Annotated in this window: 81 protein-coding genes, 1 tRNA gene and 2 pseudogenes; 52 read left to right on the plus strand and 32 right to left on the minus strand. The window is 71.3% G+C overall.

All coding sequences use genetic code 11. From position 1 onward, the window contains the following. The 3 genes from ACFHPP_RS21860 to ACFHPP_RS21870 form a co-directional block, all read right to left on the minus strand. Positions 1-1,354, minus strand: a 1,354-nt coding sequence (locus ACFHPP_RS21860; RefSeq protein ID WP_437165358.1) for a transglycosylase domain-containing protein, incomplete at its 3' end; no start/stop codon positions are given. Between the two features lie 36 nt (positions 1,355-1,390). Next, the gene (locus tag ACFHPP_RS21865) at positions 1,391-2,977 is read right to left on the minus strand and encodes a GMC family oxidoreductase (RefSeq protein WP_437165359.1); all 1,587 of its coding nucleotides are present in this window, start codon (positions 2,975-2,977) and stop codon (positions 1,391-1,393) included. Then, positions 2,974-3,906: a LysR family transcriptional regulator gene (locus ACFHPP_RS21870; RefSeq protein WP_437165360.1), complete on the minus strand. Its 933-nt coding sequence runs from the start codon at positions 3,904-3,906 to the stop codon at positions 2,974-2,976. The genes ACFHPP_RS21865 and ACFHPP_RS21870 overlap by 4 nt, the downstream gene beginning before the upstream one ends. Before the next feature lie 132 nt (positions 3,907-4,038). Here ACFHPP_RS21870 and ACFHPP_RS21875 point away from each other — a divergent pair, with 132 nt between their 5' ends. After that, entirely contained in the window at positions 4,039-4,476 is a 438-nt protein-coding gene (locus ACFHPP_RS21875; protein ID WP_437165361.1) for a DoxX family protein, read from the plus strand. 10 nt (positions 4,477-4,486) lie between these two features. On the opposite strand, the gene dut is transcribed toward ACFHPP_RS21875, so the two are convergent. The 3 genes from dut to ACFHPP_RS21890 form a co-directional block, all read right to left on the minus strand. After that, positions 4,487-4,951 carry a dUTP diphosphatase gene (dut, locus tag ACFHPP_RS21880; RefSeq protein WP_437165362.1) on the minus strand — a complete coding sequence of 155 codons (465 nt, stop codon included), beginning with the start codon at positions 4,949-4,951 and terminating at the stop codon, positions 4,487-4,489. Positions 4,952-5,015: 64 nt separating this feature from the next. Next, positions 5,016-6,098, minus strand: coding sequence for an NAD-dependent epimerase/dehydratase family protein (locus ACFHPP_RS21885; RefSeq protein ID WP_437165363.1), 1,083 nt, complete (start codon positions 6,096-6,098; stop codon positions 5,016-5,018). Continuing rightward, positions 6,095-6,781, minus strand: coding sequence for a class I SAM-dependent methyltransferase (locus ACFHPP_RS21890; protein WP_437165364.1), 687 nt, complete (start codon positions 6,779-6,781; stop codon positions 6,095-6,097). Before ACFHPP_RS21890 ends, ACFHPP_RS21885 begins: the two co-directional genes overlap by 4 nt. A 40-nt stretch (positions 6,782-6,821) precedes the next feature. Here ACFHPP_RS21890 and ACFHPP_RS21895 point away from each other — a divergent pair, with 40 nt between their 5' ends. Together ACFHPP_RS21895 and ACFHPP_RS21900 are read left to right on the plus strand one after the other, a co-directional pair. Beyond that, positions 6,822-7,118, plus strand: a complete 297-nt coding sequence (locus ACFHPP_RS21895; RefSeq protein ID WP_437165365.1) for a hypothetical protein — start codon at positions 6,822-6,824, stop codon at positions 7,116-7,118. After that, a complete protein-coding gene (locus ACFHPP_RS21900) occupies positions 7,115-7,354 on the plus strand; it encodes a hypothetical protein (protein WP_437165366.1) in 240 nt (79 codons plus the stop codon). The genes ACFHPP_RS21895 and ACFHPP_RS21900 overlap by 4 nt, the downstream gene beginning before the upstream one ends. Before the next feature lie 8 nt (positions 7,355-7,362). Here ACFHPP_RS21900 and ACFHPP_RS21905 read toward each other — a convergent pair whose 3' ends face one another. Further along, positions 7,363-8,949 (minus strand): ABC transporter substrate-binding protein, encoded by a 1,587-nt coding sequence (locus ACFHPP_RS21905; RefSeq protein WP_437165367.1) that lies wholly within the window; start codon positions 8,947-8,949, stop codon positions 7,363-7,365. 134 nt (positions 8,950-9,083) lie between these two features. On the opposite strand from ACFHPP_RS21905, the gene ACFHPP_RS21910 reads away from it, so the two are divergent. Beyond that, positions 9,084-10,307, plus strand: a complete 1,224-nt coding sequence (locus ACFHPP_RS21910) for a serine hydrolase domain-containing protein (protein WP_437165368.1) — start codon at positions 9,084-9,086, stop codon at positions 10,305-10,307. Positions 10,308-10,318: 11 nt separating this feature from the next. On the opposite strand, the gene ACFHPP_RS21915 is transcribed toward ACFHPP_RS21910, so the two are convergent. From ACFHPP_RS21915 to ACFHPP_RS21925, 3 genes are all read right to left on the minus strand, one after another. Further along, positions 10,319-10,684, minus strand: coding sequence for a hypothetical protein (locus ACFHPP_RS21915; protein WP_437165369.1), 366 nt, complete (start codon positions 10,682-10,684; stop codon positions 10,319-10,321). 19 nt (positions 10,685-10,703) lie between these two features. Then, positions 10,704-10,874 carry a hypothetical protein gene (locus tag ACFHPP_RS21920; protein WP_437165370.1) on the minus strand — a complete coding sequence of 57 codons (171 nt, stop codon included), beginning with the start codon at positions 10,872-10,874 and terminating at the stop codon, positions 10,704-10,706. A gap of 110 nt (positions 10,875-10,984) precedes the next feature. After that, positions 10,985-11,061: transfer RNA gene (locus ACFHPP_RS21925), tRNA-Arg, on the minus strand. 120 nt (positions 11,062-11,181) lie between these two features. Here ACFHPP_RS21925 and ACFHPP_RS21930 point away from each other — a divergent pair. The 3 genes from ACFHPP_RS21930 (at position 11,182) to ACFHPP_RS21940 (ending at position 15,950) form a co-directional block, all read left to right on the plus strand. Further along, positions 11,182-13,863, plus strand: a complete 2,682-nt coding sequence (locus tag ACFHPP_RS21930; protein WP_437165371.1) for a type II toxin-antitoxin system ParD family antitoxin — start codon at positions 11,182-11,184, stop codon at positions 13,861-13,863. Positions 13,864-13,948: 85 nt separating this feature from the next. Then, positions 13,949-14,587, plus strand: a complete 639-nt coding sequence (locus ACFHPP_RS21935) for a hypothetical protein (protein WP_437165372.1) — start codon at positions 13,949-13,951, stop codon at positions 14,585-14,587. Between the two features lie 52 nt (positions 14,588-14,639). Further along, positions 14,640-15,950: a cation:proton antiporter gene (locus ACFHPP_RS21940; RefSeq protein ID WP_437165373.1), complete on the plus strand. Its 1,311-nt coding sequence runs from the start codon at positions 14,640-14,642 to the stop codon at positions 15,948-15,950. Position 15,951: 1 nt separating this feature from the next. On the opposite strand, the gene ACFHPP_RS21945 is transcribed toward ACFHPP_RS21940, so the two are convergent. Beyond that, positions 15,952-17,700, minus strand: a complete 1,749-nt coding sequence (locus ACFHPP_RS21945; RefSeq protein WP_437165434.1) for a PHA/PHB synthase family protein — start codon at positions 17,698-17,700, stop codon at positions 15,952-15,954. A 451-nt stretch (positions 17,701-18,151) separates the two neighbouring features. On the opposite strand from ACFHPP_RS21945, the gene ACFHPP_RS21950 reads away from it, so the two are divergent. From ACFHPP_RS21950 to ACFHPP_RS21985, 8 genes are all read left to right on the plus strand, one after another. After that, complete coding sequence (locus ACFHPP_RS21950) at positions 18,152-18,667, plus strand: hypothetical protein (protein ID WP_437165374.1); 516 nt, start codon at positions 18,152-18,154, stop codon at positions 18,665-18,667. Between the two features lie 50 nt (positions 18,668-18,717). After that, complete coding sequence (locus tag ACFHPP_RS21955) at positions 18,718-19,941, plus strand: LL-diaminopimelate aminotransferase (RefSeq protein ID WP_437165375.1); 1,224 nt, start codon at positions 18,718-18,720, stop codon at positions 19,939-19,941. Positions 19,942-20,044: 103 nt separating this feature from the next. Then, positions 20,045-21,337 (plus strand): homoserine dehydrogenase, encoded by a 1,293-nt coding sequence (locus ACFHPP_RS21960; RefSeq protein ID WP_437165376.1) that lies wholly within the window; start codon positions 20,045-20,047, stop codon positions 21,335-21,337. Between the two features lie 36 nt (positions 21,338-21,373). After that, positions 21,374-21,946, plus strand: a complete 573-nt coding sequence (locus ACFHPP_RS21965; protein ID WP_437165377.1) for a histidine phosphatase family protein — start codon at positions 21,374-21,376, stop codon at positions 21,944-21,946. Between the two features lie 106 nt (positions 21,947-22,052). Further along, positions 22,053-23,075, plus strand: coding sequence for a class II fructose-bisphosphatase (glpX, locus tag ACFHPP_RS21970; protein WP_437165378.1), 1,023 nt, complete (start codon positions 22,053-22,055; stop codon positions 23,073-23,075). After that, entirely contained in the window at positions 23,072-24,871 is a 1,800-nt protein-coding gene (gene recJ, locus ACFHPP_RS21975) for a single-stranded-DNA-specific exonuclease RecJ (RefSeq protein ID WP_437165379.1), read from the plus strand. Before glpX ends, recJ begins: the two co-directional genes overlap by 4 nt. A 73-nt stretch (positions 24,872-24,944) precedes the next feature. Then, the gene (locus ACFHPP_RS21980; protein WP_437165380.1) at positions 24,945-25,244 is read left to right on the plus strand and encodes a hypothetical protein; all 300 of its coding nucleotides are present in this window, start codon (positions 24,945-24,947) and stop codon (positions 25,242-25,244) included. After that, complete coding sequence (locus tag ACFHPP_RS21985; RefSeq protein ID WP_437165381.1) at positions 25,184-25,573, plus strand: hypothetical protein; 390 nt, start codon at positions 25,184-25,186, stop codon at positions 25,571-25,573. Before ACFHPP_RS21980 ends, ACFHPP_RS21985 begins: the two co-directional genes overlap by 61 nt. A 7-nt stretch (positions 25,574-25,580) precedes the next feature. On the opposite strand, the gene ACFHPP_RS21990 is transcribed toward ACFHPP_RS21985, so the two are convergent. Beyond that, entirely contained in the window at positions 25,581-26,618 is a 1,038-nt protein-coding gene (locus ACFHPP_RS21990; protein WP_437165382.1) for an LLM class flavin-dependent oxidoreductase, read from the minus strand. A 70-nt stretch (positions 26,619-26,688) separates the two neighbouring features. Between ACFHPP_RS21990 and ACFHPP_RS21995 the strand changes: the two genes are divergently transcribed. Beyond that, positions 26,689-27,159 carry a nucleoside deaminase gene (locus ACFHPP_RS21995; RefSeq protein WP_437165383.1) on the plus strand — a complete coding sequence of 157 codons (471 nt, stop codon included), beginning with the start codon at positions 26,689-26,691 and terminating at the stop codon, positions 27,157-27,159. Between the two features lie 12 nt (positions 27,160-27,171). On the opposite strand, the gene ACFHPP_RS22000 is transcribed toward ACFHPP_RS21995, so the two are convergent. Beyond that, positions 27,172-28,464, minus strand: a complete 1,293-nt coding sequence (locus ACFHPP_RS22000) for a DUF445 domain-containing protein (protein WP_437165384.1) — start codon at positions 28,462-28,464, stop codon at positions 27,172-27,174. Between the two features lie 214 nt (positions 28,465-28,678). Between ACFHPP_RS22000 and ACFHPP_RS22005 the strand changes: the two genes are divergently transcribed. Continuing rightward, positions 28,679-29,428 carry a metal ABC transporter ATP-binding protein gene (locus ACFHPP_RS22005; RefSeq protein ID WP_437165385.1) on the plus strand — a complete coding sequence of 250 codons (750 nt, stop codon included), beginning with the start codon at positions 28,679-28,681 and terminating at the stop codon, positions 29,426-29,428. A 2-nt stretch (positions 29,429-29,430) separates the two neighbouring features. Further along, a complete protein-coding gene (locus ACFHPP_RS22010) occupies positions 29,431-30,294 on the plus strand; it encodes a metal ABC transporter permease (RefSeq protein WP_437165386.1) in 864 nt (287 codons plus the stop codon). Positions 30,295-30,299: 5 nt separating this feature from the next. On the opposite strand, the gene ACFHPP_RS22015 is transcribed toward ACFHPP_RS22010, so the two are convergent. Both ACFHPP_RS22015 and ACFHPP_RS22020 read right to left on the minus strand, forming a co-directional pair. Beyond that, a complete protein-coding gene (locus ACFHPP_RS22015; protein WP_437165387.1) occupies positions 30,300-30,713 on the minus strand; it encodes a nuclear transport factor 2 family protein in 414 nt (137 codons plus the stop codon). A gap of 90 nt (positions 30,714-30,803) precedes the next feature. Next, a complete protein-coding gene (locus ACFHPP_RS22020; RefSeq protein WP_430672029.1) occupies positions 30,804-31,292 on the minus strand; it encodes a YqhA family protein in 489 nt (162 codons plus the stop codon). A gap of 64 nt (positions 31,293-31,356) precedes the next feature. Between ACFHPP_RS22020 and ACFHPP_RS22025 the strand changes: the two genes are divergently transcribed. From ACFHPP_RS22025 to ACFHPP_RS22040, 4 genes are all read left to right on the plus strand, one after another. Then, the gene (locus ACFHPP_RS22025; RefSeq protein WP_437165388.1) at positions 31,357-31,710 is read left to right on the plus strand and encodes a RidA family protein; all 354 of its coding nucleotides are present in this window, start codon (positions 31,357-31,359) and stop codon (positions 31,708-31,710) included. 174 nt (positions 31,711-31,884) lie between these two features. After that, a complete protein-coding gene (gene rfbB / locus ACFHPP_RS22030; protein ID WP_437165389.1) occupies positions 31,885-32,946 on the plus strand; it encodes a dTDP-glucose 4,6-dehydratase in 1,062 nt (353 codons plus the stop codon). Between the two features lie 69 nt (positions 32,947-33,015). Continuing rightward, on the plus strand, positions 33,016-34,002 hold the full coding sequence (locus tag ACFHPP_RS22035; protein WP_437165390.1) for an NAD-dependent epimerase/dehydratase family protein: 987 nt from the start codon (positions 33,016-33,018) through the stop codon (positions 34,000-34,002). A 14-nt stretch (positions 34,003-34,016) separates the two neighbouring features. Beyond that, the gene (locus ACFHPP_RS22040; RefSeq protein WP_437165391.1) at positions 34,017-35,147 is read left to right on the plus strand and encodes a DegT/DnrJ/EryC1/StrS family aminotransferase; all 1,131 of its coding nucleotides are present in this window, start codon (positions 34,017-34,019) and stop codon (positions 35,145-35,147) included. A gap of 6 nt (positions 35,148-35,153) precedes the next feature. On the opposite strand, the gene ACFHPP_RS22045 is transcribed toward ACFHPP_RS22040, so the two are convergent. After that, on the minus strand, positions 35,154-36,716 hold the full coding sequence (locus tag ACFHPP_RS22045) for a M81 family metallopeptidase (RefSeq protein ID WP_437165392.1): 1,563 nt from the start codon (positions 36,714-36,716) through the stop codon (positions 35,154-35,156). Between the two features lie 100 nt (positions 36,717-36,816). Here ACFHPP_RS22045 and ACFHPP_RS22050 point away from each other — a divergent pair, with 100 nt between their 5' ends. Further along, positions 36,817-39,618, plus strand: coding sequence for a phosphoenolpyruvate carboxylase (locus ACFHPP_RS22050; RefSeq protein WP_437165393.1), 2,802 nt, complete (start codon positions 36,817-36,819; stop codon positions 39,616-39,618). Between the two features lie 49 nt (positions 39,619-39,667). Continuing rightward, entirely contained in the window at positions 39,668-40,117 is a 450-nt protein-coding gene (locus ACFHPP_RS22055) for a DUF305 domain-containing protein (protein ID WP_437165394.1), read from the plus strand. Between the two features lie 2 nt (positions 40,118-40,119). On the opposite strand, the gene ACFHPP_RS22060 is transcribed toward ACFHPP_RS22055, so the two are convergent. The 6 genes from ACFHPP_RS22060 to ACFHPP_RS22085 are packed head-to-tail and all read right to left on the minus strand — an operon-like array spanning position 40,120 to position 44,177. Continuing rightward, positions 40,120-40,500 carry a rhodanese-like domain-containing protein gene (locus tag ACFHPP_RS22060; protein ID WP_437165395.1) on the minus strand — a complete coding sequence of 127 codons (381 nt, stop codon included), beginning with the start codon at positions 40,498-40,500 and terminating at the stop codon, positions 40,120-40,122. 54 nt (positions 40,501-40,554) lie between these two features. After that, complete coding sequence (locus tag ACFHPP_RS22065) at positions 40,555-40,959, minus strand: DUF3574 domain-containing protein (RefSeq protein ID WP_437165396.1); 405 nt, start codon at positions 40,957-40,959, stop codon at positions 40,555-40,557. Between the two features lie 9 nt (positions 40,960-40,968). Continuing rightward, positions 40,969-42,108, minus strand: coding sequence for an MFS transporter (locus tag ACFHPP_RS22070; RefSeq protein ID WP_437165397.1), 1,140 nt, complete (start codon positions 42,106-42,108; stop codon positions 40,969-40,971). Further along, entirely contained in the window at positions 42,105-42,455 is a 351-nt protein-coding gene (locus ACFHPP_RS22075) for a DMT family transporter (RefSeq protein ID WP_437165398.1), read from the minus strand. The genes ACFHPP_RS22070 and ACFHPP_RS22075 overlap by 4 nt, the downstream gene beginning before the upstream one ends. Then, on the minus strand, positions 42,452-43,453 hold the full coding sequence (locus ACFHPP_RS22080) for a glycosyltransferase family 2 protein (RefSeq protein WP_437165399.1): 1,002 nt from the start codon (positions 43,451-43,453) through the stop codon (positions 42,452-42,454). The genes ACFHPP_RS22075 and ACFHPP_RS22080 overlap by 4 nt, the downstream gene beginning before the upstream one ends. Before the next feature lie 13 nt (positions 43,454-43,466). Further along, a complete protein-coding gene (locus ACFHPP_RS22085; RefSeq protein ID WP_437165400.1) occupies positions 43,467-44,177 on the minus strand; it encodes a class I SAM-dependent methyltransferase in 711 nt (236 codons plus the stop codon). Positions 44,178-44,380: 203 nt separating this feature from the next. Between ACFHPP_RS22085 and ACFHPP_RS22090 the strand changes: the two genes are divergently transcribed. The 5 genes from ACFHPP_RS22090 to ACFHPP_RS22110 are packed head-to-tail and all read left to right on the plus strand — an operon-like array spanning position 44,381 to position 49,532. Next, positions 44,381-45,982: a hypothetical protein gene (locus ACFHPP_RS22090; RefSeq protein ID WP_437165401.1), complete on the plus strand. Its 1,602-nt coding sequence runs from the start codon at positions 44,381-44,383 to the stop codon at positions 45,980-45,982. After that, positions 45,982-46,815, plus strand: coding sequence for an FAS1-like dehydratase domain-containing protein (locus ACFHPP_RS22095; protein WP_437165402.1), 834 nt, complete (start codon positions 45,982-45,984; stop codon positions 46,813-46,815). Before ACFHPP_RS22090 ends, ACFHPP_RS22095 begins: the two co-directional genes overlap by 1 nt. Positions 46,816-46,831: 16 nt before the next feature. Next, positions 46,832-47,758, plus strand: a complete 927-nt coding sequence (locus ACFHPP_RS22100) for a DMT family transporter (protein ID WP_437165403.1) — start codon at positions 46,832-46,834, stop codon at positions 47,756-47,758. Continuing rightward, positions 47,758-48,669 (plus strand): DMT family transporter, encoded by a 912-nt coding sequence (locus ACFHPP_RS22105; RefSeq protein ID WP_437165404.1) that lies wholly within the window; start codon positions 47,758-47,760, stop codon positions 48,667-48,669. Before ACFHPP_RS22100 ends, ACFHPP_RS22105 begins: the two co-directional genes overlap by 1 nt. Continuing rightward, positions 48,666-49,532 (plus strand): MBL fold metallo-hydrolase, encoded by an 867-nt coding sequence (locus ACFHPP_RS22110; protein WP_437165405.1) that lies wholly within the window; start codon positions 48,666-48,668, stop codon positions 49,530-49,532. Before ACFHPP_RS22105 ends, ACFHPP_RS22110 begins: the two co-directional genes overlap by 4 nt. Before the next feature lies 1 nt (position 49,533). On the opposite strand, the gene ACFHPP_RS22115 is transcribed toward ACFHPP_RS22110, so the two are convergent. From ACFHPP_RS22115 to ACFHPP_RS22135, 5 genes are read right to left on the minus strand one after another with little or no spacing between them, the layout of a single operon-like run. Then, complete coding sequence (locus ACFHPP_RS22115) at positions 49,534-50,211, minus strand: NUDIX hydrolase (protein WP_437165406.1); 678 nt, start codon at positions 50,209-50,211, stop codon at positions 49,534-49,536. Next, positions 50,204-51,013, minus strand: coding sequence for a nitroreductase family protein (locus ACFHPP_RS22120; RefSeq protein ID WP_437165407.1), 810 nt, complete (start codon positions 51,011-51,013; stop codon positions 50,204-50,206). The genes ACFHPP_RS22115 and ACFHPP_RS22120 overlap by 8 nt, the downstream gene beginning before the upstream one ends. Positions 51,014-51,036: 23 nt before the next feature. After that, a complete protein-coding gene (locus ACFHPP_RS22125) occupies positions 51,037-53,085 on the minus strand; it encodes an acetate--CoA ligase family protein (RefSeq protein WP_437165408.1) in 2,049 nt (682 codons plus the stop codon). Beyond that, positions 53,082-54,233, minus strand: coding sequence for an acyl-CoA dehydrogenase family protein (locus ACFHPP_RS22130; protein ID WP_437165409.1), 1,152 nt, complete (start codon positions 54,231-54,233; stop codon positions 53,082-53,084). Before ACFHPP_RS22130 ends, ACFHPP_RS22125 begins: the two co-directional genes overlap by 4 nt. Further along, positions 54,233-55,144, minus strand: coding sequence for an SDR family oxidoreductase (locus ACFHPP_RS22135; protein WP_437165410.1), 912 nt, complete (start codon positions 55,142-55,144; stop codon positions 54,233-54,235). Before ACFHPP_RS22135 ends, ACFHPP_RS22130 begins: the two co-directional genes overlap by 1 nt. Positions 55,145-55,272: 128 nt before the next feature. Between ACFHPP_RS22135 and ACFHPP_RS22140 the strand changes: the two genes are divergently transcribed. From ACFHPP_RS22140 to ACFHPP_RS22150, 3 genes are read left to right on the plus strand one after another with little or no spacing between them, the layout of a single operon-like run. Further along, complete coding sequence (locus ACFHPP_RS22140) at positions 55,273-56,031, plus strand: ABC transporter ATP-binding protein (RefSeq protein ID WP_437165435.1); 759 nt, start codon at positions 55,273-55,275, stop codon at positions 56,029-56,031. Continuing rightward, on the plus strand, positions 56,024-56,785 hold the full coding sequence (locus ACFHPP_RS22145; protein ID WP_437165411.1) for an ABC transporter permease: 762 nt from the start codon (positions 56,024-56,026) through the stop codon (positions 56,783-56,785). Before ACFHPP_RS22140 ends, ACFHPP_RS22145 begins: the two co-directional genes overlap by 8 nt. A gap of 18 nt (positions 56,786-56,803) precedes the next feature. Continuing rightward, complete coding sequence (locus ACFHPP_RS22150; RefSeq protein ID WP_437165412.1) at positions 56,804-57,757, plus strand: ABC transporter substrate-binding protein; 954 nt, start codon at positions 56,804-56,806, stop codon at positions 57,755-57,757. A gap of 31 nt (positions 57,758-57,788) precedes the next feature. On the opposite strand, the gene ACFHPP_RS22155 is transcribed toward ACFHPP_RS22150, so the two are convergent. Further along, positions 57,789-58,676, minus strand: coding sequence for an alpha/beta fold hydrolase (locus ACFHPP_RS22155; protein ID WP_437165413.1), 888 nt, complete (start codon positions 58,674-58,676; stop codon positions 57,789-57,791). A gap of 147 nt (positions 58,677-58,823) precedes the next feature. On the opposite strand from ACFHPP_RS22155, the gene ACFHPP_RS22160 reads away from it, so the two are divergent. The 10 genes and pseudogenes from ACFHPP_RS22160 to ACFHPP_RS22205 form a co-directional block, all read left to right on the plus strand. Continuing rightward, positions 58,824-59,264, plus strand: a complete 441-nt coding sequence (locus ACFHPP_RS22160; protein WP_430672003.1) for an SUF system Fe-S cluster assembly regulator — start codon at positions 58,824-58,826, stop codon at positions 59,262-59,264. A gap of 11 nt (positions 59,265-59,275) precedes the next feature. Beyond that, positions 59,276-60,766 (plus strand): Fe-S cluster assembly protein SufB, encoded by a 1,491-nt coding sequence (sufB, locus tag ACFHPP_RS22165; protein WP_437165414.1) that lies wholly within the window; start codon positions 59,276-59,278, stop codon positions 60,764-60,766. A gap of 2 nt (positions 60,767-60,768) precedes the next feature. Next, on the plus strand, positions 60,769-61,518 hold the full coding sequence (gene sufC / locus ACFHPP_RS22170) for a Fe-S cluster assembly ATPase SufC (protein WP_437165415.1): 750 nt from the start codon (positions 60,769-60,771) through the stop codon (positions 61,516-61,518). Further along, the gene (gene sufD, locus ACFHPP_RS22175) at positions 61,515-62,825 is read left to right on the plus strand and encodes a Fe-S cluster assembly protein SufD (RefSeq protein WP_437165416.1); all 1,311 of its coding nucleotides are present in this window, start codon (positions 61,515-61,517) and stop codon (positions 62,823-62,825) included. Before sufC ends, sufD begins: the two co-directional genes overlap by 4 nt. After that, entirely contained in the window at positions 62,825-64,066 is a 1,242-nt protein-coding gene (locus ACFHPP_RS22180; protein WP_437165436.1) for an aminotransferase class V-fold PLP-dependent enzyme, read from the plus strand. Before sufD ends, ACFHPP_RS22180 begins: the two co-directional genes overlap by 1 nt. Beyond that, entirely contained in the window at positions 64,063-64,542 is a 480-nt protein-coding gene (gene sufU / locus ACFHPP_RS22185) for a Fe-S cluster assembly sulfur transfer protein SufU (protein ID WP_437165417.1), read from the plus strand. Before ACFHPP_RS22180 ends, sufU begins: the two co-directional genes overlap by 4 nt. Continuing rightward, on the plus strand, positions 64,511-64,903 hold the full coding sequence (locus ACFHPP_RS22190) for an SUF system Fe-S cluster assembly protein (RefSeq protein WP_437165418.1): 393 nt from the start codon (positions 64,511-64,513) through the stop codon (positions 64,901-64,903). Before sufU ends, ACFHPP_RS22190 begins: the two co-directional genes overlap by 32 nt. Before the next feature lie 14 nt (positions 64,904-64,917). Continuing rightward, the gene (locus ACFHPP_RS22195) at positions 64,918-65,295 is read left to right on the plus strand and encodes a HesB/IscA family protein (RefSeq protein WP_437165419.1); all 378 of its coding nucleotides are present in this window, start codon (positions 64,918-64,920) and stop codon (positions 65,293-65,295) included. A 504-nt stretch (positions 65,296-65,799) separates the two neighbouring features. Continuing rightward, positions 65,800-66,450 (plus strand): PepSY-associated TM helix domain-containing protein, encoded by a 651-nt coding sequence (locus tag ACFHPP_RS22200; protein WP_437165420.1) that lies wholly within the window; start codon positions 65,800-65,802, stop codon positions 66,448-66,450. Positions 66,451-66,482: 32 nt separating this feature from the next. Beyond that, positions 66,483-66,626: pseudogene (locus ACFHPP_RS22205) on the plus strand (DUF2271 domain-containing protein); the annotation flags it as partial. 357 nt (positions 66,627-66,983) lie between these two features. Here the strand turns inward: ACFHPP_RS22205 and ACFHPP_RS22210 are convergent. Next, positions 66,984-67,346, minus strand: a pseudogene (locus tag ACFHPP_RS22210) (GNAT family N-acetyltransferase); the annotation flags it as partial. A 409-nt stretch (positions 67,347-67,755) separates the two neighbouring features. On the opposite strand from ACFHPP_RS22210, the gene ACFHPP_RS22215 reads away from it, so the two are divergent. The 4 genes from ACFHPP_RS22215 (at position 67,756) to ACFHPP_RS22230 (ending at position 72,199) form a co-directional block, all read left to right on the plus strand. Further along, a complete protein-coding gene (locus ACFHPP_RS22215; RefSeq protein WP_437165421.1) occupies positions 67,756-68,733 on the plus strand; it encodes a Bug family tripartite tricarboxylate transporter substrate binding protein in 978 nt (325 codons plus the stop codon). 81 nt (positions 68,734-68,814) lie between these two features. Continuing rightward, on the plus strand, positions 68,815-70,467 hold the full coding sequence (locus ACFHPP_RS22220; RefSeq protein WP_437165422.1) for an FAD-dependent oxidoreductase: 1,653 nt from the start codon (positions 68,815-68,817) through the stop codon (positions 70,465-70,467). Between the two features lie 198 nt (positions 70,468-70,665). Continuing rightward, positions 70,666-71,526 carry a transglycosylase SLT domain-containing protein gene (locus ACFHPP_RS22225; protein WP_437165423.1) on the plus strand — a complete coding sequence of 287 codons (861 nt, stop codon included), beginning with the start codon at positions 70,666-70,668 and terminating at the stop codon, positions 71,524-71,526. Between the two features lie 61 nt (positions 71,527-71,587). Then, the gene (locus ACFHPP_RS22230) at positions 71,588-72,199 is read left to right on the plus strand and encodes a hypothetical protein (RefSeq protein ID WP_437165424.1); all 612 of its coding nucleotides are present in this window, start codon (positions 71,588-71,590) and stop codon (positions 72,197-72,199) included. A 152-nt stretch (positions 72,200-72,351) separates the two neighbouring features. Here ACFHPP_RS22230 and ACFHPP_RS22235 read toward each other — a convergent pair whose 3' ends face one another. After that, complete coding sequence (locus ACFHPP_RS22235; RefSeq protein WP_437165425.1) at positions 72,352-74,655, minus strand: penicillin acylase family protein; 2,304 nt, start codon at positions 74,653-74,655, stop codon at positions 72,352-72,354. Between the two features lie 54 nt (positions 74,656-74,709). Here ACFHPP_RS22235 and ACFHPP_RS22240 point away from each other — a divergent pair, with 54 nt between their 5' ends. Beyond that, positions 74,710-75,429 (plus strand): GntR family transcriptional regulator, encoded by a 720-nt coding sequence (locus ACFHPP_RS22240; RefSeq protein ID WP_437165426.1) that lies wholly within the window; start codon positions 74,710-74,712, stop codon positions 75,427-75,429. Further along, entirely contained in the window at positions 75,426-77,591 is a 2,166-nt protein-coding gene (locus ACFHPP_RS22245; RefSeq protein ID WP_437165427.1) for an alpha-ketoacid dehydrogenase subunit alpha/beta, read from the plus strand. The genes ACFHPP_RS22240 and ACFHPP_RS22245 overlap by 4 nt, the downstream gene beginning before the upstream one ends. Here the strand turns inward: ACFHPP_RS22245 and ACFHPP_RS22250 are convergent. After that, the gene (locus ACFHPP_RS22250) at positions 77,588-79,087 is read right to left on the minus strand and encodes an ABC transporter substrate-binding protein (RefSeq protein ID WP_437165428.1); all 1,500 of its coding nucleotides are present in this window, start codon (positions 79,085-79,087) and stop codon (positions 77,588-77,590) included. The genes ACFHPP_RS22245 and ACFHPP_RS22250 overlap by 4 nt on opposite strands. A gap of 90 nt (positions 79,088-79,177) precedes the next feature. Here ACFHPP_RS22250 and ACFHPP_RS22255 point away from each other — a divergent pair, with 90 nt between their 5' ends. After that, positions 79,178-80,422 carry an aminotransferase class III-fold pyridoxal phosphate-dependent enzyme gene (locus tag ACFHPP_RS22255; protein WP_437165429.1) on the plus strand — a complete coding sequence of 415 codons (1,245 nt, stop codon included), beginning with the start codon at positions 79,178-79,180 and terminating at the stop codon, positions 80,420-80,422. On the opposite strand, the gene ACFHPP_RS22260 is transcribed toward ACFHPP_RS22255, so the two are convergent. Continuing rightward, positions 80,419-81,852, minus strand: coding sequence for an amidase (locus tag ACFHPP_RS22260; protein WP_437165430.1), 1,434 nt, complete (start codon positions 81,850-81,852; stop codon positions 80,419-80,421). The genes ACFHPP_RS22255 and ACFHPP_RS22260 overlap by 4 nt on opposite strands. 82 nt (positions 81,853-81,934) lie before the next feature. Between ACFHPP_RS22260 and ACFHPP_RS22265 the strand changes: the two genes are divergently transcribed. From ACFHPP_RS22265 to ACFHPP_RS22275, 3 genes are all read left to right on the plus strand, one after another. Continuing rightward, positions 81,935-83,509 carry an ABC transporter substrate-binding protein gene (locus ACFHPP_RS22265; RefSeq protein ID WP_437165431.1) on the plus strand — a complete coding sequence of 525 codons (1,575 nt, stop codon included), beginning with the start codon at positions 81,935-81,937 and terminating at the stop codon, positions 83,507-83,509. Between the two features lie 68 nt (positions 83,510-83,577). After that, entirely contained in the window at positions 83,578-84,318 is a 741-nt protein-coding gene (locus ACFHPP_RS22270; protein ID WP_437165432.1) for an SDR family NAD(P)-dependent oxidoreductase, read from the plus strand. Beyond that, positions 84,315-85,487 (plus strand): acyl-CoA dehydrogenase family protein (locus tag ACFHPP_RS22275; protein WP_437165433.1); only part of this gene is annotated, 1,173 nt, incomplete at its 3' end. The genes ACFHPP_RS22270 and ACFHPP_RS22275, both read left to right, overlap by 4 nt.

Genomic DNA, 85,487 nt, shown 5'->3' on the forward strand with positions numbered 1-85,487 from the left:
GGACGGGGTGCGGGGTTTTGTGTTTCCCCCCCCCCCCGCCGCCGCGCGCCAGCACGCGCACGGCGGCGGTGTTGACGGAATGGGCGAGCGCCTCCTCCAGCGTCACCTCGCCCTGGCTGCGCCAGGTGCCGTTGCCGGGGCGCCAGCCGCCGAGGTTGGTGGGCCCGTCCGCCACCATGTCCTGCGGGCTGGCGCCGGCTTCCAGCGCGGTCAGGAAGACGAAGGGCTTGAAGGCGGAGCCGGGCTGGCGGCGGGCCTGGGTCGCGCGGTTGAACTGGCTGGTGCGGTAGTTGCGGCCGCCGGCCATGGCGCGGATGTTGCCGGTCGCGGCCTCCATCACCACCACGGCGCCCTGGCCGGCGCCGGCCCGGGTGCCGGGGCCGGCGAGCAAGGCCTCCAGCCGCGCCTCCACCACCGCCTGGATGCGCAGGTCGAGCGAGGTGCGCAGCACCAAATCGGCATTGCCGGGGAAGCGGGTGCCGAGGTCGTCCATCGCCCAGTCGGCGAACCAGCCGGCATCGCCGGAGGGGCGCGGCGCGATACGGATCGATTCGGCCGCCAGCGTCGCCTGCTGCCGGGTGAGTGCGCCGGTCTCGGCCATCGCCTCCAGCACCTCCGCCGCCCGCGCCGCCGCGGCGTCCGGCGCCGTGCGGGGGTTGAGGCGGGAGGGGGCCTTGGGCAGGCCGGCCAGCATCGCCGCCTGCCACAAATTCACCCGCGTCGCCGGCACGCCGAAATAGACCCGCGCGGCGGCATCCACCCCGAAGGCGCCGGCGCCGAGATAGACGCGGTTGAGGTAGATCTCGAGCAACTCGTCCTTGCTGAAGTGCCATTCCAGCCACAAGGCCATCACCACTTCCTGCGCCTTCCGCCACAGGCTGCGCTCCGGCGTCAGGAACAGGTTCTTCGCGAGCTGCTGGGTCAGGGTGGACCCACCCTGGGCGACGCGGCCGGTGGACCAGTTCACCCAGGCGGCGCGGGCGATGCCGATGGGGTCGAGCCCCCAATGGCTGCGGAAGCGCCGGTCCTCGATCGCCAGCAGGGCGGCGGGCAGATGCGCGGGCAATTGCCGCAGGCGCACGATCTCGCCGTGGACGTCGCCGGAGGTGGCGATGATGGTGCCGTTGGACGCCTCCAGCGTCACGCCGGCGCGGCGCGTCTGGCTGAGGGCGATATCGGTGCGCGGCAGGTCCCAGGTCAGCACCAGCACCGCCGCGCCGAGGGCCAGGGCGCCCCAGACGGAGACCAGCACCGTCCAGCGCAGCCAGCGCCAGCGGTTGCGGCGGGGCGGCGCGGGGGCGGGTGGTGGTCTGGGCGTGGGCCTGGTCGGGCCTTTTCGAGGCGGGCGGGACATCCGGCTGCAGCCTAGCACAGACGGTGGCCGCGGCCTTCAGTCGGCCAGGATCATTCCGGCCGCCTTGTCCGCCACCGCCAGCACCGTGGCGTTGATGTTGCAGACCGGGATGTCCGGGAACACCGAGGCATCCACCACCCGCAGCCGCTCCACCCCGCGCAGCCGCAGCCGCGGGTCGAGTGGCGCGCCGGACCCTTCCCCGCCCATCCGCACCGTGCAGCTCGGGTGGTAGACCGTGCCGCCGGTCTCGGCGGCGAAGCGCACCAACTCGGCCTCGGTCTCGACGGCGGCGCCGGGGCGCACCTCGGACAGGACGATGCCGCGCAACGGCTCCGCCGCCATCCATCGGCGCGCCAGGCGGATGCCACGGGCGATGGCGGCGCGGTCGGCCTCCGCCGTCAGGAAGCGCGGCGCGATGACGGGCGCCATCGCCGGGTCCGGGCCGGCGAGGCCGACGCTGCCGCGCGACTGCGGCCGGCATTGCCAGACGCCGAGGGTCAGGCCGGGCAGGTCCTCCGGCACGCCGATGCGGCCATCGGCCCAGGACAGCGGGCCGCCATTGAGCTGGATGTCCGGCGCCTCCAGCCCCGGTTCCGTCTTCGCGAAGACGCCGAACATGCCGGGCGACCAGGTCAGCACGCCATCGCCGCGCGCCAGCCAGCGCGCCACCTCGATCGCCAGGCGCGGCCAGGTGATGCGGCGGTTGGCGGACCAGCGGTGGTCCGACAGCCGCCAGGTCAGCCGCGCGATGTAGTGGTCCTGCAGGTTCTGGCCGATGCCCGGGATGTCCCGCCGCACCGCGACGCCGTGGTCCTGCAGGTGCTGCGCCGGGCCCAGGCCGGACCGCATCAGCAGATGCGGGCTGCCGATGGCGCCGGCGGCCAGGATCACCTCCCGCCGCGCCGAGACCACCTGTTCCACGCCACCGCGACGGATGCGCACGCCGGTGGCGCGGCCCTCCTCCAGCACGATGTGCAGCGCCAGGGCGTGGTCGAGCAGCGCCACGCCGCGGGCCAGCGCCGGCTTCAGGAAGGCGGTGGCCGCGGAATGCCGGCGGCGGCCGTTGCGGGTCTGCTGGAAGGTGGAGAAGCCTTCGCGGACCGGCCCGTTCATGTCGCGCGGCGTCGGCAGGCCGATGGCGGCGGCGGCATCGCGCATCCGCGCCACCAGCGGCGGCAGTTCGGCCAGGTGCTGCACATGCAGCGCCCCGGTCCGGCCACGATGCGCGCCATCCTCCTCCGCCCGCTCATAGGCGGCGAAGTGCGGCGCGAGGTCGGCCCAGGACCAGCCGGCGCACCCTTTCTGCGCCCAGAGGTCGTAGTCGGACGGATCGCCCCAGACATGCCCGAGGCCGTTGATCGAGGACGAACCGCCCAGCACCCGGCCGCGCGGGTAATCCAGGGCGCGACCGCCGGTCGCCGCATCGGGCGCGGTGGCGAAGCCCCAGGTCAGCGTCCTGTGGGTCAGGATGCGGGCATAGCCGGCCGGGATGTGCAGGTAGGGATGCCGGTCGCGCCCGCCGGCCTCGATCACCGCCACGCTGGCGCCGCCGGCCGAAAGCCGGTCCGCCAGCAGGCAGCCGGCGCTGCCGGCCCCGACGATGACGTAGTCGAAGACGCTCACGCACCCACTCCGGGCACCGGCCCGACCTCCCGCGCCACCGCCAGCATGGATCGGCGCAGCCAGGCATGGCCCGGGTCGGCCTCGAAGCGGCGGTGGAAGACCAGGCTGAGGCGGGTGTGGCGGAACTCGACCGGGCAGGGGCGCAGCGCCAGGCCGTAGGTTTCCGCCATGCGCTGCGCCAGGCGGGCGGACAGCGTCATCACCATGTCGGTGCGCGCCAGGATTTCCGGCACCGCGCCAAGATGCGCGACCACGGCGCCGAGCCGCCGGGGGAACCCCGCCTCCTGCAACGGCCCGTCGAGTGCGCCGTCGCGCGATCCGTTGGGCGAATGCAGCAGATGCGGGAAGGCGGTGAAGCGTTCCAGCGTCAGCGGGCCCTCCGCCAGCGGATGCCCGCGCCGCACCAGCGTGAGGAAATTCTCCGGCAGCAGCCGCACGCGGGTATACAGCGCCGGCGGGTCCGGCAGCACGGCGACGGCCAGCTCCGCCTCGCCCTTGGCCAGCAGGTCCAGCGCGTTGGTGCGGTCGGCGTGGCGTACCGCCAGCAGGGCGCGGGGGGCTTCCTGGTGCATCAGCTCCAGCAGCGGCGGGGCCAGCACGCTCTCGGCATATTCGGACAGCGCCACGGTGAAGACGCGGTCCGTGGTGGCGGGCTCGAAGGGGGCGTGGTCGGCGAGCGTGGTGCGCAGCCGGTCCAGCACCTCCGCCACCGGGCCGGCGAGCGAAAGCGCGAGGGCAGTGGGCTCGACGCCGCCGGGCCGGCGCAGGAACAGCTCGTCGTTCAGCGCCGCGCGCAGCCGCGCCAGGGCGTTGGAGACGGCGGGCTGCGACAGGTTCAGCTTCTCCGCCGCATGCGTCACGTGGCGCTCGCGGGCCACGGCGTCGAAGACGCGCAGCAGGTTCAGGTCGAGGGTCTGGAGATCGGCCAAGTCACGGGCATCCGGTCATTCGTCACGGTGATGATGGGTGTTCCGTCCGGCCGTTGGAAGGACCGCCCGTTCCGGCGCCATAAGGGCGCCACACCGGGTGCCCGATGCGCGCCCCCCAACGGAGCTACGGACATGAACCTCGACCCCCGCACCACCACCCCCTACGCGGCCCTGCTGCTGCGCGTCACCATGGGCGTCATGCTGCTTGCGCACGGCCTGCTGCTGAAGATCATGACCTTCGGCCTGGCGGGCACGATGGGCTTCTTCGGCTCCCTCGGCTACCCGCCGGTGCTCGGCGCCGTCATCGCCATTGCCGAGACGCTGGCCGGCATCGCGCTGATCCTCGGCATCTGGGTCCGCCCGGTGAGCCTGCTGCTGCTGCCGATCATGATCGGCGCCACGATCCAGCACGCCGGCGCCGGCTGGCTGTTCAGCGCGCCGGGCGGCGGCTGGGAATTCCCCGCCTTCTGGACCATCGCGCTGCTGGTGCAGGCCGGCCTCGGCGCCGGGGCCCATGCGGTGCGGCTTGGCCGGCCGGCCGGCCAGGGCAACGCCGCCGCCCGCGCCTGAGGCGCGCCGTTCAGCCCTTCGGTCCCGTGGAGCCGAAGCCGCCGGCGCCACGGGCGGAGTCCTGGGAGAACGACTCCACCACCGCGAAGTCCGGGCGCAGCACCGGCACGAAGATCATCTGGGCGAAGCGGTCGCCCGGTGACAGCAGGATGGGTGCCGTGCCCGGCGCGTTGCGGTTCCAGGCGCTGACCATGATCGGGCCGGTGTAGTCCGGGTCGATCAGCCCGACGAGGTTGCCCAGCACGAGCCCCTTGTGCCCCAGGCCGGACCGCGGCAGCACCAGCGCCGCCATGCCGGCATCGCCCATGTGCAGCGCGAAGCCGGCCGAAACCAGGACGGGCGGCGCGCCCGGAAGAAGCTCCAGCGGCGCCTCCAGGCAGGCATGCAGGTCCACCGCCGCGGCCATCGCGCTCTGGTGGCGCGGCAGGCCCCATTCGTGCAGCCGCGCATCCAGTACCTTCATCTCCACCCGCATCGCCCATCCCCGCCTTGTCGCGGCGCTCAATGCCTGCGCCGGGCGCGCGGGGCCAGGGGCGGCGTCAGCCGGATGTCGCGGGGCGGTACTGCGCGGGGGCGGTCGCGGCCGCCACCAGGCCCTGCTCCCGGTAGGCCGCGATGGTGTCGCGCACCCCCTCCGCATGCGGCCAGCGGGACCGGTAGCCGAGCAGGCTGCGCGCCTTGGACAGGTCGAAGGCGCGGTTGTGGGTGAAGAAGCCGACCCGGCGGCGGGACAGGGGCGGCCGCCAGCCGAAGGGCCGGCACAGCAATTCCACCGCGAGGCCGGCGGTCCAGACCGGCGCCACCGGCACCCGCAGCCGCGGCGGCTTCACCCCGCCCTCGCGCGCGATGAGTTCGACCAGCGGGGCCAGTTGCATCGGCTCGTCGGAGGCGATGTTGAACGCCTCGCCATGCACCGCCCCGGCCGGGGCCACGGCGGCCAGCAGCATGGCGTCCACATTGTCCTCGACATGGCCGAGATGGGTCCAGACCCGGCCGGAGCCGATCATCACGAAGCGCCCGGCCAGGATGGTGCGGAACAACTTCAGCATTCGCATGTCGCCGGGGCCATAGACCATGGCGGGGCGGATGGCGGTGATCGCCATGCGGGTCGGGTCCGTGCGCCGCGCCAGCTCCATCAGGGCCAGTTCGCCGGCCAGCTTGGTGCGGTGGTACAGGTCCATCGGGTTGAACGGCGTCGTCTCCCGCGCCGGGATCTCCCGCACATGGCCGTGCACGCCCACCGTGCTGCACTGGATGAAGCGGTGGGTGCCGAGCCGCAGGGCCGTCTCCGCCAGGCGCAACGCGCCCCGGTGGTTGACCCGGTCGTACATCGCCTCCGGCTGGTCGGTTTCCTGGAACATGGCGGCGACGTTGAACACCACGCCGATGCCTCGCAGCATCGCGTCCCAATCCGCATCGCCCGCCAGGTCCAGCACCTGGGCCTGGAAGCCCTGGTGCCGCAGCGCCTCGGCCTCCGCCGGGTGCAGCACCGTGCCGGTGACATCCAGGCCGTAGCCTGCCAGCCTTCGCAGCAGCGCGCCGCCGATGAACCCGGCCGCCCCCGTCACCAGGCATCGCTGGCCGGCCAGGGTCCGGACTTCGAAGGGGAGGGCTGCCGTCATGAATGATCCTCGCGCAATGTTTTCGGGCTGGCCTGAGCCTGGATAACAGCCAGGCTGGTGACGAGTTTTCCTTTCCAGGCCCAGCGATGGACCCGCGCCGCGATCCGCACCTCGGCAAAGCCGGCCACCCCTACCATGCGCGACAGGTCGGATGCGGCATGGAATCGAACGCGGTCGCGCAGCAGGTGGCGGTGCAGCAGGCCGAGCAGCGCGGTGGCGGGCGCGCCGTCCCGGGCCCGGTCCAGCAGCAGCAGCCGGCCGCCGGGTTTCAGGGCGTGCCGCATCCGCCGGAAGGCGGCGACCGGGTCGGCGAAGTAGTGCGCGCAGTTCAGGCAGGTGACGAGGTCGAAGCCGGTTCCCTCAACGCCCGCCGGCGCGCCGGGCGCTTCCCAATCCATCCGCTCGAAGCGCAGGCCGGGGTAGGCGGCGCCGGCGGCACGCGCCAAGGCGACCATGCGCGCCGAAAGGTCCACCCCGAGGGCCTCGATCGCTGGCTGGTCCGTCGCCATCCGGCGCAGCAGATGGCCGGTGCCGCAGCCGATGTCGAGCACCCGGGCGCCGGCCGGCAGCTTCCCGGCCAGGCCCAGCACCAGCTCGCCATGGGCCTGGTACCAGCCGGCCCGCTTGTGGCTGTCGTAGCCGTCCGCGACGGAGTCGAAATACGCCTCGACCGATCCGGCCATCCATCCTGCCTCTGCCTTGTCACAACAACGGTTCGGCGCCTTGGCAGTTGCATCCGGCGCCGGCTGCTGGTCCAGTCACGCTGCATGGCACCGGGCGCCGCGCCGGACGTTCAAGTCTTTCCAGGCCAGGGAGGCGGCGGCGACACGGCAGGAGGCGGAGGCGCTGGTGGCGCGGGAGCGGCCGGGCTGGCAGGTGGTGGAGGTGGTCGAGGTGAACGACGAAAGCGGGCCGTCGAGCGAGATCACCATCCGCAGGGGAGACCGGACTCTGAAGGAAGACCGGCACCTGACCCTGCTGGTGGCCGAGGATGGCCGCGTCGCGGGTGAGCGCGGTTGAGCACCAGGCCGCCACTGGCGGGGCTGGTCCTGATGCTGCTGGCCGGCGCCCTGCTGGCCGGCTGCGGCACGCCGCTGCGCAGCGCCGCGGGTGGCGAGGCCGAATACCTGCCGGAGGACCTGCCGCGCCCCCGCGCGCGCCGACCCTCCTCCGAACGCCCACCCTGGCTGCCGGTGCTGCCGCCCAACATCCCCCGCATCCGCATGGATGAGGGGTTGCGCGCCAACCTCGGCTGAGTCGGGGATCACCCGATGGCCTGCGGCAGGAAGGCGCCGTTGTAGTAGGGGGTGACGCGCAGCGGCTTGCGCGCGGCATAGACGTAGGCCGGGTGGTAGATCATGTGGATGATCGCTTCCTCCCCGATCGCGATCTCCGCCGCCTCCGCGAACAGCGCGTTGCGCGCCGTCTCGTCCATCGTGGTCAGCGCGCGCGCCACCAGCGCATCGGCGCGCGGGCTGGAATGGCGGGTTCGGTTGGCGGTGCCGAGCCCGGCCTCCCGGTTCCAGGTGTGCACCAGGGCACGGTAGGCGTAGCTGACATTGTCGGCGCCGTACTGCGCCGCCATCAGGCTGAAGGCCTGGCGCGCCGCCTGCGGGAAGTAGCTGGCATTGGGCAGGGTCGAGACCTCCGTCCGGATGCCGATGCGCGACCAGAACTGCGCGATGGCCTGCGCCACCTTCTCGTCGTTGGGGTAGCGGTCGTTGGTGGCGTGCAGGGTCGCCTGGAAGCCCTCCGGGTAGCCGGCCTCCGCCAGCAGCCGCTTCGCAAGCTCCGGATCGTAGGGGGTGACGCCGAGCCTGGCGGAGGTGCCGGGCGTGCCTTCGGGCAGCAGGTTGGAGGCGACCGTCGCCGCGCCCTCCATCACCCGGTCGACGATGGCGGCGCGGTTGATGGCGTGCGACATGGCGCGCCGCACGCGGGCATCCTTCAGCGGGTTGCGCGTCATCGGCTGGCCGTTGTTGTCGCGGATGAACGGCGTCACGTCGCGGTCCATGTCCATCGCCACGTACATCACCCGCATGCCGGCAGTCTGCGAGACCTCCAGCGCCGCATCCCGGCGCAGGCGCGGGATGTCCTGCACCGTCACCTCGTCGATCGCCTGCACGTCGGCGGACAGCAGGGCGGCGACGCGGCTCGCGTCGGTGGACATCACCCGGTACTGCGCCTGCGCGATCGCCGGCGTGGCGCCGGACCAGTGCGGGTTGCGGCGCATGGCGACGAATTCGCCGAAGCGGTAATCCTCCAGCGCGTAGGGGCCGGAGAAGACCTTCACCTCGCGGGCGTTGAAATCGGCGGTGCGCAGTCCTTCGCCGAGCGATTTCGAGATGACGGCAATTTCCGTCATGTCCTCGACCATGAAGGGGTAGGGCTGCGCGGTGTGCAGGTGCAGCGTGCGCGCATCCTTCACCTCGACCTTGGTGATGGCGCGGACGAAGATGTGATAGGCGCCGGGCGAGCCCTCGATGCGCGGCACGCGCCACAGGCTGAAGGCGACATCCTCGGCGGTGAGGGGGCTGCCGTCGCTGAACTTCAGGCCGGCGCGCAGGGTGAACTCCCAGATCCGGCCATCGCCGATCGTGCGCCAGGATTCCGCGATGCCGGGCTCCGGCTTGCCGGCCGGCGTCATGCCGACGAAGCGCGCATGCAGGGCGCGCAGGATGGCCTGTTCGCCGGACAGGCGGAAATGCGGATCCATGGAGGTCGGGCTGAGCTTGATGCCGGCGCGCAGCCGGGTTTCGGGCGCGGATTGCGCCCGCGCCGGCTTCGCGGACGGTGTCGCGGCGAGCGCCGCGGCGCCGGCCATGGCCTTGAGGAACTCGGCCCTTTTCATGAATGTCTCCCATCGGGTCTTGCTGCCCTGGGGCGACTATCGGACCGCCCCGGCACCGATTGCAAGCATCGCCGGGGTGCGGCGCGCGGCGCGGCGGGCTAGCCTTGGCGCGAAGCCGGGACCGGGAGCGCCGCATGGACAGCCTGATGACCACCACGCCGAAGCAGGTCGGGCTGTGCCCGCAACGCCTGGCCCGCATCGATACCTGGCGGGACCGGCTGGTGGCGGAGGGCAGGCTGGCCGGGGCGACGACACTGGTGTTCCGGCGCGGCCAGGTGGCGCATCTCGGCAGCAGCGGGCTGGCGGACCTCGCGCGCGGCACCCCGATGACGCCGGAGACGATCCACCGCATCTATTCCATGACCAAGCCGCTCACCAGCGTGGCCATCATGATGCTGTACGAGGAAGGCCGCTTCCAGCTCGATGACCCGATCAGCCGATTCATGCCGGGCTTCGCCGGCCAGCGCGTCTGCACCGGCGGCGCGCGCGGCAAGCTGGAGACGCTGCCGGCGATGCGCGACATCACCTTCCGCGACCTGCTGACCCACACCTCCGGCCTGACCTATGGCTTCATGCAGGCGACCGCGGTGGATGCGCTGTACCGGGAGCACGGCATCGATTTCGGCGGTGCCGAGACCAGCCTGGGCGAGGTGGTGGAGGCGCTGGCGGCGCTGCCGCTGATCGCGGAGCCGGGGACGGCCTGGAACTACAGCGTCTCGACGGACGTGCTCGGGCATCTGGTGGCGGTGCTGTCGGGCCAGCCCTTCGACCGCTTCCTGCAGGACCGCCTGATCGGCCCGCTCGGCATGGTCGATACCGGGTTCCAGGTGCCCGACGGGCAGGGCGCGCGTTTCGCGGCGAACTACGCCCTCGGTGCCGACCGGTTCCTGAAGCTGATCGACGACCCCGCCACCAGCCGCTACCTGGCGCCGCGCAAGGTGCATTCCGGCGGCGGCGGGCTGGTCTCCACGGCCGCGGACTACCTGCGGTTCTGCCGGATGCTGCTGAACAAGGGCGAGCTGGACGGCGTGCGCTACCTCGGCCGCAAGACCATCGAGCTGATGATGACGAACCACCTGCGCGGCGACATGGCGGCGATGGGCCAGCCGCGCTGGTCCGAGAGCACGGCGGAGGGCATCGGCTTCGGGCTGGGCTTTTCCGTCACGCTGGACCCGGCGCGGGCGCAGATCCTGGGCACGCCCGGGGAATGCGCCTGGGGCGGCGCCGCCAGCACCGCCTTCTGGGTCGATCCGGCGGAGGAGATGGCGGTGATCCTGCTGACGCAGCTCATGCCCTCCTACACCTGGCCGCTGCGGCGGGAGCTGCGGGTGCTGAGCTACCAGGCGGTGATCGACTGAGCCTGGCGTTCCTACCCTTTCTGGTTGCGGCGCTGCGCCCAGCGCAGCAGCCAGCCGGCGACGCCCTTTGCCTTGGCCACGGAATCGCGCAGCGCGTTCAGCTCCGCCTCGACCCGGCTGCGGGCGAGTGCGGCTTCCACCGCCTGGCCGCGGGCGACCTGGCGGGCTTCCTCCAGCTCCGCCAGGCGGCCGGCCAGGAAGGCATCGGCGCCGCGTTCCTCGACCTCCCGCAGGCGGCGCTGCGCCTCGGCCAGGTCGCGGCGAAGCTGCTCGACCTCCGCCGCTTCGGGCGCGGGACGGCTGGTGGATTTGGCGTGGGCGCGGGGCTTGGCCCTGCCGGGGCCCTTGGGGGGCGCCTTGGGGGGGCGGCGACCCATCCTGTGCCGCCCGAGCCCGCTAATCCGACGCTTTCGCTCCGCCACCGACGGTGCCCTCCGTGCCGGAGGCGGCCGCCGCTTCGGCGTCCTTGAGCTTCTGCTCCTGCTTCTTCTGCGCCTTCTCCTGCGCCTTGGCTTCCTTGGCCATGTTGCGCTGCGCGCGCTCGAAATCGTAGTTCGGTTTACGCATCTTCAGTCTCCCGCGGAGAATTCCGACGTCCCACGGCCATGCCGCCACGGCAAGGCCGGTGCCGGACGCGCGCGACCCTGCCTCAACGCAATGGGCCGCAGCAGCCGTGATGGTGTCCCCGGCGGGATTCGAACCCACGGCCCCCAGATTAGGAATCTGGTGCTCTATCCGGCTGAGCTACGGAGACGCCGCGGGCAGATTACCACAGGCCGCCGCCGCCCGGCGAGGGGGCGCGTGGGAAGGGAAAGCCCGAGCCCGGCAGCGTGGCAAGCCTTGACACAAAACGGGCCCGGCGCGACATGAAAAAATGCGCAAGACACGCAACGTCTCGCTGACGCCCCAGCTCGATGCCTTCATCGATGCCCGCGTCGCCACGGGCCGTTACCGCAGTTCCAGCGAGGTGGTGCGCGCAGCCCTTCGACTTCTGGCCGAAGCCGAGGCGCTTCCCGCCGAGCGCCTGATGCCACCTTCCACCATCGGCGCCTGGGATTCGGAGGAACGCTTCCGACTGGTTGCCGAAAGCACGCCTGCCATGTTGTGGATGGGCGACCGGGACGGGACCTGCATCTACCTCAACCGGGCACTCCGCGAATTCTGGGGCGTCGCGCCGGACGCCACGCCCGGCTTCGCCTGGAACAGCGTTCTGCATCCCGATGATGCGTCCGCGGTGTACGCCGCGGTGCAGGCTGGCATGCAGGACCGCTCGGGTTTCCTGGTGGAGGGCCGCTACCGTCACGCCGACGGCGGCTGGCGCATCCTGCGGACCGAGGCGCGGCCGCGGTACAGCCCGCAGGGCGAGTTCCTGGGCATGGTCGGCGTCAACGCCGACATCACCGAGGCGCGGCAGGCGGAGACGGCGCTGCTGCAGCGCGACGCGCGGCTGCGGGACCTGCTGGCGACGCTCGACCTGGCGGCGATCCTGGTGCGCGACCTGGACGGCACGATCCGCTTCTGGTCCGCCGGCTGCGTGCAGATCTATGGCTGGACGGCGGAGGAGGCGGTGGGGCGCCGGGTGCATGACCTGCTCGGCACCCGGCTCCCCGTGCCGCCGGCGGAGGCGGAGGCAGTGCTCCTGCGCGACGGCCAGTGGCGCGGCGACCTGGAACAGCACCGGCGCGATGGCTCCTCGCTGGTGGTCTCGGCGCAGAAGTCGGTGCGGCGCGATGCCGACGACCAGGTGGTGGCGATCGCCGAGAGCCTGACGGATGTCACCCTGCTGCGCCGCGCCGAGGCCGGGCTGCGCGAAAGCGAGGAACGGCTGCGCCTGGCGCAGGAAGCCGCGGGCTTCGGCATCTTCGACTGGAACATCCAGACCGGGGCCGCCACCTGGTCCCCCGAGATGTACCGGCTGCACGCCATCGACCCGGACCTGCCGCGGGACCGCCTGGTGGAGGCCTGGGTGGAGCGGCTGCACCGGGATGACCGTCCGGCGGCGGAGGCCGCGATGCGGCAGGCCCTGGCCAGCCAGGACCCGCTGCAGATCGAGTTCCGTGTCGTGCTGCCGGACGGCACCATGCGATGGGTGCTGGCCCGGGGCCAGGTGCGGCACGATGCGGAGGGCAGGCCCTCCCGCATGGTCGGGGTCAACATCGATGTCTCCGGATTGCGTCTGGCCGAGGCCAAGGCGCTGGAGAGCGAGGCGCGACAGCGCGCATTGTTCGATGCCGCGCCCTTCGCCGTCATCGTCATCGACCCGGACACCCACGCCATCCTGGACGTGAACCAGCGCGCCTGCGACGACTACGGCTATGCGCGGGCGGATTTCCTGCGCCTGACCATCGCCGATGTCGATGCGATCGGCGATTCGGAGGCGATCCGCGCCCGCGGCCGCGCCCGCGGCGTCGGGCCCAGGGCGCAGGAATTCGAGGCCCGCCATCGCATCGCCAGCGGCGTCGTGCGCGACGTGCTGGTGCGCGTGCAGGGCCTGGAACTGGGCGGCCGCCGGCTGACCTACGGCGCACATATCGACATCACCGACCGCAAGGCCGCCGAGGCGGCGCTGCGCGCCAGCGAGGCGCGGCTGCGCCTGGCGCTGGAGGCGGCGGAGTTCGGCACCTGGGAATACGATGCCCGCCACGACCGCGGCATCCGCAAGGGACTGCTGAGCGACGAGTTCCCGGAACTCTCGACCGCCGGCTTCGACCTGGCCGCCTGGCTCCGCCCGATCCATGTCGAGGACCGCCCGCGCGTGGAGGCCAGCCTGCGCGCGGTGCTGGCGGGCGATGCCCCGCGCTTCGAGGCGGAGTTCCGGCTGGGCCGGACGGAGGGCGGCTGGCGCTGGATCTCCTCGCGCGGCGCGGTGGTCGAGTTCGATCCGGCGACCGGCACGCCGGTGATGGTGGCGGGCGTCGCGCGGGACATCACCGAAAGCCGCCGCGCCGAGGAACGCCAGGCGCTGCTGGCGCGGGAAGTCGACCACCGGGCCAAGAACGCCCTGGCCGTGGTGCAGGCCGCGCTGCGCCTGACCCGCGCGCCGGACCTGCCCAGCTACATCCGCGCGATCGAGGGCCGCGTCGGCGCCCTGGCACGCACGCAGACCCTGCTGGCGGAAAACCGGTGGAACGGCGCCGATCTGCGGGCGCTGCTGCAGGGCGAGATCGCACCCTTCATCGGTGGCCAGCGCGTGCTGCTGGACGGGCCGCTCGTGGCGCTGGCGCCGATGACGGCGCAGGCCCTGGCCATGGCGGTGCACGAACTGGCGACCAATGCCGTGAAGCACGGCGCGCTTTCGGTGGCCACGGGGCGTGTCGCCATCACCTGGTCGCTGCAGGGGGAGGGCGCCCGAAGCCTGCGGCTGCACTGGACCGAAGCCGGCGGCCCGCCGGTGCCCGAACGCCCGCCACGCCGCGGCTTCGGCTCCCGGGTGCTGGACGCGACGCTGCGCGGGCAACTTGGTGGCTGCGTCGAACTCGAATGGCGACGGGACGGCCTTGCGTGCACCGTGGCGGTGCCGCTGGCGCCGCCAGGGGACCCTGGCCTGCCCGGTTGAGGCGCCTGGTGGTGCATCGGCATGGGTGGCGGCGGGCCGGCACTCGTCTAGGATGCAACTTCCGCCACGCCCGGAGATACCCCGCATGCGGCCTGCCCTGATGGCGCTTCTGGTTCTTGCCCTGGGCGCCTGTGCCGAATTGCGCGCCCCGCCGCCCGCCGCCCGCATCCCCGCCGCGCTCGGTGCCGGCGGGGCCGACCCGATGCGGGACGTGGTGACCCAGGCGGCCGCGGCCTTTGCCGATGGCGGCCGATCCCTGGCCGACGATCCCGCCGCCATGGCCCGCGCCGCGGCGCAGGTGGAGTTGATGACGGTCGAGCTGGCGCGCGACCTTCGCTGGGCACCGCTGCCGGCCGGGGTGGGCTTCGAGCTGCGTGGCGCCCGGGTGGAGGTCCGCGCGGCGCTCGGCATCCGCGCCGGCGCCGACCCGGACGAGGTGGTGCGCGCCCTGACCGCGGCGCACCTCGCCCTGGCCCGCCGCGACCGCGCGACGGCGGAAGCCGCGCTCCGACCCGCGCTGTTCGAGCCCGGGGGCGCCCGCACCCTGGCCTACCTCGCCCGCCCCGGCCCGCTGCCGCAGGGCCGCATCGCGACATCCCTGGCGCGGGAGGAGGTGGACCGGCTGGCCACGACCCGCGTCTGGGGTCTCAGCGGCGCGCTGGACCCGCAATCCGGCTGGCTCGACCCGCAGCCGGGACGCGGCATGGGGGCGGGACCCCGCTGAGGGCGAACGCCAGTTGGGATGAACGCCGTACGGTCGGCTGCGTTGCCGATGCATGCCCGAACTGACCGAGCTTTGGCCTGCCCCCTACATCGTCGCCCTGACCGGGCTCGGCTTCCTGATCGCGCTGGTCGCCTGGCTGCCGCTGGCGCTGAAGCGGCTGCCGCTGTCCCTGCCGATCGTCTGCATCGCACTCGGCGCCGGGATCTTCGCGCTGCCGCAGGTCGGGCTGCGGCCGATGCCGATGGACCACCCCGAGATCACCGAGCGCTTCACCGAATTCGTGGTGATCATCGCGCTGATGGGCGCCGGCCTGAAGCTGGACCGCGTGTTCGACTTCCGTCGCTGGGCGGTGACCTGGCGGCTGCTGGCCATCACCATGCCGCTCAGCATCCTGGCGATCACCGGGCTCGGCGCCTGGGCCGGCCTGCCCTGGGTGGCGGCGCTGCTGCTGGGGGCGAGCCTGGCCCCGACCGACCCGGTGCTGGCCGCCGACGTGCAGGTCGGCCCGCCGCTGACAGGGCAGGAGGACGAGGTGCGCTTCGGCCTGACCTCCGAGGCCGGGCTGAATGACGGGCTGGCCTTCCCCTTCGTCAATCTGGCGATCGTGCTGGCGCTGGCCGCCGGCAGCGGCGAGCCCTGGCTGCTGCAGTGGCTCGGCTACAACGTGGTGTGGGAGATCGGCGTCGGCGTGGTCGGCGGCTGGCTGGTCGGGCGCGTCTTCGGCTGGCTGACCTTCCGGATTCCGGCGGAGAGCCAATTGGCGCAGACCGGCGATGGGCTGATCGCCATCGGCGCCACCTTCGTCTCCTACGGCCTGACGGAGATGGTGCACTGCTATGGCTTCCTCGCCGTCTTCATCACCGCGCTGACCCTGCGCCACGCGCACCGCAGGCACGAATTCCACCGCGAGATGCACGACGTGACGGAACAGGTGGAGCGCCTGGCGATGATGGTGCTGCTGCTGCTGTTCGGCGGCGCGCTGGTCTCCGGCCTGCTGGCGCCGTTGCAGTGGGTGGATATCGGCGTGGCACTGGCGGTGCTGCTGGTGGTGCGGCCGGTGGCGGGGCTGCTGGGCCTGGCCGGGCTGCGTGCCCCGTGGCACGAGAAGCTGACTCTCGCCTTCTTCGGCATCCGCGGGGTCGGGTCGTTCTACTACCTGGCCTATGGGCTGAACCACGCGGCGTTCGCCGAGGCCGAGCGGCTATGGGCCATCATCGGGCTGATCGTGCTGCTGTCCGTGCTGCTGCACGGTCTGACGGTGACCCCGGTGATGCGCTGGCTGGACCGGGCGCAGGGCCGCGACCCCGACGCGCCGGAGCGGGCGGAAATCCCGCCGCCGGGGCTGACGGGGCCGGCGCGCTGACTCAATCCTTCGCCATCACCTTCACATAGGTGCCCGGCGCATCGCCCAGTCCGGCATCCGCCGGCTGGCGCGCGGCGACCATCGCCTTGTCCTGCGCCAGCACCCAGCGCTGCCAATCCGGCCACCAGGAGCCTGCGAGTTCGGTGGCGCCGGCGAACCATTCATCGGGTTCCGGCGGCAGGCTGGTGTTCACCCAGTGGCTGTACTTGCCCGAATCGGGCGGGTTCACCACGCCGGCGATGTGGCCGGACGCCGCCAGCACGAAGCGGGTCTTGCCACCATAGATCTGCGTGCCGCGATAGGTGGATTTCCACGGCGCGATGTGGTCCTCCCGCGTCGAGATCATGTAGGTCGGCACCTTGATCTTGCGCAGGTCGAGCGGGACGCCGGCGAGCTCGATGCCGCCGGGCTTAACCAGGTCGTTCTGCTGGTACATCCGGCGCAGGTAGAAGCTGTGCATCTTCGCCGGCATGCGGGTGCTGTCGTCGTTCCAGTACAGCAGGTCGAAGGGGAACGGCTCCTGCCCCATTAGGTAGTTGTTCACCACGAAGGACCAGATCAGGTCGTTGGCGCGCAGCATGTTGAAGGTGGTCGCCATCTCCCGGCCCTCGAGGAAGCCCTTCTTCGACATCTTCTCCTCGATGCCGAGCAACTGTTCCTCGTCGATGAAGACGCCGAGTTCGCCGGCCTCCTCGAAATCCGTCATGGTGACGAAGTAGGTCGCGGTCTTGATCCGCGTGTCCTTTTTCGCGGTCATATGGGCCAGGGTGCAGGCCAGCAGCGTGCCGCCGAGGCAGTAGCCGATGGCGTTGACGGATTTCTCCCCCGTGGCGGCCTCGATCGCGTCGAGCGCGGCGTAGGGGCCCTCCTGCATGTAGTCCTCGAAACCCTTGTCCGAGAGCGCCTCGTCGGGATTGACCCAGGACACCACGAAAACCGTGTGCCCCTGTTCCACCGCCCAGCGGATGAAACTGTTCTTGGGGCGGAGGTCGAGGATGTAGAACTTGTTGATCCAGGGCGGCAGGATCAGCAGCGGCCGCTTCAGCACGCGCTCGGTGGTCGGCGTGTACTGGATCAGCTCCATCAGCGCGTTGCGGAACACCACGCGGCCGGGCGTCACCGCGATGTTCTCGCCGACCTTGAACTTGCTGTCGTCGGTCATGCGGATGCGCAGGTTGCCCTTGCCGCGTTCGAGGTCCGCCAGCAGGTTGGACAGGCCCTTCAGCAGGTTCTCGCCGCCGGTCTCCGCGGTGCGGCGCAGGACTTCCGGGTTGGTCATCAGGAAGTTTGAGGGGCTCATCGCGTCGACGAATTGCCGCGTGTAGAAATCCACCTTCTGCGCGGTCTTGTTGTCGAGACCCTCCGCGCCCTGCACCACGTTGGTGAAGTAGCGGGCGGACAGCAGGTAGGACTGGCGGATGAAGTCGAAGACCTCGTTCTCCCGCCAGGCCTCATGCTTGAAGCGCTTGTCGCCCTTGGGCTCGTGGATCACCGGACCAGCCTGGTCGCCGCCCATCATCCGGCGCGCGGTGTTCTGCCACAGCGTCAGGTAGTCCTGCCAGAAACCGATCTGCGCCTGCACCAGGCGCGCCGGGTTCGCCATCAGCCGGGTGGTCATGTCGAGGAAGGCGGAGCCGATCTGCAGCGGGTCCGGCCCGGTGGCGGGCGCGCCCTCCGCCTGGCGCTTCAGGAAGTCGCCGACGATGCGCTGGCCGCGTTCCGCGACGTCCGCCATGGTGCGGGAGACCATTTCGGGATCGGGCAGGCGGAAGGCGGCCTTTTCGGGCTCGGGGCGGGCCTCGGTCGCCGCCTGGGCGGCGTTGATCCGGGCCGAGCGGATCTCCTCGGTTTCGGACGCCTCCGCCCTGGCCTTGTCCCGCTGGTCCGAACCCTGATCCTGCGCCATGCGCTTCCTGCCCCGCCCCATGCTGCCGTTCGTCGCCGGCGCTCGTCACCGGTCCGGGTGATCCTTCCCGCCGTTCCGACCGCCAGGGACGCTTTCGCCGGCGGGTGGTTCGGGGTAACCCCCTTGCGCAGACATTGGCGCGAAGGATTGGGAAGCCATGCACCCGCGCGTCGGACGCCACGGGAATTTCCGCGAAGGTAGGGGCCACCGTCCTGCGGATCAAGCGGCCGGGGCACTGCGGCGCGCCGCGGGCCCTCTGCTGCTGGGCCTCGCGCTGGCCGGGTGCAGCGACGGCGTGCCGAGGGACGCCGACCCGCGCATCTGGTGGCGCAACCTGAGCGGCGGCTACCTGGATGGGCGGGAGCCGCCGCCAGGCCGCGACGCGCCTTATCCGAACCTGGCGACCGTGCCGCCGCGGCCGGTGCCGCCGGATGCGGCGACACGGGCCGCCATCACCGAGGCCCTGGCGGCGGACCGCCAAGGCTCGCGGGATGCGCTGATCGTGGCGCCGGCCGGCCCGCCGCAGGCCGGCACTGGCCTGCCCGGGGGCACCCGGCCGCCGGCGCCGCCGCGCCTGGCCGCGGTGCCGCGGATCAACCTGGACCCGGAGCCGGCACCCGGCCCCCAGGCCGCGCCGCGCGCCGCGCCGGTGGTGGTGGCGCCGGCCGCCGAGGCGCAGGCCCCGCCGCCGCTGTCCGGCCCGCCCGCCGCGCCGGCGCCAAGCCTGCTGGCGCCACCCGCCGCCGCACCGGACCTGTCCGGCCCGCCCCCGGCGCCGGGGGCGGACCTGCTGGCGCCTCGCCGCGACTGAACCCTTGCGCTATCCTCACAGCCCGCACGCAGCCCACGGACCCTGAGACCATGACCGAGGAGTTCCACCGCATCCGGCGCCTGCCGCCCTATGTCTTCGCCGAGGTCAACTCGGCGAAGGCCAAGGCCCGCGCGGCGGCCGAGGACATCGTGGACCTCGGCATGGGCAACCCGGATTGCCCGACGCCGCCGCATATCGTGGCCAAGCTGGTGGAGGCGGTGGCCGACCCGCGCACGCATCGCTACAGCGCCTCCAAGGGCATCCCCGGCCTGCGAAAGGCGCTCGCCGGCTATTACGACCGCCGCTTCAACGTGAAGCTGGACCCCGAGACCGAGGTGGTGGCGACGCTGGGCAGCAAGGAGGGGCTGGCGAACCTGGCCGCGGCCATCACCTCGCCGGGCGATACCATCCTGGTGCCGAACCCGTCCTACCCGATCCACCAGTTCGGCTTCGTGCTCGCCGGCGCCTCCGTCCGATCCGTGCCCTGCACCCCGGATGACGAGATGCTGGCGGCGCTCGACCGCGCGGTGCGGCATTCCGTGCCGAAGCCGACGGCGCTGATCGTGAACTTCCCGTCGAACCCGACGGCGATGCTGGCGGACCTGTATTTCTACCGGAAGATCGTGGAGTTCGCGCGCAGGCACGAGATCTTCATCCTGTCCGACCTTGCGTACGCGGAAATCTACTTCGGCAGCAACGTGCCGCCCTCGATCCTGGAAGTGCCGGGGGCGAAGGACGTGGCGGTGGAATTCACCTCCATGTCGAAGACCTACAACATGCCGGGCTGGCGCATGGGCTTCGCCGCCGGCAATCCGCGGCTGGTCTCGGCGCTGACGCGGGTGAAGTCCTACCTGGACTACGGCGCCTTCGCCCCGATCCAGATCGCCGCCGCCGCCGCGCTGAACGGCCCGCAGGATTGCGTGCAGGAGATGCGCGACCTGTACCGGGAACGCCGCGACGTGATGGTGAAGGGCCTGGCGAGTGCCGGCTGGAAGGTGCCCTCCCCGGAGGGGTCGATGTTCCTCTGGGCGCCGATCCCGGAGCGCTTCGCGCATCTCGGCAGCGTCGATTTCGCCAAGCTGCTGCTGGCCAAGGCGAAGGTCGCCGTGGCGCCCGGCATCGGCTTCGGCGAGCACGGCGACGGCCATGTCCGCATCGCCCTGGTCGAGAACAGCCAGCGCATCCGCCAGGCCATGCGCGGCATCCGCAGCTTCCTGGCCGTCGACAATGCCGGGCCCGTAGACGCCCCGGCCGGTGCCGTGGACGCGGCCTGAACCCTTACGACGCACCTCGACCCGAAAAGCCCTCTCCCCCCTGTCGGGGGGAGAGGATTGGGTGAGGGGGGGCGCACAGCCTACTCATCTGGACGCAACATCAATGACCAAGCCCCTCTCCATCGCCGTCGCCGGCCTCGGCACCGTCGGCGCCGGTGTCCTCGCCCTGTTGCGCGACAACGCCGCCACCATCACGGCCCGTGCCGGCCGCCCGCTGGCCGTCACCGCCGTCTCCGCCCGCGACCGCACGCGCGACCGCGGCATCTCGCTGTCCGGCCTTCGCTGGTACGAGGACCCGGTGGCGCTCGCGCATGACCCGCATGTGGATGTGGTAGTCGAGGCGATCGGCGGCAGCGATGGCCAGGCGGCCGCCCTGGTGCGCGCGGCGCTGGCCGCCGGCAAGCCGGTGGTCACCGCCAACAAGGCGCTGCTGGCGCTGCACGGCGCCGAACTGGCCGCAACCGCCGAGGCGAAGGGCGTGGCGCTGGGCTTCGAGGCGGCGGTGGCCGGCGGCATCCCGGTGATCAAGGCGATCCGCGAGGGTCTCGCCGCCAACGACATCTCCCGCATCACCGGCATCCTGAACGGCACCTGCAACTACATCCTGACCACGATGCGCGAGCGCGGCCGTGAATTCGCCGAGGCGCTGGCCGAGGCGCAGAAACTTGGCTACGCCGAAGCCGACCCGGCCTTCGACATCGACGGCGTCGATGCCGCGCACAAGCTGGCGATCCTGGCGGCGCTGGCCTTCGGCCGGCCGGTGGATTTCGCCGCGGTGCATGTCGAGGGCATCCGGGAAATCTCCGCGCTGGATATCAGGCTGGCGGAGGAACTGGGCTACCGCATCAAGCTGCTCGGCATCGCGCGCCGCACGGATGCCGGGGTCGAGACCCGCGTGCATCCCTGCATGGTGCCGATCGCGCACCCGATCGCCCGTGTCGACGGCGTGTTCAACGCGGTGGTGGCGGAGGGGGATTTCTGCGGCCGCATCGTGCTGGAAGGCCGCGGCGCCGGCGCCGGGCCGACTGCCAGCGCGGTGGTGGCCGACCTGATCGACATCGCCCGCGACCGCCGCACGCCGGTCTGGGGCGTGGCCGGTTCGGCGCTGTCCCAGGTGCCCTCGGTGCCCATGGGCAAGCGCGTCGGGGCCTACTACCTGCGGCTGATGGTGGTGGACCGCCCGGGCGTCATCGCCGACGTCACCGCCGCCCTGCGCGACCACCACATCAGCCTGGAATCCATGCTGCAGCGCGGCCGCGCGCCGGGCGAGGCGGTGCCGGTGGTGGTGACGACGCATGATTGCGAGGAGGCGCAGATGCGCGCTGCCATCGCCCGCATCCAGTCGCTGGAGGCGGTGGTGGAGAAGCCGGCGCTGATCCGGATCGAGGCGCTGTAGCTTTACAGCCGCGCTGGGGCGGCCAGATGCGGGGGCATGATCCTGCGCCGTATCCTGTTCGCCATCCTCCTGCTCGGCTTGGCCGGCCCGTCCCAGGCGGAGCCCGCCTGGGATGCGCTGCGGGAGGGCGGCATCGTGCTGTTCCGGCATGCCCTGGCGCCGGGTGGCGGCGATCCGCCGGGCATGCGGCTCGGGGACTGCGCGACGCAGCGGAACCTGAGTGCCGAGGGGCGTGCCCAGGCCGTGCGGATCGGGCAGGCGTTCCGGGAGCGGGGCATCGCAGTGGGGGCCGTGCTCGCTTCCGGCTGGTGCCGGGCGCGGGAGACGGCGGACCTGGCCTTCCCGGGTCACGCCAGGCGCGAACCTGTCTTCGATTCCTTCTTCGCCGATCGCGCCGCTGGCCCGGCGCAGACCGAGGCGGCCCGGCGTATGCTACTGGGCTGGTCCGGGCCGGGCGCGCTGGTCGTCAGCACCCACCAGGTGAACATCACTGCCCTGACCGGTGCGCTTTCCGCCTCCGGCGTGGGCATCTTCCCGGCCTCCGGCGAGGGCATCGTGCTGGCCCGCCGGGATGGCGCGTTGGCGGTGGTTGGCCGGATCAGGCCCTGAACCGGCCGCCGGTCACCACCCTGGCACCGCCAGGCCCCTTCCCGCCGGGCCTCGTTCCGGGCAACAAGACCCACACGAACACGCCCGCCCGGAAGGAACGCCCGCCATGCCCGAGACCGATGCCCAGATGGACCGCCAGGTGCATGTCGACCGCAACCTGGCGCTGGAACTGGTGCGGGTGACGGAGGCGGCGGGGCTGGCCGCCAGCCGCTGGATGGGCCGCGGCGACAAGAACGCCGCCGACGGCGCGGCGGTGGAGGCCATGCGCCGCGCCTTCGACACCGTCGCCATCTCCGGCACCGTGGTGATCGGCGAGGGCGAGATGGACGAGGCGCCGATGCTCTATATCGGCGAGAAGGTCGGGCTCTATGCCAATGCCCAGGGGCCGAACATCCCCGAGGTGGATATCGCGGTGGACCCGCTGGAGGGCACCACCATCACCGCCAAGGGCGGCCCCAACGCCATGGCCTGCGTCGCGCTGGCGCAGAAGGGCGGCTTCCTGCACGCGCCGGACGTCTACATGGACAAGATCGCGGTCGGCCCCGGCCTGCCGGACGGCGTTGTGCACATCGATGCCTCGGTCGAGGAGAACCTGACCAACCTGGCCAAGGCCAAGGGCCGCCGGGTCAGCGACCTCGTCGTCTGCCTGCTGGACCGCGACCGGCACAAGGAGATCGTGAAGCGCTGCCGCGCCGCCGGTGCCCGCATCATGATGATCCCGGATGGCGATGTCTCCGGCGTGGTGGCGGTGTCCCAGCTCGACACCGGCGTGGATATCTACCTCGGCAGCGGCGGCGCGCCGGAGGGTGTGCTGGCGGCGGCGGCGCTGCGCTGCATCGGCGGCCAGATGCAGGGCCGGCTGATCTTCGAGAGCGAGGACCAGATCCTGCGCGCCAGGGACATGGGCATCACCGATGCCGGCCGGATCTATTCTATGATGGACATGGCGAAGGGCGACGTGATGTTCGCCGCCACCGGCGTCACCACCGGGCCGATGCTGCGCGGCGTGCGCGACTTCGGCAAGGGCGCCATCACCCATTCCATCGTGATGCGCTCGAAGTCCGGCACCGTCCGCTACGTCGAGGGGCACCACAACTTCGCGCTGAAGCCCGCGGCCTTTACGGGGTGAGCGCGGAGCCGCTCATCCTGGGGGCGCCCGGCGCGGAAGTGGCGCTGGGGGTGCAGCGCAGTGCGCTCGGCCGGCGCTGGATCTGGCGGCAGGGCGATGCGCGCACCGGCCTCGGCATCGCGCAGCGGCTGGAACTGCCCGAACTGGTCGGGCGGCTGCTGGCGGCGCGTGGCGTCGGGGTGGATGCGGCGGCGACCTTCCTGGAGCCGACGCTGCGGGCGCTGATGCCCGACCCCAGCACGCTGCGCGACATGGATGCAGCGGCGTCCCGCCTCGCCGATGCGGCGCAGCGTGGCGAACAGGTGGTGGTCTATGGCGACTACGACGTGGACGGGGCGTGTTCCGGCGCGCTGACCGTGCGATTCCTGCGCGAGCTTGGGGCGCAGGTGGTGCACTACGTGCCGGACCGGCTTTCGGAGGGCTACGGTCCCAACGCCGCCGCCATCGCCAGGCTGTGCGAGCGCGGCGCCACGCTGATCGTCACGGTGGATTGCGGCATCGCGGCGGAGGTGGCGCTGGAGGCCGCGGCCGGCCGCGCCGACATCGTCATCCTGGACCACCACAAGGCCGAAGGCCCGGTGCCGCGGGTGCGGGCGGCGGTGAACCCGAACCGGCTGGATTGCAGCAGCGGCCTCGGCCATCTGTGCGCCGCCGGGGTCGCCTTCCTCGCTGCCGTCGCCACGGTGCGGGAGATGCGGCGGCGCGGCGCCTTCGCGACCCGCCCCGAGCCGAAGCTGCTGGAGTTGCTGGACCTGGTGGCGCTGGCGACGGTCTGCGACGTGATGCCGCTGGTCGGGCTGAACCGGGCGCTGGTGGCGCAGGGGCTGAAGGTCATGGCGCGGCGCGGCCGCGCCGGCATCGCCGCGCTGCTGGAAGTGGCGATGGCGAAGGATGCGCCGACGGCGCACACGCTGGGCTTCCTGCTCGGCCCGCGCATCAACGCCTCCGGCCGCATCGATGAGAGCGACCTCGGCCTGCGGCTGCTGCTGGAGGACGACCCGCTGGAGGCGCGCGCCATGGCGGAGCGCCTCGATACCGTGAACAAGCGGCGGCAGGAGGTGGAGGCGGATGTGCTGGCCGCGGCACTCGCCGAATGCGAGCGCCAGGCGCTGCACGGCCACCCGGTGCTGCTGGTGGTCGGCGAGGGCTGGCACCCCGGCGTGGTCGGCATCGTCGCCGGCCGGATGAAGGAAAAGTACAACCGCCCGGCCTGCGTCGCCGGCGCGGCGGCGGGCATCGCCAAGGGCTCCGGGCGCTCCGTCGCCGGGGTGGACCTGGGTGCTGCCATCATCGCGGCACGCCAGGCGGGGCTGCTGGAGACCGGCGGCGGGCACGCCATGGCGGCGGGGTTTTCGTTCAAGGTGGCGCGGGAGGGGGAGTTCCATTCCTTCCTGGACGAGCGCCTGTCGCATGCCGCGGACCTGCCGGGTGCGGCCGACCTGGCGGTGGAGGGGGCGCTGGCGGTGCAGGGGGCGACGGTGGACGTCGCCTCCCAGATCGCGCGGCTGGCACCCTTCGGCGCGGGCAACGAGGAACCTGTGTTCGTTGTCTCCCGCGCCCGGGTGGTGCGGGCCGACCGGGTGGGGAAGGAGGGCGGCACGATTCGCGCCTTCCTGGAAGGCGAGGGTGGCGGCGGGCGGCTGAAGGCGATCTGCTTCCGGGCCAAGGAAGGCCCGCTGGCCGCGGCGCTGCTCGGCGGCGGCTCCCTGCACCTGGCGGGGCATCTGCGGGCGGAAAGCTGGAACGACAGCGTGACCGCGAGCTTCCATGTGGTGGATGCCGCGCCGGTTGTTTGAGACCGGTCGGGTGAATCGCTTGGTAACAATGCCGGGCTTGAATGGCAGCCCCGCGGGGGCAACATCACGCTCGATGGAAACGCACCGAACCCCGCCCGTCCTCGACATGACGCCCGAGGGCGATTTCCGCCAGCCGCCGACCCCGCCGCGTCCCGGCAAGCTGGACCGCTTCCTGGGCCGCGTCGGCGGCGTGGCGATCCTGGTGGCGCTGGTCGCCGGCGGGCTGCTGCTGGCCTCGCTGGCCGTGGTGTTCGTCGGGTTGATCCTGCCGGTGCTGCTGGTGGCCGGGCTGATCGGCGCCGGGTCGCTGTGGTGGCGGATGCGCCGGGCGAAGCAGCAGGGCCGGCCCGTCTTCGTCGTGATGCGCCGCTGACGCGGGCGCCGTTCCGGGTCGAACCGGCCCGGCTCTACCAGGTTTCCGCGCGCGGCACGGCCTGGACCGAGGGTGACCCGGCCGAGGCCGCCGCGCGCCTGCGCCGGATGCGCTGGCTGTTCGGCATCGGCATCGCGGTGAATGCGCTGACCTGGACGGCGGCCGGCGCCGCGCTGGTGCTGGGCGGCCAGGCCTGGGGCGCCGGCTTCGGGCTTCTTGCGGTGCTGACGGCGCCGCTGCTGGCCTTGCCGGCCCTGGCCGAGGCGGCGGCATGGCGCCGCGCGCGGCGCTCGCACCGCCAGCGCCCACCCAACTTCCCGGCGCGGTAGGGCCTCCTCAGGCAGCCGCCGCCATCGGCAGCGCGGCGTGTGCCTCCGCCAGCAGCCGGTACGAGTCCCGGCGCGCCTCCGCATCGTGACAGGGCGTCAGCACCGCGACTTCCTCCACCCCCTGCGCCGCCGCCATCTCCCGCAGCCGCGCCACCACCTGCTCCGGCGCGCCGACCAGGGCGCGGGCGCGCATGCGCTCGATCCGGGCGAGGTCGTCCGGCGTATAGGGGTAGGACTCGGCCTCCTCCAGGCTCGGCAGCGGCGGGTAGATGCCGCGGTCGCGCGACAGGCGCCACAGGGCGCGGGACTGGAACTGGCGGATCGCCTCGGCCTCGGTCGCGGCGGTCAGGGCGAAGACGGCCAGCGCGCCCTTCGGTGTCGCGAGGCGGCCGGGGGTGGCGGGGTGCGGGCGAAACCCTTCGCGGTAGAGCGCCATCGCCTCGGCGCTGCCGCGTCCGTCGGTGATGAAATGGGCGAAGCAGTAGGGCAGGCCGAAATAGGCGGCGAGCTGCGCGCCGAAATCGGAACTGCCGAGGATCCACACCTCCGGCCGCGTCGGGATGTCCGGATTGGCGGTGACCATGCGGAAGGGATGGCTTTCCGGCAGTCCGTCGCCGAGCCAGCCCATCAGGTCCTGCACGAGCTGCGGAAAGCGGTCCGCCGCCTGCGCCGCATCCGGGTTCAGCGCATAGGCGGTGCGGCCATCGGAGCCCGGGGCACGGCCGACGCCGAGGTCGATGCGGCCGGGCGCGATCGCCTCCAGCACCCGGAACTGCTCGGCGATCTTCAGGGCGGAGTAGTGCGGCAGCATGATGCCGGCGGTGCCGATGCGGATGCGCTGCGTGGTGGCGGCGATGGCGGCGACCAGGATCTCGGGCGCGGTGCCGGCGTGGGAGGCGCTGTTGTGGTGCTCGGCCAGCCAATAGCGGCGATAGCCCCACTGGTCGGCCAGCTTCGCCAGCGCCAGCGTCTCCCGGATCGCCTCGTCGGCGCCGCGGCCGGAGGCGATGGTGGATTGGTCGAGAATGGACAGGCTGAGCGGCATGATGGACCCTCCGGACCGCCAAGGTGGGGCCTTCGCCCCGTCGCGTCGAGGCTTTGGGTCGAGGTTGCTGATGACCGAGGAAGACTTCATGCGCCACGCCATCGCGCTGTCCCGCCAGGGGATGGCGGATGGCGCCGGCGGGCCGTTCGGCGCGGTGGTGGTGCTGGACGGGCAGGTGGTGGCGGAGGGGTGGAACCAGGTCACCTCCACGAATGATCCGACCGCCCATGCGGAGGTGGTGGCGATCCGCCGCGCCTGCACCGCGCTGGGCCGCTTCGACCTGCGGGGCGCCACGGTCTACACCAGCTGCGAGCCCTGCCCGATGTGCCTGGCGGCGCTGTACTGGTCGCGCTGCGATGCGGTGGTCTATGCGAATGACCGGCAGCAGGCGGCGGCGATCGGCTTCGACGACGAGTTCCTGTACGCGGAGGTCGCGAAGCCGGTCGCGGCGCGCAGCCTGCCGATGCGGCGGCTGCTGGGGGCGGAGGCGGCGGAGGTGTTTGCCGAGTGGTCGGGGAAGGTGGATCGGGTGCCCTACTGAGGCCAGCCCGTCCTACCCCGCCACCCGCCCGAACACCGCCGTCAGCACCGCATACAGCACCCCGCCCACCAGGAAGCCCACCAGCGTCCCGTTCATGCGGACATACTGCAGGTCCTTGCCGACCCGCAGCTCGATCTTCTCCGTCACCGTCGCGGTATCCCAGTTCCGCACCACCCCCGCGATGAACTCCGAAAGCTGGCTGCGGGCGCGGGGCAGCAGGGCGATCAGGGCGCGTTCGGCGCCGCGGTTCAGGCGCAGCCGGGCGGCCTCGTCGCCCTCCAGCATGGTGCCGATGTTGGCCAGAGCCGATTGCAGCGCCTGCACGGTGCGGCCGTTGGGGTTGGTGGCGTCGGCTTCCAGCGCGGTGCGCAGCCGGCCCCAGATGTCCATCAGCCAGCCGGCCACGGCGGGGTGAGAGACCGCTTCCCGCAATGCGCGGCCGACGGCGGCGGCGCGTTCCGGGTCGGTCTCCAGCCGGTGGATCTCGGCGCGGATCCAGGCCTCGAAGGCGGCCCGCAGGTCGCTGTCGCCGGGCTGCACGCGGTCCAGCTCGGCGTTCAGGGCGGACAGCACGCGGCGCGCGATGCCGGCGCCGGCGAACCAGCCGACCAGGGCGCCGCCCTCCGCCCGCACCCGCGCGGCGATGGCGGCCTGCAACTGGTCCTCCTTCGCCGCCAGCACGGCCTTGAGCTGGCCGACGGCGAGGTCGAACACCTCCTGGTGCCGGCCGCCCTCGATCAGCGCGGTCAGGGCGCGGGCCAGGACGCGGGCGGCGCCGGGGCCGCCGGCGAGGCGCGGCAGCAGGCGGGCGAGCAGGCGCCGCGCGCGGCCATCCTCCAGGCTCGCCAGGATGCGGGGCAGGGAATTGGCGAGCGCGGCGGCGGCCGGCTGCACCGCCTCGGGGTCCGAGAAGAAGTCACCCAGCACGCGCGCCAGGTCCACCTTGGACAGCACCCGGGAAACCTCGGCTTCCGTGAAGACGTGGTTGGCGACGAAGCGGCCGAGCCCGGCGCCCAGCCTTTCCTTCTGCATCGGGATGATGGCGGTGTGCGGGATGGGCAGGCCGAGCGGGTGGCGGAACAGCGCCGTCACCGCGAACCAGTCGGCGATGCCGCCGACCACGCCGGCCTTGGCGGCGGCCTGCAACAGGTCCGTGCCGTAGCCTGGCGGCAGGGCGTAGCTGCCCAGCAGCAGCCCGCCCATGCCGGCCAGCAGGCCGTTGGCGGCGGTGCGGTGGCGGCGCAGGCCGCGGCGCAGGGCGTCGTCGGGGTCGAGGGGCGAGGGGGGAGGGGGGCTGTCCTGCATCAGGCGCGCAGGTAGTCCGCCGGGAGGGCTTTGCCCAGCACCTTCTCGACCGCTATAGGGGTGTGACGTTATAAGGTAACCATGCGCATCTCGATCCCCGATCCCCTCGCCCTGTCCTCCGGTGCCGGCGCCCGGCTGTTGCTGGCGCTCGGCGTGCTGGCGGGGCTGTGGGCGGCCGTCGCCTGGGCGTTGGCACTATGAGGGGACCGGCGGCATGAGGGGGCCGGCGGTCGAACTCGCCGACCTGACGGCGACGCATCAGCGGCATCCGGCGGTGCATCACGTCTCCGCGCGCTTCGCGCCGGGCAGCCTGGCGGCGATCGTCGGGCCGAATGGGGCGGGCAAGACCACGCTGCTGCGCACCATCGCCGGGCTGCACAAGGTGGATGCCGGGCGGGTCGCCATCTCCGGCGTGAAGCCGCGCATCGCCCTGCTGCCGCAGCAATCCGGCATGGACCGGGGCTTTCCGATCCTGTGCCTCGATGTGGTGCTGCAGGGGCTGTGGTCGCGGCTCGGCGCCTTCCGCGGGACTGGCCCGGCGGACCGTGACCGGGCGTTGGCGGCGCTGGAGGCGGTGGGCCTGGGCGGGTTTGCCCGACGCCCCGTCGGTGCGATGTCCGCCGGGCAGTTCCAGCGCCTGCTGTTCGCCCGGCTGCTGGTGCAGGACGCCGACCTCATCCTGCTGGACGAGCCGTTCAACGCCGTCGATGCCCGCACCGCCGCGGACCTGCTGGCCGTGCTGCGGCGCTGGCATGGCGAGGGCCGCACCGTGCTGGCGGTGCTGCACGACCTCGATCTGGTGCAGCGCGAATTCCCGGACTGCCTGCTGCTGGCGCGGGAGGCGATTGCCTGCGGGCCGACCGCGGAGGTGTTGTCCGCCAGCAACCGCCTGCGCGCCCGCATGATGGCCGAGGCCTGGGACGAAGCCGCCCCCGCCTGCGAGTCCACCAGCCGGGCGGCCTGACCTTGGACGCGGTCTTCGGCCCCTTCATCGAGTTCGGCTTCATGCGCCGGGCGCTGGTGGGCTGCCTGGCGCTGGCCGTGGCGGCGCCGCTGCTCGGCGTGTTCCTGATGCTGCGGCGCACCTCCCTGACCGCCGAGGTCCTGGCGCATGGGGTGACGCCCGGTATTGCCGCGGGGTTTCTCATCGCCGGGCTTTCGGTGCCGGCCATGTCGCTCGGCGGGCTGGTCGCCGGGCTGGCGGTGGCGGTCGGCGCCGGGGCGCTGTCGCGGGCGACGGGGGGGCGGGAGGATGCCTCGCTGACGGCGCTGTATCTCATCGCGCTTGCGCTCGGCGTCACGCTGGTGTCGCTGCGGGGCGATACGGCGGACCTCACGCATCTGCTGTTCGGCCAGGTGCTCGGCGTGGATGACCCGGCGCTGCTGCTGATGGCGGGGGTGGCCACGCTGACCCTGCCGCTGCTGGCGCTGGCCTGGCGGCCGCTGGCGCTGGAATGCTTCGACCCGGGCTTCGCGCAGGCGGAAGGCGTGCGCGGCGGGTTGTGGCACGCGCTGTTCCTGGTGCTGGTGGTGCTGAACGTGCTGGCCGCCTTCCAGGCCATGGGCACGCTGATGGCGGTGGGGCTGATGATGCTGCCGGCGGTGGCCTCCCGGCACTGGGCGCGGGAATTGTCCGGGCTCGCCTATGCGGCGGTCGGGCTGGCTGTGCTGTCCGCCCTCTTTGGCCTGCTGGCGAGCTACCACCTGGACCTGCCCTCCGGCCCGGCCATCGTGCTGACCGCGGGGGTGTTGTGGGTGGTGTCCGTGGTCGCGGGGCCGGTCGATGGCCTGCTGGTGCGCTGGCTGGCGCGGCCGCACTTGGCGGGCTGAGGCGTTCAGGCGGGGTGGACCACGTCCCAATGCTCCGCGATTCGACCATCGGCGACCCTGAAAATATCCACGATCGTGCTGCCGCTGGCGTCCGGTGCCGGGGTGACGTGGACGTCCAGCCAGACCAGGTCGCCTTCCGCCGCGCTGCGGACGATCCGGCTGCGCGCCTCTGGCCCGGTCGCCAGGATGCGCGTGAACAGGGTGGCGAATCGGGCGCGGCCATCCTCGGCCAGCAGGCGCCGCACCACGCCGAGGTCACGGCGGATGAAGGCGCCCTCGTAGAATTCCACGACCAGCCGGCGGTTGCGTTCCTCCTGCACCAGGTCGCGGCCGGCTGTGGCAGCCTGGGCGCGGGCGCCGGGGGCGGCGAGCAGGAAGGCCAGGGTGGCGAAGGCGGCGCGGCGGGGCAGGGTCTTCACGGCAGGCTCCGGGCCGAGGGGCCCTGACCAATCGGTAGCATGGTCCGGCCGGCGTGCAGCGCAGCGCCGCGTGACCAATCGTAACGTCGCCTATTTCTTGGTCAGCCGGTCGAGCACGCCGAGCGCCACCGCGCCGGCCAGGAACATGCCGTGGATCGCGAGGCCCCACATCACCGCGCGGTCGTCGTAGTTGCCGATCTCCATGAAGATCTGCAGCAGGTGGATGGAGGAGATGGCGATGAGCGCGGAGGCCAATTTGATCTTGAGGTTGCCGCGGTCGATGTTCGCGACCCAGTTCACCCCCTCCGCATCCTCGTGCCGGCCGAGGCGCGACACCAGGCTGTCGTAGGAGGAGATCATCACGGTGACGACCAGGGAGGCGACCAGCGCCGCGTCCAGCAGGTGCAGCAGCCCCAGCAGTTGCTGGTTGTCCGACCCATCCAGCGCATTGCCGGCATATTTCCACAGCTTGACCACGAAGCCCACGCCATAGATCGCCAGCGCGACCGCCAGGCCCAGGAAGAACAGCACCAGCATGTGGCGGCTGGCGAGGATGGCTTTGTCGATGATGGACTGCATGTCACGCTCCGCGATCGGCACGATTTGCCCCGTCGCGGGGCCAGAGGGAAGCATGGAGGGAAGCATGGCGATTCGTCGTATCGCGGAAGAACAGCGCCTGTCGGGCGCGGTGGTCGGGGGCGGGCTGGTCTGGCTGGCCGGGCAGGTGGCGGATGATCCATCCCTGGATGCGGAGGGCCAGACGGCGGACATCCTGGCGCAGATCGACGCGCTGCTGGCGGAGGCCGGGACCGACAAGCGGGCGCTGCTGAGCGTGACCATCGTGCTGGCGGATATCCGCGACGCGCCGGCGATGAACCGGGCCTGGGATGCCTGGCTGGATGCCGCGGCCAAGCCCGCGCGGATGACGATCGAGGCGGCGCTGGTCGATCCGCGCTGGAAGGTGGAGATCACCGGGGTGGCGCAGGCGGCAAGCTGAAGCATTTTCAAGCCCGGCGTTTACGCCGGGCGACTCGGAAAATGCGCCATGACCACCACCCCCTCGACCGCGGCGGCCGGGGCAGGCATTTAGCGGGCAGCCTTGCCAGTGCCCGAGGGCGGCCGCGTGGCCGCCGCAATCGGGCGCAACAGTTGCGACGAACGAGGAGTGCGCATGAACATCCTGCTGACCGGCGGCCTGGGTTTCATCGGTTCGGCCGTGGTCCGTCGCCTGATCGCCACCACGGATCATGTGGTGGTGAATGTGGACAAGGAGACCTATGCGGCGAGCCACGAGGCGCTGGACGGCGCGCGCGGCCATGCCCGCCATGTCCATGTGAAGGCCGACATCTGCGATGCGGAGGCGATGTCCGCGGTCCTCGCGCAATGGCAGCCGGAGGTGGTGATGCACCTGGCTGCCGAAAGCCATGTGGACCGCAGCATCGATGGCCCGGCCGAGTTCATCCGCACCAACGTGGTCGGCACCCAGGTGCTGCTGGAGGCGGCGCGGGCCTACTGGTCCGGCCTGTCGGAGCCGGCGAAGGCACAGTTCCGGTTCCACCACATCTCGACGGACGAGGTGTTCGGCAGCCTGGAATCCGCCGACGACAAGCCCTTCGACGAGCACACGCCTTATGACCCGCGCAGCCCCTACAGCGCGTCGAAGGCGGCCTCCGACCACCTGGTGCGGGCCTGGCACCACACCTACGGGTTTCCGTCCTTCGTCTCCAACACCACGAACAACTACGGGCCGTGGCAATTTCCGGAGAAGCTGATCCCGCTGGTGTCGCTGAATGCGCTGCACGGTCAGCCGCTGCCGGTGTACGGCGACGGTTCCAACATCCGCGACTGGATCCATGTCGAGGATCATGCGGAGGCGCTGTGCCTCGCCGCGCTGCACGCCGGCAAGCCGGGCGGCACCTACTGCATCGGGCCGCGGCAGGAACGCAGCAACCTCCAGGTGGTGCGGGCCATCTGCGCCGTGTTGGACCGGTTGCGGCCGGACCCGGCCGGGCCGCGGGAGCGGCTGATCACCTATGTGAAGGACCGGCCGGGGCACGATTTCCGCTACGCCATGGACCCTTCCGGCGCCGAAAAGGTCTTGGGCTGGACGGCGAAGTATGATTTCGAGAGCGGTCTGGAACACACGCTGCGCTGGTACCTGGACCATGAGGCCTGGTGGGGCCCGATCCGGGCGGCGCGCTATTCCGGGCAGCGGCTCGGCAAGACGGGTTAGGGTTTATCCCTCTCCCCCATCCTTCATGGGGGAGAGGGCCTTGGATTGATGCTTGAGGAACCTGGACACATGGATGGCTGGCGCGGCAAGCGCGTGTTGGTGACGGGCGGGGCGGGGTTCCTCGGCAGCGGGTTGTGCCATGCCCTGGCCGCCGAGGGGGCCCGTGTCGTGGCGCTGGACGTGATGGAGCCGGAGGGCGGCGCCAGCCCGCTGAACCTGGAAGGCAGCAACGTCATGCTGGTGCGGGGCGACATCCGCGACGCCGAGCTGCACAGCCTGTGCCAGGGCATCGACGTGCTGTTCAACATGGCGGCGCAGACCAGCCACATGGGCGGCCAGCGCGACCCGGTCTCCGACATCGCGATCAACGCCGTGGCGCAGGTGCGCCTCATCGGCGTGATGCGGGAGGCGGCGCCGAAGGCGACCGTGGTGCATGCCTCCACCCGGCAGTTCTACGGCCGGCCGCAATACCTGCCGGTGGACGAGAAGCACACGGTGAACCCGCCGGACGCCAACGGCGTGTCGAAATGGGCCGGCGAACAGTACTGGCTGCTGGAGAACCGGGTGCATGGCCGCCCGGTGGTGTCCCTGCGGCTGACCAATTGCTACGGCCCGCGGCTGCGCATCAAGGATGCCAAGCAAACCTTCCTCGGCATCTGGATCCGCCGGGTGCTGGAAGGCGAGCCCTTCGAGGTGTGGGGCGGCGAGCAGCTGCGCGACCTGACCTACCTGGACGACGTGACGGACGCCTTCCTGCGCGCCGGCCTGCAGGCGAGCCGGCCGGAGGTGAATGGCCGCGTCTTCAACATCGGCGGCCCACCGCCACTTTCCCTGACGGAACTGGCGGAGCGACTGATCGCGGCCAATGGCGGCCAGGGCAGCTACGTGACCAAGACCTTCCCGGCCGACCGGGCGCAGATCGATATCGGCAGCTACGCCGCCGATGACCGTGCCTTCCGCGCCGCCACCGGCTGGTGGCCGCGCATCGAAGTGGATGAGGGGCTGCGCCGGTCGCTGGACTGGTACCGGCCGCGCCTTGCCGAATACGTGGCCTGAGGGAGGGCCGACAGATGAACGCGACCACCATCACCGTGCCGCAGGCCGACCCCGGCGCCGGCTACCGCGCCCACAAGGCGGAGATCGACGCCGCGGCGCTGCGGGCGCTCGGCTCCGGCTGGTATATCCTGGGCCAGGAAGGCGCCGCCTTCGAGAAGGAGTTTGCTGCCTGGCAGGGTGCGGCCCGCGCCGTCGGCTGCGCCAATGGCACGGACGCCTTGATGCTGACCCTGCGCGGCATGGGCATCGGCGCGGGCTGCACCGTGGTCACCGTCTCCCACACCGCGGTCGCCACCGTCGCCGCCATCGAGATGACCGGGGCGACGCCCCTGCTGGTCGATATCGACCCGGACACCATGACCATGGACCCGGACGAACTGGTCGCCGTGCTGAACGATCCGCCGCCGGGGCTGCCGCCGATCCGCGCCATCATCCCGGTGCATCTGTACGGCCAGTCCTGCGACCTCGAACCGATGCTGGCGGCGTGCCGCGAGCATGGCGTGATGGTGATCGAGGACTGCTCCCAGGCGCATGGCGCGACGCTCGGCGGGCGCAAGGTCGGCACGATGGGCGATGCGGCGTGCTTTTCCCTGTACCCGACAAAGAACCTCGGCGCGCTGGGCGATGGCGGCGTGATGTCGACCGATGATGCGGCGCTGGCCGACCGTATCGGCGCGATCCGGCAATATGGCTGGAAGGAGCGCTACATCAGCGACACCATCGGCGTGAACAGCCGGCTGGACGAGGTGCAGGCGGCGATCCTGCGGGTGCGCCTGACCCACCTGGACGCTGCCAATGCGCGGCGCGGGGAGATCGCGGCGCGCTACGACGCGGCGCTGGCCGATTCGTCCTACGCGCCGCCGGTGCGCCGCGCCGGGGCCGGCCACGTCTTCCACCAGTATGTGCTGCGCGTGCCGGATCGCGCCGGGCTGATGGCGCGGCTGCGGGCGGAGGGGGTGGCGACCGCCATCCACTACCCGGCGCCGGTGCATCTGCAACCGGCCTATCGCGGCCGCACGCCGCTCGGCCCGGCCGGCTGCGCCGAGACGGCGCGGGCGGCGGGGGAGGTGATGAGCCTGCCGATGTTCCCCGAACTGACCGAGGCGCAGATCGACCACGTCTGCCGGGTGCTGCGCGCGCTGTAGCGGAGGCTACCCGCCGCGCACGGGCACATCCTCCGGCCGCGGCGGGGTCCATTCCATCTCCGGGTCCAGCGGGTGGATCGGCCGCGGCACCTGCCGCCACGGCACGCGGGCGAGCACCACGGTGGTCAGGCCGCGCACATCGACCTCGATGATGCGGTCGTTCGGAAAGATGTCGTCGAAGCCGGCGCGGAAATGGCCGCGGGACTTCACCACCAGGCTCCGCGCCGCGCGCAGGTCCACGCCGAGCATCTCCAGCATCGCCGGTTCCGCCAGTTGCTTGCGCTGCGTCACCACGGCGACGCGCAGCCAGCCGATGCGGAGCAGGGCCGTGGGGCCGAGCGGGACCTGGCGGCCGGCATAGATGCCACGGCGGCCGATGCAGGCGCCATCGGACAGCGCCTCCACCACCGCCTCGGCCTCCAGCCGGTGCGACAGCGGGTGGGTCTCGTCCCGGTTGAAGCGGGCGGTGAAGCGGGCACCGGCGCCGAGCGCATGGGCCTCCGCCGCCAGGGCCGGGTCGTTGTGGATGCCGAGCACGGCGCCGTGGACGCCGGCCTTCAGGAAGGCGTCGAGGATATCGGTGGTATTGCCGCGGCCGCCGCCGCCGGGATTGTCGGCGACATCGGCGAACAGCAGCGAGGGCCTGGCCGGGTCGCGCCCGGCTGCCAGCGCCATCGCCGTGGCATCCTCCAGGCTGGTCAGGTTGGTGGTCCAGCGATGCCGGCTGTCCCAGATCCAGGCGGCGATCTCCGCCACCACCGCCTGCGCCCGGGCCGCATCGGTGCGGGTGGTGACGATGACCGAAAGCCCGTTCTTCGGCGTGTCGCCGAGCGAGAAGCCGGACAGGATGGAGACGTTCAGCACCTCATGGTCCAGGAAGCGCTGGCCGTGGGCGATGGCGTCGGCATAGGGGCCGGCGGCGGTGTTCTGGCTCGTCGCCGGCGGGATGAAGGGCAGCTTTCCGAACGCCATCCGCGGGCGCATCCCACCCAGCATGGCCCGCATCGCCGCCGCACATTCCGCGCCGCGCTCGGCCATGTCGACATGCGGGTTGGTCAGGAACGAGCAAAGCATGTCGGCGTGCTGGACCATGCGCCAGGAGATGTTGCCGTGCAGGTCGAGCGTTGCCAGCACCGGCACGTCCGGCCCGACGAGGCCGCGCACCAGCTCCAGCACCGTGCCGTCCGGGTCCGGATCCTCCGTCGCCGTGGCGGCGCCGTGGAGGGCGAGGAACACGCCATCCAGCGGCAACGCGGCGCGCAGCAGCGCCTCCAGCCGGGCCAGGTAGTCCTGGAACACGGCCTGGTCGATGGGGCCGGAGGCGCCGGCGCCGGCGGCGATGGTGCAGATGGGCTGCCAGGGGCGGCCGGCATCCATGGCCCGGATGAAGCCGGTCAGGCCGGTCGGGCCGCGCGGGGCGGGAAGGGCGAGGTCCGCGGCGAGCGCCGCGCCTTCCAGCCAGCAGGTCGCCTCGAACTCCGCGCGGCTGGCGACGGGGGCGTGGCCGTTGCTTTCCAGCATGAAGCCGCCGAGCGCGATGCGGGGGCCGTTCGCGGCTGGGGCGGTCATGCACGAATCCCTCGATGGTTCGGCGCCAGCATGGGGCGGCGTGCGCGCATTGCAAAACTCTGCTGGCGCGGGCGCCCTTCGCAGATGCAGCATGGCCGGCATGAACGATGCCTCCCCCGCCGCGCCCGCGGCCGATGCCACTGGCGACACCATCGCCGACCTGCTGCTGCGCCTGCGCGAGGCGCGGGAGGCAGCGGCGACCGATCCGTTCGGCGATCCGGTCCTGCTGATCGCGCTGGCGATCAGCCGGCGGCTGGATGATGGAAGGTTGGATGCGGGGGCGGTGGCGGCGCTGATCGCCCGCATCGCCGATACCGCGGCAGGGGAGCGGGCGCGCAGGCTGGCCGCCTATGTCGGGCTGGACCGCGGCGCCGCGACGCTGGATGCGCTGGCGGCGCGGCTGGTGCGGCCGGACCCGCAGGACAGCCCTGTACCCTTCGCGACCTATCGCCAGGTGGTGGAACGGCCGCGCTTCGCCGCGGTGTTCACCGCGCACCCCACCTTCTCGCTGCCACCGGCCACCGGGGTCGCGGTGGCCGCCGCGGCCTCCGGCGCCGAGTTTCCCGCCGGGCTCTCGCACCGCCCGGCGACGCCGACGCTGACCGAGGAATTCGTCCAGGCGGTCGCCGCCATCCAGCGCGGCCGGGATGCGCTGGACGCGCTGAACGGCGCGCTGCTGCGGGCGGCGCGCGGCGTCTGGGGAGATCGGTGGCAGGCGCTGCTGCCGGCGCCGGTGATCCTCTCCTCCTGGGTCGGCTACGACACGGATGGCCGCACGGATATCGGGTGGTGGGACACGATCGGCCTGCGGCTGACCATGAAGCGGCTGCAGTTGCAGCGCCTGGCCGCGCAGCTTTCCACGATTGGCGACTGCGCCGCGCCGATCGCCGCCCGCGTCGCACAGGCGGAATCGGCCGTGGCGCGGCAGCTGGAGGCGCTGCCGCAGCAGCCGGCGCCGGAGGCGGTGCAGGCCTTCGCCGGCGTGCTGGTGGGCGAGCGCGACGCGGCGCTGACCTCGCCCCGGCCGTTGCTGGATCTGTTCCCGGAGGCGATGGCGCGGGCGCCTGACGAGGCGGCGCGGCTGGCGCTCGCCGTGGCGCGGGCCGGGCTCGCCGCGCATGGGCTGGCGCTGGCGCATACCCACACGCGGCTCAACGCCTCGCAAATCCACAATGCGCTGCGGCAGCGGCTGGGGCTGACGGCATCGCCCGACGACATGGCCAGCCGGCGCGGGCTGCTGGCCGCGATGAACGCGGCGCTGGGCGATGTGGTGACGCAGCCGGTGGATTTCGGCGCGCTGATGGCCGAACAGGCCTCCGCCGTGCGGCTGATGATGACCATGGCGCAGATCACCAAGCATGTGGACGCCAGCCAGCCGGTGCGCTTCCTGATCGCCGAGACCGAAAGCGGCTACACGCTGCTCGGCGCGCTGTGGCTGGCGAAGCGGCTGGGCATCGACCGGCTGATCGAGATCTCGCCGCTGTTCGAGACGGCGGAGGCGCTGGAGCGCGGCGACAAGGTGGTGGAGGAGGCGCTGCGCAGCCCCTTCTTCCGCGACTACCTGCGCGGCCATGGAAGGCTGTGCCTGCAATTCGGCTACTCCGACTCGGGTCGCTATGTCGGCCAGTTGCCCGCCAGCTACCTGGCGGAGCGGCTGAAGCTTCGGCTGGCGGACCAGCTCAAGCGGCACGGCCTGTCCGACATCGAGCTGGTGCTGTTCGACACGCATGGCGAGAGCATCGGCCGCGGCGGGCACCCGGACAGCCTGGCGGACCGGTTGGACTACCTCTCTCCGCCCCAGGCGCGGGCGGCGTTGCAGAAGGCCGGGCTGCGGCTGCGGGAGGAAAGCAGCTTCCAGGGCGGCGACGGCTACCTGCTATTCGGCACGGCCGAACTGGCCGCGGCCACCATCGCGCGCATAGCCGAACACGCCTTCGCTGCGCCATCCGCCGAGCCGGACCCGATCTATGCCGAGAGCGACTACGGCGCCGATTTCTTCGCCACCATCCGGCGGGAGATGCAGGTGCTGGTCGAGGACCCAGGTTACGCCGCGCTGCTCGGCGCCTTCGGGCCGGGGCTGCTGGACCGCACGGGCTCGCGGCCCGCGGCGCGGCAATCGGACATGGGCGGGCCGGCGCGGATCACCCACCCCTCCCAGCTTCGCGCCATCCCGAACAACGCGATCCTGCACCAGATGGGGTGGCTGGCGAACACCCTGCACGGGATGGGCGCGGCCGTCGCGGCCAATCCGGACGCCTTCGCCGATATGCGCGCGCGCAGCCCGCGCTTCGCCCGGGCGGTGGCCATGGCGGCGCGGGCGGCGGCGAGTTCGGATCTCGGCGTGCTGCGGGCGGGGGTGGATACGCTGGACCCCGGCCCCTGGCTCGACCGCGCCGGCGCGACCACGCGGCCGGGGCGGCGGGAGGAGTTGATGGATGTGGCGGCGGCACTGGAGCGGCTGGACCTGTCCTCCGCCGTGCGCCGCATGTTCAGAAGGTTGCAGGCCGATCATCTGGCCCTGCGTTCGGCCTGGCCGGAACTCCCGAAAATGCCGGACCGCCTGGTTCTGCTGCACGCGCTGCGGCTGGCGCTGATCCACCGCATCTGGCTGCTGGCCGTGCAGATCCCGGAATTCAGCCCACGCCACGGCGCGACGCGGGAGGCGCTGGTGCGCGGCATCCTGCAACTGGATGTGGAGCGCGCGCTCGCCCTGCTGGCCGAGGTGTTCCCGGCGCGGCCTGACCCGGCGACGGGGCTCGACTTCCACGAACCGGCCCCGGCCGAGGGTGGCGCTTCCTACGCCGCCGAACATGCGGCGCTGTTCCGGCCGATGGCGGGGTTTTTCCAGCTGGTGCGGGAATGCTCGGCGGCAATCGTGCACGAGGTCGGCGCCTTCGGGTGAACCGACCGCGCCGCGGCCCGTTGAGGCCGCGGCAGGAAAGGCGGCAACGATGAGCTATCTCCGCTTCGGCGCGATGATCTTGACATCGACCGTGGTGATGTTCGGGCTGATGTACCTGAACACCTACGCGATGGACCACGTCACCTTCAGCGAGACGCGGGCCTGGATGGCGCTGGTGATGGGCGGCGCCATGGCCATCATCATGCTGGCCTTCATGTGGGGCATGTACCGCAACCGCGCCGCCATTATCGGCATCCTGGTCGGCGGCGCGCTGGTGTTCGCCGGCGCGCTATGGCTCGTCCGCAGCCAGGCGACGGTGGACGAGGTTGCCTGGCTGCGCGCGATGATCCCGCACCATTCCATCGCCATCCTGACCAGCGAGCGGGCCGGGCTGCGCGACCCGCGGGTGCGCCGCCTGGCCGACACCATCATCGAGACGCAGCGGCGCGAGATCGAGGAGATGCGGGCGCTGATCGCGGAGCTGGAGGCGCCTGGCTGAGGTCAGGCGTTCTCCACCTCGCCGCCGCCCTCGACCCAGTCCTTGAAGCCGCCGAGGTTGCGGACATCGGCATAGCCCATGTCCTTCAGCGTCTTGCCGGCCATGGCCGCCCGGCCGCCGGAGGCGCAGTAGATGATGATGGTCCTGGCGCGGTCGAAGGCGGCCTCGTGCAGCGGCGATTCGGGGTCGGCGCGGAATTCCAGCAGCCCGCGCGAGACGGCCAGCGCGCCCTTGGCCTTGCCGGAGGCCTTCACCTCCGCCGCGTCGCGCACATCGAGCAGCACGGTCTGCGGCTGGGCGGCAAGCGTCTGGGCCTCGGCGGCGGAAATCCGCGGCACGGCGGCGTTGGCGGCGGCGAGCATGTCCTTGACGGTGGTGGGCATGGGCGGGTCCTCCGTTGCTGTGGCGAAGACCGACAGTAGCGCGTCCGGCGTGGGTCAAAAGCCCAGGCAGGCGGGCGCCGTGGTCACCATCACGCTCTCCTGTCCGAATCGGGACCGGTAGGCGGCGACCACCGGGGCGAGGCGGGCGTGGGCCTGGGCGGCGTCCGTGCCGGGGACGGCCACCACCAGCAGCTTGCTGCGCTCCCGCGCCACGGTGCCGGTGCGGCCGCGCCACTGGCCGGCGGCGTCCAGCACGGTCAGGCCATCGGGGAAGGCGGGGGTCACCACCTCGTCCAGGAAGCGGGTCCAGGCCGCGTCCGTCACCACCTCCGCGCCGTTGGCATTGCGGCCGAAACACCCCTCCAGCCTCGTCGCGCTCGCGAGGCCGGGCGGGCAGCCGGGGGGCGTGGCGGCGCAGGCGGCGGCCAGCAGGACCAAGGGCAAGGCAAGGATGCGCATGCGCGCAGGCTACGCCGATCGGGCCGCCATGCGCAGCAGGGCAAAGGCGCCGAGCACGCCCACCGCCGCAATCGAAAGCGCCGCCTCCGCCCCCAGGGTCAGCAGCAGCGGCGCGAAGGCGGCGGGGGCCACGGCCATGGCGGTGGTGACCGGCGCCATGACGCGGCCGGCGACAACGGCGTAGCCATCCGTGCCGTGCAGCTCGATCAGGCAGGCGGGGCGCATCACGCTCATCAGGCCGGAGGCCAGGCCGTAGGCGAGCACGAAAGCGGGCGCCGCACCGGCCACGACCAGCGGCAGCAGCAGTGCCAGCGGCATCAGCAGCAGGGCGGCGGAACAGACCGTCATCGCCCGCAGCTTCGCGCCGCCCAGCACATCCAGCGCCCGCGCCGCCACCTGCGCCGGGCCGACCAGCGCCGCCCACCAGATGGCGCTGGCACGGTCCAGCCCCAGCGACTCCACCAGCAGCACCATGTTGGCCAGGATGGCGCTGCCGATCAGCACCTGGAGCGTGAAGGCGGCGGACAGCCAGCGCAGCCGTGGCGGCAACTTCTGGGAGGGTGGCCGGGCCGGGCGCGGGCCGCGCGGCTGGGCGGGGATGCAGAGCAGGTGCAGCGGCAAGGTCACCAGAAGGTGGATGCCGGCGGAGGCCAGCACCGCGCCGCGCCAGCCATACGCCACCTCCAGCGCCGCCAGCCCCGGCCAGGCGACGGCCGAGGCCATGCCGGAGGCGAGTGCGAGCAACCCGAGGCGTCGCCGCGCGCGGTCCGCGCCCATCGCCGCGAGGGCGGCGTTGGCGGCCTCGGTCAGGGCCAGGGCCCCGGCCACGCCCATGACCAGGCAGGCGACCAGCGCCTGGATCGCGGAGCCCGAGAAGGCCAGCAACGCGAGGCCCGCGGCGAATGCGACGGACCCGGTGGCCATGGCCGGCCGCGCCCCGTGCCGGTCGATGGCACGCCCGACCATGGGCGCCAGCAAGCCCGCCAGGCCGAGCAGGATGGCGATGCCCGCGAAGCTGGTGCCGGGCGCCAGGCCCAGGTCGCGCTCCATCGCCGGGCCGAGCACGCCGGGCAGGAAATAGGCGGTGCCCCAGCCGAGGATCTGCGTCGCGCCCAGCGCGGCGACGACCACCCCGGGCGGCAGGATCACGCCGTGGTGGCCAGCAGCACCACCCCCGCCGAGATCAGGCCGATGGCCATGATCTTCGCGAGACCCAGGCTTTCGCCGAACATGCCCCAGCCGATCAGCGCGATGACGACATAGCTCGCGGCCGTGCAGGGCAGCGCGACCGACATCGGGATCTTCCGCAGCGCGATGATGTACAGCAACGCCGCGCCACCGTAGCAGCCGAGGCCGAGGATGGTCTGCCAGCGGAACAACTGGTCGATGAAGCCGGCCTCCGCCGCGACGGAGCCGGAGGCGCCCGCCTTCAGCAGGATCTGCCCGACCAGGGAGGTGGTGATGGCCGCGGCCAGGGTGACCCAGGCGGCGATCATGACCTTCGGCCTTCCGATGTCACGATATCCCGCACCACGCCCTGCGGCTTGCCGTTGGCCGAGAGGAAGGCGCGGCCGACATATTCGCCGAGCACGCCGAGGATGAGGAACTGCACGCCGGCGACCAGCAGCGTGACCGTCATCATCGAGGCCCAGCCGGAGGGGGTCTCGCCGCTCAGACCCTCGAACATGACGTAGGCGGCGGCGAAGATGCCCATGACACCCATCACCGCGCCGGCCAGGATCGCCAGGCGCAGCGGCAGGACAGAGAAGTTGGTGGCCAGGTTCAGCCACAGCAGCACCAGGCGCTTCAGCGTATAGTTGGACCGGCCCTCGGCGCGCGGCAGGTGCTTCACCTCGATCGAGTCGAGGCGTTGCGTCACCTGCATCAGCAGGCCGTCGACGTAGGGATAGGGGCCGCTGTACTTCGCGACCTCCCGCACCGCCAGCGCGCTCATGCAGCGGAAGGAGGACAGGTACAGGCCCTTCGGCTTGTCCAGCAGCATGTCCGCCACGCCATTGGCGAAGCGGCTGCCGAGGTTGCGCCAGCCCTCGTGTTCCTTCACCGCGTAGCGCGTGTAGACCACGTCCCAGCCGCCGAGGCGGGCGTGGTCGTACAGCCGCAGCACTTCCTCGGGCGGGTTCTGCAGATCGTCGTCCATGGTGATGACGAAGGCGCCGCGGGCCTGGCGCAGGCCGGACATGACCGCGTTATGCTCGCCGAAATTGCGCGCATGCTCGATGTAGGTGAGCGGCACGGTGGCGGTGGCGGCCAGCGCGCGGCACACCTCGGCGGAATTGTCGGGGCTGCCGTCGTTCACCAGGATGATCTCGAGCCCGCCGGCCGGGCGCAGCACGGACAGCGCCTCGACCAGCGCGCCGACGGTGGCGGCGCCGCGATAGACCGGGACGACGATGGACAGGCCCACCGGCGTATCGGCCGGCGTATCGGCCGGCGTCACGGAAAGCCCCTCGGCGGCGGGCAGGGCGTCGGTCACTTCGGGTTCTCCGTCAGGGCCGCGTGGCGATGACGAGGACGGAGCCACCGCCGGGCATGGGGATGCCGGAAGTGCCGATCCGCCGCTCGATCTCCGAGACGGCATGCAGGGTGGTGTCGATCCAGGGCGGGAAGCTGGTCACGTCGCTGGGCGCATCGGGGTTGCGGTGCAGCACCTTGCGTTGCAGCGCCATCAGCGGCAGCAGCAGGCCGTTCCAGTAGTTCGTGGCGACGCCGGTGAAGCCGGCCGCCGCCAGAAGGGCGCGGGCGCCGGCGGCGGTGTAGCGGCGGGCGGTGTGCACGCGCGTGTCGTGCGCGCTGCGCAGCCATTCATAGGCTGGCAGGTTCAGGATCACGGTGCCGCCGGGGCGCAGCACGCGGTGCAGTTCGGCCATGCCGCGGGCCGGGTCGACGCCGGCATGGCAGATGACATCGATGCTGACGGCGGCGCCGAAGCTGGCATCGGCGAAGGGCAGGATGTTGGCGTCGCCCGCGGCGACCGGCCAGCCGGATTTCCGGGCGGCGCGGTCGGCCGCCTCGGCATTGTATTCGAGGCCCATCGCCGGGCGATCGGGCACCTGCTGCGCCAGGCGTTGCAGGAAGCCGCCGGTGCCGCAGCCGGCATCCAGCACCGGGCCGGGGACGCCGGGGCGGGCGCGCAGCGCATCGAGCACCCGGGCATGGGCGGCGCGATACCACCACATGCCGTCCTCGGCGGCGTCCATCAGGGCGTATTCTGCGGGTTCCACGCCGCCCTTGTGACGGGCAAGCGCGGCGGCCGCAAGGCGGCCTCGCGGCGGGCGTGAGGCAGCCGCGCGCGCAGGGCCCGCCGCATCGACGCCGCAATGCGGTTGCACCATCCGCCCCGCGCGCCGAGGATGCCCTAGACCAGGATGCCCGAGACCAGGATGCCGGCGACCAGGCCCCGATGATGACCCCGAACCCCCCGAGCCGTCCGGCTCCCGCCGAGATCCAGGCCGCCCCGCACGCCTTCAGCCCGGCCGAGCCGATGGCGCGGGACCGCCTGCTGCGCGCGCTCGCCGTGCTGCCGGCGCTGGGCTTCCTGCTGATGGTCCTGACGCCGCCGCTGAACCACGACGTCGCCGCCATCCTGAACTTCGCCACGCGCTGGGTGGGCGGGGAGGCGCTGTTCCGCGACCTGATCGACGTCAACCCGCCGCTGATCTTCGTCCTCACCGCGATCCCGGCGCTGATCGACCGCTTCACGCCGCTGGACCCGGTGCAGTCCTGGCTGCTGTGCGTGCTGGCCTGCTGCGCGCTGTCCTGGCGCTTCTGCCTGCGGCTGCGGGAGGGCTGGGACGAGGGGGTGGTGGAACGCGCGGTGCTGGACGCGCTGATCCCGCTGGTCCTCGTCATGGTCGCCTACGATGTCGGCCAGCGCGAGCACCTGATGGGCCTGTTCGCGCTGCCCTACGCGCTGCTGGCCGCGCGGCGGGCGGAGGGGATGGCGACGCCGCGGGGCCTCGCCATTGCCGTGACCGTCGCGGCCGCGCTGGCCTTCGCGCTGAAGCCGCATTTCCTGGCGGTGCCGGCGCTGGTCGAGGCGCTGGTGCTGCTGCGGCGCGGCCCGGCGGCGGCGCTGCGGGACCGGCTGCCCTGGCTGATGGCCGGCATCTGGCTGCTGTACCTGGCCAGCCTGCCGGTGTTCTTCCCGGACTACCTCGGCTTCGTCGTGCCGCTGGTGGTGGATTTCTACCTGTCCAATGGCGGCATCGGCCTGTTCGACGTGCTGCTGACCAACCAGCTCGGCCCGGCGCTGTTCGCGCTGGCGGCGGCGCTGGCGCTGCTGGCCTGGCCGGGGGCGGGGGCCCAGGCGCGGATGCTGGGCTGCGTCGGCGTCGGCAGCTTCCTGTCTGCCTGGGTGCAGCACAAGGGCTGGTCCTACCACGTGGTGCCGATGGCCATGGCGACGGCGCTGATGGCGGGCTGGGTCGCGGCGCGCTGGGTGGATCGCAACCTTCCGGCGGGGCGGGCGCAGGCGGCGGCGCCGGGGCTGGCGCTGGCGGTGGTGGTGGCGCTGTCCGTGGTGCATCTGCGCGGCGAAAGCCCGTGGCGGCAGATCTGGTACGGCGCCCTGGCGGAAGGCCGGCTGACCGCGGCGCTGAAGCGGGAGGTGGCGGGGGAACGCCTGCTGGTGCTCTCGCCGGACATCTATCCGGTCTATCCGGCGCTGAACTACGCCCGCGCCCGGTCCACCCTGCGGACCATGAACCTGTGGGTGCTGATTGGCGCCTACCAGGGTTGCCCGGAGGGCGCGCCGCGCTACCGCGAGCCGTCCGAGATGTCGCGGCCGGAATTCCTGGTATACCGGACGGTGGCGGAGGATTTCGCCCGCGCGCCGCCGGGCGGCGTGCTGGTGGCGAAGAACTCCGGCATCGCGCGCTGCGGCGCGGAGGATTTCGACCCGATCGCCTATTTCTCCCGCCACCCGGCCTTCGCCGAGACCTGGCGGCACTACACGCGGGTGGTGCACATGGACACCTACCGCCTTTACCTGCGCGAGGACTGATGTCGCACGAAGACTATGTCGGCCGTACCGAAACCCGCGAGGACCGCATCGACCCGCGCCTGCTGCGCGGGCTGGCGGCGACCCTGGGCCGGAAGGCGCCCACCGAACTGCCGCCGCTGTGGCACTGGATGCTGTTCCAGGACTGGGTGATGCCGGGGGGCATCGGGCCGGATGGCCACCCGAAGCGGGGCGGCTTCCTGCCGCCGGTGCACGACCTGCCGCGCCGCATGTGGGCCGGCGGGCGGTTGCGCTTCCACCCGGTGGCGCTGCATGCGGATGACGAGGTGACGCGCACCAGCACCATCCTGAAGGTGGAGGAGAAGTCCGGCGGATCGGGCCGCCTGGTCTTCGTCACCGTGGGCCACCTGCTGCACGGCCCGGCCGGGCTGGCGCTGGAGGAGGAGCAGGACATCGTCTATCGCGGGGCGGAGGGCAGCGCGGTGAAGCCGGGTGCCGCGGCGCCGGACTGGCCGGGGGCTGCCACCGCCACGGTGCTGCCGGATGCGGTGATGCTGTTCCGCTATTCGGCGCTGACCGGCAACGGCCACCGCATCCACTACGACCACCCCTATGTCACCGGCGTGGAGGGCTATCCCGGCCTGGTGGTGCACGGCCCTCTGCAGGCGACGCTGATGGCGCAGCACGCGCTGGACCACGCATCCGGAAAGCGCCTGCACCGCTTCGCCTTCCGCGGCCGCCGCCCGGCCTTCGACGGGCGGGCGCTGACGGTGCTCGGCCGGGTGGAGGGCGAGCAGGTGATGCTGGAGACGCGCGACGATACCGGCGCCACCTGCATGCAGGCCGAGGCGGAACTGGCTGACGCCGTTGCCTGACCGAGAACCGCCCGCGGTGACGGGACGCCTCCTGTCGCCGCTGGCCCGGCTTCCCCTGGCACAGGACACGCTGCGCGGTATCGGCATCATCGTCGCGGGCTACACCGTGATTTCGGCCGCGGATGCCGCGGTGAAATGGGCGCTGCCGGAGGTGGGCGTCGCCGTTGCCATGATCTGGCGCGGTGTGTTCGGCATGCTGGCGATCGCGCTGCTGGTCCGCGGGCGTGGGCTGGCCCCGGTGCGCAAGCCGTTGCTGGCGTTGCGGTCCTCCATGCACTGCATCGTCACGGTGGCGTTCTACCTGGCCTGGTTCAATGCGTTTCCGCTCGGGGCTTCCTATGCCGTGAATGCGGCGGCGCCGCTGATCATGACGGTGCTGGCGATTCCCCTGCTCGGCGAGAAGGTGGGCTGGCGGCGCTGGACCAGCACCTGCGTCGGCTTCGCCGGCGTGATGATCATCCTGCAACCCGGCGGCGAGTTGTGGCGGTGGGAGGCGGCGATGCTGCTGGCGGGTGCCGCGACGCTCGGGCTGACGCGGATCTGGACGCGGGTGCTGGCGGCGACCGACACGCCGCAGGCCATCGCGTTCTGGCTGCTGGCGGCGCATGTGCCGGTGGGGCTGCTGCTGCTGCCGGTGTTCCCGCCGCTCGGCCCGCTGGTGCCGCGCTGGGAGGTGTTCGTCTGCCTCGCCTTCCTCGGCATGGCGAATGGCTGCGCGCATCTGCTGTTCTCCCGCGCCTTCGCCATCGCGCCGGTCTCGGCTCTCGCGCCCTATGAATACACCACGCTGCTGTGGGGCGGGGTGCTGGGCTTCCTGATCTGGGCGGAGGTGCCGGCCTGGAACACGGTGGCGGGCGCCGTCGTCGTCATCGCGGCCGGGCTGTACAACCTGCACCGCGAACAGGTGCGGCGGCGCGAGGATCGCGCGGCGGGGCTCCGGTAGTGGCCCTCAGGCACGACCCCAAGCGCGGCATGACCTTCATGCTGCTGGCCTGCGCGCTGTTCGCGGCGATGAGCGTGCTGGTGAAGGAACTCGCCGGGCGCATTCCCTTCACCGAGCAGATGTTCTTCCGCAGCGCCTTCGCCCTGCCGGTGGTGATGATCATCGTCCTGCGCCTGACCGGCCTGCGCGGCGACATCGCGGGCGTGCTGCGGACGAAGCGCTTCCCAGCGCATGTGCTGCGGGCGCTGTCGGGCACGGCGGCGCAGGCCTGTTCCTTCTATGCGCTGACGCTGCTGCCGCTGGCCGAGCACACCGCGCTGACCAACACCACGCCGCTGTTCGTCACGCTGCTGTCGATCCCGCTGCTGGGCGAGAAGGTCGGCATCCATCGGGGTGGCGCGGTGCTGGTGGGCTTCCTCGGCATCCTCGTCATCGCGCTGGGGCAGGGCGCCTTCACCGGGGATTTCGGCGGTGCGGCGCGCTGGGGGATGATCGCGGCGGTGGCGCATGGGATGTTCTCGGCGGGCACCACCATGCTGGTGCGGACGCTGTCGGGCAGCGAATCCTCGGCCACGATCGTGCTGTGGCAATCGCTGCTGATGACCTTCTTCACGCTGTTCGCCATGCCCTTCGCCTGGGTCTGGCCGGGGCCGTCCGACCTGGTGCTGCTGATCCTGATCGGGCTGATCGGCGGCGCCGCGCAGGTGCTGCTGACGGAGGCCTGGGCCAGCGCGCAGGTGTCGTTCCTGGCGCCCTATTCCTATTCGTCGCTGCTGTGGGCGGTGCTGTTCGGCTGGGCCGCCTTCGGCGACGTGCCGGGCGTCTCGACGCTGGCCGGCGCGGCGTTGATCGTGGTGGCGAGCCTGTACATCATGCGGCGCGAAATCCTGCTGGGGCGCAAGAAGCGATGAGCCTTCCTTTCCTGCGCGAGGACGCGCTGCCGGTGGGCGTGGTGCAGCCGGTGGCGCCGGGCGTGCGGCGCATCCTGTGCGGCAATCCGGGGCCCTTCACCTGGCGGGGCACGAACACGTATCTGATCGGGCAGGGCCGCGTGGCGGTGCTGGACCCGGGGCCGGTGGATGCGGCGCATCTGGAGGCCATCCTGCGCGCCACGGAAGGCGAGGCGATCAGCCACATCCTGGTCAGCCATACGCACCGGGATCATTCGCCCGGCGTCGCCGCCTTGCAGGATGCGACCGGTGCGCCGAGCCACGGCTTCGGCCCGCACATGACCCCGCCGGACCAGGGCGGCGAGGGCGGCGACCACGGCTTCACGCCGGATGTGACGCTGGCGGATGGCACGGTGCTGGAGGAATTCGGCCTGCACGCCATCCACACGCCCGGCCACTGCGCAAACCATCTGTGCCTGGCGCGGGAGGACGGCGTGGTGTTCAGCGCCGACCATGTGATGAGCTGGTCCACCACCGTGGTCAGCCCGCCGGATGGCGACATGGCAGCCTACATGGAATCACTCGCCAAGCTGGCGCGGCGGGAGTCGCATCTGTACCTGCCCGGCCACGGCCCGCCCCTGCCGAACCCCGCGCGCTTCGTCGCGGCGCTGGCGGCGCATCGTCTCGAACGCGAGGCGAAGGTGCTGGACGCGCTGCGGGCGGCGCGACGTGCGACGGCGCTGGAACTGGTGCCGGCGGTCTATGGCCCGGTGCTGGAGATGAGGCTGGTGCCGGCCGCGGCGCGCAGCCTGCTGGCGCATCTCATCAAGCTGGAGGCCGAGGGTGCGGCGGCGCGGGATGGGGAGGCGTTCGAGCCGCGCTGAGCTACTCGTCGCTCATCCGGTTGTCGTTGCCGCGATAGACGATCTTGGGCCGGCTGGTGCGCTGGTCCGGCGGCACCGTCAGCCATTCCGCGAACTCGTTGAGGATCATCGCCGTGATGTCGGCGAGCTTCGCCGCGCGTGCCTGGGCCAGGGGATACCAGGCCAGCCCTTCCAACTCGCCGGAGCCGCTGATCTCACCCCGCACGAAGTCCGCCGGCGCGATCAGGAAGCGCGCGTCGAAGCGCATGCTGCGCCGCGTCGGCGTCACGGCGCGGCACAGGTAGTCGAGCGGCGCGAGGTCGGCGAGCAGGCGTTCGCCTTGGCGGTCGCCGAGCAGCAGGCCGGTTTCCTCGAACAACTCGCGCACTGCGGCGACGCCGAGCGCGCGGGCGAGGGAGGGTGGCGCGCGATGCGCCAGCAGGGCCAGCGTCTCCGGCTTCAATTCGGACAGCACGCGCACGCGGTGGTCGCCGCGGTCGACACGGCCGCCGGGGAAGACCAGCACGCTCGGCATGAATTTGTGCTTGGCGTGGCGCATGCCCATCAGGATCTCGGGCTCGCCGGAGCCTTGCCGCCAGACGATCAGGCTGGCGGCGTGGCGCGGTTTCACCGCGCGCTTGCGCGGCGCCGGGACCAGGTCGCCGGTGCCGCCGGGGTTGTCGGCGGTTGCGTCAGCCAAGGTGGATGCCCCGGCTGGCGAGCCATTCACGGAAGTTCGCCCGCTCCGGGACCGAAAGCTGGCGGGCGGCGTTGTCCGACCAGGTGCAGCCTTCCGGCTTCGGGCCGTGGACATTCGGGTAGCGTGGCTTGCCGGGCGGGCGCAGCGCGTCATAGGCGGGCAGCGCGGTGGCCAAGCCGCTGTCGTCATAGGTCTCGCGGTGCACGACGACGGCAGGCGGCAGGCGTGGCGAGGTCTCGTTGCGCGCGGCGGGGAAGCCGAGCGTCAGGCCGGCGAGCGGGAACACCCCTTCCGGCAGGCCGAACAGCTTCGCCACCAGGCCGAGGTTGTTGCGGACATAGGAGATCGGGCAGGTGCCGAGGCCCACCGCCTCCGCCGCCATGACGCAGAAGCCGAGCGCCAGGGCGGCATCGGCGGAGGCGTTCAGGAAGGTGTCGATGCTGTCATTGGCGTGGACGCGGCCGTGCTGCGCGCAGAGCTGCCGGCCGCGGCGGATGTCGCCGCAGAACAGCAGCAGGATGGGTGCTTCCTTGATCCACGGCATGGTGCCGATGGCATCCGCCACGGCGGCGATCTTTGCCGGGTCGCGGGTGACCAGGATGGAGTATTGCTGCAGGTCGGATTTCGCGGGCGCCGATTGCGCGCCGGCCAGCACCGCGTCCAGCAGCGCGTCCGGCACCGGGTCCGGCCGGTAGCGGCGGGTCACGCGGCGGTCCAGCAGCATGGCGAGGCCCGCGGGGATTTCGGGCGGCGAAAAGGGCAGCGCGCCGTAGCGGGCGCGGATCAGGGCTTCGGCATCCATGGGGCGGCAGCCTGCCACGAGGTTCAAAGACGCACCACCCAGGCATCGGCGACGGTCACGCCCTCTCCCGGGCGGCCGACGATCAGCGGGTTGATCTCCGCCTCCGCGATGCCGGTCAGGCGGGAGACGGCGACGATGGCGGCGGCCAGCGCATCCAGGTCGCCCTTCGGCAGGTTACGCCAGCCGGTCAGCGGCTTCAGCGCGCGGACCTCAGAAATCATGGCGTGGGCTTCGGGAAGATCGACCGGTGCCAGGCGCAGCGCCACGTCGCGATGCAGTTCGGACAGCACGCCGCCGGCGCCGAGCAGCACCACGGGGCCGACTTCCGGATCCTGTCGGAAACCGAGGATCGCCTCCGCCAGGCCCTTCGCCATGGGCTGCACCAGCAGGCCGGTGATGCGGGCGCCGGGGGCCGCGGAGGTGACGCGGGCGCGCATGGCGGCGGCGGCCTCGCGCAGCGCGGCCTCGTTCGGGATGTTCAGGGCGACGCCGCCGACCTCCGTCTTGTGGGCGAGGTCCGGCGAGAGGATCTTCAGGGCGACGGGGTAGCGCAGGCCGTCCGGTGGCTTGTCCTGCATGATGGCGAAGGGGGAGGCGAGGCCGAGGGTGGCGAAGACCTCCCGCGCATCGGCCTCGTCGGGGTAGTCGGGCAGCGCGATGGTGGGGGGCGTGGTGGCCGGGATCTCGCGCGGGGCCTGCCAGTTGCAGAAGGCGTTGATGCAGTCGGCCGCGGATTCGGCGGTGCGGAAGGCGGCGATGCCGGATTCCGCCAGCAGGCGAAGCGATGCTTCCGCCTGTGGGGCGAGGAAGGCGGCGACGGGCTTGCCCGGCGCCTTGGCGCCCTCGACGATGCCGCCGACGGCGTCCTTCGGGCGGAACTGCGCGGAGCTGCCGACGACGGCGAGCACCAAATCCGTGTCCTTCGCCGCCCGCAGCGCATCGAGCGCGCCCATGACACGATCGGGCCGCGTGCCGGCCAGCGTCATGTCGAGCAGTCGCGAATGGGCGTAGAGGCTGGCGGCCTCCAGCTTCGCGGCAGCGGCCGCATCCGGCTTGCGCGCCTCGATGCCCAGCACGCCGAGCGCATCGACGGCAAGTGCGCCGCCGCCGCCCGTCGTGGTCATCACGCTGACGGCGCGGTGGCTACGCGCGGGCGGACGGCGGCCGGCGACCAGCAGCGGCAGTTCCAGCAGGGCCTCCAGCATCGTCACGCGCAGGATGCCGTGGGCGCGGAAGAAGGCCTCCGCCGCCGCGTCGCTGCCGGCGAGCGCGCCGGTGTGGCTGGTGGCGAGTTCGGCGCCGAAGGGGCTGCGGCCGAGCTTCAGCGCGACGATCGGCTTGCCGAGGTCGCGCGCCTTGCGGGCGGCGGCGGCGAGTTGTCCGGGCGCGCGGATTGCCTCCAGGAACAGCGCGACGACATCGACCTGCGGGTCGTCGAGCAGCAGGGAGGCGATCTCGCCCGCCGTCAGGTCGGCCTCGTTGCCGGTGCCGATGAGGTGGGAGAAGCCGAGGCCGCGCGCCGCGCCACGCGACAGCAGCGCGCCCATCATGGAACCGGATTGCGAGACCAGCGCGACGCGACCCGACGGCAGCGCCTCGGCTTCCAGGGCCGCGTTGGTGGTCAGCGCAGTGCGGGCGTGCAGGTTGACGATGCCCATGGAATTGGGGCCGAGCAGGCGGACGCCACCAGCCTGCGCGGCGGCGAGGACGCGCGCCTGGAGGGCGGCACCCTGCGGCCCGGCTTCCGCGAAGCCATCGGCCAGGATGCAGGCGACGGGGATGCCGCGGGCGGCGACGGCAGCGACCTGCGCCTCGACATTGTCGGTGCCGAGCAGGATGTAGGCGAAGTCGATCTCGCCGGGGATGTCGGCGAGGGTGGCGTAGGCACGCTCGCCCAGCACCTCCGCCGCGCGTGGGTTCACCGGGAACAACTCGCCCGCAAAGCCGTGGCGGCGCAGGTAGCGCTGCGGGCGGGCCGTCAGGCGCTGCTCGTCGGCGGAGGCGCCGATGAGGGCGATGCGGCGCGGGTTCAGCAGCGCCTGGTTCAGTAGCGTTGGGGCGAGCGGCGTCACTTCGGCGGCCGTTGCGAGAAGCTGCGGCCGAAGACACCCTCCGCGATGCGATTCTTCATCATCTCCAGGCTGCCGCCGGCGATCATCCAGCCGCGCGTCTTGCGGACGCAGTATTCGATCAACAGGTCCTGGCTGTAGCCGGTGCCGCCCATGATCTGCATGGATTCGTTCGAGGCCATCCAGCCGGCCTGGTTGCAGGCATACTTGGCCAGCGCCACGTCCTGCGGATCGGGCAGCCCGTCCTTCGCGCGGACGGCGGCGCGGTACAGCAGGAGCTGGGCGCTATCGAGCGCCACGCGCATTTCCGCGAACTTCCATTGCAGCCCCTGAAATTCCATCAGCGCGCGGCCGAACTGCCTGCGCTGTTCGGCATGTGCGCGGGCCTGGCGGAAGCAGTATTCGCCGAGCGCGAGGGCGCGGGTGGTGTTGCCGGCGCGTTCCACGTTGAAGCCGGCGATCTGCTTGCGGAAGCCGCCCTCGCCCAGCAGCACGTTCTCCGCCGGGATGAAGACGTTGTCGAAATATAGCGCGCACCAGGTCTCGCCGTTCATGTAGCGGCTGGGCTGGCCGAGGCGAAAGCCTTCCATGCCGCGCTCGACGATGACGCTGCCGATGCCGTTCACGCCGGGTCCGAAGCGGCAGTAGATGACGAAGACGCCGGCGTCTTCCGTGTTGGAGGTGAACACCTTGCCGCCATTGAGGCGAAAGCCGTTGCCGTCCTTCGTGCAGGTGGTCTTCAGGTCAGTCAGCGCGCTGCCGGCATCGGGTTCGGTCATGCCGACGGCCGCGATGGTTTCGCCCTTCAGAAGCGGCGTGAAGAAGCGTTCCTTCTGGCCAGGCGTCGCGTATTCGGCAAACGTTCGAAAGGCGCCGAAATTGCCGGCCTGGAGCACGTCGGCGCTGCGCGGGCAGACATAGGCGATCTGTTCCATCGCCAGCACCGCGTCGAACAGCGTGCCGCCCTGGCCGCCGTCTTCCTCCGGCACCATGATGCCGAACAGGCCGTTCTCCGCCATCAGCTTGGCGACATCCCAGGGGAAGCGCTCGTCATGCGCGCGCGGCAGGGCGTCCTTGGCCAGATGCGCTTCCGCGAAGCGGCGCACGCTGTCCTGGAAGGCGACCTGTTCCTCGGTGAGGGAGAAATCCATCAGACGGGGTCCCAACCGAAGACGTCGCCGCTGCGATCCAACGGCTGGAAGTTGGAGCGGAAGGCGGGCAGGGCGGTCTCGGCGATGGATTCCGGCGTCCAGCCCTCGCCGCGATGGGCGCTGCGGATCGGGCGCGGGTGGCTGAACAGGAACAGCTCGTTGTGACGGGCCGCGAAGATCTGGCCGGTGACGGCCTTGGCGGCATCGGAGGCCAGGAAGACGGCCAGCGGTGCGTTCTTCTCCGGCGTCATCTGCTGCATCCGCGCGACGCGCGCCTTCTCGGCCTCCGTGGTGGCGGGGATGGAACTGGTCATGCGCGACCAGGCGAAGGGCGCGATGCAGTTGGACCGCACGCCGAAGCGCTGCATGTCCAGCGCGATGGACTTCGACAGGGCCGCCACGCCCAGCTTCGCGGCGGAGTAGTTTGCTTGCCCGAAGTTGCCGATGAGGCCGGAGGTCGAGGTCATGTGGACATAGGCGCCGCTGCCCTGCTTCCGGAAATGCTCCGCCGCGGCACGCGAGACGAAGAAGGATCCGTTGAGGTGGACGCCGATGACGGTCAGCCATTCCTCCGGCGACATCTTGTGGAAAATCTGGTCGCGGAGGATGCCGGCATTGTTCACGACGATGTCGATGCGCCCGTAGGTGTCCACCGCCTGCGCCACGATGCGCTGCGCGCTGGACCAATCCGCCACGCCGTCCGTGTTCACCACCGCCTTACCGCCGCGCTGGGCAATGATGGCGACGGTCTGCTCGCCGGGGGTTGCGCTGGTCGGGCCCTCGCCGGTCAGGCTGGCGCCGATGTCGTTGACCACGACGGAGGCACCGGCCAGCGCCATGGCCAGCGCGATCTCCCGCCCGATGCCGCCACCGGCCCCGGTGACGACGGCAACCTTGCCTTCGAGCATCATCTTCCCTGCCTCCCGCTTGCGCATCTGCGTTCTAATGCGGTGCGATCGCAGCGTGAAGCCGGGTTGCCGCATCCTGTCATGCGCCTAGACTGATGCGGAGGTGCAAGGGAGGACGCACATTGGCCTTTGTGGAGCTGGACGGCGTCGGCATGACCTTTCGCGGCCGCACCGGGGCCTATGAGGCGGTGCGGGACTTCAACCTGGAGTTGGCGGAGGGCGAGTTCTTCTGCCTGCTCGGCACTTCCGGCTGCGGCAAGACCACGGTGATGAACATGCTGGCCGGCTTCGACGCGCCGACCGCCGGCCGAATCACGCTGGAAGGCCGCCCGGTGCGCGGGCCCGGTGCGGATCGCGGCGTGGTCTTCCAGGGGCATGACAGCCTGTATGACTGGCTGACGGCGCGCGACAACATCGCCTTCGGCCTGCGGCTGCGCGGCATGGGCCGGCGCGACCGGCGCGAGGTGGCGGACCGTTTCCTGGACATGGTGGGGCTGACGGGGCAGGGGGCGAAGCATCCCTCGGAATTGTCGGGCGGCATGAAGCAGCGCATCCAGATCGCGCGGGCGCTGGCGAATGATCCGCACATGCTGCTGATGGACGAGCCCTTCGGCGCGCTGGACGCGATGACGCGCGCGGTGCTGCAAACCGAGCTTTCGCGGATCTGGTCTGAGAATCGTAAGACCGTCTTGTTCATCACGCATGACATCGAGGAGGCCTGCGCGCTGGCGACGCGGGTCGGCGTGATGAAGCGCGGGCCGGGCGGGACGCTGAAGGCGGTGGTGCCAGTTGACCTGCCGTATCCGCGGGACCGCACCTCGGACGCCTTCATGGCCAGCTTCCGCCAGGTGCATGCGCTGATCCATGAGGAGATCCATCCGCATGCATAGCCGCACCGCCACCGTCGCCGGCTACGTCATCGGCTTCGCGCTGCTGTTCCTGATCTGGCACCTGGCTTCCGTCTTCATTGTGCGGTCGGTGCTGTTTCCCTCGCCGATCCCGGTGTTCGAGCGCGGATGGGTCCTGATCGAGGATGCGTTGCTGCAGGAAGCCATCGTGGCCTCCATGCGGCGCATCATTCAGGGCTTCCTGCTGGGCAGCGCCATTGGCATACCCATCGGGCTTGCCATCGGCAGCTTCCGGCTGGTGCGGTTGCTGCTGGAACCTTGGACGGAATTCTTCCGCTTCATACCAGCCGTCGCGATGATCACCGTCTCCGTCATCTGGTTCGGCATCGGGGAGGAGAGCAAGATCTTCCTGATTGCGTATACCACCGTATTCGTCGTGGTGATCGCGACGGCGGCCGGTGTCGGTGCGGTGGGGCGGGACAAGATCCGCGCGGCGCAGTGCCTCGGCGCCAGCCGCTTGCAGGTGTTCGCGCTGGTCGCGCTGCCGGCGACGGTGCCCTACATCCTGACGGGGATGCGGCTTGCCATGGCGAACGCCTTCGTCACCATCGTGGCGGCGGAACTGGTTGCCTCCAACGACGGGCTCGGCAAGATGCTGTGGGATGCGCGGCTGTTCATGCAGGTGGAAGACATCTTCGTCGCGCTGATCTCGCTCGGCCTGCTCGGCTTTGCGACCGACCGGGTGTTTCGCCTGTTGATTCGCGCCTTCGCCGGGCGCTTCAATCCGACCATGTGACGAACAGGGAGAACCAACATGCTTCGCCGTAACCTGCTGGCTGCCGGGGCCACCGTGCTCGCAGCCCCCGCCTTCGCGCAGAACGCGCCGATCAAGATGACGATTGCGACCGGCGTGGACCCGTCCTTCGCGCCCTATTACGTGGCGCGGGAGGGTGGCTTCTTCACGCGCAACGGGCTGGACGTGACGGTGAATACCGGGCCGTCGGGGTCCGCCATGGTGGCCTTCCTGATCGGCAACCAGATCAATTCCGCCTATGGCGCCGAGCAGGCCGGCGTGTCCGCGCACCTGGTCGACCCCAACGTGGTGGCGGTGGCGGAGGGCACGGCGCTGCTGCGCTGGATCAGCGTGCTCGGCCGCAACATCGAGAACATGGAGGGCCTGAAGGGCAAGAAGGTCGGCGTTGCCCGCGGTACCGGCAGCGAGACCTTCTGGCTGTCCGTCGTCTCCAAGCTCAACCTGAACCCGGCCGATTATACCATCGTCAATGTCGAGGCGCCGGAGATGGTGGCGGCGCTGGAGCGTGGCAACATCGACGCCTTCGCGGTGTGGGAGCCCTGGCCGACACGCGCCATGCGCGCCATCCCGAACACCAAGATCCTGGTCTCCAACGAGCAGATCCAGATCGTCCGCAACTTCGTCTACATGAACAAGGCCTGGGCGCAGTCCAACACCGAGGCGACGACGCGGCTGATGCGGTCCCTGGTCCAGGCGCAGGAATACATCGCCAGCAACCCGACCGAGGCGGCGGCCCAGGTCGCGCGGTTCCTGCGGCAGGACCGCGCCTTCATCGCCGAGCTGATGACGAAGGTGGAGTACAAGATGAACCTGACGCCGGACAGCGTCGGCAACATCCAGCTCGCCATCGATCAGCTGCGCGGCATGAACCGGCTGTCGAAGGAGGTGACGCCGGCGGAGGTGATCTGGAAGGACCCGCTGGCTGCCGCGGCGCCGGGCCGGGTGATGATCTGAGCGAAGCGGAGGGGGCCTGTGCCCCCTCCGCCTACTTCTCGGCGGCGGCGATGATGCCGCCGGCCAGGCTGGCCGGGATGCGGTTGGTCCAGCGGCCGCAATCCACCTGCGTGACGAAATCCAGCACCGCGCGGTTGAAGGCGTCCGGATCCTCCAGGTTCATGGTGTGGCCGCATTTCGGCATGACCAGCAGCGCGCTGCTTTTGATGGTGCGCTTGAGGTAGAGGCTGGCCTCCAGCGTCGGGTCATCCTCGTCGCCGGCGATCACCAGCGTCGGCACCGTCATGGCGCGGAACTGGGCTTCCAGGTCGAACAGGCTGGGGCGGCGGCGCTGCACGCCGTTCATCGTCAGCGCGGAGCCCTCGGTGCTGTGCTCGCAGAGCTGCTGTTGGAACTCGGCGTAGCCACGGGGATCCTTTTCCTCGAACACCAGGCGGGTCGGGCCGCGGCTGTAGGTCAGGCCGAACCTGTCCATGCCCTCGGCGCGGATGCGGGCGATGGCAGCGTCGGTTTCCGCATGGAACTGGGCGGTCTTGCCGGGGGCGGCGCCATAGCCGACGCCGGCGGCGACCAGGCTGCGGGCGAGGCCGGCGTGGCGCAGGCCGAGGTGCAGCGTGGCGAAGCCGCCCATGGACAGGCCGACGACATGGCTCGGGCCGAGGCCGAGGCCCTGGATGACGGCAGCGATGTCGTCCGTCGCGCGGTCCTGGCTGTATTTGGCGGGGTCGCTCGGGACCTCCGAGGGCGGATAGCCGCGCGCGGCATAGGCGATGCAGCGGTAACGGCGCGAGAAGAAGCGCAGCTGCGGCTCCCAGGACCGGTGGTCGCCGGCATATTCATGGACGAACACTATGGGCGTGCCGGACCCGGCTTCCTCATAGTGCAGGCTGACCCCGTCATCGGCGCGCAAGGTCGGCATGGATTGTTCCCGGTGTAGTTTGCAGGATCGTGCCGCCCGAATCCCGCCGCGGCAACCCGCCGGGCGCCTTGACACTTCGGGGGGGCGAGCGCATCTGCAATCCGGACCTCGCTGGTCCCCTATCCAGGCCAAGGGAGCATTTTCCGCGTGTTGCGGGTCTCGAAATTCACCGACTACGCCGTGGTGGTGCTGTCCCGGCTGGAGGCGGAGGGCGGGGTGCAGACCGCGCCTGGCCTCGCCGCCGGTACCGGCATCGCTGAGCCCACGGTGGCCAAGGTGCTGAAGATGCTGGCCCAGGCCGGGCTGGTGGAGGGCCTGCGGGGTGCCCGTGGCGGCTACCGCCTGCTGCGGCCGCTGGACAGCCTGGGGCTGTCCGAGGTGATCGTGGCAATGGATGGGCCGATTGCGCTAACCGCCTGCGTCGATGGCGGCTTTGGACTTTGCGAGGCGGAGAACACCTGCCCTGTCCGTGGCCGCTGGGACCCGGTGAATGCCGCGATCCGCGGTGCGCTGTCCGCCATCATGGTCAGCGAGATCGCCTCTCCGCTTCCGGCCCGTCGTGCCGTGCCTGTCCTCGTCGCCGAGTAGGATATACCAAGATGGCAGCCGTTACCGAAACCATCGAAGCCGTACAGGCCGTCGCGGACTCCGGCTACAAGTGGGGTTTCGAGACCGACATCGAGATGGACTTCGCGCCGAAGGGGTTGAACGAGGACATCGTTCGCTTCATCAGCGCGAAGAAGAAGGAGCCCGCCTGGCTGCTGGACTGGCGGCTGAAGGCGTATCGCCATTGGCTGACCATGGAAGTGCCGCACTGGGCCGCCGTCAGCCATCCGCCGATCGATTTCCAGGACGCGTTCTATTATGCGGCACCGAAGCAGGGCCCGAAGTCGCTGGACGAGGTCGATCCGGAGCTTCTGAAGACCTACGCCAAGCTCGGCATTCCGCTGAAGGAACAGGCGATCCTCGCGGGTGTCGAGGGCGCGGGCGATACGCCGGCGGAAGGGCGGATGCCGGTTGCCGTCGATGCGGTGTTCGACAGCGTCTCCGTCGCCACATCCTACAAGGAGCGGCTGGCGAAGGACGGGATCGTGTTCTGCGCGATCAGCGAGGCGGTGCACACGCATCCGGAGCTGATCAAGCAATACCTCGGCTCCGTCGTGCCACAGGGCGACAACTACTATGCGGCGCTGAACAGCGCGGTCTTCACGGATGGCAGCTTCGTCTACATCCCGAAGGGCGTGCGCTGCCCGATGGAGCTGTCCACCTATTTCCGCATCAACGCGAAGAGCACGGGCCAGTTCGAGCGCACGCTGATCATCGCGGACGAGGGCAGCACGGTCAGCTACCTCGAAGGCTGTACCGCGCCGATGCGCGACGAGAACCAGCTGCATGCGGCGGTGGTGGAACTGGTGGCGCTGGACGATGCCAGCATCAAGTACAGCACGGTGCAGAACTGGTACCCCGGCGATGCCGAGGGCAAGGGCGGCATCTACAACTTCGTCACCAAGCGGGCGGCCTGCCGCGGCAAGCGCAGCAAGGTGTCCTGGACGCAGGTGGAGACCGGTTCGGCCATCACCTGGAAGTATCCGTCCTGCCTGCTGATCGGTGACGACAGCGTCGGCGAGTTCTATTCGGTGGCGATCACCAACAACCGCCAGCAGGCGGATACCGGCACCAAGATGTTCCACATTGGCGCGCGCACGCGCAGCACGATCGTGAGCAAGGGCATCTCCGCCGGGCGTGGCCAGAACACCTATCGTGGCCTGGTGAAGATCAGCCCGAAGGCGGCCGGCGCGCGCAACTTCACGCAGTGCGACAGCCTGCTGATCGGCGACCAGTGCGGGGCGCATACCGTGCCCTACATCGAGAATCGCTGCATGACGGCGAAGGTGGAGCATGAGGCGACGACCAGCCGGATCGCGGAGGACCAGCTGTTCTACTGCCGGTCCCGCGGCCTGACGCAGGAAGACGCCGTCGGCATGATCGTCAACGGCTTCTGCCGCGAGGTGCTGAAGGAGTTGCCGATGGAATTCGCGGTGGAAGCGCAGAAGCTGCTGCAGATCAGTCTTGAAGGATCGGTGGGTTAATCATGTTGAAGATTGAAAATCTGCACGCGACGGTCGATGGCAAGCAGATCCTCAACGGTGTCAACCTGACCATTCCGGCGGGTGAGGTCCATGCGATCATGGGGCCGAACGGCTCCGGCAAGTCCACGCTGTCCTACGTGCTGGCGGGCCGCGACGGCTATGAGGTGACGGAAGGCTCCGTCACCTTCGGCGACGTCGACCTGCTGGCGATGGAGCCGGAGGAGCGCGCCGTGGCCGGCGTGTTCCTCGCCTTCCAGGCGCCGGTCGAGCTGCCGGGCGTGGGCAACGCCAACTTCCTGCGCACGGCGCTGAACGCGGTGCGCCGCGCGAAGGGCGAGGGCGAGATCGACGCGATGCAGTTCCTCAAGCTGGCGCGCGCCCGCATGAAGGTGCTGAACATGTCGGACGACATGCTGAAGCGGCCGGTGAATGTCGGCTTCTCCGGCGGCGAGAAGAAGCGCAACGAGATGCTGCAGATGGCGCTGCTGTCGCCGCGGCTTGCGCTGCTGGACGAGACCGACAGCGGGCTCGACATCGATGCGCTGAAGCTGGTGTCGGATACGGTGAACAGCCTGCGCGGGCCGGACTTCTCCGCGCTGGTCATCACCCACTACCAGCGGCTGCTGAACCACATCGTGCCGGATGCGGTGCACGTCCTGTCGGGCGGCCGCATCATCAAGTCCGGTGGGCCGGAACTGGCGCAGGAGCTGGAGAAGTCCGGCTACGGCGCGATCCAGGCGGCCGCCGCATGACCGCCGTGACCAGCACCGGGCCCGCCGCCTTCCTCGGGCGGCATGAGGGGTTGCGCGGCCGGATGCCCGGCGCATCCCTGCCTTGGGTGGAGGCGCTGCGTGGGCGCAGCGCGGAGGCCTTCCGCGCGCAGGGTTTCCCGACGCGGCGCGTCGAGGCGTGGAAGTACACCGACCTCGCGCCGGTTTCCGCCACCGTGTTCGGCGAGCCGCTGACCGGCGTGGACGATGCGCTGGCGCTGCCGCTGGCGACGCGGCCGCGGGCGGTGTTCATCGATGGGCGGTTCCGCGCGGATCTCTCGACTTTGGAGGGGCTGTCCTACACGGCGGAGAACCTCGCCTGGGCACTGCCCGAGCTTGAGCAGCGCCTGGGTGCGCTGGCACGGCCGGAGGAGCATTCGCTGGCGGCGCTGAACGGGATGCTGTTCGAGGATGGTCTGGTCATCACCGTGCCGGATGGCGTCGCGGCCGGCGTGCTGGAACTGGTGTCCTTCGCCACCGAGAGCGATCGCGCGCCGGCCTTCCATCCGCGCCACCTGGTGCGGCTGGGGGCCGGTGCCTCGTTGACGCTGGTGGAGACGGCGGCGGGCCCGACCCGCGCGCGCTACCTGCACAATCCGGTCTTCGAGATCGAGGTGGCCGAGAGGGCGCGGATGAGCCACGGCCGGCTGCAGCAGGAGGGGCGGGAGGCGTTCTTCCTGTCCACCGTCTATGCCCGCGTGCAGGCCGGCGGCACCTACGACAACTTCACGCTGAACGCCGGCGCGAAGCTGGCGCGCAACGAGATTCATGTGGCGCTGTGCGGCCCGAAGGCCGAATGCCACATGAACGGCGCGCAGCTTCTGGCCGATGGGCAGCATGCGGATACGACGACGGCACTGGACCATGCGGCGCCGGATTGCTCGTCCCGCCAGACCTACAAGACGGTGTTGTCCGGCAAGTCCCGCGGCGTGTTCCAGGGCAAGATCCTGGTGCGGCAGGTGGCGCAGAAGACGGATGGCTACCAGATGAACCAGGCGCTGCTGCTGTCCCCGGAAGCGGAGATCGACAGCAAGCCGCAGCTGGAAATCTACGCCGACGACGTGAAGTGCAGCCACGGCGCCACGGTGGGCGAGCTGGACGCGGAGCAGATCTTCTTCCTGCGCTCCCGCGGCATTCCGCTGGAACAGGCGCGCGCCATCCTGGTCGAGGCCTTCCTGGTCGAGGCGGTGGACGCCGTCGCCGACGAACATATCCGCGAGGCGCTGTCGGGTGCCGTCACCGGCTGGTGGCAGCGCCAGGGCATCGCCGGCGGGATCGAGGCCGCGTGATGGACGGGCACATGTCGCCGCCGCTGAACCTGGACCGGGTGCGGGCGGATTTTCCGATCCTGTCGGAGACCGTGCGCGGCAAGCCCTTCACCTTCCTCGACAGCGGCGCCTCGGCGCAGAAGCCGCGGCAGGTGATCGGGGCGATGGTGCGGATGATGGAGACGGCCTACGCCAACGTCCATCGCGGCGCCTACCACATGAGCGAGCAGGCGACCGAGGCGTATGAAGCCGCGCGCGGCGCCGTCGCCGCGTTCCTGAATGCCGGCGATGTCCGGGAGATCATCTTCACCGGCAGCAGCACCAACGCCATCAACCTGGTGGCGCACAGCTATGGCCGCGGCGTGCTGAAGCCGGGCCAGGCAGTGGTGATCTCCGAGATGGAGCATCACGCCAACATCGTGCCGTGGCAGATGCTGCGCGACGCGCATGGGGTGGAGCTGCGCGTGGCGCGGATCACCGATGCCGGGGAGCTGGACCTCGACGACCTCGCGGCGAAGCTGGCCGATGGCAAGGTCGGGCTGGTCGCGATCACGCATATGTCCAATGTGCTCGGGACGGTGACGCCGGCGGCGCAGATCGCGCGCATGGCGCATGAGACCGGCGCGAAGGTGCTGTTCGACGGCAGCCAGGCGGCGGTGCACCGGCGCGTGGACGTGCGCGAGATCGATGCGGATTTCTACGTCTTCACCGGGCACAAGCTGTACGGCCCGACCGGCATCGGCGTGCTGTATGCCAAGGGTGAATTGCAGCAGGCGATGCCGCCCTTCCTGGGTGGCGGCGACATGATCGCCGAAGTGTCTTTCGAACGATCCGTCTGGGCGCCCTACCCGGCAAAATTCGAGGCCGGGACGCCCCCGATCATCGAGGCGATCGGCCTGCACGCCGCGATCGACTACGTGAACGGCATCGGCATGGCGGCGATCGAGGCGCATGAGCGGGCGCTGGTGGACCGGGCCATGGCGAGGCTGCCGCAGATCGAGGGCGTGACGCTGCTCGGCCGTGCGCAGGACCGTGGCGGCGTCTTCGCCTTCGCCATCGACGCGGCCCATGCGCATGACGTGGCGACGCTGCTGGACCGCGCCGGCATCGCGGTGCGTTCCGGCCGCCACTGCGCCGAGCCGCTGCATGCGCGCTTCGATGTCGAGAGCACCTGCCGCGCCTCCTTCGGGCTCTACACCACGCCGGCGGAGGTCGACCTGCTGGCCGATGCGCTGGGCCAGGCGCGGGAGTTCTTCCGATGAGCGGTGGCCTGTTCGACGACCTGCGCGACCTGTACCAGGAGGTCATCCTGGATCACGGCCGCAAGCCGCGGAATTTCAAGCGGCTGGAGGATGCGGACCGGACCGCGCGCGGGGACAACCCGATGTGCGGCGACCGCATGGAATTGTTCGTAAAGCTGGCACCGGATGGCCATATCGAGGATGCGGCCTTCCAGGGTCGCGGCTGCGCGATCTCGATGGCCAGCGCTTCGCTGATGACGGACACGGTCAAGGGCAAGACGCAGGCGCAGGCGCGGCTGATGGGCGAGAACTTCCGGGCGCTGGCCATGACGGGCGTGTGCCCGGACTGCGGCGGGGAGATTGCGGAGGACATGGAGCGCCTGGCGCCACTGTCGGGCGTGCATGACTTTCCGAGCCGGGTGAAATGCGCGACCCTTGCCTGGCATACGCTGAACGCCGCCCTCGATGGCGGCGCGAAGGAGGCGAGCAGTGAGTGAAGCGCCCGCGCCGGTGCACGGCGCCTGGACCCCGGAAGGTGGCACCGAGCCACCCGTGCGGGTCAACGAGGATGCGGTGATCTCGGTCCTCAAGACCGTGTTCGACCCGGAAATCCCGGTCGACATCTACGAACTCGGCCTGATCTACGCCGTCGAGATCGGCGACGAGGGCCATGTGAAGGTGGAGATGACGCTGACCACGCCGTCCTGCCCCTCGGCGCAGGAACTGCCGCAGCAGGCGGAGGAGGCGGTGCGCGCCGTGCCCGGCGTCACCGATGTCACCGTCGAAGTGGTCTGGGACCCGCCCTGGGATCCGGGCCGGATGAGCGAAGACGCGCGCCTCGCGCTGAACATGTACTGAAGGGGGATGCCCCGATGAGCACCACCACCGCACCCCGCCCGAAGCGTGCCCTGCCGCCGCTGATGGGACTTTCGGACGCCGCGGCCGAACGACTGCGCGCGCTGTACGCCGCGGGCGAGGCCAGTGGGGAAGCTGGCAAGACGCTGCGCATCGCGGTGAAGACGAAGGGCTGCTCCGGCATGGCCTACGACCTGTCCTGGGTCGATGGGCCGGGACCGGGCGACGAGGTCGTGACGGACAAGGGCGTTACTGTCGTCGTCGACCGCAAGGCGACGCTGTTCCTGATCGGCACGGTGATGGACTACGAGGTGAAGGACATGTCGGCCGGCTTCACCTTCACCAATCCGAATGAGAAGGGCCGCTGCGGCTGCGGCGAGAGTTTCCACGTCTGAAGTTGCTACATCTGACCGGGCTGCCAGTTCAATGATGCAGTCCCGGAAGGCTCCGGGCGGCGCGACACGGGTCGATGCCCGGGACGGGGCCCGCGAGGACAGATGGCCGCATTTGGCGGCGGGACATGGGGCGATCCGCCTGACCTGACAGGCACGGCAGAACTCACCTTCGGTCCGTTCTCGTGGCCACGGCCGCAAGCCGGCGCAATGCGCTGACGGCAATCCGTCGCAAGCACGGCCTCGGCCTCGGCCTCGGCCCCCGGCATCTTTCGGGCCCTTCCGCTGCGACAGGCCTGGTTCACTGGGCATCATGACACTCCTGACAATCAGGTCCGCGTGTGGAGCGTCGCGGACAGGATCTGCACGACTGTCCCGGCAGCGTATTGCCAATGAGAGGCATTCGCAGAAAGGCCCTGTTTGGCAGGCGGCCTTGATCGCCGGCCTGCCCCGATTGCCTGCGCCATCGCAGGACCCGAAACCCGTGATCCGTCAGGCTTGTACCCAATGGCTGCCGAGCCACCCCGAACCACGGACCAGGCCGCCCCGCGCCGGATGCGGTCGTTCTGGCTGAAGCATCCGCACCGTTGGCACTGGGTCAGCGCCGCGCTGTGCCTCGTCGGCATGCTGCTTTGCGCGGCCACGGGCATCACGCTGAACCACGCGGCCGATATCGGCGCCACCCCGGTGGTGTCCACGAGCAGCGCGGTGCTGCCGGATGCGTTGCGGCCGCTGCTGTCGGAGCCGACGGATGAATCGCGCCAAGTCCTGCCGGACCCTGTCCAGGACTGGGTCGTGCGCGAATTCGCGATCAGCGGGGCGCATCGCGCGGCCGAATGGAGTGCCGCCGACATCTCCCTCGCGCTGCCGCGTCCCGGTGGCGATGGCTGGCTCAGCATCGATCGTGAGACCGGCGAGGCGACGGTCGAGGTCACGACGCGCGGCTGGATCGCCTACCTCGACGACCTGCACAAGGGCCGCGACACCGGCCTCGCCTGGCGCTGGTTCATCGATGTCTTCGCCGCGGCCTGCCTGCTGTTCTGCGCCACCGGACTGCTGCGGCTGCACCTGCATGCCGGCGGGCGTCCGGCGACCTGGCCGGTGCCGGGCCTCGGACTCGTGGTGCCGCTGATCCTGGGCAGCCTGTTCATCCACTGACGAGGCCTCCCAGGCGCATCCTGCCCCTTCTCATTGGCCTCACCGCCACGCCGGTCGCGGCGGCCGAGCTTCGCCTCACGCTCGAAATCCCGCGCCTCGCGGTCGCGGAATATCATCGCCCCTACGTCGCGATCTGGATCGAGCATGCGGACCAGCGGGCCGCCGCCACGCTTGCCGTCTGGTACGACATGAAGCTGCTCCGCCGCATGATCTTCCGCCGCCCGACCTGCCGCCCAGCCTGGGGCGAGGGCCGGCCCCGAGGTTCCCCGCGGCCGCCCCGGGGGGCGGGGCGGCCCTCGCTCGATACCGATGACGCGGGCGGCATGGGGGCCGCTCCGCGGCCGCAACCGCAGGCGGCGGCGACCACGCCGGCTGGCGATGGCGCAGACCGCCCGCGGCTTCGCCTGCGCCATCGCGGGGCACCGCATGTGCAGCGCGCATTCCATGACCAGGTCGCCGGTGCCGGGCAGCGTGTCGACGACCTGGAACCCGGCCTTGGCATACAGCGCGATGGCGCCCGCATTGCCCGGCACGACGATCAGGCGCACCCGACAGCAGCCGGGGGTGGCGGCGAGGCCGGCCATGACCCGCGCCAGGATGCTGCGGCCGAGGCCCTTGCCCTGGTGCGAGCGGGCCAGGATGAACCAGCCCAGCCACCAGCAAGTGGTATCGCGGCGGTCCGGATGGACGACGTAGAATCCGACGAGGCGGCCTTCCGCCTGGATGCCGACCAGCGAATGCCAGGGACCCTGGCGAACGGCGCCCAGGATGTCCGGGAGCGGGCCGAGATAGTCTTCGACCTGGGCTGCATCCAGGTCCATCTGGCTGACGAGATCGAGCCGGTTCTTTCCGATCCGGCGGTAGTCGAGGGCTTTCCGAGCCCGGAGGGAAGGCATGTGATCCTGCTACGATTGTGTTCACGGCGAGGGCTGGCGCAGTGTTCGCCGGAAATGGCGGCCGCTGCGACAGTCACGAACCAGCTATCGGGCCGGCTCGATCAACTCCGTCGCTGCATGAGATGGCATCTCGACCAGCCGCGGCAAATCAAGGCGCTGGGCCATGGCATGTGACAGAACGGATAATTCCGGGAAACCGAGGCGTTTTACGGGTTAATCGGAAATCCGGCTTGCGGGAACAAGAAGGCGGCTTCCCCGGCCCGTAGACATAAATATTTTTTCCGGTCCGTCTGACCTCGCGCCGCCAGCGCTCGACGAAGATCCCGGTCGCTCGCCTGATGGTGTAACGATGTGGCAGGGTCGGCCGTGCTCAATGGCGGCGACCCCCCCCCCAATTGGAGGAAACAACATGATCTTGAACCGGCGATCCGCGCTCGGCCTGTTGCTGGCCGCGCCTGCCGTTGCCCCGGGCGTGGCCCGTGCGCAGGACAGTTGGCCCTCGCGCCCGATCGTCCTCGTCTCCGGCTACGCGCCTGGCGGCCTGACGGATGTGATGACGCGGCTGATCGCGGCGCGCATGTCACGCGAACTCGGCCAGCCGATCGTGGTCGAGAACCGGCCGGGCGGGGCCACGGCCGTCGCCTCCACCGCCGTCGCGCAGGCGCGGCCGGATGGCTACATGCTGCTGATGGGCGCCTCCTCGCTCGCCATCAACCCGGCGCTGCAGCCGAGCCTGACGCCGAAGGAGCCGCTGCGGGAGCTGGTGCCGGTCGGCATGGGCTATCGCAGCGCCTTCGTGCTGCACGTCCACCCGGACGTGCCCGCGCGCAGCACGGCGGAGTTCATCGCCCATGCCAAGGCCAACCCGGGCAAGGTGAATTTCGGCAGCTCCGGCACCGGCGCGGTGAACCACCTGTGCCTGGAGCTGTTCCGCAACCGGGCCGGCATCGATGTGGTCCACATCCCCTATCGCGGCGGCGCCCCGGCGCTGATCGACCTGCAGGCCGGCCGCATCCAGGCGATGTTCGCCGCGGCGCTGGAGGCGATCCCGGCGATCCGGGACAACCGCACGCGGGCGCTCGCGGTGTCCTCCGCCGCGCGGCTGCCGCTGCTGCCGGAGGTCCCGCCGGTGGCGGAGACGCTGCCCGGCTTCGATGCGGTGTTCTGGCAGGGGATGTTCGCGCCGGTCGGCACGCCGGAGCCGGTGCTGGCCCGGCTGTCCGCCGCGCTGCGCGCCACGACGGAGGATGCGGAGGTGCGCGGGCGCATGGCGGCCCAGGGCGTCGCCGCGGAGACCGGGGATGCGGCGAAGCTGCGCCAGGTGCTGGTCGAGGATACCGAGATGTGGGGCCGCCTGATCCGCGAGGCCAACATCCGCCCGGAGTAGGGCGCGCCTGCCGCCACGGTTATTTCCCTGGCGAGGCGGCGGTGAACCGGGAACACTCCCGCTTCACCGCCGAGGCCTGCCATGTCCACCGATCTCGCCGCCCCGCCGCCGCGCGCCGTGCTGCATCCGCGCCCGGAGCAGACCTTCCCGATCCTGACGCCCGCCGAGATCGACCGGCTGCGCCGCTTCGGGGCGCTGCGGCGGTATGCCGAGGGGGAATTCCTGTTCGAGGCCGGCAAGCCGGGGCCGGGCATGTTCGTGGTGCTGTCCGGCCAGGTCGTCATCACCCAGCGCGACGGGCTCGGCCATGTCACGCCGGTGGTGGAACAGGGGCCCGGGCATTTCCTGGCGGAGGTCGGGCAGTTGTCCGGCAACCCGGCGCTGGTCGATGGCGTGGCCGAAGGCGCGGTGGAGGTGCTGCTGATTCCGCCCGAGGGGCTGCGCGCCGCGCTGGTGGCGGAGGCGGAACTCGGCGAGCGGATCATGCGGGCGCTGATCCTGCGCCGCGTCAGCCTGATCCGCAGCGGCGCCGGCGGGCCGACGCTGATCGCGCGCAGCGGGTCGCTCGACCTGGTGCGGCTGCAGGGCTTCCTCGCCCGCAACGGCTGGCCGCACCAGCTGCTGACGCCGGATTCGGATGCGGGCGTGATCGAGATCGTCGCGCGCTACGCGCCCGCCGAGGCGGACTGGCCGCTGGTGGTGTGCCCGGATGGGTCCGTGCTGCGCAATCCGGAGGAGACGGCGCTGGCCCGCTGTCTCGGGATGCTGCGCGCCCCGGCGCGGCCGGATGCCTATGACGTGGCGGTGGTCGGCGCCGGTCCGGCGGGGCTGGCGACCGCGGTGTATTCGGCCTCCGAGGGGCTCTCCGTGGTGGTGCTGGACCAGCGCGCCTATGGCGGGCAGGCCGGGGCCAGCGCGCGGATCGAGAACTATTTCGGCTTCCCGACCGGCATCTCCGGCCACGCCTTGGCATCGCGCGCCTTCGTGCAGGCCCAGAAATTCGGCGTGGAGATGATGATCCCAGCGGAGGTCACCGGGCTTTCGCCGCGCGCGGGGGACGGCAGCTACACGATTGCGGTCGCCGGCGGCGAGGCGATCCGGGCGCGTACCATCGTCATCGCCAGCGGTGCGCGCTACCGCCGGCCCTCGATTCCGCGGCTGGCGGAGTTCGAGGGGCGCGGCGTCTGGTACTGGGCCTCCCCGGACGAGGCCAAGCTGTGCGCGGGCAGCGAGGTGGTGCTGGTCGGCGGCGGCAATTCGGCGGGGCAGGCGGCGGTGTATCTCTCGGCGCATGCCGCCAAGGTGCGGATGCTGGTGCGGGGCGCCGGGCTGGCGGCCAGCATGTCGCGCTACCTGATCGACCGCATCGAGGCGGCCGGCAACATCGAGCTGCTGTGCGAGACCGAGATCGTGGAGCTGGGCGGTGTCGCGCAGTCCGGGCTGGATTCGGTGGTCTGGCAGCATCGGCGGACTGGCGAGCAGGCGCGCGCGGAGGTGCGGCACGTGTTCCTGTTCGTCGGCGCCGACCCCGCGACGGGCTGGTTGCAGGGCTCCGGCATCGCGCTGGACCGGGCGGGCTTCGTGACCACGGGAAGCGGCACGCTGGCGACCAGCCTGCCGGGCGTCTTCGCCATCGGCGATGTGCGCTCCGGCTCCGTCAAGCGGGTCGGCGGGGCCATCGGCGAGGGGGCGGGCGTGGTGCCGCTGATGCATGCGGCCCTCGCCACGGCGTAACCGACCCGGTTGCCCTGACACGGCATCGTGCGCTCCGCCCGCAAACCGCCAACCTGCTTCAGGGGTTAAGCCGCTTGACAGGCGCGCCGCGCGCCTTGCGGCAGGGCCCGATGGGCGTGGGAGGTTGGCGTGCAGTGCGGGAGACGACCGGCCCCGGGGCCGCGGATGCGGGCGGGCCTCGTGCTCGGGATTGCTGCCTTGCTGCCGGTCAGCCTGGCGGGTGGGCTGCTGGCGCTGTCGCTGCCGGCGCCGGTCGCCCAGGTGGTGCAGGCCCAGGCCGCCGCCACGATTTACGCATCCGCCCCAGCCCCTGCTCCGCCGGCTGTCGCGGTGGCGGCTGCACCCGAACCCGTGCCCTATCCGCCGCCACCGGCGCCGGATATCGGGCCGAGCGTCGAGCTTCCGGCACCGCCGGCGGAGATCGTCCGCGCCCTGTTCCAGGCGTCACGCGCCACCGGGGCCGACCCGGCGCTGCTGCTGGCGCTGGCCTGGCGGGAAAGCAGCTTCGACCGCAAGGCGGCGAACCGGCAATCCACCGCGCTCGGCCTGATGCAGTTCACCGAGGCGACCTGGCTGGAGACGGTGCGCGACTTCGGGCCGCGGCACGGGCTGGCGGCGCAGGCGCGCGCCATCGTCACGGATCGCCGCACCGGGCGCATCTCGGTGCGGGATGAGCGCAGCCGGCGCTACCTGCTGGCACTGCGCACCGATGCGCGGCTTTCGGCGGTGCTGGCCGCGGCGCGCCTGGTGGCCGAGGCACCGGCGCTGGAGGCGGCGCTGGGGCGGCCGCTGACGCCGGTGGACCTGTATGCGGTGCATTTCCTCGGCCGGACGGGCGCGCGCCGCTTCCTGGCGGAGATGGACCGGGCGCCGGGGCAGGCGGTGGTGCGGGTGGTCAGCGCGGATGGACTGGCGCGCAATCGGAACGTCTTCGTCGGGCCGGACGGCAGCAGCCGTCGGCTTGGTGATGTGCACGCGACCTTCGCCGCGGCGATCCAGGACCAGCGGGCGCTGCATGGCCGGCTGTTCGCCGGGGCCGGCGGCACCTCGGCCGGCTGACCGTTGCCCGACTGGACCGCCACGCGCAAACTGCCCCCTCACAAAGCGAGGGATGGAACGAATGGCAGAGACCCTGGTGTTTTCCGGGACCGTGGAATGGTCCGGCGAGAATCCCGGCATCTCGCTGAAGCAGGACCCGGACGGCCCCTTCACAACGCTGGCCTCGTTCTTCCGCGTCGTGCTGTCGCCGCATGGGCGTGGCCATGCGCTGGTGCTGCTGCAATCGCCGCAGGAGGCCACGCCGCCGCCGGAGCGTGCCAATGTCTGCCTGACGGATAATGAGCCGCTCGCGCGCTGGCTGATCGCCGACTACGTCGCGCATTTCGGCGCCTGGCGCGGGCTGCCGGGCTTGCAGGGCCTGCAATACCGCAAGCTGGACAGCATCGAGACCGATGGCGACGCCATCTCCCGCTACGGGGAGACGGTGCGGGCCGGCGACATGACCGTAGCGCTGGACTGGTCCGGCCTTGGCGCGCCGTTCTGCTTCGCCTTCGGCCCGGCGCAGTCGGCGACCGGAAAGCACCACATGCCGAGCCTGTTCGTCGGCTGCGAGACGGCGACCGTCACGGTGAACGGGAAGCGCCTGCCGGGCGCGCCGATCCCGCGGGAGGTCGCGGGGCAGCGGATCAGCACCGCCATGCTGGCCTTCTCGGAAACCTGGATCCGCGCCTGACGGGTCACGATGACCGCGCGAAGGCTTCGCCTTCGTACCCTCAAACGCCGGGCGGGCCGCATCCGCGCCCCTTGGCTTCGCGGCATGAGCGGCGGCGGCCATCCGGCCGCTCGTCCCTCCGGGCCGCAGGTCGGATCTTCGTTGACCTGGACTCAATTTGGCCGCAGCGCCTGGGTCCAGGTCGCCTCGGCCGCCACTCGGTCCCAGGCATAGGTCATCGGCACCATCGCGGTGCCGGCCCAGACGGCGTGCTGGTCGGCGTAGTGCGGGCTGCCGGGGTGGCCGGAGGCACCGTGGAAGACCGACCAGCGGCTGTTCTCCCAGGCGCCGACATCGAAGGCGTAGCGGGACAGCGCGCCGTAGCTGGCCGCATTGCCGCCGGCGGCGAAGAAGCCGGTGGCCAGCACCGTGTCCATGTCGCCGCCGATCGGCAGCGCGGGCGGGTCCAGCAGTTGCGCCCAGTCCGGGAATTGCGGCGAGAGCGGATGCGCGAGGGTGGGCCGGTGCACCTCGCCCCAGGGGCGCGTGGGTGCGGGGGCGGCATGGTGCAGCGCCTGCTGCATCGCCTCCGCCCAGTCGATGCCGCCGAGCAGGCTGGCATCCTCCGCCCGCAGCAGCGCCGGCAGCATCCACCAGAGCTGGTTGGCGGGTGGCACGCCGGGGGAGACCGACAGCAGCTTGTCGCCGGCCAGCGCGCCAAGGCCGCTGCGCGAGGCCAGGATGGCGGTCAGGGCGCGGCGGAAGGTGACGTAGGCGGCCGGTGCGGCAGCGCCCGGCTCCATGCGGCCATCCCAGGCCAGCAACTGCGCCTGCAGGGCCGCGGCGGCCGGGTCGGAGGGTGCCGGCAGGCGGGCCAGGTGGTCGCGGATCAGCAGCGCGTTTTCTGACAGGGTGTCGCCGTGCAGACTGGCGGCGCCCTCCACGCTGCGGGCCTCCGCCGCGGCGCGCAGCCGGGCCAGGATGCGGCGGGCGCGGTAGGGCGGGTGGCAATCGGTGCAGAGGTAGTCCGGCCCATCATCGGCGGCGACACGGTTGTTGGCGGTGACGATCAGGCCCTCCGGCGGGTCGATCACGCGCGGCATGTCTTCATGCGGGATCATACCCTGCCAGTCATGCGCCGCGATCCAGCCGGGCACCGGCAGCCAGCCATTCTCGCGCGGGCGGCGGGGGACCAGGGCGCGGACCTGGTGGCCGACATGACCCTGCGTGTCGCCCGCGACCAGGTTGTGGTCGATCAGGCCCCAGCCGCGCGTCGCCTCGAATAAGGCATCCACGTTGGGCGCGGCCAGCATGCGTGGCAGGCAGTCGAAGGACAGGTCGGTTTCGGCGAACTGCACGGATTTCAGGGCGAGCGCGGTGCCGGTGGCGGGGTCGCCGGCGATGACCGGGCCGTGGCGGGTTTCCACCACCTCGAAATCACGCGAAGCGCCGCCGTGTATCGCGATGCTCTCGCGCCGCCGCTGCACCGGCGCCCAGCCCTCGGGCGCCCGGGTGTGGGTGGCGTCGGCGTCGAAGCGTTCGACAAACAGATCGTGGATGTCGACGAAGGCGTGGGTGACGCAGTAGGCGACCTGGCCGTTATGCGCGAAGTGCGGAAAGCCCGGGACGCCGGGCACAGTCAGGCCGATGACGTCGAATTCCGCGCAGGCCAGGTGGCCCTGGGCGTACATGTTCGGCATCTCGAAGACGCGGTGCGGGTCGCCGGCCACCACCGGGCGGCCGCTGGCGGATTGCGCCGGGGCGACGGCCCAGTTGTTGCTGCCGCCGCCGGTGGCATCGACCGATTCGCTGTCGAGCAAGGCCAGGATGGCGGGACGCAGCGCGGTGAGGTCGGCGGACACGCGCTGCGCCTCCGCGCCTGGCGGCACCAGCACCAGGTCGCGGCCGCCATCGTCGTAGCGCAGCCTGGAGAGGTTCTCCGCGCCGACCAGGGGCAGCGCCGCGGCGCGCCACAGCTTGAACCAGACGGAGCCCATCAGCAGGCCGAGGCGGCGCATCACCGCGATGGCGTGCCAGGCTTCCCAGCGTTCCGGCACGGCGTCGAGCAGGGTGAATTCGATGGGGTTCGGCGCACCCGAGTCGAGGAAGGCGTTGATGCCGGCGGCATAGGCTTCCAGCATGTCCCGCGCGGCCTGGCCAATTGCGGAAAAATCGCGCCGGCTGGCGGCTTCCACGCCGAGTCGCCGGGCCAGGATGTCACCCTCCGCGGCCGGTGCGCCCAGCCACTCGGCGGCGCGGCCGAGCGCGCGGCGGCGGTTCAGCTCCATCTGGAACAGCCGGTCCTGCGCATGGACGAAGCCCTGGGCGCGGAAGGCGTCGGTGGCGGCACCCTCGGCGCGGATGTGCGGGATGCCCCAGCGGTCGCGCAGCACGGTGACGGGCGCGGCGAGGCCGGGCACCGGCAGCGTGCCGTCGAGCCGGGGCAGGGCGGCACGCAGCGCATCGGCATCGGGCATCGTCGAGGGTCTCCGGTGTTGCGGTCGACTGGATATATCAAATACCTTGGGGCGATGAGCGCAAGCGTCCCCACCGAGATCGGCACCCTGTCCCCCATCGGCCGCGAGAACCTGACCGGGCGCGTCTATGCCGAGATGCGCGCCGCGCTGATGGAAGGCCGGATGCAGCCGGGCCAGCGCCTGAAAATCCGCGAGCTGGCCTTGCAGCTCGGCGTGTCCGAGACCCCGGTGCGGGAGGCGGTGATGCAGCTGGTGCGGGAACGCGCGCTGCGCATGGAACAGGCCAAGGCGATCACCGTCGCCGGCCTGACCCTGGCCCAGTATCAGGAACTGCGCCTGGTGCGCTCGGCGCTGGAGGGCCTGGCGGCGGAGGCGGCGGCGGACCGCATCGCGCCGGCCGAGATCCGGGACCTGGAGCGCGCCCATGCCGAGCTGGTCCGGGCCGAGGCGGCGGGCGAGGCGGCGCTGGCGATCCGCGCGAACTGGCGCTTCCACCACGGGCTGTACCGCGCCGCGGCGATGCCGGAACTGCTGGCGGTGATCGAGGGCATCTGGCTGCGCAACGGCCCGATGCTGAACTACCTGTACCCCCAAGCGCGCCCGACCTATCCCGGCCGGCACCGCCACCTGGATATCCTGGACGGGCTGCGCGCCCGTGACGCGGCGGCGACGCGGGCGGCGGTGCAGGCGGATATGGTCGAAGGCGGCGAAGGCCTGCTGCGCCATCTGGGCGAGCTGGAACGCGCGGCGCCCGGCAAGATGAGGACCGCATGAAGCAGCAGGCACTTTCCACGGCCACGCCCTGGTTCCGGCTGGAGGTCGAGGAGGCGGATTGGGCGGCGGAGGACCCGGCCGACCTGGCACGCTGGATGGAACAGCTTCTGCTGATCCGGCGCTTCGAGGAGAAGATCCTCGACCTGCATGGCGCCGGGCTGATCCACGGGCCGGCGCATGCCTCGATCGGGCAGGAGGCCGGGGCGGTCGGCGCGCTGTCGGTGCTCGGCACCGCGGACAAGATCAACGGCACGCACCGCGCGCACCACCAGATCCTGGCCAAGCTGCTGAATGCCGCCACGGCGGAAGGCTACGACCCGCGCCGCGACGATGTGCCGGAGGCGGCGCAGGATGCCGTGCGGCGGACCATGGCGGAGATCATGGGGCTCGCGCAGGGCTTCAACGGCGGCCGCGGCGGGTCCATGCACATGCGGATCGCCGAGGCCGGCGTGGTGGGGTCCTCCGCCATCATCGGCGGCAACGTGCCGCATGCGGTGGGCTACGGCCTGGCCGACAAGGTGCTGGGGCGGGACGACGTCTCCGTGGCGTTCTTCGGCGACGGCACGCTGATGGCGGGGCAGACGCTGGAGGCGATCAACCTGGCGGCGCTGTACCGGCTGCCGGTGGTGTTCTTCCTGGAGAACAACTTCTACGCCGTGTCCACCCATGTCGAGGACCAGACGCGGGAGACGCGGCTGACGACGCGCGGCGCGATGCTCGGCGTGCCGTCGGTGGAGTGCGACGGGATGGACCTGCTGGCGGTGCGGCGGGCGATGCAATGGGCGCGCCGGACCATTGCCGAGACCGGCGGGCCGGTGTTCGTGGAGGCGATCTGCTACCGCTTCCTGCACCAGTCCGGCCCGCTGCTCGGCAGCCAGTTCGGCTACCGCGACAAGGCGGAGGAGGAGGCCTGGCGCGCACGCGATCCGATCACGACGCTGCCGCCGATCCTGGAACGGCTGGGCGTGGTGGACGGTGCCGGGATGGCGATGCTGGAAGCGCGGGTGCGGCAGGTGGTAGAGGACGCCGCGGCCGCTCTGGTGGAGATGGCGCCCGGCGCCAATGCGCCGCAGCTTCGGAACGGCCTGTTGCCGCGCGTCGAGGAGATCGACCACGGCATCCGCGGTGATCTTTCCGAGTTGCGCGGGCTGACGGTGCGGGAAGCGCCTTCCGTGCCGGCCGTGGCCGCCATATCGAAAAAGTACATCGAGGCGATCGCGGATTGCCTGCTGCACAACATGGAACGCGACCCGCGCATCGTGCTGATCGGGGAGGACATCCACCGGCTGCGCGGCGGCGTCTCCGGGTCGTCGAAGGGCGTGATGGAGAAATTCCCGGACCGCGTCTTCGCCACGCCGATCTGCGAGAACGGTTTTACGGGCATGGCGTTGGGCGCGGCGCTGTGCGGGTTGCGGCCGGTGGTGGACATCATGTTCGGCGACTTCACCATCGTCGCGGCGGACCAGATGTTCAACGGCATCGGCAAGTTCGCGCACATGTTCGGCGGCGGCTTCGGCATCCCGCTGGTGGTGCGGGCGCGGGTCTCGCCGGCGGCGGGCTATGGCTCGCAGCATTCGATGGACCCGTCGGGGCTGTTCGCGGCCTATCCCGGCTGGCGCATCCTGCATCCCTCCACGCCGCACGACTATGTCGGCCTGATGAATGCGGCGCTGGCCTGCGAGGACCCGGTGCTGATGATCGAGCACCAGGGGCTGTTCCAGACGAGTGGGCCGGTGCCGGTCGACCTCGACTACATCGTGCCCTTCGGCCGCGCGCGGCTGGTGCGCCCGGGGCGCGCCTGCACGGTGCTGACCTATGGCGCCATGGTGGCGGAATGCGAGGCGGCGGTGGCCGAGGCCGGTATCGACGCCGAGATCCTCGACCTGCGCTGCCTGGACCTGGAGGGGATGGACTGGCCCATGATCGAGGCGAGCATCCAGCGCAGCAACCGCGTGCTGATCGCGGAGCAGACCGCGCATGGCACCGCGCATGGCGCGCGCTGGGTGGATGAGATCCAGGCGCGCTGCTTCGACTGGCTGGATGCGGAGATCGTGCGGGTTAGCGGCAGCCGCGCCGCCCCCGTCGTCTCCCGCCCGTTGAACGAGGCGGCGCTGGCCGGGGCCGCGAAGGTCGCGGAGGGCCTGCGCCGCCTGATGCGCTAATTCGCCGCGCGCAGGCCCTGCACGCGGATCAGCCCATCCGGGACCAGGCGCAGGCCGGTGATCGCGGCGGTGGTGCCGAAGAAGCTCGCGGGGTGCCAGAGGTAGATGTAGGGCCGGTCGCGCAGCAGCACCTGCATGGCCTCGCCATAGGCGGCGAGGCGCGCGGCGGGGTCCACGCTGGTGCGGCCGGCGCGCAGCGCGGCATCGGCGGCCTCGCTGCAATATTTGCCGCCGTTCAGCGTCTGGCCGCAGGCGTTGAAGCCCCACAGATTGCCGTCGATGTCGGTGCGGCCGGACCAGGCGATGATCAGCACCTCGAAGTCGCCGGCGGTCCAGTTGCGCAGCAGCGTCGCCACCTCGATCACCTGGATCTCCAGCGTGATGCCGGCCTCGGCGGCCATGGCCTGCACCACCTCCGCCGCCTGGATGTACTCGGTGGTGTTGGGGACGGAGAACTTGATGCGCACGCGGTCCTGCCCGGCCTCCCGCAGCAGGGCGCGGGCGCGGGTAAGGTCGCGGCCGGGGACGGGCAGGGCCGCGATGTGGTGCGGGTGGCCGGGCGGCGTGGACTGGTTGCCGGGGCGGTACAGGCCTTCGAAGGCGACGCGGTTCAGGATCTCGCGGTCGATGGACAGTTCCAGCGCCTCCCGCACCCGCGGGTCCTGGCCGAGCGGGGTCTGCGCGCCGTTGCCGTTGGCGACGTTGATGGCGAGATAGACGGAGGCGAGCGATGGCCCCTCCAGCAGCTTGACGCGGCTGTCGCGGCGCAGGGTCGCGACGTCGGAGGGGTTCACGCGCTCGATCACGTCGAGCGTGCCGGAGCGCAGGTTGGCGGCGCGCACGGTGGTGTCGGGGATCGGGCGATAGACCACGCGGTCGAAATGCAGGGCCCCGGCATCCCAGTAGCCGGGGAAACGCTCCAGCTCGATGCGGTCCTGCGGCACGCGGCGGGTCAGGCGGTAGGGGCCGGCGCAGGCCGGCTGGGCCTGGAAATCGGCGCCCAGCACATTCGCCTGGCGCGGCGAGACCAGCATCCCGGCGCGGTCCGACAGCGCGGCGAGCAGCGGGGCGAAGGGCTCGGACAGGCGGATGCGGATCTGCATCGGGCCGGCAACCTCCACCGCCGTCACCGGGCCGAGTTCGCCACGGCGGGTCGAGCCCTGGGCGTTGATGTGGCGGTTCAGGCCGGCGACGGCGGCCTCCGCATCCAGCGCGGCGCCGTCGTGGAAGGTGACTCCGGCCCGCAGGGTGAGCAGCAGCGCGCGGCCAGCTTCCTCCCAGGTCCAGGCGGTGGCGAGCTGCGGCACCAGCGCGCCCTTCTCATCCACCTCGATCAGCTTGTCGCACATCGCCATGAAGACCTGCCGGGCGGCGACGCTGCGCGACAGGGTGGGGTCCAGCACGTCGGGGTCCGAGGCGATGCCGATGCGCAGGGTCTGCGCGGCGGCGGGCAGCGCCAGGGTGAGGGACAGGGCGGCGGCGAGGAATGGTCGCATGTCGTCTTCTCCGGGTGTCCAACTGCATCCTGACCTGTTTTATCCGGCTGACACCATATGATATATCGCAGCGAGCCCAGGGAGCGCCCGATGCCAGAATCCCCGAACACCGTCATCCAACTCGACCCGGACACGATGCTGCGGGGGCGCGCACGGCGGGTCATCCCCGGCGGGCTGTGGGGGCATCTGAACGCCGCGCGGCTGCCGGAGGGCTATCCGCAATACTATGCCCGCGCCGAGGGCTGCCGGCTGTGGGACGTGAACGGGCGGGAAGTGGTGGACTTCATGTCCTCCTGGGGCCCGATCGTGCTGGGCCACCACAACCCGGCGGTGGAACAGGCGGCGCGGCGGCAGGCGGACCTCGGCGACTGCATGAACGGCCCGGCCCCGGTGCTGGTGGAACTGGCGGAGCGGCTGGTCGCCCTGATCGCGCATGCGGAGTGGTGCCTTCTGGCGAAGAACGGCACGGATGCCACCACCGCCTGCGTCACCATCGCCCGCGCCGCGACCGGGCGCCGCAAGGTGCTGGTGGCGCGCGGGTCGTATCACGGGGCGGTGCCGTGGTGCTCGCCGTCGCTCGCCGGGGTGACGGCGGAGGACCGGGCGCATCTGGTTTTCTACGACTACAACGATATCGCGTCCGTCGAGGCGGCGGTGGCGGAGGCGGGGGACGACCTGGCGGCGATCCTGGTCACCGCCTTCCGGCACGACATGGCCCTGCCGCTGGAACTGCCCGACCCCGCCTTCGCGCAAACGTTGCGCGCCATCTGCGACCGGGAGGGTGCGGCGCTGGTGGTGGATGATGTGCGCGCCGGCTTCCGGCTGCACATGGCCGGATCCTGGGAGACGGTGGGCGTGCGGCCGGATCTGTCCGCCTGGAGCAAGGCGATCGCGAACGGCCACCCCCTGGCCGCCGTGACCGGCGCCGAATGGCTGCGCCAGGCGGCGACCCAGGTGTTCACCACCGGGTCCTTCTGGTGCGGCGCCGTGCCCATGGCGGCGGCCTTGGCGACGCTGGACGAGTTGGAGCGGATCGACGGCCCCGCCACCATGGCGGCGATGGGCCAGAGGTTGCGCGATGGCCTGGACGCGCTGGCCGCGCGGCACGGCGTGGCGATCCACCAGAGCGGGCCGCCTCAGATGCCGCTGGTGCTGTTCGAGGGTGATGCGGGCTTCCGGCTCGGCGACGCGTTCTGTTCGGCGGCGCTGGCGGCGGGCGCCTATTTCCACCCGCGCCACAACATGTTCCTGAACTGCGCCCACACCGAGGCCGACATCGACCGCGGATTGCAGGCGGCCGATGCAGGCTTCGCGGCGGTGGCCCGCCTAGGTTAAACCCCCGGCGGCCGGCGCTGCGCCCAGGGCCGGTCCTGTTCCAGGATGGCGCCGAGGCGCAGCAGCGACATGTCGGCGCCCCACGGCCCGACCAGCTGCACCCCGGTCGGCAGTCCGTCCTGGGCGAAACCGGAGGGGATGGTCAGGGCCGGGTGGCCGGTCAGGTTGAAGGGGTACATGGCGCTGGTCCAGCCCTGGCGGGTGATGCCGCATGATTCGCCCTCGATCTCGATCTGGCCATCGGCGGCGTCGAAATCCGCCGGCAGGGCGGTGCGGGTCAGGGTCGGCGTCACCAGGATGTCGAAGCGTCCGAACAGGTCCTGGATGGCGCGGAACAGCCGGGTGCGGGCGAACTGCGCCTGGCGGAACTGGGTCAGGGTGAAGCCGGAGCCGCGTTCCATGAAAGCCAGCAGCACCGGGTCCATCTGGTTGTGCCACTGCGCCAGGTGTGGCGTGCAGGCGACGAAGAAGCCCGCCTGGTACATCACGCGGCCCTCGAACTCGATCCAGTCGATCGCATCCGTCACTTCCTCGACCTGCGCACCGCGCGCCGCGAGGGCATCGAGCGAGGCGATGGTGTTCGCCTCCACCTCCGCCTGGACCTTGGGATTGCAGCAGCGCGCGATGTAGCCGACGCGCAGGCCGTGCAGGTCGTTGCCGACCAGGCCGGGCGGAACGGGAGCCAGGCCCGGGCCGCGCAGGCTCTGCGCGTCGCGGTCGCTGGGGCCGGCGATGACGGACAGCATCACCGCGGCGTCGTTGACCGTGCGGGTCATCGGCCCGGCATAGACGTTGTTGGCGAAGGTGTCGGCGGAGGTCTCCCACGGCACGGTGCCGAGCGTCGCCTTCAGCCCGACGATGCCGCAGGCGGCCGCCGGGATGCGGACGGAGCCCGCGCCATCCGTGCCGAGGCCGAGCGGCCCGAGCCCCGCCGCCACCGCCGCGGCACCGCCGCCGGAGGAGCCGCCGGTGGTGCGGGACAGGTCCCAGGGGTTGCGGGTGGTGCCGAAGCTCGGGCCGTCCGTAATGCCCTTGTGGCCGAATTCCGGCATCGTGGTCTTGCCGACCAGGATGCCGCCCGCCGCCTTCAGCCGCGCCGCCGTGGCGTCGTCCCGCGCCGGCACATTGGTGGCGAAGATCGCCGAGCCATGCGTGGTCAGCACATCCGCGGTATCGACCTGGTCCTTGATGTGGACGGGAACGCCGTGCAGCGGGCCGAGCGCGCCGCCCTCCATCACCGCCTGTTCGGCGCGGCGCGCGGCGGCCATCGCATCCTCCGCCAGGACCGTCACGAAGCAGTTCAGGCGCGGCTGTTCGCGCGCGATGCCCTCCAGCACCGCCCGAGTCAGCTCCACCGGCGACAGGGCGCGGCGGCGGATCAGCGCGGCGGCGCGGGTGGCGGGCATGAAGCGGAGCTCGGTGTCGTCCATCGTGGCGTTTCCTCTCTTGCGCAGGGCCCTCGGCACGGCCCATGCTGGCATAGGATATATCGAACGGCGAGGGAGCCAACCCATGTCCTCAACCCTGATCGGCCGGCGCGGCATCCTGGCCGGCGGCACTGCGCTCGCCGCCAGCGGCATCATCCGGCCGCCTGGTGCGCGGGCCGCGACGCAGATGAACCTGGTGCTCGAGTCGGAGGTCGTGATCCTCGACCCCTACATGACCACGGCGGCCATCACCCGGACCTTCGGCTTTCATATCTTCGACACGCTGTTCGCGATGGACGGCCAGGGCCGCATCCAGCCGCAGATGGTCGAGGGCTACACGACCTCCGCCGACCGGCTGACCTGGAATTTCACCCTGCGGCCGGGGATGAAGTTTCACGATGGGCAAGCGGTGACCTCGGCCGATGTCGTAGCCTCGCTGAACCGCTGGATGCCGAAGGATGCGCTGGGCCGGTTGCTGCGCGATGCGCATGAGAGCCTGACGGCAAAGGGCCCGTTGGGCTTCGAGCTGGTGCTGAAGAAGCCCTTCCCGCTGGTGCTGGACGTGCTCGGAAAGCCGAACGCGCCGGTGCCTTTCATCCTGCCGGAGCGGCTGGCGCGCACGCCGGGCGACGTACGCATCACGGAGATCATCGGCTCCGGCCCCTTCCGCTTCCGCCCCGACCAGTGGCGGCCCGGCAACTACATGGTGCTGGAGAAGTTCCCGGATTACGTGCCGCGGCAGGAGGCGCCGGACTTCCTGTCGGGCGGCAAGGTGGTGAAGGTGGACAGCCTTTCACTGCGTGTCATGCCCGACCAGGCGACGGGTGCGACCGCGCTGCTGGCGAACGAGATCGACTACCAGCAATACGTGCCCTTCGATTGGATCCCGCGCCTGGAACGCTCGCGCGATATCCGGCTGCTGTCGCTCGGCGGGCTGCACCAGTTCCAGGGCAATTTCCGCCTCAACCACGCGGCGCCGCCCTTCGACGACCCCGCGGTGCGGCGCGTGCTGTGGAAGCTGGTGGACCAGAACACGGTCCTGCAGGCGATCGGCATACCGGAGCGGTTCCGCGCGCCGCAATGCACATCCTTCTGGATGTGCGATGCGCCCTACAGCACCGATGCGGGCGCGGAGGGGGCGAAGTTCTCCATCGAGGAGGCGAAGGCGGAGCTTGCGAAGACCAGCTATGCCGGGCAGCCGGTGCAGTTCCTGCAGGTGGCGGGCTCGATTTCGCAGACCGCGGCACAGGTGCTGGTGCAGAACATGAAGCTGGCCGGCTTCACGGTGGACGAACAGCAGATGGATTGGGGCACCGTGCTGGCGCGCCGCGCGCGGCGGGATGGTTGGAGCATGTTCGCCGTCTATTCGAACGGCGTCGACATGCTGACACCGCTGACGCATTTCTACATCGCCAGCACCTGCGCCGACTTTCCTGGCTGGTCCTGCGACGAACGCATCCCGCGCCTGACGCAGGATTTCGCCAATGCGGAGACGCCGGCGGAACGGCAGCGGCTGACGGCGGAGATCCAGCGCCTGGCCTACGAGCTGACGCCGAGCGTGATGTGGGGCCAGTTCACCATCCCCGCGGCCTACCGCACCTCGCTGAAGGGGCTGATGGAATCCTCCTTCCCGATTTTCTGGAACGTCGAGAAGGGCTGAGCCGCCGCGCCTCGCTTGCCGGCCCCGTCGCCGCACCCTAGCTTCCGGGCGACGACGGGGAGGGTGCGGTGCAGGAACTCGGGCAGTTGGCCGGCAAGCGGGCGCTGGTCACGGGCGCATCCTCCGGCCTCGGCGCGCATTTCGCCGAGGTGTTGGCCGCGCGCGGGGCGGAGGTGGTGCTGGCGGCGCGGCGGCTGGCGGCGCTGGAGGAGGTGGCGGCCCGCATCCGTGCCGCGGGCGGCACCTGCACCACCCTGCAACTGGACATGATGGCGCTGGATGCCACGCGGCTGGAGGGCGGCTTCGACATCCTGGTGAACAACGCGGGAATTGTGCGGGAGGCCGCGGCGCTCGACCTTGATGAGGCGGCCTGGGATGCGGTGGTGGATACCAACCTCAAGGGCATGTTCTTCCTGGCGCAGGCGGTGGCGCGCGGGATGCGGGAGAGGGGAGGCGGGGCCATCGTCAACATCGCCTCCATCCTCGGACTGCGGCAGGCGGGCGGGGTGCTGCCCTATGCGGTGTCGAAGGCGGGGGTCATCCAGATGACGAAGTCGCTGGCGCTGGAATGGGCGCGGCACGGCATCCGCGTGAACGCCATCGCGCCCGGCTATATCGAGACGGATCTGAACCGCGATTTCTGGCAATCGGCAGGGGGGTTGGCGATGATCAAGCGCATTCCGCAACGGCGGCTCGGGCAGCTTGCGGACCTCGACGGGCCGCTGCTGCTGCTGGCGTCCGACGCCTCGCGCTACATGACGGGCGCGACGCTTGTGGTGGATGGCGGGCACCTGGTGTCCAGCCTGTGACGACGCCCCGCGCCCTGGAGATCGCCGCGAGGGTCGAGGCCTTCGTGCGCGAGGTGGTGTTTCCGTATGAGCGCGACCCGCGCTGCGGGCCGCATGGGCCGAGCGAGGACCTGGTGCGCGAGTTGCGCGGCAAGGCGCGCGCGGCGGGGCTGCTGACGCCGCATATCCTGCCGGGGGGCCTCCACCTGACGCAGGTGGAAACCGCGACGGTGCTGCAGAAATCGGGCCTTTCGCCGCTCGGGCCCGTCGCGGTGAACACCGCGGCGCCGGATGAGGGCAACATGTTCCTGCTCGGCCGTATTGCCACGCCGGACCAGAAGCGGCGCTTCCTGGAGCCGCTGGTGGCCGGCGCGCGATCCGCCTTCTTCATGACGGAACCGGCGGCGGAAGGCGGCGCGGGCTCCGATCCGTCCATGCTGAAGACCACGGCCGTGCGCAACAACAGCGGCTGGGTCGTCAATGGCCGTAAGGCTTTCATCACGGGCGCGCAGGGCGCCGAGGTCGGCATCGTCATGGCGCGCAGCACGCCGGAGGGTGCGCGCGTCGGTGCGACGATGTTCCTGGTGGATTTGCCGCACCCGGCGATCCGGATCGAGCGCATCCTCGACACCATCGACAGCTCCATGCCGGGCGGCCACGCCATCGTCGCCATCGAGGACCTGCGGCTGGAGGACAGCCAGGTTCTCGGTGAGGTGGATGAGGGTTTTCGTTACGCGCAGATCCGGCTGGCCCCGGCGCGGCTGTCGCACTGCATGCGCTGGCACGGCGCGGCGACGCGCGCGCAGGAGATTGCGGTGGACTACGCCGTGAAGCGCGAGGCCTTCGGCAAGAAGCTGATCGACCACGAAGGCGTCGGCTTCATGCTGGCCGAGAACGTCATCGAGCTGCAGCAGGCCTCGCTGATGATCGACTGGTGCGCCGGCGTGTTGGACAGCGGCGCGCCGGGCACGGCGGAAAGCTCCATCGCCAAGGTCGCGGTCTCGGAGGCGTTGTACCGCATCGCCGATCGCTGCGTGCAGGTGCTGGGCGGCACCGGGGTTTCCGGCGACACGGTGGTGGAGCAGGTGCTGCGGGAGACGCGCGCCTTCCGCATCTATGACGGGCCGACCGAAGTGCACAAATGGTCGATCGCCAAGGGCATCAAGCGCGCGGCGCTGGCGGGGCGTGCT

Source organism: Falsiroseomonas sp. E2-1-a20 (genome assembly GCF_051433195.1).
Classification (GTDB): domain Bacteria; phylum Pseudomonadota; class Alphaproteobacteria; order Acetobacterales; family Acetobacteraceae; genus Falsiroseomonas.

What these genes read in the sequence shown, in the direction of transcription:
- ACFHPP_RS21965 (WP_437165377.1), top strand. Translation starts at nt 21,374, where the DNA reads ATGATCCTGCGCCGTATCCTGTTCGCCATCCTCCTGCTCGGCTTGGCC.
- dut (WP_437165362.1), bottom strand. Translation starts at nt 4,951, where the DNA reads ATGCGGGTGGAGATGAAGGTACTGGATGCGCGGCTGCACGAATGGGGC.
- ACFHPP_RS22155 (WP_437165413.1), bottom strand. Translation starts at nt 58,676, where the DNA reads ATGCCGACCTTGCGCGCCGATGACGGGGTCAGCCTGCACTATGAGGAA.
- sufD (WP_437165416.1), top strand. Translation starts at nt 61,515, where the DNA reads ATGACCGCCGTGACCAGCACCGGGCCCGCCGCCTTCCTCGGGCGGCAT.
- glpX (WP_437165378.1), top strand. Translation starts at nt 22,053, where the DNA reads ATGCCCGAGACCGATGCCCAGATGGACCGCCAGGTGCATGTCGACCGC.
- ACFHPP_RS22090 (WP_437165401.1), top strand. Translation starts at nt 44,381, where the DNA reads ATGATGACCCCGAACCCCCCGAGCCGTCCGGCTCCCGCCGAGATCCAG.
- ACFHPP_RS22005 (WP_437165385.1), top strand. Translation starts at nt 28,679, where the DNA reads ATGAGGGGGCCGGCGGTCGAACTCGCCGACCTGACGGCGACGCATCAG.
- ACFHPP_RS22085 (WP_437165400.1), bottom strand. Translation starts at nt 44,177, where the DNA reads ATGGACGCCGCCGAGGACGGCATGTGGTGGTATCGCGCCGCCCATGCC.
- ACFHPP_RS22040 (WP_437165391.1), top strand. Translation starts at nt 34,017, where the DNA reads ATGAACGCGACCACCATCACCGTGCCGCAGGCCGACCCCGGCGCCGGC.
- ACFHPP_RS22045 (WP_437165392.1), bottom strand. Translation starts at nt 36,716, where the DNA reads ATGACCGCCCCAGCCGCGAACGGCCCCCGCATCGCGCTCGGCGGCTTC.
- ACFHPP_RS21995 (WP_437165383.1), top strand. Translation starts at nt 26,689, where the DNA reads ATGACCGAGGAAGACTTCATGCGCCACGCCATCGCGCTGTCCCGCCAG.
- ACFHPP_RS21905 (WP_437165367.1), bottom strand. Translation starts at nt 8,949, where the DNA reads ATGAAAAGGGCCGAGTTCCTCAAGGCCATGGCCGGCGCCGCGGCGCTC.
- sufC (WP_437165415.1), top strand. Translation starts at nt 60,769, where the DNA reads ATGTTGAAGATTGAAAATCTGCACGCGACGGTCGATGGCAAGCAGATC.
- ACFHPP_RS22255 (WP_437165429.1), top strand. Translation starts at nt 79,178, where the DNA reads ATGCCAGAATCCCCGAACACCGTCATCCAACTCGACCCGGACACGATG.
- ACFHPP_RS21945 (WP_437165434.1), bottom strand. Translation starts at nt 17,700, where the DNA reads ATGGTCTCCCGCACCATGGCGGACGTCGCGGAACGCGGCCAGCGCATC.
- ACFHPP_RS22265 (WP_437165431.1), top strand. Translation starts at nt 81,935, where the DNA reads ATGTCCTCAACCCTGATCGGCCGGCGCGGCATCCTGGCCGGCGGCACT.
- ACFHPP_RS21915 (WP_437165369.1), bottom strand. Translation starts at nt 10,684, where the DNA reads ATGGGTCGCCGCCCCCCCAAGGCGCCCCCCAAGGGCCCCGGCAGGGCC.
- ACFHPP_RS22250 (WP_437165428.1), bottom strand. Translation starts at nt 79,087, where the DNA reads ATGCGACCATTCCTCGCCGCCGCCCTGTCCCTCACCCTGGCGCTGCCC.
- ACFHPP_RS22200 (WP_437165420.1), top strand. Translation starts at nt 65,800, where the DNA reads ATGGCTGCCGAGCCACCCCGAACCACGGACCAGGCCGCCCCGCGCCGG.
- ACFHPP_RS22195 (WP_437165419.1), top strand. Translation starts at nt 64,918, where the DNA reads ATGAGCACCACCACCGCACCCCGCCCGAAGCGTGCCCTGCCGCCGCTG.
- ACFHPP_RS22220 (WP_437165422.1), top strand. Translation starts at nt 68,815, where the DNA reads ATGTCCACCGATCTCGCCGCCCCGCCGCCGCGCGCCGTGCTGCATCCG.
- ACFHPP_RS22245 (WP_437165427.1), top strand. Translation starts at nt 75,426, where the DNA reads ATGAAGCAGCAGGCACTTTCCACGGCCACGCCCTGGTTCCGGCTGGAG.
- ACFHPP_RS22050 (WP_437165393.1), top strand. Translation starts at nt 36,817, where the DNA reads ATGAACGATGCCTCCCCCGCCGCGCCCGCGGCCGATGCCACTGGCGAC.
- ACFHPP_RS22075 (WP_437165398.1), bottom strand. Translation starts at nt 42,455, where the DNA reads ATGATCGCCGCCTGGGTCACCCTGGCCGCGGCCATCACCACCTCCCTG.
- ACFHPP_RS22215 (WP_437165421.1), top strand. Translation starts at nt 67,756, where the DNA reads ATGATCTTGAACCGGCGATCCGCGCTCGGCCTGTTGCTGGCCGCGCCT.
- ACFHPP_RS22150 (WP_437165412.1), top strand. Translation starts at nt 56,804, where the DNA reads ATGCTTCGCCGTAACCTGCTGGCTGCCGGGGCCACCGTGCTCGCAGCC.
- ACFHPP_RS22190 (WP_437165418.1), top strand. Translation starts at nt 64,511, where the DNA reads ATGGCGGCGCGAAGGAGGCGAGCAGTGAGTGAAGCGCCCGCGCCGGTG.
- ACFHPP_RS22020 (WP_430672029.1), bottom strand. Translation starts at nt 31,292, where the DNA reads ATGCAGTCCATCATCGACAAAGCCATCCTCGCCAGCCGCCACATGCTG.
- ACFHPP_RS22230 (WP_437165424.1), top strand. Translation starts at nt 71,588, where the DNA reads ATGGCAGAGACCCTGGTGTTTTCCGGGACCGTGGAATGGTCCGGCGAG.
- ACFHPP_RS21955 (WP_437165375.1), top strand. Translation starts at nt 18,718, where the DNA reads ATGACCGAGGAGTTCCACCGCATCCGGCGCCTGCCGCCCTATGTCTTC.
- ACFHPP_RS22060 (WP_437165395.1), bottom strand. Translation starts at nt 40,500, where the DNA reads ATGCCCACCACCGTCAAGGACATGCTCGCCGCCGCCAACGCCGCCGTG.
- ACFHPP_RS22235 (WP_437165425.1), bottom strand. Translation starts at nt 74,655, where the DNA reads ATGCCCGATGCCGATGCGCTGCGTGCCGCCCTGCCCCGGCTCGACGGC.
- ACFHPP_RS22025 (WP_437165388.1), top strand. Translation starts at nt 31,357, where the DNA reads ATGGCGATTCGTCGTATCGCGGAAGAACAGCGCCTGTCGGGCGCGGTG.
- ACFHPP_RS22110 (WP_437165405.1), top strand. Translation starts at nt 48,666, where the DNA reads ATGAGCCTTCCTTTCCTGCGCGAGGACGCGCTGCCGGTGGGCGTGGTG.
- ACFHPP_RS22065 (WP_437165396.1), bottom strand. Translation starts at nt 40,959, where the DNA reads ATGCGCATCCTTGCCTTGCCCTTGGTCCTGCTGGCCGCCGCCTGCGCC.
- ACFHPP_RS22000 (WP_437165384.1), bottom strand. Translation starts at nt 28,464, where the DNA reads ATGCAGGACAGCCCCCCTCCCCCCTCGCCCCTCGACCCCGACGACGCC.
- ACFHPP_RS21885 (WP_437165363.1), bottom strand. Translation starts at nt 6,098, where the DNA reads ATGACGGCAGCCCTCCCCTTCGAAGTCCGGACCCTGGCCGGCCAGCGA.
- ACFHPP_RS22135 (WP_437165410.1), bottom strand. Translation starts at nt 55,144, where the DNA reads ATGATGCTCGAAGGCAAGGTTGCCGTCGTCACCGGGGCCGGTGGCGGC.
- ACFHPP_RS22145 (WP_437165411.1), top strand. Translation starts at nt 56,024, where the DNA reads ATGCATAGCCGCACCGCCACCGTCGCCGGCTACGTCATCGGCTTCGCG.
- ACFHPP_RS21940 (WP_437165373.1), top strand. Translation starts at nt 14,640, where the DNA reads ATGCCCGAACTGACCGAGCTTTGGCCTGCCCCCTACATCGTCGCCCTG.
- ACFHPP_RS21875 (WP_437165361.1), top strand. Translation starts at nt 4,039, where the DNA reads ATGAACCTCGACCCCCGCACCACCACCCCCTACGCGGCCCTGCTGCTG.
- ACFHPP_RS21920 (WP_437165370.1), bottom strand. Translation starts at nt 10,874, where the DNA reads ATGCGTAAACCGAACTACGATTTCGAGCGCGCGCAGCGCAACATGGCC.
- ACFHPP_RS21960 (WP_437165376.1), top strand. Translation starts at nt 20,045, where the DNA reads ATGACCAAGCCCCTCTCCATCGCCGTCGCCGGCCTCGGCACCGTCGGC.
- ACFHPP_RS21890 (WP_437165364.1), bottom strand. Translation starts at nt 6,781, where the DNA reads ATGGCCGGATCGGTCGAGGCGTATTTCGACTCCGTCGCGGACGGCTAC.
- ACFHPP_RS21930 (WP_437165371.1), top strand. Translation starts at nt 11,182, where the DNA reads ATGCGCAAGACACGCAACGTCTCGCTGACGCCCCAGCTCGATGCCTTC.
- ACFHPP_RS21990 (WP_437165382.1), bottom strand. Translation starts at nt 26,618, where the DNA reads ATGCCGCTCAGCCTGTCCATTCTCGACCAATCCACCATCGCCTCCGGC.
- ACFHPP_RS22055 (WP_437165394.1), top strand. Translation starts at nt 39,668, where the DNA reads ATGAGCTATCTCCGCTTCGGCGCGATGATCTTGACATCGACCGTGGTG.
- ACFHPP_RS21910 (WP_437165368.1), top strand. Translation starts at nt 9,084, where the DNA reads ATGGACAGCCTGATGACCACCACGCCGAAGCAGGTCGGGCTGTGCCCG.
- sufB (WP_437165414.1), top strand. Translation starts at nt 59,276, where the DNA reads ATGGCAGCCGTTACCGAAACCATCGAAGCCGTACAGGCCGTCGCGGAC.
- ACFHPP_RS22035 (WP_437165390.1), top strand. Translation starts at nt 33,016, where the DNA reads ATGGATGGCTGGCGCGGCAAGCGCGTGTTGGTGACGGGCGGGGCGGGG.
- ACFHPP_RS22120 (WP_437165407.1), bottom strand. Translation starts at nt 51,013, where the DNA reads ATGGATGCCGAAGCCCTGATCCGCGCCCGCTACGGCGCGCTGCCCTTT.
- ACFHPP_RS22095 (WP_437165402.1), top strand. Translation starts at nt 45,982, where the DNA reads ATGTCGCACGAAGACTATGTCGGCCGTACCGAAACCCGCGAGGACCGC.
- ACFHPP_RS21935 (WP_437165372.1), top strand. Translation starts at nt 13,949, where the DNA reads ATGCGGCCTGCCCTGATGGCGCTTCTGGTTCTTGCCCTGGGCGCCTGT.
- sufU (WP_437165417.1), top strand. Translation starts at nt 64,063, where the DNA reads ATGAGCGGTGGCCTGTTCGACGACCTGCGCGACCTGTACCAGGAGGTC.
- ACFHPP_RS21980 (WP_437165380.1), top strand. Translation starts at nt 24,945, where the DNA reads ATGGAAACGCACCGAACCCCGCCCGTCCTCGACATGACGCCCGAGGGC.
- ACFHPP_RS22180 (WP_437165436.1), top strand. Translation starts at nt 62,825, where the DNA reads ATGGACGGGCACATGTCGCCGCCGCTGAACCTGGACCGGGTGCGGGCG.
- rfbB (WP_437165389.1), top strand. Translation starts at nt 31,885, where the DNA reads ATGAACATCCTGCTGACCGGCGGCCTGGGTTTCATCGGTTCGGCCGTG.
- ACFHPP_RS22240 (WP_437165426.1), top strand. Translation starts at nt 74,710, where the DNA reads ATGAGCGCAAGCGTCCCCACCGAGATCGGCACCCTGTCCCCCATCGGC.
- ACFHPP_RS22260 (WP_437165430.1), bottom strand. Translation starts at nt 81,852, where the DNA reads ATGGACGACACCGAGCTCCGCTTCATGCCCGCCACCCGCGCCGCCGCG.
- ACFHPP_RS22130 (WP_437165409.1), bottom strand. Translation starts at nt 54,233, where the DNA reads ATGGATTTCTCCCTCACCGAGGAACAGGTCGCCTTCCAGGACAGCGTG.